The sequence below is a fragment of the Streptomyces sp. NPDC058284 genome, from assembly GCF_042881135.1.
GTDB lineage: Bacteria > Actinomycetota > Actinomycetes > Streptomycetales > Streptomycetaceae > Streptomyces.
Genome location: NZ_JBHVYE010000006.1, coordinates 113,922 through 196,514 on the forward strand (window position 1 = coordinate 113,922; position 82,593 = coordinate 196,514).

An 82,593-nucleotide genomic window follows, 5' to 3' on the forward strand; every position below is an offset into this window, starting at 1 on the left:
TCTACCGCTCCTGGCGGCGGATCGCCGACGAGTACGGGGCCGCGCTGATCGGCGAGATCTGGCTGCCCGACGCGGAACGCTTCGCCCGCTACCTGCGCCCGGACGAGCTGCACACCGCGTTCAACTTCGACTTCCTCTCCCGCCCCTGGGACCCGGCGAAGCTGTGGGAGTCGATCGACCTGACCCTGACCACCCACGCCCCGGTCGGCGCTCCCGCCACCTGGGTCCTCGCCAACCACGACGTGACGCGGACGGTCACCCGGTACGGACGCGCCGATGACACTGGTTTCGCCTTCGCACGCAAGCGCTTCGGTGTCCCCACCGACCTGGCACTCGGCACCCGCCGGGCACGGGCCGCGGCCCTGCTCACCCTGGCGCTGCCCGGCTCCGTCTACCTCTACCAGGGCGAGGAGCTCGGCCTGCCCGAGGCGGAGATTCCCCGCGAACTCATCCAGGACCCGATGCATGCGCGCTCCGGCGGGCTCGATCCCGGCAGGGACGGCTGCCGGGTGCCGCTGCCCTGGGACGGCGCCCCGGCCCCCGGCTGGCTGCCGGCGCCGCCCGGCTGGGCCGGGTACGCGGCCGCACGGCAGGCGCGCGACCCGGACTCGATGCTCTCCCTGTACCGCACGGCGCTGCGGCTGCGACGCTGCGCGGGTGAGGCGGGGCCGCTGCGGCGGCTGCGCGAGGACGAGCCCGGGGTGCTCTGCTTCGCGCGCGCCTTTGAGCGGGCCGGCACCACCTGGATCACCCTGGTCAACTTCGGCCCGGACGCCGTGCCGCTGCCGCCCGGCACCGAACCCCTGCTGGCCAGCGGCCCGTTGACAGCTACGGGGCTGCTTCCGCAGGACACCGCGGTCTGGCTGTGGGCCTGAGAGCCCGCACCCTGAGTCCGCGCCCGGTCACCGCACGCGCTGGAGTGCCTCCCGGGTGAGGTCGGCGAGGGTCGGGTAGCCGTCGACGGCCATCAGTAGATCGGCCTCGGCGAGGAGCGACCGCAGGACGTGTATGACGCCGTCGGCCCCGCCGATGCCCAGGCCGTACGCGTACGGACGGCCGACGCCGACGGCGGTGGCGCCGAGCGCGACGGCCTTGACGATGTCCGCGCCGCTGCGTACCCCCGAGTCGAAGAGGACGGGCAGCCCGTCGGCGGCCTCGACGACCGCGGGGAGTACGTCGAGCGCGGGGAGCCCGCCGTTGGCCTGGCGGCCGCCGTGGTTGGAGCAGTAGATGCCGTCGACGCCGCCGTCCTTGGCCCGTCGTACGTCCTCGGGGTGGCACAGCCCCTTCACGATCAGCGGCAGGGACGTCAGGGAGCGCAGCCACGGCAGGTCGTCCCAGGTGAGCGGGTTGCCGAAGACCTGCGTCCACTTCAGGACCGCCGACTGCGGGTCCTGCTCGGGTCCGGTGGCCAGCTGGGCGCGGAAGACCGGGTCGCTCGTGTAGTTGGCCAGGCAGTGGCCGCGCAGCTGGGGAAAGTTGGAGGTGCTCAGGTCGCGCGGGCGCCACCCCGTGGTCCAGGTGTCCATGGTGACGACGATCGCCTTGAACCCGGACTTCTCCGCCCGGCGCACCAGGCTCTCGGCGAGCGCGCGGTCGGTCGGCGTGTACAGCTGGAAGAAGCCGGGCGTCTCGCCGAACTCGGCGGCGACCGCCTCCATCGGGTCCGAGGACAGGGTGGAGGCGATCATCGGGACGCCGGTCTCCGCGGCCGCCCGCGCGGTCGCCAGATCGCCGTGCCCGTCCTGCGCGCAGATACCGAGGACACCGATGGGCGCCATGAACAGGGGAGAGGGCAGCCGCAGGCCGAACAGGTCGACGGACAGATCGCGCCGGGCGGCCCCCACGAACATGCGCGGGATCAGTCCCCAGCCCTCGAACGCGCGGACATTGGCGCGCTGGGTGTGCTCGTCGCCCGCGCCCCCGGCGACGTACGAGACGACGGACGGCGCCATGGCGGCATGGGCGCGCGCCTCCAACTCGGCGAAGGCCATCGGGTACTTGGGGACGACTCCGCCAAGACCGCCGAGGTAGATCTCGTCCTGGTAGTCCTTGAAGGCGCGGGGCGCGGGGCTCATGGGAGTCACCTTTCCGGCGTGTTTCCGGCGTGGCGGATGCGGGCCCGGCGCCTCGGACACCGGTGCCGACGGACGATCAGCCAGTCTCGGTCGAAGTCGACGTCAGGGTCAACATGTGCCGAGGGAAGTGGCGGCGGGCGGATTGGGGATCAGTCTGCGAGGGCATCACCGTGAGGCAGGACCGGTCGCGCACCATATGCCGCGGCCCCGGTGGCGACATGGATCGCGGGTGGACGCCGGTCTGTCCCAGGGAGGGGAGTGAGTCGCCATGCGTGCGCACCAGCGCGCCCATCGGCCGACGGAACGGGTGGAGTACGCGCTGCCGCAGGAGCTCGCATCGGCGGGCCGGGCACGGGGGCTGGCCTCCGCGTTCCTCGCCGGTTCCCGACGCCGCAAGACGGAGGTGGCCGCCGAGCGCGTGGACGACGCCACCTTGATCGTCTCCGAGCTCGTGTCCAACGCCGTGCGGCACGCCGAGGGCGGCTGCCGCCTTCGCGTGGAGGTCTCCGGCAACCGGGTGACCGTCGAGGTCACCGACGCCAGCCCCGAACGCCCCCGTTTGAAGAAACCGAGTACTGACAGGGAGGGCGGACGGGGCCTCGCCATGGTGCGGGAGCTCGCGTACCGCCTGGAGGTCGTGGGCGCCCACCGCGGCGGAAAGACGGTGCGGGCGGTGCTGGCCTGAGAGCCTGTGTCATATCCCGGGTCGGATCAGTGGGCGTCGTCTGGTGCGTGCGATCGCAAGGCGCCGGGAAGTCCTTGTAGCGGAGCTACTAGGGCTTTTCGGTAACGCTGCGAGCGTGCGTGCCAGGCGGCGACCACCCGGCCGGGGATATGACACAGGCTCTGAGCGAAGGCGGCAGGAGGAGCCGGAGCGTGGCGGCTCTTGCTATCAGGTGCCGGGCTTGCGGCCGTAGACGAAGACGTCGTCGCCCTTGCGCAGCATGCTCCAGTACTTCGTGGCGTCCTTCTTCGTCATGTTGACGCAGCCGTGCGAGCCCGGCGGGGACCAGACGCTGATGCCGACCGAGTGGAAGGCCTGGCCGCCGTCGAAGAACTGGCTGTACGGCATCGGCACGTTGTACAGGCTCGACACGTGGTCGATGTCCCGCCAGTAGATCTTCTTCAGGCCCGTGCGGGTCTCGTGGCCGTTGCGGCCGGTGCGTACCGGCACGGGGCCGTACTTGAGGTTCTTGCCGTCCTGGATCCAGCTGAGCTGGAGCGTCAGGTCGACACAGGCGATGCGCCCCTTGTCCGTCGGGCACTTGCCCGCCTTGTTGGGGTTGTTGCCCACCGCCTTCTGCTTGTTCATGAGGTTCATGACCCCCCAGGTGACGCTGCCCGCGTACCCGGCGTTCGGGGTGATCTGGTGCTTGGTCTGGAAGGCCTTGATGGCCTTGCAGTCGGCCGCCGACTGCCTGCCGTCCACCGGGCGGCCGAGGAACTTCTCGACCTGCTTCTGGTACGGCCCGGTCTGCGTCGAGCACGACGCGGCCTGCGCGCTGCCGGTGCCGAGCGCCATGGTGAGCGGGGCCACCAGCATGGTGATGCCCAGCGCCACGGCTCCTCGTCTGCGTATGTCCCCCACTGCTGCCCTCTTCCGTCGTCGTCCGTCCGCGGGTGCGTCCCGGCGGATTCCTTGAATTCCACCTGCTAGACAGCCCGGACCCGAAGTCCGTTGCGGCATGAGATGACACAGGTGTGTAACAAGGGAGGGAATGTCGGGCTGAGGCCTCCCTCGTGCTCGGGGGAGGCCTCAAGGGCGGGGAAGGTTCCGGGGCGGGCGCGTGGCGGCTACTGCGGTACGTTCAGGACGAAGTCGAAGTCCGCCTCCTTCGCGTTGCCGACGCTCCGTACGTTCATCAGCAGCCGGGCGTCGAAGATCGAGTCCGTGTTGTTGCGCGGTTCACCGGGGAAGTACAGCTGCGTGGTGAGGATCCGCCGGCCCGGTGCCTGCACCTTCACGTGCAGGTGGCGGGTGCGCCCCGGGTAGAGGCCGGGCACGATCGTGGAGAGCTTGAACGCGCCGTTGGCGTCGGTGAACTGGTGGCCGCGGAAGCGGTAGCCCGCGTTGTCGTACGTCCCGTAGGTGTCGGCCTGCCAGAAGTCCAGCAGGGCCTGGGCTATCGGCTTGCAGGCGAGTCCGAAGACGTAACCGGTGACGGTGAGCCGCGTACCCGGTGTGCCGGACGTGACGAGCGAGGTGCGCAGCGGGGAGTTCGGCTTGAAGTACGGGCCCTCGGTCTGAGGGATCGTCGGGTCGTCACCGTCGTCGCAGGTGGGGGTCAGCTCCGGGGCCTCGCCGCGCTCGCCTGCGGTCCTGGCCAGCGCGGGGACGCCCATGAGGCTGACGGGCACGGCGATGCCCATCGCGGCGGCGGCCCTCAGGACGGTCTTGCGGCTGGGTCCCTTGCCACCGTTGACGGCGGGGGCGCCGGTGCCGCTCCCTGCGGGGGTGCCGTCGTCTCCTGGCGTGCCGATCTCGTTTTCCATCGCTCCTCCTGAGCCTCAAAGGGGTGGGCGGGTTCCGGATCGGCTATGAAGCTATGCGGGGGAGGAGGGCCCGGCGATGGACTCCAGCCGGTGGTCGTGGTGAATATCGCCGCCACCGCGCCGGAAGCTCCCGGGGCTCGCGCCGGTCTCGCGCCGGAAGAAGCGGCAGAAGTAGGCGGGGTCCACGAAGCCGACCCGCCCCGCCACCTGACGTACCGACAACTCGGTACGCAGCAGCAGCCGTTTGGCCTCGTGCACCCGGACCTGCCGGATGAGTTCGCCGGGGGTGCGGCCGGTCGCCGCCTTCACCACTTCACTGAGGTAGCTCACCGAGACGCCCAGCCGTTCCGCGCACGAGCGCACGGACTGCAACGGGCCTTCCGCCGAGCCGAGCAGTGTCACGAAGTCCTCGGCCACCGAGACGGGGCGCGAGTGCGGGGGAGCGAGGGTTGCGTCCTCGTCGGGCGGTGCGAGCGGTACCGCCGCCGCACGGGGCGCCGGGAGCCGGGCCGCGCGCACGACCAGGACGTGCAGCAGGGCCCGCAGGACACTCTCGAAACCCTGGGCCCCCGCCCGGTACTCGCCGTCGAGGTCGGCGACCAGGCGCGTGGTCCACCGCGCCGCGTCCTCCGGCAGATCGAGCCAGGAGCGCCGGGCGAGCGTCCGCAGGACGTACCGGTCGGCGGGGTGGTCCACGAGGAAGTCGTCGGTGAAGAGGATGACCTGCCCCTCAAGACCGGTGACGTTCTGCCACTGGTGGACCTGGCCGGGCGCGATGAAGCACAGGTTCGGCGGGCGGAGCGTGAAACGGCTCAGGTCGACGACGTGCCCGCCGGTGCCTCCGGTGACGTGGACGATCTCGTGGAAGGTGTGCCGGTGCGGGAACGGCGCGCGGGACATGGGCCCGATGGTGTCGAACGTGCCGATGGCGAAGGGCAGGGCGTTGGGCATCGGGACCTGCAGCCGGTGGGTCGGCATGCCGTCCTCGCCCGGTTCTCCGTTGTTGCCCTCACCCGGCAGGACCGTTGTGCCGCGCATGCGCATGCTCCTCATCGGCCGAAGGTTGGTCCGGACCAGTGGGCTCCCCACCATGGCATGCGGGACGCCGTCGGGCAGGACCGCGTTTGCGTCGAAAGTACGGCTTCCCCGGCCCTCAGTGCTGTCCCAGTGAGCCACATGTCCCACTGGGACAGTTCGGGAGTACAGTCGAAGCATGAGCAGCGAGCAGGGCCGACGGACCCGCAAGGTCCGCGAGAGCCGGGAAGCGATGGCGAACGCCGCCGTGGACCTGGTCCTCGCCCACGGCCTCGACCAGGTCACCGTCGAGACGATCAGCGAACGCGCCGACGTCTCCCGCCGCACCTTCTCCCGGTACTTCTCCGGCAAGGAGGACGCCGTCGTCGACGCCCTGCGCGCCGACTTCGCACGGATCAACGCGGCGCTCGCCGCCCGGCCCCCCGGCGAGAGCCCCCTCACGGCCTACTACCGGGCCCTGCGGAACTGGCTGGACGACGAACCGACCGCCTGGCACCGCCTGCCCCGCTCGGCCGACCTGCTGCGGCTGCTCCACGAGGAGCCGTCGCTGCTGCCCGCCTACCTGCGGGTGCAGGACGAGGCCGAGACCGCATCGGTGGCGATCGTCGCCCGCAGGCTCGGCCTCGACGCCGGACGCGATCTGCGCCCCGCGCTGGCCGTCTCGCTGGCGGTCGGCGCGTTCGGCACCGCCGTGCGGTTCTGGATCGCCCCCGGCGCGCGCACGCCGCTCCCGCAGCTCATCGACACGGCGTTCGCGGCCCTGGCCGACGAGCCCGCCCCCCGTACCACCACCACCTGAAACCAGGCACCACCATGAGCGTCAGCACCAGCACCCACACCGTCGCCCCCGCGGCGGCCGATTTCGCCGGAAAGACCGCCCTCGTCACCGGCGCCGCGTCCGGCATCGGCCTGGAGGTCGCCCGCCGCCTCGCCGCGGCCGGAGCGGCCGTGGTCGTCGCCGACCACAACGAAGAGGGCGCGCGCGACGTCGCCCGCCGGCTCACCGGGTCGGGCGGCCGGGCCGCCGCCGTACGCGTCGACGTCACCGACCCCGAGTCGGTGCGCCACGCGGTCGACTTCACCGTCGAGACCTTCGGCGGCCTCCAGCTGGCCGTGAACAACGCGGGGATCGCCGGGGCGACCGCCCCGACCGGCGAGTACACGGTCGAGGACTGGCAGCGCGTGATCGACACCAACCTCAACGGCGTCTTCTACTCCCTGCGGTACGAGCTGCCGCAGCTCCTCGCCGCGGGCGGTGGCGCGGTCGTCAACATGTCCTCGATCCTCGGCACCAACGGCTTCGCGGGCTCCGCCGCGTACTCCGCCGCCAAGCACGCGGTCGTCGGCCTGACCAAGACCGCCGCCGTGGAGTACGCGGCCCGGGGCGTCCGCGTGAACGCCGTCGCGCCCGGCTTCATCGACACCCCGCTGCTCAGGGGCGACGAGGAGCAGCTCGCCGGCCTCGTCGCGCTCCACCCGCAGGGCCGTCTCGGCACCGCCGCCGAGGTCGCCGACCTCACGCTGTTCCTGCTCTCCGACCACGCCTCCTTCATCAACGGCAGCTACCACCTGGTCGACGGAGGCTACGCGGCCCGCTGACCGGGACGACAAGCAAGAAGAGGCCGAAGCAAGAAGAGGCCCAAGCAAGAAGAGGCCCAAGCAAGAAGAGGAGGCACCCAGACATGTCAGGACAAGAAATCGCCGGCCTGCCCGCCGAGATGAAGGCCGTCCAGTACCGCAGCGTCGGCGCCGCGCCCGAGGTCGTCACCGTCCCACGCCCCGAGCCAGGCCCGGGTCAGGTGCTGCTCAAGGTCACCGCCGCCGGCGTCTGCCACTCCGACATCGCCGTGATGAGCAGCCCCGCCGAGTCCCTGGGCTTCCCGCTGCCGCTCACCCTCGGGCACGAGGGCGCCGGAACCGTCGCCGCGCTGGGCGAGGGCGTCACCGGGTTCGCGCTCGGCGACTCCGTGGCCGTGTACGGGCCGTGGGGCTGCGGCAGCTGCCTGATGTGCGCGCAGGGCAAGGAGAACTACTGCACGCGCGCCGCCGAGCTCGGCATCCGTCCGCCCGGACTCGGCGCGCCCGGCGCCATCGCCGAGTACATGATCGTGGACGACCCGCGCCACCTCGTCCCGCTGGGCGGCCTCGACCCGGTGACCGCCGTACCGCTCACCGACGCAGGACTGACCCCGTACCACGCGATCAGGACCTCGCTGCCCAAGCTGACCCCCGGCAGCACCGCCGTGGTCATCGGCACCGGCGGTCTCGGGCACGTCGCCATCCAGCTGCTGCGCGCGCTGACCCCGGCACGGGTGATCGCGCTCGACGTCACCGAGGAGAAGCTGCGGCTGGCCCGCGCGGTCGGCGCCCACGAGGCCGTCCTGTCGGACGCGGCGGCGGCAGGCACGGTCCGCGAGCTGACCGGCGGTCTCGGCGCCCAGGCGGTGTTCGACTTCGTCGGGGCGCCGCCCACCGCGGCGACGGCGATCGCGTGCGCCGCGGTGGAGGCGGACGTCAGCATCGTCGGCATCGGCGGCGGGGCCGTCGCCGTCGGCTTCGGCACGACCCCCTACGACACCGCGGTCCGCTCCCCGTACTGGGGCAGCAGGGCCGAGCTGATCGAGGTCCTGGACCTCGCCAGGTCCGGCGTGATCGACGTACATGTGGAGACGTACGCGCTGGACGACGCCCCCAAGGCGTACGAGGCGCTCCACGAGGGCCGCGTGAACGGCCGGGCCGTCATCCTGCCCAACGGCTGAACCAACGGCTGAACCACTGGCTGAACCACCGCGTGAACTACTGGGCCGGGGCCTGGTAGGGGGCGCCCCGCAGCAGACGGGCCAGGTGCACGGTGTTCGCGGCGAGGGTCCGCGTGGTGGAGGCGACGGCGTCGGGCGTCTCGTCGAGGTCCTGGTAGTCGGTGCCCTGCATGGCCTCGCCCACCCAGTACGTCACGGCGCCCGGAGCGAGGGAGAAGCCGACGTCGTTGAGCCCCTGGAAGACGTCGGCGCTCACCTTGTGGGCGCCGTCCTCGTTGCCCACCACGGCCACGGCCGCCGCCTTCCCGTAGTACAGCGGGCGCCCCTGGTCGTCGGTCTCGGACGAGTCGGCGTTCAGGCGCTCAAGGACGCGCTGGCAGATGCTCGCCGGGTGGCCGAGCCAGATGGGCGTGGCGAGGAGCAGGATGTCGGCCGCGATGACCTTCTCGCGCAGCGCGGGCCAGGCGTCGCCATGGCCCATGTCCGCCTCGACACCCGGCTTCACGTCGTGGTCGGCGACCCGCACGGACTCCACGGCCACCTCCCGCTTCTCCAGCTCGGCCAGGACCTGCCCGGCCAGCTTCTCGCTGCTGGACGCGGCGGGGGAGGGGGACAGGGTGCAGACGAGTGCCAAGGCGCGCACGATGACTCCTTTGTCGGTTCCACGGGGGTGAGCGGCGATGAGATCTCTCCAGTCCCCTTGATCGTCGGCCGTGAAACATGACCGCCGTCGCACGGAGCGTGACGGCGCGGTGGGGTGATCGTTTGCAGCGTATGAATTCCGTGAAGCGTGTTCTCGTCGTCCTCTCGCTCGCCGCCGCGCCCGTCGCGCTCGCCGCTCCCGCTCTCGCGACCGAGGCGAACCCTCCGCTGGGCAGCACCGTCAACCAGGGCCTTAGCCAGTCCAACTCCATCCTGATCGGAAAGAAGGACAGCGTGACCCAGCAGCTCGCGTCCTCCGCGGTCGAAGCGCTGCACGGCGCGCTGAACTGACCGCGGCCGGGCCGGACGCCGGGGCTGAGGGCTTCCCTCGCCCCGGCGTCGACCTGTATGGGGCGTGCCGCTAACGCCGCGTCACCGCCCTGGCGCGCGCGGCGGGAACGCCCCGGGAGCGGTAGACGACGTACGGGCGGACCAGGTAGCCGACGGGCGCGGTGAAGGCGTGGACGAGGCGGCTGAACGGCCATAGGGCGAACAGGGCCATGCCGAGGAGCGCGTGCACCTGGTAGGAGAGCGGGGCGTCGGACATGGCGGGCACGTCGGGGTCGAGGGCGAACAGGGAGCGGAACCACACCGAGACGCCGAGCCGGTAGTCGTAGGAGTGGGGTCGCAGGGTGGTGGCCGTGGCGGTGAGACCGGCCAGGATCACGCAGAGCAGGACGGGGTACACGGCGCGGTCGCTGCGGCTGGTCGCGGCGCGCACGGCGGGCACGCGCAGCCGCCGGTACAGCAGGATCAGCAGCCCGGCGAGGGTGGCGAGGCCCGCGGTGCCGCCGACGAGCAGGGCGTTGGCGTGGTAGAGCCACTCGTGGACGTGGGCCCGCTCGGTGAGCGACTCGGGCACGAGGAGGCCGATGGCGTGCCCGGCCACGACGAAGAGGAGCCCGTAGTGGAACAGCGGGCCGCCGACGCTGAGCAGCCGGTGTTCGTGGAGCTGGCTGGAGCGGGTGGTGAAACCGAAGCGGTCGTAGCGGTAGCGCCAGACCGTGCCCATGACCAGCACGACGAGGACGAGGTAGGGCAGGACGCCCCACAGGGCGATGTGCAGGTGTTTCACCGGGAAGTCTCCTCCGCGTGCGGAGCGTCGGGAACCGGTCGGAGCCGGGGGAAGGGCAGGGGAGTGCGACCGACCGACTCGGCGGGCGGGCCGGTGCGAGCAAGCCGGAGGGCCGCCTCACGGGTGGCGGGGCCGGCCCCTGGCAGGGTCCGGCAGACCGCCTGGACGACGTCGGCGTAGGGGCTGCGGTGTGCCGTGAGGCCGAAGCGGAGGAGCTCGAGGGCGGCCCGGTGGTCGCTCAGCAGCCGCGTGCCCGCCTCCGGGACCCGGGCGGCGAACTCCAGGACCAGCGGCAGGAAATCGGGCAGTTCGTCCTCGGGCGGCTGCCAGCCGTGCTCGCGGTAGAGCGCCTTGAGCCCGGCCAGGGCGGGCCCGCGCCTGCGGGTGTCGCCGTCGGTGTAGTACGTCAGGTACAGGCAGCGCCGACGGCTGCGGTCGAACGTGGCGACGTACCGGGCGGCGAGCGTCAGCGGTTCCGTTCGCGCGACCTGGTCGCAGAAGTGCCGCAGGAGACGGATGTCGCTGCCCGGCACGGGCTCGAGGGCGGTGCGCACGGTGTGCAGCCGCTCGGGCCAGCCCGCGTCGGGGTAGCCGAGCAGCAGTGCGGCGGCCTGGTGGACGACGGCGCGGTTCACCGGGCCCCGCCCCCCTCGGTCTTCGGGAAGAGGCCGTCGGGACGCCCGCGCCCGTTCCAGTTCAGGAGGTTGACCCGGTCGCGCAGCGACGTCCCGGCGTGTTCGGGCTCCCTGCCGGGGGCCGGGGCGGTGTGGAAGGCGTCCGCCTCGTACATGCCGGGCCCGCCGTGGCCGTCCAGGCTGCACCCGGCGTCGAGGTCGTCGGCGGGGGTGCCCGCGGTGTAGCTGGTCGGGACGACGTAGCGCTCGTCGTACTTGGCGAGGGCGAGCAGCCGGTACATCCCCTCGATCCCCTCGGCGTCCATGCCGACGGCGCCGGCGATGGCGGGGTCCTGCTCCTCGCCGAGGTTGACGCGCCGCATGTGCGAGCGCATCGCGGCGAGGCGGCACAGCGCCGCCTCCACCGGGGCCGGATCGCCCGCGGTGAACAGCTCCGCGAGGTAGGCGACGGGGATGCGCAGCGAGTCGATGGCGGCGAAGAGCTTGGCCGGGTCCTCGCCGTCGTGCCCACTGGCGGTGAGCGAGTCGACGACGGGCGACAGCGGCGGGACGTACCAGACCATGGGCATGGTGCGGTACTCCGGGTGCAACGGGAGCGCCACCTTGTACGTGCTGATCAGGGCGTGCACGGGGGAGCGCCGGGCGGCGGTGACCCAGTCGTGCGGGATGCCGGACGCCTCGGCGGCCCGCGCCACCTCGGGGTCGTCAGGGTCGAGGAAGCACCCCAACTGCGCCTCGTAGAGGTCCTGTTCGTTCTCGGTGGCGGCGGCCTCGCCGACCTTGTCGGCGTCGTAGAGGATCACGCCGAGGTAGCGCAGCCGGCCCACACAGGTCTCGGAGCAGACGGTCGGCTGGCCCGCTTCGATGCGCGGGTAGCAGAACGTGCACTTCTCGGCCTTGCCGGACTCGTGGTTGAAGTAGACCTTCTTGTACGGGCAGCCGCTCACGCACATCCGCCAGCCGCGGCAGCGGTCCTGGTCCACGAGCACGATGCCGTCCTCGACGCGCTTGTACATCGCGCCCGACGGGCACACCGCCACGCACGACGGGTTGAGGCAGTGCTCGCAGATCCGCGGCAGGTAGAACATGAACGCCTGCTCGTACTCCAGGCGCACCTGCTCGTTCATCTTCTTCAGCATCGGGTCGCCCGCGATGTGCGCGGGCCCGCCGCCGAGGTCGTCGTCCCAGTTCGGGCCCCAGGTGACCGCGGTGGGCTCGCCGTCGACCAGGGAGCGGGGCCGCGCGGTCGGCACGTCGTCGCCGAGCGGCGCGGAGATGAGCGTCTCGTAGTCGTACGTCCACGGCTCGTAGTAGTCGCTGAGCGAGGGCAGTTCGGGGTTGGCGAAGAGCCGGGCGAGGCGCCGGGCGCGGCCCCCGCTGCGGGGCACCAGGCGGCCGTGTTTGAGCTCCCAGCCGCCCCGCCACTTGTCCTGGTCCTCGTAGCCGCGGGGGTAGCCCTGGCCGGGGCGGGTCTCGACGTTGTTGAACCAGACGTACTCGGTGCCCGAGCGGTTGGTCCAGGTCTGTTTGCAGGTGACCGAGCAGGTGTGGCAGCCGATGCACTTGTCGAGGTTCATCACCATCGCCACTTGTGCCATGACCCGTCCGATGGTGGCTCCGTCACGGGGCATCAGTACTGAACCTCCTGGGCGCGGCGGCGGATCACCGTGACCGCGTCGCGCTGGTTGCCGGTGGGGCCGTAGTAGTTGGGGGCGAAGCTGAGCTGGGCGTGGCCGCCGATCAGATGGGTCGGCTTGATCAGGAGCTTGGTGAGGGCGTTGTGGACGCCGCCGCGCTTCCCTGTCGCCTCGGACTTCGGCACGTTCACCAGGCGTTCCTGGACGTGGTACATGAACACCGTGCCGGGCGGCATGCGGTGGGACACGACGGCGCGGGCCACGACCACGCCGTTGTTGTTCCGCGCCTCGATCCAGTCGTTGTCCGCCACGCCGATCGCCTCGGCGTCGGCCACACCGAGCCAGATGACGGGGCCGCCCCTGGCGAGGGTCTGCATCAGCAGGTTCTCCTGGTACTCGGAGTGGATCGACCACTTCGAGTGCGGCGTCAGGTAGCGCACGGTCACCGATCGCCCTTCGCCGTCCGCCCTGGGCTGCTCACCGAGCTCCGCGAGGTTCAACGGGGGGCGGTAGACGGGCAGTTGCTCCCCGTACTCGGCGATCCACGGGTGGTCGAGGTAGAAGTGCTGGCGGCCGGTGAGGGTGTGCCAGGGCTTGAAGTGCTCGGTGTTGATCGTGAACGGCGCGTAGCGGCGCTCGGGGCCCTCCTTGCCCGACCACTCGAAACTCGCCCCGACCTGCACGGGGCGCGCCTGCGTGTCGGAGAAGGTGATGCGCCGCTCGGCCACCGACGCGCCCAGTTCGCCGAGTCCCGTGTCGGCGCCGCAGCGCTCGGCGAGACGCTCGAAGCCCTCGGCGGCGAGGCGGCCGTTGGTGGTGCCCGAGAGCGCGAGGATCGCCTCGCACATCTTGACGTCCGTGTCGAGCAGGGGCAGCCCGCGCGCGGGACCGCGGCCCACCGTGCCGCAGCGTCCCGCCAGCCAGTCGATCTCCGGCCGCGGGCGCACGGTCACCCCCTTGACCGTCATGCCCTGCTGCCCGGTGAGCGGGCCGAGCGCGGCCATCTTGTCGCCGATGGCGGTGTAGTCCCGCTCGACGAGGGTGAACCGCGGTCCGGTGGGCCCGTCGGGCGGTGCCTCGCCGGGTGTGTCGTGCAGCAGCGGCGCGGCGACCAGGTCGTGGGCCACGTCGAGACGGCCCGCGGCGAGACGGCTGACCTCGGCGGCCAGGCCGTGGAAGATCTCGAAGTCGGTGCGGGCCTGCCAGGGCGGGTTGATCGCGGGGGAGAAGGCGTGGACGTAGGGGTGCATGTCCGTGCTGGACAGGTCGTGCTTCTCGTACCAGGTCGCCGCGGGCAGCACGAGGTCGGCGAAGAGGCCGGTGGACGTCATGCGGAAGTCCAGGGAGAGCAGCAGGTCGATCTTGCCGCGCGGCGCGTCGTCCCGCCACGTCACCTCGCGCGGCCGCTGGTCGGGCGCGGCCTCGTCGGCGCTCGCGTTGTCGGACGCGCCGAGCAGATGCCGCAGGAAGAACTCGTTGCCCTTGGCGGACGAGCCGATCAGGTTGGCGCGCCACACGGTGAGCACGCGGGGCCAGTTGGCGGGATCGTCGGGGTCCTCGCAGGCGTACGAGAGGTTCCCGGCGTCGCGTTCGGCGGCCACCCAGTCCGCGGGGTCCGCGCCGCTCTCGTGCGCGCGCCGCCCCAGGTCCAGCGGGTTGGCGCCGAACGTCGGGTACGAGGGCATCCAGCCCTGGCGCACCGAACGGGAGACGAGGTCCGCGGTGTGCAGGCCCGCGAGGCCGCCGGGCGCGGTGGGCGCGGTGAGGGTGTCGGCGGTGAACTTCTCGTAGCGCCACTGGTCGGTGTGCAGGTACCAGTACGGCGTCCCGGCCATCTGCCGCGACGGGCGGACCCAGTCCGCCGCCGAGGCGAGCTGCTGCCAGCCCGCGTACGGACGCACCTTCTCCTGCCCCACGTAGTGTGCCCAGCCGCCGCCGTTGACACCCTGGCAGCCGGTGAGCAGCAGCAGCGAGAGGAACGAACGGTAGATCGTGTCCGAGTGGAACCAGTGGTTGGTGCCCGCCCCCATCACGATCATGCAGCGGCCCCGGGTCTGCTCCGCGGTACGGGCGAACTCCCGCGCCGCGCGCACCACCGCCTGCGCGGGAACCGACGTGACCGCCTCCTGCCAGGCCGGGGTGCAGGGCGTGGCCGCGTCGTCGTACGAGACGGTCTCCTGCTCGTCCAACCCGGCCCGCGCGACGCTGTACTGAGCCAGCATCAGGTCGAAGACCGTGGTCACCAGGCGCCCCTCGACGCGCAGCGCGGGGACCGTGCGCCGCACCGTGGCGCCTTCCTCGTCGAAGCGGGGCAGCACCACATCGGCCGTCTCGGCGCGGGGGTGGCCGTACAGGGTCAGGAGCGGGTCGATGTCGCCGAGGTCCAGATTCCAGCGGCCTTCGCCGGCCTTGCCCCAGCGGTCGCCCAGGGTGCCGTTCGGGACGGCGGGGCGGTCGGTCGCCGCGTCGTGGAGGACGGGCATCCAGCGCCGCGCGTCGGCCGTCGCCTCCTTGGCCAGGTCGAGGTCCCTGGCGGTGACGAACGCGCCGGGCGCGCGCGTGCCCGTGCCGCGCTCGTCGAGCGCCACGAGGAAGGGCAGGTCGGTGAAGCGCTTGACGTAGTCCGTGAAGTACGGCACCTGCCGCTCCACGAAGCACTCCCGAAGGATCACGTGCCCCATCGCCATGGCGAGCGCGCCGTCGGTGCCCGGATGCGGATGCAGCCACTCGTCGGCGAACTTCGTCGCGTCCGCGTAGTCCGGCGAGACCACGACGACCTTCTGGCCCCGGTAGCGCGCCTCCGCCATCCAGTGGGCGTCGGGGGTGCGTGTGACGGGGACGTTCGAGCCCCACAGCATCAGATACGCCGCGTCCCACCAGTCACCCGACTCCGGTACGTCGGTCTGGTCGCCGAACACCTGCGGAGAGGCGATCGGGAGGTCCGCGTACCAGTCGTAGAAGGACAGCATCGGGGCGCCGATGAGCGAGTGGAAGCGGGCGCCGACGGCGTGCGAGGCCATCGACATCGCCGGGATCGGCGAGAAGCCGGCGATGCGGTCGGGGCCGTACTCCCTGAGCGTGTGCACGTGCGCGGCGGCCGCGATCTCCAGTGCCTCCTCCCAGCCGACGCGCACCAGGCCGCCCTTGCCGCGCGCCGACTGGTAGCGGCGCCGCTTGTCCGGGTCGCCGGTGATCTCCGCCCAGGCCGCCACCGGGTCACCGCCCAGGCGCCGCTTGGCATCCCGGAACATCTCGACCAGGACGCCGCGCGCGTGCGGGTAGCGGACCCGGGTCGGTGAGTACGTGTACCAGGAGAACGAGGCCCCGCGCGGGCAGCCCCGAGGCTCGTAGTCGGGCCGGTCGGCGCCCGCCGAGGGGTAGTCGGTGGCCTGCGTCTCCCAGGTGATCAGGCCGTCCTTGACGTACACCTGCCAGGAACACGAGCCGGTGCAGTTCACCCCGTGGGTCGACCTGACCACCTTGTCGTGCGCCCAGCGCTCGCGGTACGGCTGGTCGTTGACCCGCTGGTCCTGGCGGAAGACCGCCCTTCCCTCGGGCGTGGTCGGCGCCCGCTGTGTCAACTGCCCGACGGCGAGAAGGCGTTCGGCGGCATCCGCCGCGATCCGTGCCGCCTTCGCCCTGCCACGTCCCATGCCACGGACTCCCCTCGGGGACCGGCCTGCCGGAGCGGTCACCTCCGGCACGCGTCTGTCGATGAACGGAAATCAGACTCCTCTCGCGCGACACGTGATGTGGATCTCATTCGAGCCAGTTGGTTGTAGCTAGAAGTTATTTTTCTTGCTCTTGACATGGGCCGATGCGATACGAGGCCGGACTAGCACGGTTCCTTTACCGGAGGTACGGGAGGGAACGGCATCCCGGGACGTGACGCTCGTGACGCGCCGCGGCCCGAAGCGCCGATCCGCGGAGGTACGCACCCCTTGAACACCGGCAGCTACTTCGAGCCCATCGACACCCACCGCTACAAGCCCACCGCGCACGCGAGCGGCGCATGGAGCACCGACGAACAGCACTTCAGCCCGCTCGGCGGTCTCCTCGTCCACGCCATGGAGCGGCATCTCGCCGCGCGGCCGGAAACCGGCCTCCTCATGTCCAGGATCAGCTTCGACATCCTCGGCCGGCTCGCCCTCGACGAGTGCGAGATCTGGGTGGAGACCGTACGGCCCGGCCGCACCATCGAACTGATCGAGGCCGTCGCCCTCATCGCCGGCCGCGCCGTCGTACGGGCCCGGGCCTGGCTCCTCGCCTCCGGCGACACCACGGCCGTCGCCGGAGGCGGCCCCGACCGGCTCCCCGCACCCGGGACGCTCGCCCCCTGGGCCATGGGTTCCGTCTGGCCCGGTGGCTACGTCGCCTCCGTCGACGTCCGCCCGACGGCGCCCCCGCGACCGGGCCGCGCCACGGCGTGGCTCTCCACCCCTCTCGACCTGGTCGCCGGGGAGAGCGCGGGCCCACTCGCGTCCTTCGTCGCGCTCGTCGACACCGCCAACGGCATCGCCGCCCGCGAGTCGCCCACCGCCTGGATCTTCCCCAACGTCGACCTCACCATCCACCTCCACCGTCAGCCCGAGGGCCGCTGGACGGGCCTGGACACCACGGTCACCTTCGGCCCCACGGGCCAGGGCATCACCAGCACGGTCCTGCACGACATCAACGGCCCGGTCGGGTACGCCCAGCAGATCCTCACGGTCCGTCCGGTCGGCTAGGGCCTGTCTTTCGGATCTGTCCGGGGCCGCGCGAACTCGGTGGCCGGCTCGGTGGCGTAGTGGCTCATCGTCCGGATGCCGGCCTGCGGGGCCAGGGGCCGGCCACCGGCCAACGCGTCCCGCATGTCCCGGAAGTACTGCACGTACAGATCCGGTGTGAACGTGCTGAGCATGACGGCCGGCTGGTCCGTCACGTTGGCGAACGTGTGCGGGGCGCCGGCCGGAACCATCACGAGCGTGCCGGGCGCGGCGTCGTGGTCTGCCTCCCCGACCGTGAACCGCACGGTGCCCGCGACGACGTAGAAGCCCTCGTCGTGCTGGGCGTGGCGGTGCTGGGGCGGGCCTGGCGTGTGCGGCGCGAGGACGGACTCGGCCATGCCGAGGCGGTGCCCGGTGTTGCTGCCGTCCTCGAGGATGCGCATGCGGGTGGTGCCGAGGACGATGGTCTCGCCCTGGCCGGGCCGCACCACGGACACGGCGGGGTGGGCAGGTGTCTTGCCAGTCATGCTCTCGTCGGTCATGACCCCATCCCACCGCCGAGGGCCTGGAGGCGTCCAAGACCCGTTCCGGAACCTCGATACCGCATGGGTATCGTTGCGGCATGGAGCTGCGCGCACTGCACTACTTCGTGGCAGTCGCCGAGGAACTCCACTTCGGGCGGGCCGCGACCCGGCTGCACATGAGCCAGCCGCCGCTGAGCCGGGCGATCAAACAGCTGGAGACGGAACTCGGCGCCGCGCTGTTCGACCGCTCCTCCGCCGGTGTCGCGCTCACCCCCGTGGGCGCGGTCCTCCTCGACGAGGCGCGCGCCTTGCTCGCCCGTGCCGACCGGGCACGCGAACGCGTCGCCACGGCGGCCGGCGCTGCGAGCATCACCGTCGGCATCCTGAGCGGCGGCACCGACTCCGACGCGGCCCGGCTGGCCGACGCGTACCGCCGGCAGCACCCGCGAGTCGAAGTCCGCGTCCGCGAGACCGACCTGACCGACCCCACCTGCGGCCTGCACGCCGGAGCCGTCGACGTCGCCCTGACCCGCGGACCGTTCGACGGCACCGGACTGACCGTACGCGAGCTGCGCGCCGACCCGGTGGGAGCGCTGCTGCGCGCCGACGACCCGCTGGCCCACCGCTCCGCCCTGGCCCTGGCCGACCTGGCCGACCGCCGGTGGTTCGTGTTCCCCAAAGGCACCGACCCCGCCTGGCAGACGTACTGGAACGGCGGACGCCCCCGCAAGGGACCGGTGGTGAGAGCCGTCCAGGAATGCCGCCAGGCCGTCCTCTGGAACGGCACGGTAGGCATCACCCTCCTGGCCGACGAACCACCCGAAGGCCTCACGGTGGTACCCCTGCTCGACATGGAACCGAGCCGCGCGGTGGTGGCGTGGACGGGAAGAACCCCGAACCCGTTGATCCGGTCATTCGTCAGGACGGCGATCGCTGTTCATCGGGGTTGAGAGCGCCGGCCCCGTACGAGAGCGTGCCGGCCAGAACCGTGGCGGGAGGGGCATCTTGCCTCGCCCAACATCACACGGAATGGAGCTGGCACCATCAGGGGCCATGAAGGATCAAGACGGCCCCGCCGCTCCGGAGCGAGAAGACCTCGCCGCGCAAGCTCTTCGCCTCGTCAACACCCGCTACCCCCAGGCGCTCGGCGCCCTGCTGGGAGGGTCCGCCGCTCACGGGCGTGCCGCACCGACGAGTGATCTCGACATCGCCGTCCTGCTGCCGGACCCGGACACCAGTCGTCGTGAAGTGATGCGCCACGAAGGCCGGTTGGCCGAGCTGTTCCTGAACACCCTCCAGGACGTTCCTCAGTTCTTCGCGTGGGACCGGGCCCGGCGCCGGGGAACGGTCCTGTTCCTCTACGACCAAGGTGTAACTCTCCTCGACCCCCACGGCCATCTTGCCCGCGCGCGCGAGCAGGCCCGGGCGGTACTCGCCGCAGGCCCGCCCCCGCTGCTCCCGGCGGAACGGGAACGGAGCCGCTACGGCCTCACCTGCTATCTGGACGACCTGGTCGACGCCCCGCCGGACAACCGGTACGAACAGCTGGCCCTCGCCGACTTCACGCTGCGGGAGGCGGCCCACCTCCTCACCACACATCACCGGGCCTGGACCGGCATCGGCAAATGGCTCCCCCGCAGGCTCCTGAGAGCCTGTCTTTGAACCCCCGTCTGCGCCCCGGCGCCCGGCACGCGCCCTCGGCGCACGGAGTCCCAGGACAGGTGGCTCCGCCACATGACCTGGGACTCCGCACACCGATCGCACGCACCGAACACCGCTGCGCCCGCGCTTCGCGCGGACGACGGGGGTTCAAAGACAGGCTCTGAGCGCGGACCCGGTACGTGGCCGGGCCCTGCTGGACGGTCACCTGGCTGTGGCAGAGCATGCCGACCCCGCGCCGCTGGCAGCCGCCGCTGAGCAGGTGCTCGACCTGTTCGGCGGGCCGCTGCGGGAGGGCTACGCGCAGCGTCGGCACGCCTGAGCCGCAGGGAGCACTCCCGGCGGCCTCGGCCGCATGGTGCCCACGAGGCAGAACACCCCCCGTGTGACTCGCCCCCCGCTGGGTACCCGCTGCGTCGACTCGCCGGTTCACCCATCGGGTCCGTCCAGTGTGTGGCGCGCCGTGGACTGCGTGAACCTGTGAGAGGGACTCATACGAAGGAGCGCCACGCGCCATGACCGTCTACGGATACTTCCTGTCGTGCGAGGAGTTCGCGCCCGCTGAGCTCCTTTCGCAGGCCAGGGCGGCCGAGGAGGCCGGATTCGAGGTGCTCGCCATCTCGGACCACTACCACCCATGGAACGACGAACAGGGGCAGAGCTCCTTCGTGTGGTCGATGATCGGGGCGCTGTCCCAGGTCTGCTCGCTGCCGGTGACGACGCTGGTCACCTGCCCCACGGTCCGTATGCACCCCGCGGTCAACGCGCAGGCGGCGGCCACGTCCGCCGTGCTGACGGAGGGCCGGTTCCGGTTCGGGGTGGGGACCGGGGAGGCGCTCAACGAGCATGTCGTCGGTGAGCGGTGGCCCGACGCCGAGCAGCGGATGGACATGCTGGAAGAGGCCGTCCAGGTCATCCGGCAGCTCTTCACGGGCGAGCAGGTCACCCACCGGGGACGCCACTACACCGTGGAGAACGCCCGCCTCTACACCCGACCGGAGCAGCCGCCGCCCATCTATGTCTCCGGGTTCGGCCCACGGGCGGCCGCGCTGGCGGGACGTATCGGGGACGGCTTCGTCACGATGACGCCCGACGCCGACCTCGTGGGGCGGTTCCGGTCGGCGGGCGGCGGCCGCAAGCCGGTCGTCGGCGGGCTGAAGGTCTGCTGGGGCCCCGACCGCGACCGGTCGGTGAAGACGGCGCACCGCCTCTGGCCGACCGACCACCTGCCGGGCGAGCTGGGCCAGCTCCTGCCGACACCGAAACACTTCGAGCAGGCCGCCCAGCTGGTCACCGAGGACATGATCCGCTCGGCGGTCACCTGCGGCGACGACGTGGAGGAGCATGTGAGCGCGGTGCGAGCCTTCGTGGAGGCAGACTTCGACGAGGTGTACGTGGCCCAGATGGGGCCCGATCAGCAGGGCTTCTTCGACTTCTACGGTGCCAGTGTCCTGCCGCGGCTCCGGAGCGGCTCATGAGCGGGGGACGCGCCGGGCGCGCGGCGCTGTTCGACGTCGACGGAACCCTCGTGGACACCAACCACCTGCATGTGACGACCTGGTGGGAGGCCTTCCGCCAGGCAGGCCACCGCGTGTCCACGCACGCCATCCACCGGTCGATCGGCCTCGGCTCCGACGACCTCATCGAGCACCTGCTCGGCGAGGACCGCGACAAGGACCAGGACGGGCAGATCAGCTCGGCCCACAAGGCGCTGTACGGCGCCTACTCCGACCGGCTGGCGCCCCTCGACGGCGCGCACGACCTCCTGCACGCCCTCGCGGACCGGGGCTGGCGCAACGTCCTCGCCACGTCCGCCGGGGGCCGCGAGCTCGAAGCCCTGCGCCGGGCCATCGACGCGGACGACGTGATCGCGGGGACGGCGAGCGCGGACGACGTGGCCGCGGGCAAACCGGCCCCGGACCCGGTGCACCAGGCGCTCGATCTGGCCGGAGCGAGCGCCGACAGCGCGGTCTTCATCGGCGACACGGTGTGGGACATGCAGGCCGCGGTACGGGCCGGCGTGCGTCCCGTGGCCCTGCTGTCGGGCGGCATCCCGCGGGCAGATCTGGAGGAGGCCGGTGCGGTGGCGGTCTACCAGGACCCCGCGGATCTGCTCGCGCGGCTCGACGACAGCGTCTTCGGCCAGTTGGAACGCGGCTGATCCGAGGATCCGAAGAGTCTCAAGGGGTCTGAAGGCAGGAGTTACGTCGAGGAGGGGGCCGTCATGCCGACCGAGCGGGTCGTGCCGGGCATATCGATCATCACCGTCGCCGGGGGCCGCGCGCACTGATGGGACCTCTTCTCGCACTCGCGTCGGCCGCCTGCTACGGCGTCGTGGACTTCGCGGGCGGCCTGCTGTCCCGCCGCGTCCACTTCGCCGTCGTCACCTTCGTCGGCCAGGTGGGCGGACTGCTTCTCGCGCTCGTCGCCGCCCTGGTGATGTCCGCGGACGCCGTACGCCCGGTGGACCTGCTCTGGGGCACACTGTCCGGTGCCGGAAGCGCGACGGCCATGCTCTTCCTCAACCGTGGCATGAGCCGCGGAGCGATGAGTGTGGTGGTGCCGGTGAGCGCCGTCACCGGGGTGGCGTTGTCCGTCCTGTGCGGCGTGTGCTTCCTCGGGGACCGGCCCACCGCCCTGGCCTGGCTGGGCATCTGCGTCACCGTGCCCGCCCTGTGGCTCGTCGCCGGAGGAGGCCCGCACCGTGGAAGCCTGCGTGCCGGAGGGCCGGCGCCCGTCGACGGCCTGCTCGCGAGCATGGGCGTGGCCGTGCAGTACATCGGGCTCGCCCAGGCCGATGCCGTCAGCGGCCTCTGGCCGGTGGCCGCGGGCCGGCTGGCCGCCGTCCTCGTCCTGATCCCGAGTGCGTGGCGGCACGCGCCCCGGTTCCGGGAGCCGTGGCCGCGCCAGGTCCAGGCCGCCGGGATCGGGGCGGGAGCCGCACTGGGCCTCATCCTCTACCTCCTGGCGGCCCAGCAGCAGATGCTGGCCATCGCCGTCGTCCTGGCCTCCCTGTACCCGGCCATCCCCACGCTGCTCGGCCTCGCGGTGCTCCACGAGAAGGTCACGAAACCCCAGGCGGCCGGTCTGCTCGGCGCGGGCGCCGCCATCGTCCTGCTGACCCTGGGATGAGTGTCCGCCCCCTCGGCCCGGAGTGCGGTGGCCCCGTCACTGAGGAGATCATGAACACCATCGGTACGAAGGAGGCGGTGACATGAGCCCCACTCCCACCCTTGAGCTGCGGGTCGGCCGACGCACGGTCGAAGTGAAGCGGCCCGAGAAGACGCTCTTCCCCGAGGACGGCATCACCAAGGCCGATCTCGTGGAGCACTACCGCCGCGTCGCCCCGCGCATGCTCCCCGAACTGCGCGGCAGGCCCCTGATGCTCGAACGGATGCCGGACGGAATCGACGGCGACCGCTTCTACCAGAAGGAGGTCTCCGACTACTTCCCCGACTGGATCCATCGCGCCGCGGTGCCCAAGGAGAACGGCGAGGTCACCCATGTGCTGTGCGAGGACACGGCGACCCTGGCCTACCTCGCGGGCCAGGCGTGCATCACTCCGCACCGCTGGCTGAGCCGCGCCGACCGGCCGCGCCACCCCGACCGCCTGGTGTTCGACCTGGACCCGTCCGCCGACGGATTCGAGCCCGTACGCCGCGCGGCCCACCGCCTTCGCGCTCTCCTTGAGGAGCTGGAGCTGCCCTCGGGCCTGATGACTTCGGGCTCCCTCGGCCTGCACGTCGTCGTACCGCTGAACCGGCGCGACGAGGTCGACGACGTACTCGCGTTCGCCCGCGCCACCGCGGACACCCTCGCCGCGCGGTACCCGAAGGAGCTGACGACCGAGGCGCGCAAGGACGCCCGCAAGGGGCGGCTCTACCTTGACGTCGCGCGGAACGGGTACGCCCAGACCGCGGTCGCGCCCTTCGCCGTCAGGTCGTTGCCGGGCGCCCCCGTCGCCGTACCGCTCGGCTGGCACGAGCTGGCCGAACCGGAACTGAGCGCCCGCCGCTGGACCGTCACCGACCTCGGCGACAGGCTGGAGCAGGATCCCTGGGCGGAGCCGACGCGCCGAGGCCGTGGGGTGGCCCCGGCGGCCCGGCGGCTGCGGCGCCTCGTGGACGAAACGGAGTGAGCACAGAAGCATGAGCAAGCGGGTAGTCATCGTCATCGACATGATCAACACGTACGAGCACCGGGACGCGGACGTACTCCTGTCCGGGGTCCGCAAGGCCCTGCCCGCCATGGTCCGGCTACTGGAGCGGGCGCGCGCCGCGGGGGTGCCCGTCATCTACGCCAACGACAACTTCGGCGAATGGCGCTCGCACCACGGCGAACTCGTCGAGACCGCCCTCGCCGGGCCGCACGCCGACGTGATCGAACCGATCAGGCCCGACGAGGACTCCCTCTTCGTGATCAAGGCCCGGCACTCGATCTTCTTCGAGACACCCCTGACGTACCTCCTCTCCCAGCTGGGTGTGGAGGAGGTGATCCTCTGCGGCCAGGTCACCGAGCAGTGCGTGCTCTACTCGGCGCTCGACGCCCACATCAGGCATCTGGACGTGGTCGTCGCCGAGGACGCCGTGGCGGCCATCGACCCGGACCTGGCGGACGCGGCGCTGCGCATGATGCGGCGCAACATGGCCGCGGAGGTCACGGCCGTGGAACGCATCGAGTTGTGAGGACGGTCGGTCCTTCCGCGGCGACCACCGGGCCGGGGACATGACACAGCCTCTCAGGAAGTCGCCTTGTGCCTGCGCGCGTCGCGCAGGGCATCGACGAGTTCCTCACGGTTCATGGAGGAGCGGCCGGGGATCTCGGCGTCGGTGGCCCGTTCGTAGAGCTCGGCCTTGGTGAGGGAGTCGAGCGAGCGGCCTTTCGCGGTGCCTTTCCGCGCCTTGGACGCGGCGGACTTCCTCGCCCGGGGCTCCGCCGGTTTACGGCTCCCGGCCCTCGCGGACCGGCGTTCGGCGGCGTCGCGGATGTGGGTCGGCGGCCGGACGCCGTCGGAGCCGGACTTCGCCTCGCCGCTTTCCGAGGGCTGCTCCGCGGACTTCTGTGCGGACTTCTTCGCGGACGTCTTGGCGGGCTTGTCCGCGGGCCTCTTCGCCCGGTCGACGCTGGCCCGCAGCGCGTCCATGAGGTCGACGACGTTCGTGGACTCGGCGGGCGGTTCCGCCTTCTCGACGCTCTCACCGGTGCGTTTGGCCTCGATGAGAGCGGCCACCTGCTCCTGGTAGGTGTCGTGGAAGTCCTCGGGCTTCCACTCGATACGCAGGGTGTCCACGAGCTGCCGCGCCATCTTCAGCTCCCGGTCGGTGACCTCGGTCTTCTCCGGCAGGCTGTCGATCTCGTCGCGCGGGTCACGGATCTCGTCGGCCCAGTGGAGTGTGTGCAGTGTCAGAAGACCGTCCTCGGCCTTCACCGCGACCAGGTACTGGCGGTTGCGCATCACGAACGTGGCGATGCCGACGCGGCCCGCCTCGGCGAGCGCCTTCTCCAGCAAGGCGTAGATCTTGGCGTACTCCTTGCCCTTCGGGCCGAGGTAGTACGTCTTGTCGAAGAAGACCGGCTCGACGTCCTCCAGATCGACGAAGCCGGTGATCTCCAGCGCCTTGGAGCGGCCGGGGGCGATGTCCTCCAGCTCGCCGGGCTCGACCACCACGTACTCGTCACCGGCGTCGTAGGCCTTGACGATCTCGTCGAGAGGCACTTCCTCGCCCGTGCGCTCATTCACCCGTTTGTTGCGAACCCGATCGGACGTACCTCGCTGGAGCTGGTGGAAGCGGACGGTGTGGCTGTCCGTGGCGGTGTACATCTGGACGGGCAGGGACACGAGGCCGAAGGTCACGGTTCCGCTCCACACTGGACGCGCCATAGCGACGTCACCCCTTCCTCTCTCCTGCCACGTTCCTGTCTCCTGCCATGGCACCCCGGGGCGCGGGCAGGCGCATCCGGAGGAAGGGGCGGGGGCGGATTCGCCCCACCGCGGCTGCTACCGCGCGTTCACCACGAAACGCGCACCGTCCGGATCCCTCAGGACCGCCTCCGCCGACCCCTCGTCGCGGAGCAGGACGCTGCCCCCGTGGGTGCGCGCGGCCCGGACGCAGGCCTCCACGTCGTCGACGGTGAAGTGGATCTGCCAGCGGGGCCGGATCGCGGGGTCGGGCGCCGAGTCCACCGCGCCCGAATGGATGCGGGCCACCACGTCTCCCTGGCTGCGCAGGACGACCTCTTCGTCCTCGTAGTCGACGTCGCAGGCGCCGGGCTCCGCGGACGCCCAGCCGAGCACCTCGCCGTAAAAGATGGCCGCGTCGAAGGCGTTGCGGGTGTGCAGCTCGGCGAAGGTCGGCGCCGCGCCGCGCCACTTCTCCCAGCCGACCACCAGGTCACCCTCCCAGATGCCGAAGACGGCCCCGTCGCGGTCGGCGAGCAGAGCCGCGCGGCCGGGCGGGAACGAGATCGGCCCCACGGCGGTGGTCCCGCCGCGCTCCTGGCTGCGGGCGACCGTCTCGTCGGCGTTCGACACGGCGAAGTAGGGCGTCCACGCGACCGCCATCTGCCCCAGGCTGTCCATGGCGGAGACACCCGCCACCGGCACGCCGTTCACACTCGCGAACCGGTACTGGTCGCCCAGTTTGCCGCCGCGCCACTCCCATCCCAGTACCGCCTGGTAGAAGCGCTCCGCCGTCCCCAGATCGCGTGCGGTCAGGCTGACCCAGCAGGGTGCGCCGTAGACCTGGTCGCTGACCGCTACCTCGCTGGTGAGTGCTTTGTGGCTGTTCATCTGCGTACCGTCCTGAGGTGTCCGTGCCGTGCCGGCGTCATGAACGCCCGAAAATCAATGGTCGCCGCTGTTCAGAGGGGCGGCGAAGGGGGAGTGGGCGCGGGTGCCGGATCCGGCACGGGGTCCGGCCCCGGGGTCGGCACGGGACCCGGTCCAGGGTGGGGGCCCGGGGCGGGGCCGCCGGGGCGGGGGCCGGGGTCCGGCTGCGGGGTGGGCCGGGTGTCGGGGTCGGGCGGTACGGGCACGCTCATGGCGCTCTTCCTCTCAGCGACGTCACCCGGGCAGGACGCGTTCCGCGACAGAAGCGCCGGGGTCTTCTCATCGTCTCCGTGAACGCTCCCACTCGCGAACGCGCACGGCGGATCCGCAGGAACCAGGAGGCCGGATCCGTGTCGACCTGGAATCCATATCAGCCGGGAATCCAGATGGGTGAGTCCATTGCGGACCATTTTAGGGGTTTTTGACGCTTATGTTTCGGGTAGTCGACGCCTGCGGAGGCATGACGGCGCGCTCACGGGAGACACGTAACCAGCCGAGCGCAACTGCGACTGGAGGAGACCCGATGCGCGCACTCACCTGGCACGGCAAGAGGGACGTCCGTGTCGAGAACGTCCCCGACCCCGAGCTCAAGGACGCGACCGACGTCATCGTGCGGGTGACATCCACCGGGGTCTGCGGTTCCGACCTGCACCTGTACGAGGTCCTCGGGCCCTACCTCGACCCCGGCGACATCCTGGGCCACGAACCGATGGGCATCGTCGAGGAGGTCGGCAGGGACGTCACCGAGCTCTCGGTCGGCGACCGCGTGGTGGTGCCGTTCAACGTCTCCTGCGGCAGCTGCTTCATGTGCGACAGGGGCTTGCACTCCCAGTGCGAGACCACCCAGGTCAAGGAGCGCGGCTCGGGCGCCGCGCTCTTCGGGTACACCAAGCTCTACGGCCAGGTGCCCGGCGGACAGGCGGAACTCCTGCGGGTGCCGTTCGGCAACACCCTGCCCATCAAGGTGCCCTCGGGGCCCCCGGACGACCGGTTCGTCTTCCTCTCCGACGTGCTCCCCACCGCCTGGCAGGCCGTCGAGTACGCCGACATCCCGGCGGGCGGCACGGTGACCGTCCTCGGGCTCGGCCCGATCGGCGCCATGGCCGCGCGCATCGCGCTCCACCGGGGCGCGAGCCTCGTGGTCGGGGTCGACCTGGTGCCCGAACGGCTGAGCCGCGCGCACGCGGACGGCGTCAAATGCCTCGACCTGCGCCGCTACGGCAAGGACCTCGGTGACGCCATCCGCGATCTCACCGACGGACGCGGCACGGACGCCGTCATCGACGCCGTCGGCATGGAGGCGCACGGCGCGCCCTTGGCCAAGGCGGCCCAGTGGGGCGTGGGCCTCCTGCCCGACGCCCTGGCGGAGAAGCTCATGGACCGCGCAGGCATCGACCGGCTCAACGCGCTCTACACGGCCATCGACATCGTGCGGCGCGGCGGCACGGTCTCCATCTCCGGTGTCTACGGCGGTGCGGTCGACCCCATGCCGCTGCTGACCATGTTCGACAAGCAGATCCAGCTGCGCATGGGGCAGGCGAACGTGCGGCACTGGGTGGACGACATCCTGCCGCTCCTCACCGACGATGACCCGCTCGGCGTCGACAGCTTCGCCACGCACCACATGCCGCTGGAGGACGGGCCCAAGGTCTACCAGATGTTCCAGGACAAGGAAGACGGCATGATCAAGACGCTGCTCAAGCCCTGAGCGCGCAGAGGGGCAGCAGCGGGAGCACAGAGGGCAGCAGGGGGAGTGGACAGGGAAGGGACGTCAGGACGCTCATGTCGCACTTCACGGAGTCGTTGTCGGGAACGACGGCGCTCGTCACCGGCGGCTCCCGCGGCCTCGGTCTGCTCATGGCCGACCGCCTCGCCGCACGCGGCGCCACGGTGGTCGTCGCCGCACGGGACGCCGACGAACTCGCCGCAGCCCAGCGGAAGTTGCGCCACCGGCACCCCGGCGCAGCCGTCCACACCGCCGTCTGCGACGTGCGCGACCAGGAGTCCGTCCACCAGATGTTCCGCACGGCCCACGACGACTGCGGCGGCCCCGACATCGTCATCGCAAACGCCGGGATCATCCAGGTGGCACCGGTGGAGGCCATCGGTGCCGCCGAGTTCAGGGACGCCATGGACACCTTGTTCATGGGCGCTGTGCACACCTCGCTCGAAGCGCTCCCGTACCTCAGGGAGAGCGGGCGGGGCGGCCGCCTGGGGCTGATCTCGTCGGTCGGCGGTCTGCTGGGCGTGCCGCACATGCTCCCCTACGCGAGCGCCAAGGCGGCGACCGGCATCCTGGCCGAGGGGCTGAACGCGGAAGCGGGCCCCAGCGGCGTGAGCGTCACCGCGGTCTACCCCGGCCTGATGCGCACCGGATCACATCTGCACGCGCAGTTCGGCGGGGACCGCAGCGGCGAGTACGGCTGGTTCTCGGCGCTGGCCGGTGCCCCCGTCGTATCGATGAACGCGCAGCGCGCCGCCGAACGCATCGTCAAGGCGGTCGTCCGGCGCCGCACCCGCCTGGTCCTGACGCCCGCGGCCCGCGCCGCCGACCTGGCCCACGGTCTGGCGCCGGCCACGACGACGCGGCTCAACGGCGTCCTGGCGCGGCTGCTGCCGGGGGCGCCCGGGGGCCGAAGGGCCATGCGGCGCGGCGCGGACGTCGATCCGCCCGACGGCGCTGTGAGCAGCACGTTCCAGGCGTGGGGCAGCGCCATGAACGAGAGGGCGGCCGATGCCTACAACGCGCGGCGGAAGTAGGCCGGTCCGAGGTCCCGGGGTGGTCCGGCGAGCGGGCCGGGCGCGTGAAGGTTCTCACGCCGGGCCGTGACGTGAAGGTTCTCACGGAGGCCGTGGGACAAGGCCGTGCCGGAGCCGGGGCCGGGCCGTGATCAGGGTCGTGGTGAGGGGCGTGGTGAAGCCAATGAGGCCTTAGCCCTTCCATTGAGAGGTCGACGGGCCATACTGGTCGGGCCCTGATCACTCACAGAACGACTCCATGACCAAGAACAGCACCCCATCGGCCACTGTCCCCGACACCGCGTGGCTCGCGCGCGGCAGACATCTCGGGCCGGAGCCCGAGCAGGACGTCCGGCGTAACCTGATCGCCCTCAAGGCGGCCGGGGTGCTCGACGACTTCCTGGACCTCGACCCCGTCGAGGCGGCGCGCTCCACCGTCCTGTACCCGCGGGACGAGAGCGCCGACCCGGGCCCGTCGGCCCGCCGCGTCTTCGAGGCGCGCTGGCGCGTGGCCGACGACGTCACCGTACGCGCACAGCTGACCACGTACGACCCCGAGGCCCGCCGCAAGGAGGGCGAGGGAGTCACCTGGATCCTGGCCGCCGAGGCGGCACTGACGTGGGACGCGCACTGGCCCTCGCCCGCCACCATGTTCTGGCCGGACAGCGACCGCATCGCCTGGGACCACGACACGGTCCCGGGCCTGCGTCTGCGGTCGACGAACCACCTGCCCAAGGACGACGACGAGCTGCGCCACCGGCTGCGGGACGCCGCACGGCAGAGCTGGTTCATCCACGTCGTGGTGCATGAGGCGATGACGCCGGACGCGAAGGGACAGCGGCCGGTCTCGGTGTTCCTGCCGCCGAGCCTGCGGCACCTGGTGGTCGAGCACCGCGGCACGCCGGAGCAGGCGCAGATCGTCGACTTCGCGGTCAAGCGCGAGCTGGGCGTACGGGTGCCGCGCGGCGGAGGCGTCGTCCTGCCCTCCGATCCGAAGGACCCGGACTACGACGCGGAGCGCTTCACGGTGCGCAGTGTCTTCCTCGACGGTTCGGAGCCGACCGAACTCCTGGACAGGATCAAGGAGTTCGCCGCGCGTCCGCGACCGCTGGAGGGCGAGGCGGAGCGGGCCCTGACGCGGCTGCGCCAGGGCTGGCACCTGCTCACCCCCGAAGAGGAGCTGGCCCACGCCCAGGCCATGGTCACCAAGTACGCGGAGGCGCTGGAGGCGATGACCAACTCCTGCGACCTGTACCGGGAGGCGGCCGAGGCGGCGCAGGCGGCCCTGGCGGAGGCGACGGGTGGCGACGGGGCGGTGTCCGGGCCGCTCAAGCCGGGGGCGGCCAAGCCGGACGGTTCGCTGCTGAGCGCCCTCACGAAACCGTTCGGGCGCTTCCGGGACCCGCACCACAAGTAGGCGTACGCAGGGTGAGGAGCCCCGCACGTGGAGGCGGGCCCCGCACGTGGAGACGGGCATGTCCACGTGCGGGGCCGCGCCCGGTGCCGGGGCGGACCGGGATTCGGGTCCTTCCGGGTCCACGAGGTCCGGTTCCGGGCGCGCGGCCTAGGCGTGCGGCGGCTGGTCCTGATCCCGGCCGAACTGGTTCTTCAGCTTGTCCTGGGCGGTGTCGACCTGGCCGCTGTACTTGCCCTGGGTCCTGTCGTCGACGAAGTCACCCGCCTTGTCGACTCCCTTACCGGCCTGGGACTCGTGGCCCTTGAGCATCTGCTTGAGCTTGTCCATGACTGACATGGAGTGCCTGCCTCTCTGCATTGCCGCCCCCACGTCCAGGCTTGCGCAGTGCGCCCCGGTTCGCATCCGGTGGCTCGTCACCACGGCATCGCACTCGAACGTGCGATCGAGCATCGTGGTGGGTGGTCCCGTGCCCTGCGCACCGCGTGTGACCAGGGCGTCTGCTCCCGTAACTGCGTGCCTGGAGTGCGCAGTTGATGTGGGAAGCTGTCGACTGCCGCCCGCGGGCAGGGGCGGGAGTGGTGGTCGAGAGGAGCGCGGCGTGCGGCAGGACGGTTTTCCCACCGGGACGATAGACACCAGCAGGCCGCACCCCGCGCGGATCTACGACTACCTGCTCGGCGGCAAGGACAACTACGAGGTGGACCAGAACGCCGCCGACGAGCTCGCCGCCGTGGCGCCCGAGGTGCGGATCGGGGTGCAGGCCAACCGGGCCTTCCTGCAGCGCGCAGTCCGGTTCGCCGTCCGCGGCGGCGTGCGCCAGATCCTCGACATCGGCACCGGGCTGCCGACCTCGCCCAATGTGCACGAGACCGCCCAGGAGATCGCCCCGGACGTACGCGTCGCGTACGTCGACAACGACCCGATCGTGAAGTCGCACGCCGACGCGCTGCTCAGCCGCTCCGGCGCGACCAGCATCGTCCTCGGTGACCTGCGCGATCCGCGTGCCGTGGTGGAGCACCCCGACGTCCGCCGCGTCATCGACTTCGACGAGCCGGTCGCCCTGCTCCTCGTCGCCGTCCTGCACTTCCTCACCGAGGCGGAGCGGCCCGGCGAGGTCGTCGCCACGCTGCGGGACGCGCTGCCGGCCGGCAGCTTCCTGGTCCTCTCGCACGCCACGGGTGACTTCGCCGACCGCAGCGGGGCCCAGGCCGTCTACCGCAACGCCACCGCGTCACTGAACCTGCGCACCCGCGCGGAGGTCGAGCGGCTCTTCGACGGCTTCGAACTCGTCGAACCGGGCCTCGCCCAGGTCCCGTTCTGGCGCCCGGACGCGCCGCCGCCGGAGCGGTCGGCCGAGATCGGCTTCTACGGAGGCGTGGCGCGCAAGCGCTGAGAGCCCGCCTTCGCGCCACTGCGCTCCGCCGCGCCGGTCGCTCACGGGTCGAGGCGGCGCCGGTCCTCCTCGTCCCACGCGCGGGTGTCGCGGGGCTCTACGTACGGCTCCTGATCGGGCGGGAGACCGCCCGCGACGGCGCGCTGACGGGCCATTTCCGCGTCGAATTCGAGGCCGAGCAGGATCGCGAGGTTCGTGATCCAGAGCCACACCAGGAACACGATGACACCGGCGAAGGTGCCGTACGTCTTGTTGTACGAGGCGAAGTTGGCCACGTACAGCGCGAACCCGGCGGAGGAGATCATCCAGATCACCAGCGCGAGGAAGCTGCCCGGTGTGATCCAGCGGAACCCGCGGACCTTGGCGTTCGGCGTCGCCCAGTACAGGAGGGCGATCATGATCGTGACGAGGACGAGCAGCACGGGCCACTTCGCGATCGACCACACCGTCAGCGCCGTGCCACCGACCCCGAGCAGGCTGCCGGCCTCCTCGGCCAGACCACCGGTGAACACGACGATCAGCGCGCTCACCACCGCGAGCACCATCAGCACCACGGTGACGCCGAGCCGGAGCGGCAGCACCTTCCACACGGGCCGGCCTTCCGGCATGTCGTAGACGGCGTTGGCGCTCCGGATGAAGGCGGCGACGTAACCCGACGCCGACCACACCGCCACCAGCAGACCCACGATCGCCATGACCGAGCCGGTCCCGGCATTGCCCTGCAACTGCTTCACGGCGCTGCTGAGAACGTCCCGCACGGCGCCCGGCGCGAGGTCCTGGATGCTGTCCAGCACCTCCTGGGACGCCGACCTTCCGACGATCCCGAGCAGTGAGACCAGGGTGAGCAGCGCCGGGAAGAGCGACAGGATCCCGTAGTACGTCAGTGTCGCCGCCCTGTCGGACAGCTCGTCGTCCTTGAACTCTTTGACGGTGCCCTTCAGCACCGCCATCCAGGAGCGTTTGGGCAACTCGGTCGGCGTGTCCGGCGCCTGCCGCTCCACCTGCTCATCGAGTCCGGCGCTCGCCCCCGGCCTGTCGGCCCCGTCATGACCGACCGGGGCGGGCTCGCCGTGCTTTCCTTGCCGTTTCGGTGTCCAGACCATTCCCCACGAGTATCCGGACGAGCGCCGTCCATCCCTGGGAATCGGGTGAGGATCCTCCTCGGGCCTGCCCCGGTCGCCGCGAAATGCGGCTGCGTCCGCGGCCGGGGCACGCTAGAACCGACTCATGGATGATGCGGAGCGGCGCCTGCCCGGTGGCAGGACGGGGGGAGCGGTGCGGCGCGGGGGCGCGGTTCATCGGCCTGTGCGGCCGTGGACGCCCGCGGTGCATGCGGTGCTGCGTCATCTGGAGGCGGTCGGGGTGGAGGGGGCGCCCCGGGTCCTGGGGATGGACGAGCAAGGGCGCGAGGTGCTGACCCATCTCGACGGCGAGACGGCGGGGGAGGAGCTGCCGTGGCCCGGCTGGGTGTACTCCGACAACGCGCTGGCGGACGTCGGCCGCTGGGCGCGGAGGCTGCACGACGCGACCCGGTCCTTCGTCCCCGCGCCGGACGCCCGCTGGCTCGCCGGGCAGACGTGGCGGCCCGGCCTGGTCATCGGCCACCACGACGCCGCCCCGTGGAACGCTGTCTGGCGCGACGGGCGCCTCGCGGGCTTCTTCGACTGGGACACGGCAGGCCCCTCGACCCGCGAGTTCGATCTGGCCTTCATGGCGTTGACCTGGGTCCCCCTGCACGCGCGCGAGTTCGCGGAGCGCACCGGCTTCACCGCGTTCGAGGACCGCTCCCGGCGGCTGCACCTGCTGCTCGATGCCTACGCGTACGACGGCGACCGCGCGGCGTTCGCGTCCGTGGTGGCCGAGCGCGCCCGGACCAACGCCGACGTCATCCGCCGGATGGCCGCCGACGGCGATCCGGTCTACACGGCACTGGAGCCGGTCGCGGCCGAGCTTGATCTGGCCGCCCGCGAAGTCGACCTGCTGCCCGCCTCCTTCTGGCGATAGTTGCACATGTTGCAACCAACCATAGTTTGAGCGGCAGTTCGGACAGTTTTCTCATTGGAGCTATTGCGTCGCCCCTGTCCCGCTGGGCTAGTGTCGTGATCGATCATCGTTCAATGCGTTTTCAACTTCCTTTGCGTGCAGACCCGTTGGAGGCATGTGCCCATGCGAAAGACAAACAAGGCCATCGAGGCAATCGAGGCAAGTGGGGGCAGAGGCCTCGGGCGAAGATCCCTCCTCACCGGCGCCGCCGCCGTCGCCGGGGGAGCGGCCCTCAGCACCGCACTGCCCGCGACCGCCGAGGCCGCCCCGCACCCCGGCGCCGCCGCCGCGACCACCGCCGCCACCGGCTCGCAGACCACCGTCGGCACGGCCGACTACATCACCGTCGCCCCGGGCGACTCACGCTTCCCCGACCTGGTGCGCGGCATCAACCAGCGCTGGGTCGCGAAGCCCGACTACGTCCGCCTGGTCACGACCACCTCCCAGGCCGTACGGGCCGTGCAGGAGGCCGTCTCCGCGGGCAAGCGGCTCACCGTGCGCAGCGGCGGCCACTGCTACGAGGACTTCGTCTTCAACAAGGACGTCCAGGTCGTCATCGACATGTCCGGGATGACCCAGGTCTACTACGACAGCGGCAGGAACGCCTTCGCGGTCGAGGGCGGGGCCTCCAACCTCCAGGTCTACGAGACGCTCTACAAGCTGTACGGCGTCACGCTCCCCGCCGGATCCTGCGCCTCCGTCGGCGTCGGCGGCCACATATCGGGTGGTGGCTACGGTCTGCTCTCCCGCCTCCAGGGCCTGACCGTCGACCACCTCTACGGCGTCGAGGTCGTCACGGTCGACAAGAACGGCACCGCCAAGGCGGTCGTCGCCACCCGCGACTCCGACTCCGCCGCCCTGAAGGACCTGTGGTGGGCGCACACCGGCGGCGGTGGCGGCAACTTCGGCCTGATCACCCGCTACTGGCTGCGCTCGCCCGGCGCGACCGGCACCGACCCGTCCAAGCTGCTGCCCAAGCCGCCGTCCGAGGTGTTCGTGCACGCCACGGCCTTCCCCTGGAAGGACATGACCGAGGCGTCCTTCACCCGGCTCCTGCAGAACTGGGGCGCCTGGCACGAGAAGAACAGCGCGCCGGACTCCAAGTACAACTCGCTGTTCGGACTGCTGAAGCTGAACCACATCTCCAACGGCTCCATCGTCCTGCTGACCCAGATGGACGCCACCGTCCCCGGCGCCCAGGGCCTCCTCGACGACTACCTGGCCGCGGTCACCGAGGGCGTCGGCGTCACGCGCCGGGCCATGACGCAGCGGGCGGGCGAGCACGCGGCCATGCCGCAGTTCGCCGCCCCGCGCACGCTCCCCTGGTACATCGCCACCGACTACCTCAGCGGCGGCAACCCGACGCTGTACGGCAAGTACAAGTCGGCGTACGCACGCAAGGGCTTCACCGCCGTGCAGATCAAGGCCATGTACAAGCACCTGTCCCGGACCGACTACAACAACCCCGACGCCCTGGTCCAGGTCGACTCCTACGGCGGCCGCATCAACGCGGTGAAGCCCGGCGACACCGCCGTGCCGCAGCGCGACTCGGTGCTCAAGCTCCAGTACCAGACGTACTGGACCGACCCGGCCACCGAGGCCAGGCACCTGGAGTGGATCCGCGACTTCTACCGGGACGTGTACGCCGAGACCGGCGGCGTCCCCGTACCGAACGAGACCAACGACGGCTGCTACGTCAACTACCCCGACAAGGACCTCGGCGACACCGCCTGGAACACCTCGTCGACGGCCTGGAACAGCCTCTACTACAAGGACAACTACGCCCGCCTCCAGAAGGCGAAGGCGGCCTGGGACCCGAAGGACATCTTCCGGCACGCGCAGTCCATCCGCCTGCCGTAACCCCCGTCGTACGCCTGTAGGCGCCCTGCGGCCGCCGTCCCACCTCCGTGAGGGCGGTGGCCGCGGGGCGTCGGCCACCCCTGCCATTACGGGCCGATAACCCGCGGCCGTGTGAGGTTCGCGACCGGCCGGGGAACACGTGCTGTTCCGGGGCCCGCGGGCCCGAAGCACGCTGCGGACGGAGACAACATGGCCACCACCACCGGCGCGGACCGGGCGGGCGCAGCGGCCAGGAGCATCCAGCTGCCGGGCATCATCCTCGGGGTGGGACTCGGCGGCTTCGTCGACGGCATCCTCCTGCACCAGCTCCTGCAGTGGCACCACATGCTCACCAGCACCAACCACGACCGCATCGGTGTGAAGTACTACAACCCCCACACGGTCTCCGGCCTGGAGATGAACACCGTCTGGGACGGCGTCTTCCACACCGTCTGCTGGCTCGCCGTACTCCTGGGCCTGGCCATCCTGTACTCCCGCGTCACCCGCGACCGGCGCCGCGTGTGGACCTCCCGGGTGCTGTGGGGGTGGGTGCTCGCCGGATGGGGCGTGTTCAACCTCGTCGAAGGACTCCTCGACCACCAGATCCTCGGCATCCACCACGTCCACGGCGGACCCCACCAGGCCTGGTGGGACACCGGCTTCCTCGTGCTCGGCGCCCTCCTCCTCGTCGGTGGCCACCTGATCCAGCGCGGCGGCAAGCTGTTCGACCCCGATGCCCCGGCCGACGGCCGTGAGGCCCGGAGCCACTGATGGACCACGGCCCGCACATGGAAGGCCACACCGCCCCCGGCAACCCGCTGGAGACGCTGTGGCCCGCCGTCGCGCTGCTGACCGTCGCCGCGGCCCACCTGCTCCTCGTCCACCGGGCCCGCCGCCGCAACCCCGCCCAGGGCTGGTCCCGGTGGCGGTCGCTGAGCTTCCTGACCGGTCTCGCCCTGCTGGCCGTGGCCCTGCTGCCGCCGCTCGCGCCGTTCGCGCACGACGATTTCCGCGGCCACATGACCCAGCACATGCTCATCGGCATGTACGCGCCGCTCGCCCTCGTCCTCGGCGCGCCCGTCACCCTGCTCCTGCGCACCCTGCCCGCCCGGCGCGGCCGGCAGCTGACCGCGCTGCTGCACAGCGGGCCCGCCCGGGTGCTCGCCCGCCCGGCCGTCGCGCTGCTGCTGTCCACGGGAAGCCTCGCGCTCCTCTACTTCACACCCCTGTACAACGCGACCATGAGCCACCCGGCGGGGCACTGGCTGCTGCACGCCCACTTCGTGCTCTCCGGGTGCCTGTTCGCCCACGTCATCGCGGGCCCCGACCCGGCGCCCACCCGGCCCGGGGTGCGGGCCCGCCTGATCTGCCTCGGCGTCGCCATCGCCGGGCACGCGGTGATCTCCCAGCTGATGTACGGCGGCTTCTGGACGGACATCCACGCCCCCGTGGACCAGGTGCGGGGCGGCGCGGAGATCATGTACTACGGCGGAGACATCGCCGAACTACTCCTCGCCGCCGCCCTGGTGGCCACCTGGCGCCCCGCCCCCCGGCGGACGGGGCCTCACTCGCGTGCGGCCGGCGCGAGCGCGATGTTCCAGAAGTCGGCGTAGCGGCCGTTCCGGCGCAGCAGCTCGTCGTGGCTCCCGTCCTCCACGATCCGGCCGCCGTCGAGGAAGACGACGCGATCGGCCCGCCGGACGGTGCGCATCCGGTGCGCGACCATCACCACCGTCCGGCCCGCCATCAGACGCTCGATCCCCTCGTGCACGGCCGCCTCGTTGACCGGGTCCAGTGCGGAGGTCACCTCGTCGAGCAGGACGACGGGAGCGTTCTTCAGGAGTGCCCGGGCGATCGACACCCGCTGACGTTCGCCGCCCGAGAGGCGCGCGCCGCCCTCGCCGACGTTGGTCGCCCAGCCCTCGGGCAGTCGCTCGATCACCTCGTCGAGCCTCGCCGCGGCGGCTGCCGCCCGTACCTCGGCCTCGTCGGCGGCGGGGCGGCCGAGCCGTACGTTCTCCTCGATCGTGCCGTCGAAGAGGTAGACGTCCTGGAAGACGAAGGCGATCTGCGCCATCAGCACCTCCGTGTCGATCGCGCGCACGTCCACCCCTCCCATGCGTACCGCGCCCGCGTCCACGTCGTAGAACCGTGCGAGAAGTTGCAGCAGGGTGCTCTTGCCCGCACCCGACGGTCCCACCACGGCGAGCCGCTGCCCCTGGGGCACGGACAGCGACGCGTCGTCGATCACCGTGCGCTCCCCGTGCCGGAAGGTCACGGACTCGAACTCCAGGCCGTGGTGGCGGGGCCGGACAGGATCGGCGGGTTCGGGCAGGGGAGCGGTGCGCAGTACCGCGTCGAGGCGGGCCAGCACCGAGCGGGCGCCGCGGAGTTGACCGCCGAGCTCCGCCAGCGACAACAGCGGGTCGGCGCAGCGCGCGGCCAGTACCAGGACCGTCAGGAGTTCCGCCGCGCCGATGTCGCCGCCGAGGGCGAGGTAGGTGCCGAGAACGAGCAGTCCCGTGAACACCGCCTGCACCACGAGCGCGAGGCCCACGACGCCGGGCAGCGCCGAGAGCGTGGCACGGCGCGACGCGCGTTCGACACCGCGCAACGCGTCGTCGAGCGCCCGGAAGCGTTCGGCCCCGCGCCCGCCGGCCCGCAGCACCGGCTGGACCTGGAGGAACTCGATGACGCGGCCGGTGGCCTCGTCGTCGCGTGCGGAGCGCTCCGCGTCGCCCGCGGCCGTCGAGCGCGCCGTCCACCGCTGGATCACCACCACCAGCGGTACGGCTGCCAGCGCGGCAAGGCCCAGCTGCCAGTTGACGGTGAGCATCACGACGACGATCGTCGCGGGGGTCACGGCCGCGGAGATCAACGGCACCAGCAGATGGGCGATCACGGCCATGGCGTCCAGGACGCCGCGACCGGCCAGGACGGACACCTCCCCGACACGGCCCGCGCCGTACCAGCCGATGGGCAGCCGGGCCAGGTGGTCCCCGAGACGGTCGTACATGCCGCGCAGCAGCGCGGTCCCGACGCGGAACCCCGAGAGGTCGCCGAGGTACCGCAGCACGGCGTACGCCGCCGTCGCGGCCCCGAACGCGGTCAGCCAGGGCCAGGCGTCCTCGGGGGTGCTCCCGAACAGGGCGCGCAGTACGGGGACCAGCAGGGCGTAGGACAGGCCCTCGGCCACGGCGGCCGTCGTCATCAGCACCAGGGCGCGACGCAACGGCCGGGCGTACTCGCGCCCCAGCACACGCAGCAGCAGCGGAATCATCGGGGCTCGTCTCCTTGCGGTAGGGGTGCGTCGTGCCGGTCCCGGGGCGTCTCGGCGGTCGCCGACGGCGGCTGGGGAGGCCGCCAGAACGTGGCGAATTCCCCTCCCTTCGCCAGGAGTTCACTGGGCCGACCGCGCTCGACGACCCTTCCGTCGTCCAGCATCACCACCATGTCGGCGTCCGCGACGGTCTCCGGGCGATGGGCGATGACCACGACCGTCCGCCGGCCCGCCGACGTGGCCAGGGCCCGGCGCACCGCTTGCTCGGTCTTCGGGTCGGCGAAGGCGGTCGCCTCGTCGAGCACGAGAACGGGCGTGTCGGCGAGCAGCGCGCGGGCGAGGGCGATCCGTTGCGCCTCGCCGCCCGACAGTCCGGCGTCCTCGCCGATCACCGTCTCGTAGCCGCGCGGGAGTTCGAGGATCCTGTCGTGGATGTCGGCCAGCCGGGCGGCCCGCGTCACGGCGTCGGGGCCGGCGTGCGGGACCGCCAGCGCGATGTTCTCCGCCACGGAGGCGCGCAGCAGGCGTACGTCCTGGAAGACGAAGGAGATGGTGCGGTAGAGGTCACGGCCGCTCAGCTCGCGCAGGTCCACACCGCCGAGGAGGATCGAGCCGTGGGTGGGGTCGAAGAATCGCGGCAGCAGCTGGACCAGCGTCGACTTGCCGCTGCCGGAGGGCCCGGTGATCGCCGTGAGCGTGCCGGGTTCCAGCACGAGGTCGATGCCGCGCAGCACCTCGCGACCGGCCTCGTAGCCGAACCGGACGTCTCGCAGTTCCACCCGGTGGCCCTGGGGTGCGAGGGGATGCTCGGGCTCCGGCAGCGGCCGTACGGTGAGGACGTCGCGGATGCGGCCGACCGCGCGCCTCGCGGCCTGCAGGTCGTCGAAACCGTGGCCGAGTGCCTCCACCGGTGCGGTCAGGCCGAGTCCAAGGAGCAGGAAGGGGAGCAGGTCGGCCGGGGCGAGAGCGCCGTCGGTGAGCAGAGCGGCGCCGCCGACGAGGACGACGAGCAGGACGAACGGCGGTGAGAGGACGAGCTGCATCCCCGCGGCGATCCTGGAGAGGCCGCGCACCCACCGGTGGAAGGTGTCCGTGAAGTCGTCCACGGCGGCACGGAACTCGCGGTGCGCACGCCCGGATCCGCCGAACGCCTTGACCACCGCGATGCCCTGCACGAACTCGACGACGGAGCTGGAGATCCGCCCCATGGCCGCGTCGAACGCCTCCTGCTCGCGCAGCCGGGCCGGCGTCATCATCAGCGGAACCAGCGCCACCGCCAGCAGCACGGGGACGAGCGTGATGAGGGTGAGCCGCCAGTCGACGGTGCACAGGTAGACCAGCGACACCAACGGGACCACGAACGCCGAGACGAGCTGACCGGGGGCGTGGGCGATGAACGGGTGTACGGCGCTGACGTCTTCCCCCACCACCTTGGCCAGCTCACCGGTGCGGCGCCGGGAGAACCAGCCGATCGGCGCCCGCCCCAGCCGGGAGGCCAGCTGCCGACGGAACGAGAGCTGCACCCGGCCGTCGAGGACGTGCCCGATCCCGGACGACGCGCCTGTGCACAGCAACCGGACGAACAGCCCGGCCGCACCCACGGTCACGGCCGACCAGACGTGCCCGCGGTCGACCGGCCCCGGCGACAGCAGGGCACGCCCCACCTCGACGACCGCGAGCAGCGGCGCGAGACCCGCGACGGCACCGACGACCTGCAGGATGACGACGGCGGCGAAACTCCGGGCGTACGGGCGCAGCAGCGCTGCCAGGCTCTGCCCCGGCGCCGGACTTGCCTCCCTCACCGGGCGGAGACGGCGCGCGCGTCGGCGAGCGGCGGGTGGGTGGCGGTGAACGGCGGGATGGCTGTGGCGAGTTCAGGGTCCATGACCGTCATCCTCACCGGCTGCCGCCGCGGAATCGTCCGCCGAGTGTCGGCTCTCTCGCCCGATTCACGCACCGACCGGCGCGTACGCCGGTAGCACTCAGGTGCTACCGACGCACGAAAGGCTTGTCACCTTTTGAACTCGCCCTTTGCATCGGCGAGTTCTGGAGTCCTTTCCATTCGGCGACGCCGGCCCGCTTTTAGTAGGGGCCGTTCACGTTGTCGATCGAACCGTAGCGGTCGGCCGCGTAGTTGCAGGCGGCCGTGATGTTGGCGACCGGGTCGAAGCTGTCCAGCGAAGTGCCGGGCACGTGGTAGGCGGTGAAGGTGGGGGCGATAACTTGCAGGAGCCCCTTGGAGGGGGTTCCCGCAATGGCGTTGACGTCCCAGTTGTTGATGGCCAGCGGATTTCCGGAGGACTCGCGCATGACGTTGCGGTGAATGCCCTCATAGGTGCCCGGGATGCCGTGCTGGGCCATGATGTCGAGCGATTCCCTGATCCAGCCGTCGAGGTCGTTCGGGTAGGACTTCACGGCCGGGGCGGTGGGGGCATCGGCGGCGAGCGCGTCGGTGTTGCCGGAGCGGTCCGCCCGCTCGGCGGACGTCCTGGAGGCGGTCCCGGCCGCGTCGTCCTTGCCGAGGGTGAGCTTGAGGCCGGGGTGTATCAGCCCCGGGTTGTCGCCGAGAATGCCGCGGTTCTGCTGGTAGAGGGCCTTCCAGCCGCCGCTCAGGGAGTGCTCCTTGGCGATCTTGGAGAGGGAGTCGCCGGCGAGGACGACGTAGGTCTTCGGGGCCGCGGTGGGCTTGGCGGCCCCGTCGGCCGGTGCCGCGGCGGCGGTGGTGGCGCCGAGCACCGGCAGGACGAGCACGGCGCCGCCCGTGCCCGCGGCGGCGATGCCCCGGGTGAGCGGGCTCGACTTGGGGCGGCGGTGCTTTCCCTTTGCGGGCATGACGCATTCCTCTCCGTCGCCTGCGAGGTGAGCTGTCGGGTTCGGACGGGAGATGTCCGGACGCACGGTGAATGCGCCTTCACCCCGAGCCGTCCCGGAATCCGGGTCGGCGGCTTACCTGGGTCCCCCGCTCCTGCCGGGCGTAAGTGAGTGGTGGAAGGGATTCCGGACAGCGGCAGGATTCGGCGTTCCATCCGGATTGGCGGTGACGTTAGACGAGAAAGACAGGACGGAACAAGACACGAATTTGCATCGGCAATGCGTGAGGCCTACCGCTGAAGATCGGAAACTCCTCGCCGCCTTTGATCCAAAAGTCCAACTCTCCTGGAGTGGCGCGGGAATGCGCGCGGAGATTCCCGGAGCGGGGTACGGCGGACGGTGTGACTCAATTCACCGAATGGGATACGGCCCGGAATGCGAATCGACGGGCCGTCAGAATGTGAGCCATTTCGCTCGGGCACATCGCGAAAGCAGGCAGTTGCCTACACGGGGTGCCAAAGGGGGGAAAGATATAATTATGGTTCAAACCTGGACATAGTCCTACTGCTGTCCGCGCCGGACGGTGAGGCGATGCCCCCGCCCGGTCCGCACATGGCGCTGCCCCCGCCGAAAAGGCGGGGGCAGACGTCAAGCCGTCAGGCGGCGACCCACCCCGTCTTGAGGTAGGGGGAGTTGGGGAAGTCGAGGTAGAAGTAGACGCCGTCGTTGAAGTCCTTGCCGAGGACGGTCCACTTGGCTGCCTTCGCCGTGACCCAGCCCTTGCAGACCTTGTTGTCGGGGTTCCGGTTCTTCAGGTAGCAGAGCTTCATCTTCGTGTCCCGGTCCGGCTTGACCTGGATGTCGTCGCACCGGTTGGTGGTCACGTAGTAGCCGTCGCCCTGGGGCGCGTACTTGTACCCGTCGTACGACCAGTCCCCGCCGAGGCAGGAGGCGGCCGACGCGTGCCCCACCGACGGGGTGGCCGAATGCTCGGACGATGCGGCGGTCGCGGAGGCGCCGCCGATGATCCCGGCCGTGAGGACGCTTGCCGCCAGCGCGGTGGTGAGCTTCGTGCGAGTAAGCACAGTTCTCCTTCTGGTGCTCGATGGCGGATACCGGTCCGGCATCCGTGAACGATCTCACCGGCTCACGGATTGTTCGTCAGGCCTGGTCCGAGCCACCGAACAATCCCGTTCAGCCCTGTTCACCGCTGGGCGGACGCCCTAGGCTGAGCGCCCTTCGCGGCCTTGGGAGGTCCTGTGCACGGTCTCCGCGTGGTCATCGTCTGCCTCGTCATCGCGTGTGTCACCGCGGTGTCGCCGGCCTCGGCCGTGACGCCGGGCTGGTCGGCGGTGCCGGTTCCGGCGGCGGTCGCGCCGGTGACCGTGCTCGATCTGGCCGCCCGCGGTTCCGGCGAGGCGTGGGCGACCGGGTACGAGCAGGCCGCCGACGGGATGCGGCCGATGCTGTACGGGTGGGACGGCGCGAAGTGGAGCCGGGACACCAACTTCCCCGGTGTCGGCGAATCCGGCTGGCTCGGCAAGGTGCAGTTCGTCGGCGAGGAAGTGTGGATCTTTCACAACCGCGCGGGGGAGGGGGAGATCCTGCGCCGGTCGGCCACCGGCTGGAGCACCGTTCCGCTGCCGCGGACCCTCTGGACGTACCAGGACTTCACCGCGGTACCGGGAGCGGCCTGGGTCGTCGGTGAGGACGACACCGGCCTGAAGGTGTTGCACTACGACGGCGCCCGCTGGACCGCCCAGCCCACCCCGGACGGTGTGCTGTTCCTCATGGGCGTCACCGCGCGTACCGCGACCGACGCCTGGGCCTGGGCGGACACCGACACCGGGACCGCCGTTCTGCGGTGGGACGGCACGGCGTGGCGGGACGCGAAGGTGCCGCTGCCGTCGAACAGCAACGTGCACACGATCCTCCTCGAACCGTCAGGACGTGCCACGATCGGCGGCAGCCAGTACACCGACGGCGTGACCCGCACCTACCTGACGGCCTGGAACGGGCGGGCCTGGCGCACCACTTACCCGGCGCTGGGCGACACCTACACCGAGGCCATGGTGCGCGGCCCCGACGGCGCGCTGTGGCTGCCGGTGCGCAGCGACCGCGCGTTCCGGTCGAAGTACGCGCGGGTGGACGGCGCTCGTACCGCCTTCTCCTACGGCCCGGAACGCACGAACGCCATCGACGTCCAACCGCGTGCGCTGACGAGCACCGGCCGCTCCCTGCTGTCCTTCGGCACCGTCGAGATCTACGGCTCCAAACCGAATCTGATGAGCGAGCGGCTGGGAGGCTGACCATGGTGCGTCGACTGCTCGTCGCGGCCCTCGCCGTCGCCCTGGCCCTGGTGACCGTCATGACGACGGCCGCGGCAGAGACCCGGTCCTGGCAGCACGTCCCGGTCCCGGCGCAGGTACGCCCACAGGCCGGGCTGAACGAGGCCGTGGCGTTCGGCCCCGACCGGGCGTGGGCGGTCGGGGCCGACGCCGTCGGCCGTGCGGCGCCGGGTTTCCCGCTGATGCTGCGCTGGGACGGGACCGCGTGGCAGCGCGAGAGTCTGCCGGGGGTCCGCTGGCAGGGCGAGCTGCTGTCCGTCGCCGCGACCTCACCGGCCGCGGTCTGGGCGGTCGGCCGGGACTCGGCGGGCGGCTCCCACCTGCTCCGCCACGACGGCAAGGCCTGGTCCGAGAGCCCGCCGCCACGCGGTGTCGTGCTGGGCGAGGTCGTCGCCGGTGGCGGCGAGACCTGGCTGACCGGCTCGCGGAACGGCGCGCAGGCGCTGCTGCGCAGGGACGGGCGCGGCTGGCGGGATCTGCCGGTGCCGCCGGGATACGTGAACGGGCTGCACGTCCTGGCCGCCGACGACGCCTGGGCCGCGGGCGCCACCGGATCGGGGGCGGCCGTGTCGCATTGGGACGGGCAGGCGTGGCAGCAGACGATCGTCGACGGGTTCCCACGCTCGGCCGTGGGCAGCGTGCTTGCGGTCTCGAAGACGGAGGTGTGGGCGGGCGGCACGGCCGGATTCGTCGGCGGTCCTGTGGGCAAACCGATCCCACCCCTGCTCGTCCGCTGGGACGGGCAGGCGTGGAACCGGGTGACCGTGCCCACCGACTTCGGCTCGGTCAGCTCGCTGACGCCCGGTACGTCCGGCGAACTGGCCTGGGTATCGGTGACCCGCTCGCAGAAGCTGGGCCCGCCCGGCAGCTATCCGCCGCTCGTCCCTGGGCCGGACTTCCTGGCCTGGAACGGGCAGTCGTTCACCGAGTACGCCGAACCGGCGGTGGCCGGGGAGGGCGACTCCCGGACGCTGCGCCTCGCCCCGGTGCCGGGGTCGGCGACGGTGTGGTCGGTCGGCCGCGCCGACGGTCCCGAGGGCGCGTTCGCGCCGCGCGTCCTGCGGTTCGGGTGACGGGCCTTCCGCGAGCACGGCGACCTTCCTCACGAACTGCCCGGCTGCCGCTCCTCGGCTGGCGGGCTCCCGGCCGGCAGGTGAGCATGTGTGGTGCGTGCCGGGTTCCGGGCGCCGTCGACCGAACGTAACGCCGGGAGCCGTCATGTCTCAGCCTCGTCAGCAGCAGACCCCGCCGGGTGCCACCTCCGGGATGACCCCGCGGCCCGACCACGGCGAGGAGAGCTACCGCGGATCGGGGCGGCTGGCCGGCAAGGCAGCCGTCATCACCGGCGGGGACAGCGGCATCGGCCGCGCCGTGGCCATCGCGTACGCCAGAGAGGGCGCGGACGTCCTCCTCTCCTACCTCGACGAGCACGAGGACGCGGCCGAGACCCAGAGATGGGTGCGGGAAGCGGGCCGCAGCTGTGTGCTCGTCCCCGGCGACGTGGCGGACCCGGCGCACTGCCGGTCCATCATCGACAAGGCGGTCAAGGAGTTCGGCCGGGTGGACGTGCTCGTCAACAACGCCGCGTTCCAGATGACGCGCGACTGCGTCGTCGATGTCCCCGACGAGGAGTGGGACCGCACACTCGCGATCAACATCAGCGCCTTCTTCCATCTGACCAAGGCCGCAGTGCCGCACATGCGGCCGGGCTCGTCGATCATCGGCAGCACCTCGGTGAACTCCGACATGCCGCCGCCGCAACTCCTCCCGTACAACGTCACCAAGGCGGGCATCGCCAACATGGTCGGTTCGCTGTCGCAGCTGCTCGGCCCCAAAGGCATCCGTGCCAACAGCGTGGCGCCGGGCCCCATCTGGACGCCGCTCATCCCCTCGACCATGCCCGCGGAGGACGTGGAGAACTTCGGGACACAGGTGCCGCTCGGGCGTCCCGGCCAGCCCGCGGAGCTGGCGCCGGTGTACGTCATGCTCGCCTCGGACGAGGCGAGCTACGTCTCCGGGGCGCGGATCGCCGTCACCGGTGGACAGCCGATCCTGTGAGCGAGGACGGGACCGGTCTGTATCCGCTGCGGCTGTCGGTGACGGCCAAGCCGCTGGTGTTCGGAGGCAAGGCCATCGCCCGTCGGCTGGGCAAGAGCGGTATCCCCGACTGGAGCATCGCGGAGACGTGGGAATGCAGCGACGTCACCGGCGCGGGCTCCGTCGTGACCGCCGGGCCACTGGCGGGGCGGTCTCTGCGGCAGGTGGTCCTCGACCGTCCGCGGGAACTGATGGGCGTGGGATGGTCCGGCGAGTACTTCCCGGTGCTGACCAAGTTCATCGACGCCACCGGCACCCTGCCGGTGCACCTGCACGCGGGCGACGAGACCGCCCGGCGCCTGGAGAACGCGCGCAACGGCAAGACCGAGGCATGGCACATCCTCGACGCCGCCCCCGGAGCGAGCGCCCTGTGCGGCGTCAAGCGCGGCGTCACCCCTGAGCGGCTGCGCGCCGCACTGCGGGCCCAGGACTTCGACGCAGTCCTGCGCCGCCTCCCGGTATGCGCGGGCCAGACCATCTACGTGCCCGGCGGCACCTTGCACAGCTTCGGGCCCGAGACCCTCGTCTACGAGATCGAGCAGACGTCCGACATCCAGCAGCACGCGATGCGCTGGCACATGGAGGACGGCTCGCCCGTCGACGACGAGGAGTTCGACGCCAACCTCGACATGCTGATGCGGCAGGTGGAGCCGGCGAGCAGGCCGTACTTCCAGCCGGGTCTGCGCATCGGCGCCGGTGACGGCGTCGAGCGGGTCTTCCTCTGCGCGAGCCCCTATTTCGCCCTCGAACGGTGGCGTGCCGGGACGGCCGAACCGCTGCGCCACTCCTTCGCCACCGCGCAGATCCTCTCCAACGTCGGCGCGCCGGTCCGCGTGCGGTCGGGCACCTGGGACGAAGAGCTCGGCCGGGCCGAGACGCTGCTGCTCCCCGCGGTCTGCCAGGACGTCGAGATCACCGGGCCCGCCGACGTCCTCTTCGGATACCTGCCCGACCTGGACCGGGACGTCCGCGCTCCGCTGCGCGCGGCCGGCTACCCGCCCCACCTCATCGACACCCTCGGAGCGGTGGAATCGGCCGCGACTTGACGGGACATGACTGATCTCGTTGTCCTTGGGCAGGGTGGTGAAGATGCCCTTGGGGGGATGATGGGACATGACGGGCGGCTCGCGGTGCTGCCCCGCGCGCCGCGTGCGTGGCTCGGACTGATCGCGGGCCTCGCCGCGCTCGTGGTCGTCGTCCTCGGGGTCCTGTACGCCGGGCACAGCGAGCCCGGCAGGGTGGACGGGTGGGTCGTCCGGCCGACGGCGGACAGCGTGGGGCCCCCGTGGCGGCACGTCGCTCTGGCCGTGGACTTCCTGGGAGAGCCCGCCGGAGCCGCGATGCTGGTCGTGGCCGCCGTGGCGGGCTGCCTGCTGCTTCGCAGCCCCCGTGCGGCGGTGCTCATCGTGGTCGGCCTCGCCGTGACCGTGGTGACGGCGACACTGCTCAAGTACCTGGTGGGACGCACCATCCACGGGGACGACAACCTCTCCTACCCGAGCGGGCACACCGCCTTCCTCACCGCGCTCGCCCTCATGGCGGCGCTCCTCGCGACCGGCAGGCTCGGCCTCGGCAGGGCGGCGGGCACCTTACTCGTGCTCGCCGCGGCGCTGGTCGCGGGCGCCGCCATGGGCTGGGCGCAGGTCGCCCTGGGCGCGCACTACCCGACCGACGTCCTCGGCGGCTGGTGCACCGCGCTTGCGGTGATCCCGGCGACGGCCTGGCTGGTCGACCGGACGGCGGACGGGATCTCCGGCCGGAGGGCCGATCGGAAGGTCCCTGAGGAGGCCGACGCCGGTCGGTGCGAGCGGCGCTGACGCCTCGTCACGCCAAGCGGCGGAACACCGGCTTCACCGGCCGTCCGGCCAGCCAGGGGCCGGGATCGGCGGCGTCCAGCGCCTTCCGGTACACCGCGCACGCCCCGGCCACCACGTCGACGGTGTGATCGATGTCGGCGTCGTCGAGCGCGCTGCTCACCACGAACGACGGGGCGAGGACCCCGCCCGCGAGGAGGTGGCGCAGGAACAGGGTGCGGTACTGCTGCGACGGCCGCCGGTTCTCGTCGAGGGTGGCGAAGACCAGGTTGCTGGCCCGGCCCCGCACCACGACGTGGTCGCCGACGCCCATGCTCGCCGCGGCCTCGCGGACCCCCGCGGCCAGCCGCTCGCCGAGCGTGTGCAGCCGCGCCGTGATGCCCTCCTCGACATAGGTGGCCTGCACCGCCATCGCGGCGGCCAGGGAGTGCGTCTCCGCACCGTGCGTGGTGGAAAGGAGGAACACCCGGTCGTCACGGTGGCGCAGTCCGCCCCGCTCCATCAGCTCGCGGCGCCCGGCGAGCGCGGAGACGGCGAACCCGTTGCCCAGCGCCTTGCCGAACGTGGACAGGTCGGGGACGACGCCGTACAGGCCCTGGGCGCCCGCCTCCGACCAGCGCAGCCCGGTGATCATCTCGTCGAAGACGAGTACGCAGCCGTGCCGGTCGGCCAGTTCGCGCAGCCCCTCCAGGTACCCGGGCGGCGGCTCGCTGTGCCCGGCGGGTTCGAGGATCAGGCAGGCGACCTCGTCCGGGTAGCGCGTGAGCACCTCCTCCGTGGCGGCCAGGTCCCCGTACGGGAAGGCCACGGTGAGCTCGGTCGTCGCCGCCGGAATGCCGGCGGACATCGGCGTGGTGCCGATGAACCAGTCGTCGACGGAGAAGAACGGATGGTCGCCGCAGATGGCCACCCGGGGGCGCCCCGTGACGGCGCGGGCCAGGCGCACCGCGGCCGTGGTGACGTCGGAGCCGTTCTTCGCGAACTTCACCATCTCGGCGGTCGGCACCGTGGCCAGGAAGCGTTCGGCGGCCTCGACCTCCAGGATGGACGGCCTGACGAAGTTGCTGCCGCGGTCGAGTTCCCGCCGCACCGCCTCGATCACGCGGGGGTGGGCGTGCCCGAGGCTGACCGACCGCAGACCGGAGCCGTACTCGACATAGCGGTTGCCGTCGATGTCCCACACATGGGCGCCGCGGCCGTGGCTGATGACCGGGGCCAGGTCCTCGGGGTACTGGTCGTCGCCCTTGGCGTAGGTGTGCGCGCCCCCCGGGACCAGGGCGTGCAACCGCTCGTTGGCCCGCCGCGACCGGGGCAGTCGGAATTCTTCGGTGTCCACGACGACCTCAGCTCTCTCCGTGCTTCGACTTCTGCTTCAGGACTTCTGCTTCAGAGCCTGTCTTTGAACCCCCGTCTGCGCCCCGACGCCCGGCACGCACGCTCGGCGCACGGAGCCCCAGGACAGGTGGCTCCGCCACATGACCTGGAACTCCGCACTCCGATCGCACGCTTCCCCAAGCTCTCGGCTCCGCTCGAGCAGGGGAGGCCCCAATCCACCGCTGCGCCCGCGCTTCGCGCGGACGACGGGGGTTCAAAGACAGGCTCTCAGGGCGTCGGCGAGGCTCGGTGCCTCCCGGTCCCGCCGGGACATCGACGTGACCGGCAGCGGCCACGGAATGGCGAGCTCCGGATCGTCGAAGGCGATCGTCACGTCCTCGGCCGGGTCGTGCGGGCGGTCGATCCGGTAGGAGGTGTCGGCGGTGTCGGTCAGCACCTGGAAGCCGTGCGCGCACCCCGCGGGGATGTACAGGGTCGTCTGGGTCTCGCCGGACAGCTCGAAGAAGGCCCGGTTGCGGTACGTCGGCGAGTCCGGCCGCAGGTCCACGACCACGTCGAAGATCTTCCCGTACGAGCACCGCACGAGCTTGGCCTCCCCGTCGCCGGAGCGCAGGTGCAGCCCGCGCAGCACGCCACCCACGGAGCGCGACAGGCTGTCCTGGACGAAGGCGTGCGGGTCGAGGCCCACCGAGCGGACCACGTCGGCGTCGAAGGTGCGGCAGAAGAAGCCGCGTTCGTCGGCGTACGGCGTCGGCTCGAAGAGGAACGCGCCGGTGATCTCCGGCACTTCGGTCGCTTTCATCGGATCTCCCGCTGGGCATGGGCTCGGGTGTGGTCGCTCGACGGGAACAACGCCGCGCTCAGGGCGGTGAACTGGTGTTCAAGGCGCTGGGTGGCGGCGAGGTTTCGCTCGGTGAGGATCCGGCGCAGCCGCGCCGAGTGCTGCTCCAGTTCCCGGAACTGGGTGAGGAGCCGGTCGGCGTCGACCTCGCGGGCCGGATGGCAGTACGCGCCGAGGCCCATCAGGGCCATGAGCGCGTCGCTCTTCGCCGCGTAGCTGAGCGCGAGCGTCGGTGTGCCGGCCTTCAGCGCGCAGACGAGGTTGTGGTACCGGGTCGCCACCACGGCGTCGGCGGCCGCCGTCTCCTCCATCAGGTCGGCCAGCGAGGCCGTTTCGGCGGCGGTGACCAGCGGTGAGCCGACCGCGTCGAGGATCGCGGCGACCACCGGCGCGTCACACGCGTCACCGGTGAGCAGCCGGACCTGCCGGCCGTCCGCCACCAGCGCGCGGACGAACCGGGTCGTCCCTTCGAGGTAGCGCCGGTGGATCTCTTCGGCCCTGGCCCGGTCGTCGTTGCTGCCGTGGAAGGCCATGACGCCGACGCAGACCGGGCCGGGCGCGCCCGCCGGGGGAGCGCTCGCCCGCGGCGCAGGCAGCGCGAACGCGAGGTCCGGGTAGACCTCGTCGCCTCCGGTGTCCACGCCCATCTCCCGCAGCGCGTCACGCGACAGCGTGTCCCGGTACGAGCGGTAGGCGGCGAGCCGGGCCGACCAGCGCACCAGGGCCCGGGTCGGCCGGTCGGCGATCGCGGCGGCACCGACGCCGACCAGCGCGACCCGGGTGCCGAACAGCCGGCCGCTCGCGCAGAGCAGGAACAGCGAGTACGGGAAGCCCCACGGCCGCAACGGCAGCGTGGCCTCCAGGACGCCCATGCCCGGCACGATCACCACGTCGTGCCTGTGCACCCAGGCGGCGGTGCGGAAGACGTCGACGAGTTTGCCGAGCCCCTTCCCCACGACGGCACCCGCGCGCGACGCGGTCCGGTACTCCCCTCGGTACCAGTGCAGCCGCGTAGCGGGGATGCCGTACCGGGCCGTGACCGTCCCGGGTCCGCCGCACAGCGCGTCCACGGCCGCCTCAGGATGCGCCGCGCCGAGGTGGCCGAGCACGGCCTCCAGCGACCCGTCGTTGCCGAGGTTGCCGGAGCCGAGCAGGCCGAACACCCCGACGCGCACCCGGGGTTGGCCCGTGGATGTCATGCCCGTCCGCCTTCGCGGCCCTCACGGCCGGCGACGAGGGCGTCGACGGAGACGGTGAGCAGGGCCGGGTCGACCGGGGCGCGGTCCTCGACCCGCTCACCGGCGCCGGGACGGGCCCGGCCGGCCAGCCATGCGGCCAGGTGGCCGTAGCAGGCGCGCCGGTCGGCCGGGGACAACGGCGCCCGCCGGATCGCCGAGACGAAGCCCCAGACGTACTCGGCGAGCAGCCGGGGCGTCGGGTGCAGCGGGCCCGCCCTGCGCGGGTCCAGGTTGACGCACCGGGCGCGCTTGCCGGGGTTCGCCCGCTCGGCGCGGGTGGGGTGGTCGCGGCGGAAATACAGCAGTTCGGGCACCTGGTGGAAGGCCCCGTGCAGGGTGATCTCGGCGACGAACGTGCGGTCCGCGTGGTGGTAGCTGTCGTGCGGCTTCACCCGGCGCAGCACGTCGGCCCGCATCACCCCGTAGAAGTCGTCGCCGCCGGGCTCGAACAGCAGGCTGCGGAAGCGCTCCGGCGCGTCGGGGGAGTCGGTGGCGAGCCCGTACTCGTAGGGGACCTTCACCTGCCCCTCGGCGTCGATGACCGCCTGCCCGGAGTGGGCGAGGACGATCTCGGGGCGCTCGTCCAGCGCCTCGACGCAAGCCCGCAGCAGGTCCCGGGCGTACAGGTCGTCGTGCGACGCCCACTTGAACAGCTCGCCGCGGCACTGGGTGAAGACGTAGTTGTGGTTGGGGGCGGCGCCGATGTTCCGCAGCAGCCGGACATAGCGGATGCGCGAGTCGTTCGCCGCGTACTTGCGGCAGATGTCCTGCGTTCCGTCGGTCGAGGCGTTGTCGGTGATGACCAGCTCGAAGTCCTTGTACGTCTGGCCGAGCAGCGCGTCGAGCGACTCGGCCAGGTACTCCTCGCCGTTGTACACGGGCAGGCCGATGCTCAGCCTGGGTTGGGCGGTCATGAAGTCCTCACTTCGGGGATGGGGTTCTTGGAGCGCTCGCGCAGGGCGGACCGCAGCTGCAGCCACCACACGGCCGAGCCGCAGACGGTCGCGGCGGCGACGCCCCAGGCCGAGCCGACGGTGCCGGCCACGGCCGCCCCGCCGAGTCCGCCGCCGACATAGAAGGCGGAGGCGATCAGCTGGCTGCGCAGGCTGCGGCGGGCCGCGGCGAGCGCGCGCAGTCCGGCCGCCGCGCCGGTGCCCAGACCGGCGCCCGCGACACCGAGTGTGACCGGCACGATGAGCTCGGACGCGGAGTTCCAGACGTCGCCGAGCACGAGCTCGCCGAGCCGGTCGGGCATCAGCAGCAGCGCCGCGCCCCAGATCAGCGCGGCGACGGCCTGCACGCCGCCGAGCAGGAGGCAGAACACGCCGAGCCGGTGCGGGGCCTGCCGCAGCACCCGCGCCGCCTCCGCGACGGTGACCAGCGAGAGGCCCATCAGCACGGCCATGAACGGGCCGAGCAGCAGCTCGGCGCCGCGGATCACACCGACCGCGCCGACCCCGACGATCGCGCCGAGCCCGTACGCGCGCAGCTGGCTCGCGCCGCTGACGCCGACGTTCTCGGCCAGGTACCGGTAGCTGAGGTCGCGGTGGTCGCGGAGCCACTCGCGCGCGCCGCCGGGCCGGGGCCGGATGCCGGACTGGAAACAGCCGTACACCGCCGCCACCGCGGCGGACGTGCCCCAGGCGAGCACGAAGGCGGCCACGCTGCCCACGCGCGCCGCCACCACCATGGCGGGGACGAGTGCCACGCCCCACACGAGGTCGTTGACGAATGCCTTGCGCCCGGTGCCCGCGGCGAAGAACGAGTACCGCCAGGCGTCCTGGAGCAGAAGGCCGGGCAGCATGGCGCCGAGGCAGGCGAACGCGGGTCCCACCCGGCCGCCGACCGCGAGGCCGACCACCAGGCTCACCGCGCCGAGGGCGACACCGACGCCGAGCGCGGTACCCGAAGAGCGGGCCACCGCCCCGCGCCAGGACGCCTCCGGCACGCCGCTGAAGCGCACCACCAGCGGGTCGGTGGCGAGGCCGCGGGAGACGCTGAGCACCACGCCGTAGGTCACCCAGGCGAGGCTGAACACGCCGAAGGCGACGAGCCCGAGCGAGCGTGCCACGTAGACGCCCACCACGAAGTTGCTGATGCTGGAGGCCGCCTGGTCGGCAAGACCCCAGGACAGCCGGCCGACGACGGCCCGCTTGGCGGCGGACCGGGCGCCGGAGCCCTGGTCCGCCGGGGCCGTCGTCTTCTCCCCGCCGGTGGTCATCGGCGTCATGCCTTGAGCAGCCCGGCGCCGTGCAGGGCGTCGGCCGCGGCGGCCACGGTGTCGAACGGCAGCCCGGCCCGCTCGGCGATGTCCAGCAGAGCGTGCTCGCCGTCGGAGAGGCTGAGCACCCAGAGCATGGCCATCTGCGCCTGCTTGGTGTCGCTGCGGCCACCGAGCGCGTCGTACAGCCCCCGCCGCCCCAACTGCGGTTCCCCGTAAGGACTGAGGTTGATGTAGCGCCGGTTGCGGTCGAGCAGCGCGAACGCCTCGCGGCAGACCGCGAGGGTGTCCGCCATCGCCTCCGGGGAGACGAGGTCCAGGTTGTCCGCCGAGGTGTGGTACTCGGGGTAGCCGGCGTACGGCGTCCGGCTGAGCGAGCCCACGCCGAGGTCGAAACCGGGCGAGCAGAACTGCCGCTCGTCGTAGCCGTACGGCGTGAACTCGTTGACCTGGTGCGGTCGTCCGGAGGCGGCAAGGACGTACCGCAGCACCCGGTCGATCTCCGCGTCGCCGCGCCTGCTCTGCTTGTACGTCAGGTCGCCCGGGTCACCCGCGCAGGCCAGCACCAGCCCGTGCCTGACCTGCTCGATCCGCTCCGCGTTGCGGGCGAGCCAGGTGATCGCCCCGATGGTGCCGGGCGCGAAGATGAACCGGTAGGTGTAGTACGGCGTCCGCTCGGCGAGGGCCCTGGCCAGGTACGTCGCCACCGCGATGCCCGCCAGGTTGTCGTTGGCCAGCGACGGGTGGCAGACGTGGCAGGAGACGATCACCTCGTCGGGGACCTGCCCGGGGATCACGTGCTCGGCGTAGGTGAGGTGGCCGTCGGCGAGTGTGGCGTCGACGCACACCTCGTACTCGCCGTCGGGCAGCGCGTCCAGCGTCTCCTGGGCGAGGCAGAACCCCCACTCCGGCTTGTAGTAGCTGGTGCGGTACGGCACCCAACTCGGGTGCTCCGGCAGGGTGTACAGGTGCTCGCGCAGCTCGGCCAGCGGCATGGTCGCCGACACCGGCACGCTGTAGCCGAGGACGTGCAGGCTGGACGCGGCGAAGTCGACGACCCGGTTCCCGGCGGCGTCGGCCATGTACGCGTCCCGGATGTTCCACTCCTGCGGCACCGTCCAGTCGAGCACCTGCGTCCCGGTCGGCACCTCGTGCATCCGCAGCGGCAGGTACTCGTCGACGATGCTCAGGGTGGCGCGCACCCCGTCGCCGGTGATGCTCCGGCAGAGCGGGTACAGCCGCTCCACCAGCTCGTACATCTGCTCGCCCGTGCTCTTCTCCACCCGGTCGGTCATCGGCGCCACCGCAGGGTGTCGTCGACGGTGCCGGCCTCGGACGCCGCGCGCAGCACGGCGAGGCGGGTGAAGCGCTGCTCGAAGTCCTCCCGGGTCAGCCCGAACTCCCGGTAGGCATCGGCGAGTTCGAGCGCGCCCCGCTGCACCGTCCACTCGCAGTCGAAGCCGCCCATCGCGGCGCGGAACCGGGAGAAGTCCACCCGGTAGGAGCGCGGGTCGGCGCCGTTCTCCCCGGTGATCCGCACCTTCGATCCTGACACCGCCTCGGCGACCTGCTCGGCGATCTCGGCGACGGTGACGTTGTTGACCTCGCTGCCGATGTTGAACGCCCGGTCGTGCACCGCCTCCTTGGGCGCGGCCAGCGCGGCCGCGAAGGCCCGCGCGATGTCCGCGGCGTGCACCAGCGGGCGCCAGGGGGTGCCGTCGGAGAGCACGAGCACCTCGCCGGAGAGGAGGGCGTGGCCCACCAGGTTGTTCAGCACGATGTCGGCGCGCAGCCGGGGCGAGTAGCCGAAGGCGGTGGCGTTGCGCATGAACACCGGGCTGAAGTCGCCGTCGGCCAGCGCGTGCAGGTCGTCCTCCACCCGCACCTTGGATTCCGCGTACGGCGTCACCGGGCGCAGCGGGGCGTCCTCGGCGACCAGGTCGCCACCGCCCGCCGCGCCGTACACCGAGCAGGTCGACGCGTACAGGAAGCGCCGCACCCCGGCCTCGCGGGCCAGCCGGGCGAGGCGGACGGACGCGTGGTGGTTGATGTCGTAGGTGAGGTCCGGCGCGAGGGACCCCAGCGGGTCGTTGGAGAGCGCGGCCAGGTGGATCACGGCGTCCACCCCGGCCACGTGGTCGGCCGTGACGTCGCGCAGGTCCACCCGCACGCCCGGCGGATCCGCGGGCGCCGGGCCGAGGACGCAGTCGGCGAACAGGCCGGCGTCGAGGCCGACGACCTCGTGTCCGGCGGCCGTGAGGACCGGGGCCATCACGGTGCCCAGGTAGCCCTGATGTCCGGTCAGCAGTACGCGCAAGGTTCATTCCCCCAGGTCGAGAGTGAGTTTGGTGACGGCGAACGCCTCGGCGTAGCGCGCGTGGCATTCGATGCCGCGGATCCGCGCGAGCCCGAGGAACGCCTCCCGGTCGTACCAGGGCCGGTGCCGCTGCGAGGGGTAGTGCTCCTGCAGCAGCCGCACCTTCCGCTCGGCGGTCTCCGGCGACAGCGGCTGGTACGCCACCGGGCGGCCGAGATCGCCGTCCCACTTGACGATCTCGTAGCCGAGCACGAGGTGGTCGCGGAACGCGGTGGTCATCAGCTGCGCCAGGCCGCGGTGGTCCTGGTGCGCGTCGTCGGTACGCGGGGCGAGCACCAGATCCGGATCGCTCTGCCCGCGCAGCTCCTCGACGGCGGCCTTGGCCTCGTCCCACTGCGCGGGAAGCCGGCCGTCGGTCAGCTTCAGCACGGTGAGCCGCAGGTCGGCGCCGGGGCAGAAGGCGGTGAGCGCGGCCCGCTCCTCCTGCTCCCGCTCGCCGCCGCCCCCGGTGAGCACCAGCGCGTCGACGCGGATGCCCGGCCGCGCGAGGCACAGCGCGAGGAGCGTGCCGCCGGCGCCGATGGCGATGTCGTCGCAGTGCGCGCCCACCGCGACGATCCGGTCCAGAGCGCCGGTCCCGAGCCGGATCACGCGGTCGCCGCCGTGGCGCCGCGCCCGGCCCCGGCCGGGCCGACCCGCACGCCGTCCCGCTCCCACACGGCCCACGGGCGCTCGCCCCTGGCGTACGCCTCGTCGAGCGCGGCCCGCTCCTTGACGGTGTCGGTCGGCTTCCAGAAGCCGCGGTGCTGGTACGCCACCGCCCGCCCCTGCTTGGCCAGTCGGGCGCAGCCGTCGCCGATGAGGTCCCCGTTCTCCGGGATGTGGTCGAAGACCTCCTGGCGGAGCACGAAGTAGCCGCCGTTCTCCCACAGCGGCAGATCGCTCACCGCGGTGATGCCGCCCACCAGGCCGTCCTCGCCCAGGTCCACGCAGTGGAACGACGACTGCGGCGGGACCACCATCATCGAGGCGCCCGCGTCGCGGCGGGCGAAGGAGTCGATCATGTCCGGCAGCGGGGCGTCGGTGAGCACGTCGGCGTAGTTGGCGAGGAACATCTCGTCGCCGTCCAGGTGGTGGCGCACCCGGCGAAGGCGTTCCCCGATGGGCGACTCGATGCCGGTCTGCGCGAACGTGATCGTCCAGTCGGCTATGTCGGTGGAGAGCAGCTCGGTCCGCCCGCCGCGCAGCACGAAGTCGTTGGACGTCGTCTCCTCGTAGTTGAGGAAGAAGTTCTTGATGTGGTGCGCGCCGTAGCCGAGGCACAGGATGAACTCCGTGTGCCCGAAGTGCGCGTAGTAGCGCATGACGTGCCAGATCAGCGGTCGCGGGCCGACCATGGCCATCGGCTTGGGTACGTCGTCGGAGGCTCCGGCGCGCATGCGCAGCCCGTAGCCGCCGCAGAACAGTACGACCTTCATGATGTGGCCTCGACAATGCTCAGTTCCGGGATGGGAAAGACCAGGCGTCCGCCCCAGTCGTGCACGAAGGACAGCTGCTCGACCAGCTCGGCCCGCAGGTTCCAGGGCAGGACGAGCACGTAGTCTGGCCGGTCGGCGGCTATCTGCTCGGGCGACAGGATCGGGATGCGGGTGCCGGGGGTGAATCTGCCGTGCTTGTAGGGGTTGCGGTCCACCGTGTAGGCGAGCAGGTCGGGCCGGATGCCGCAGTGGTTGAGCAGGGTGTTGCCCTTGCCGGGGGCGCCGTAGCCGACGACCGTCTCGCCGCGCTCGGCCGCCGTGATGAGGAACTTCAGGAGGTCCCTGCGGACCTTGGCGACCCGGGCGGAGAACTCGGTGTACCCGGACAGCTCCTGGAGACCGGCCGCCTTCTCCCTGGCCAGCACGTCGGCCACCCGCTGACCGGGTTCGCCCGCCACCTCCTGCGGGCGCGTCCAGAGCCGGATGGAGCCGCCGTGCGTGGGCAGCAGCTCGACGTCCACGAGCGCAAGGCCACCGCTGGCCAGGGCCCGGATCGCGGACGCCACCGTGTAGTACTGGAAGTGCTCGTGGTAGATCGTGTCGTACTGGTTCTCCTCGATCAATGTCAGCAGGTGCTGCACCTCGATGGAGACCCATCCGTCGTCGGCGACCAGGGCGCGCAGGCCCTGGGTGAATCCGACCACGTCGGGGATGTGCGCGTAGACGTTGTTGGCCACGACCAGGTCGGCCGGGCCGTGCTCGGCGCGGACGGCCGATCCGGTGTCGGGGCTCAGGAACTCCGTGAGCGTGGGCACACCGGCGTCGCGCGCCGCGGCGCCGACGTTCACCGACGGCTCGATGCCGAGGCAGCGGATCCCCCGGTCCACCACGTGCTTGAGCAGGTACCCGTCGTTGCTGGCGACCTCGACCACGAAGGCGTCGGGGCCGAGCCCCACCCGCTCCACGGAGTCGGCGACGAATGTGTGCGCGTGCGCCACCCAGGACGTCGAGTACGACGAGAAGTACGCGTACTCCTTGAACGTCTCCTCCGGCGTGATCAGCACAGGCAGCTGCGCGAGCCAGCACTCGGTGCAGACCCGCAGGTGCAGCGGGTACGCCGGTTCCGGCTCGTCCAGTTGGTCCGCGGCGAGGAAGCTCTCGCACGGCGGCGTCGCCCCGAGGTCGACGACGCTCGCCGTCGCTTCCGAGCCGCAGAGTCGGCATCGTGTCATGTACTTTTCCCATCCCCCCTGCTCGCGCGGGTCTTCCCGTCACGAGTCAGTGCTGACCGCCCCGCGATCGCGGTGCGGTACTCCTCCACCAGGCGCTCCAGGCCGACGGCCGGGCTGAAGCCCCGCTCGTAACGGCGTCGGGCCGCCCGGCCCATCTCCTGGCCCAGGGCCGGATCGGCCGCGACCCGGCGCAGGCAGGCCGCGAGCGAGGCGCTCTCGCCCGGCCGGTGCAGCAGCCCGGATACCCCGTCCTCGACGAGTTCGACGAAGGCGCCGTGACCGGCGGCGACGGCCGGTACCCCCGCCGCCATCGCCTCCACGACGACCAGGCCGAACGCCTCGAGCCAGGTCGAGGGAGCCACCACGGCGACCGAGCGAGCGATCGCCTGCCGGCACTGCGCCGGGTCGTACAGGCCGACGTAGCGCACGTCGTCCCGGCCCGCCGCCCACGCGCTCACCTCCCGCTCCAGCGGCCCCGTACCGGCGATGACGAGCGGCACGCCCACACCGCCGCCCGCCGCGAGCTCGTCCCACGCGGCCATGAGCAGCCGTACGCCCTTGGCCTCCGCGAGCCGGCCGAGGTAGAGCAGATGCTCGCCGGGGCCCGAGCGGCGGGCGTCCGGCTCCGGCACGAAGTTGTGCTTCACGGCCAGCCGTTCGGCGGGCATGCCCGAGCGCACCAGGACGTCGCGCTGCGCCGCGGAGATGCAGAAGAACCGCTCCACGCCGGACCACCACCGCCGCCGGTTGACGACGAGGCTGACCGCGAGCGGCACCGTCGCGAGCCGGGAGTTCCGGTAGCAGCCGTGCCGGACGGCGGGCAGCGGCGTGGAGCCGACGCACTCGGTGCACGGCAGGCCGTCCCGCTGCAGCGTGCCCGGCGGGCAGACCTGGGTGTAGTTGTGCAGTGTGGCGACGGCGGGTACACCGGCGTCCGCGCAGGCGGCGAGGACCGCGGGCGACAGGAGCGGGAAGACGTTGTGGACGTGGACCACGTCGGGTCGCTCGGCGCGGAGCCGGGCGGCCAGCTCCTTGCGCACCGCCGGGTTCCACGGCACGAGCAGCGGCAGCGCGGCCTTGCCCGGCAGGGACCGGGCGGCGATGTCGTCGCTGCGCCGCTCGAACACCCCGACCCGGTGGCCGGCCCCGCGGAGCAGCTCCACCTCCTGGTCGACGACCTTGTTCTCTCCGCTCGGCTGCGCCGAGTTGTAGCGGTTGTGCACCACGAGAACGTGCATGTGCGAGGTCACCTCCGATCCTGGGCCCAGCGCGGGACGCGTCGTTTCGGGGCTTCGGGCACCGGAAGGGCCGGAGCAGTGGCAGTGGCAGTGGCAGTGGCAGTGGTAGCGGCGGGCGCCGCGAGGAGCGAGGCGGCGACGGCCAGATGCAGCAGATACGGCGAGGCGTCGCCGAGGCCCGCCTCGGTGTATGAGGCGATCGCGCAGTAGCTGATGAGGAAGATCGCGCAGGCCCTCGCCAGCGACGGGGGCCGCAGCAGCGCGACGCCGCCGAGGACGGCGATGATCGTCGCCACGATGGCGGCGCCGGTCAGACCCTGCTCGTGATAGACGGCCAGCCAGCTGTTGTCGATCGGCAGCCCGCCGAACGACTTGTCGCCGAGGCCCACGCCGAACAGCTTCTCCGCGGTCGTCCGGGGCGCCGCGAGCAGGGCGTCCCAGACCTTGGCCCGCCCGGTGAGGCTGGTCAGGTACTCCTCGCTCTGGCCGCGCAGGAACCACGCCCGCAGCGCCGAGGCGAACCCCACCGCCGCCACCGTCGTGATGAGCACCGCCCAGGTGAAGAAGCGGCGGGCGGCGGCGCTGGTCAGCAGGAGTGAGCCGATCGCGAGTGCGAGGCCGATGAGCAGCCCGAGCGTGGCCGTGCGGGTGTGCGTCAGGGCGAGCAGGACGAGCGAGGGCACGATGACCACCACCGCGCTCGCCCTGTCGGTCCTGCGGTCGAGGAGGAGCAGTACGGTGAGCCCGATGATCACCGCGGCGTACTGTCCGATCTGCGGCGGGGTGAGCGGCCACAACGCGCCGACCAGGCGCCCGCCGTAGAGATCGGGCATGGCCGCGCCCGGTGAGGCGAGCGCCCCCGCGGCGACCGAGCCGAGCACCGCGAAGTACATCCGGATGTGATGCCGTACGAACGTCAGGCCGCCGTCCCACCAGCGGCTGAGCAGCCACAGTGTGCCGACGAAGAGCGCGAGGCGGACGCAGCGGAACAGCGCGCCGAACCCGGACTCCAGGTGCACGCTGGAGATCACGCTCGGCACGAGGAGCAGCGTGAGCAGGAAGACGTAGGCGCTGGGCCGGATGCGCAGCCGGAGGTTGACCGCGAGCGCCAAGGCGAACGCGGCGACCAACGCGCCCATGGTGACCATCTGGATGAGGGAGCGGGGGAGCGGGATGATGGTCTTCGCCCCGGCGGAGCCGAGCGTGTTGAGGACGAGCAGCCCCCAGACCGTCGCGACGATCTTCGACGTGTGGCCCTCTGCCATCTCAGCCACCCTCCGGCGAGCGGAAGGTGCTGCCCGCGTCCTGCAGGTACGGCGCGCCCTGCCACTGGCCGAAGTCGAGCACCCGGCTCGGGTCGTGGGTGACGAACTTCCACGGTCCGATGTAGGTGTTGTCGTGCCAGCGGTTGTGCTGCTTGCCGGTGATCGCCTCGGCCACCCGCTCGCCCTGGTACGGCGACCAGTCCGGGTAGGTGCCGTAGTTGGCGAGGACCGCCATGCGGTCGCACTTCACCGTGCACTCGACGACGGACTTGTCCAGGACGAAGCGGTTGCCGTGGATGTCGACCCGCTGGGTCTTCCACCGGCAGTCGGCGTAGAGCGGCGCCCTGGAAATCGCCGGGTCGGCGCAGCGCCCGGTGTCCTTCACCAGCAGCGTGCAGTCACCGGACGAGGTGTTGGCCGGGCTGTTGCAGAACCGGTCGGCGTTCTCCCACAGGGTGATCCCGGACCAGTTGTTCTCCAGCACGTTCCGGTAGATCTCGATCTTGTCCGTGCGGGCCTTGATACGGGGTTCGCCGCCGGATTCGGAGAAGTAGAGGGTCGCGAACGGGAAGCTGTCGCCGCGGTCGGCGTACCTGCTGCCCTCGATCCAGTTGTTCCGCCGGAACGTGTTCTTCCGGATGACCGCGTTGTAGCTGGTCTCATAGATCAGCGCGGCCCCGTCGTTGTCATCGAGCACGTTCTCCTCGATGCGGAAGTCGTTGTTGTTGGTGTCCGCCCACAGACCGGTTCCGCGGTTGTCGTGCACCCAGTTGCCGCGGATGTCGGCGCGGTTGACGGCCCAGAACTTCACGCCCCCGGTGCAGCCGCAGCCCTTGCGCCGCCGCTCCCAGTCACCGGTGTTGTTGCCCACGATCTCGTTGCCCTCAAGGACCAGATCGCTGAGCCGGCCCTTGGCCTTGTACGCGTTCATGCCGTACTGGCCGTTGGCGCGCAGGCAGCTGCCCCGGACCCGCTGGCCGGAGCCGGCCATCAGCCCGGCGGCGGAGTTGTGCTGGATCGTCGCGTGCTCGATCAGCCACCCGTCGGCCGAGTCGTGGTTGACCACGCCCTCGTCGTGCGGCGCGACGAAACGCTGCACGGTCAGATAGCGGATGGTGACGTCGCGGGCGCTGCCGCCGAACGCGTACTGGTTCTTCTTCCTGCCGTCGAGCACCGCGCCGGGCGCGCCGAGGTAGCGGTCCCCCTTCTTGGGGATGACCTGGGCGTAACGGTCCGGATCGAGCCTGTGCTTGCCGGGCCGCAGCCAGAACGTGGTGTTCGGGGGGCTCTTCTTGGTCTTGGCCGCCAGATCGCCGACCACCGCGGGATCGACCCTCACGGCGCCCGCCGGCGCCTTGGCGGGACCGGCCGCCGGTTTGGCGCACACCCGGGCCACGGACCGGGCCGCGGACGTGGTGGGAGCGGCGGTCGGCTCCGCCGCGGGCGCGCCCGAGGTGCTGTCGCAGCCGGACGCCAGCAGGGCCAGCGCCAGCGGTGCCACCGGTAACGCCCACTTCCGCCACTTCATCCCCACGCGTCCTCCCTAGCCACGGAACCTGAGTACGGTGGTGAACCCCTGCGTGCCGTCGGCGAATCCGGTGCCGATCAGCGTGGTGGCGGGTTCCTTGCGCCCGAAACCGGCCGAGTACCAGCCCAGCGGCGGGTCGCTCTCGCCGCGATGCGCCCGCCAGTCCAGCTCTTCGGGCAGTTCGAGCACCGCGGAGCGGTCCTCGCCGTCGCGGGTCCAGGTGAGCACCGCCCTGCTCCCCACCAGGTCCGCGGCAACCGCCGGGCCGAGGTGGAACGCCAGCCGGGCGCCGCGACGCGGGCCGCGCACCTCGTCGATCACCCTCAGCTCCCGGGACGCGGCCACCAGCTCCACCCGGCGCCGGTGCACGGAGGGCTCGTACCCGTCGTGTTCGGCGCACCAGCGGGCCGTCCCGCCCCCGGAGACGTCGCGGGTAACGGAGGCGTCCGGCACGGCCTCGGTCAGGACGCGGGTGCGGGCGTGCCGGGTCCACAGGAACGGGCCGCCGGAGACCGACTGGTCGGCGCCGTCCAGCTGCAGGGTGTTGTGGCCGAGGGTGGAGCGGAAGTACTGCCGCCACTCGGGCTGCCCGTGGTAGCAGTACGTCCCGGGGTCGGCCAGCACGTCGACGCCGTCGTGCCGGACCTCCACGGACAGCGCGTCCGCGTGCGCGTGCGCGGCGATGGACAGGAAGCCGTGCGGGCCGCCGTCGCAGCGGCACCAGATCTCCCCGGGGCCCCGCAGGATGGTCATGCCCGGACCGGTGAAACGGTCCGGCCGCCGCGCCGGGCGGGACACGGCGGGCGCGCTCCCGCTCTTCGCGTACGGCGTGACGAGTGCGGCGAGGAACGGGGTGCGCACATCGGTGCCGGTCACCGCGGGCCACCAGGCGAGCCGGCCGAACACGGCGTCGCCGGTGGCGAGCAGCGAGGCCCAGCGGTCGGTGCCCGCGCCGTCGACGACGAGGCCGTGCCCGTCGTCCGCGTCGCCCTGGCGCGGCGGCCGCAACCGGTTGTCCACGACGGCCGCGAGCGCGTCGGTCATCCGCAGCAGCACAAGCCGGATCGACGGAGGAACCGGCACACCTGCGGCGTCCGCCTCGGCCACCGCCGCCAGGCCGAGTTCGAGCACCAGGCCGTGGTACTCGGTGGCCAGCTCGCGGTTGAGGCCGGACGGATAGGTGTTGCTCCGCAGCCGCCGCTCAAGGGAGCGCAGCGCGCCGGTGCGCCAGCGCGCCGATGCGGGGAACCAGCCGAACGCGCAGGCCGCGGCGGCCTGCCCGGCGGCCTCCGCGATGACGTGGTTGTTCGCCGATGAGCCCCTGCTGGGGAAGGCGGCCAGCCAGCGCTGGTGGTGCCAGATCTGGTTCAGCGCCACCGGGTTGCCTTCGAAGAGCCCGGCCGCCCCCGGCCAGGCGTCGAGCAGCCGCCGTATCCACACCCAGGAGAGCAGCCGGATGCCCAGCTCGATGCCGCTGATCCAGTGCACGCCGCGCAGCGGTGGGTTGGCCGCCCACCACGACCGCAGGTGCCCGGCCACGCGCTCCGCGTACCGCTCGTCGCCGGTGACCGCGTAGGCGGCGGCGAGCACGGTGAGGTACTGGTGCCGGGACAGCTCCCAGATCTGCTTGATGTCGCCGACCGCGTCCTCGTCCCGGTACGGCAGGCCGAAGGCGTAGCCCGACGGGGCCCGGCGCCCGGTCTTCGGGTCGTGGCACCAGTCCGGGTCGGCCAGGTCGTCGCGGCCCACGCCGAAGAACTCGGCGTGCCCGGCCATCAGCCGGTCCGCCTCGGCGACGAGACGCTTCGCGGCGTCCGGCGGCACCGCGGCGACCGCCCCGGCGGGCAGCACCGCGGTGAACCGGGCGCCGGTCACCCGCGGGCAGCCGGGCGGCTCCGAGCGCCACCGCCGTCTGCGCACCGCGTCGCCCACCCGGCCGCCGACCTCAAGCGGCCCCATCCGGGACAGCCGCCGCAGGTACCAGCCCGGGCTTCCCGAGCCCACCGTCATCGCGCCGCCCCCGCCAGCGTCACCGGCGCGCCGCAGGCCAGGCCGCTGTGCACGGCGAGGGTGGCCGCCGTGGTGGCGACGAGCGACTCCAGCGGCACCGGCATCGGCCCGCCGGTCCGCACGGCCTTGAAGAACGCGGCGAGTTCGGCGTTCTGGCCCTTGTCCCTGGCCTTCGGCAGCCGCGAGCTGACCCACCGCTTGCGGCCGTCGTACACGGCGGCACGGACGAAGTCGTCGAGCCGCAGCGCACGGCCGTCCGCGACCAGGTCCAGCGTCTCCTTGGGGAAGCCCGCCGGCCCCGTGGTGACGTAGCTGATGGTGGCCGTGGAACCGTCCGGGTAGGCCAGGACGACCTGGAGGTCCTCGTTGCCGGACGTGGCGAGCGCGTACACCGAGACCGGGTCGGCCCCGAGCAGCCAGCTCGCCGTGTCGATGAAGTGCCCGCCCTCACCGGCGAACCGCGAGCCCTCGGAGCCCTGTTGGAGGTACCAGCTGCCGTGCGCCAGCCGGCCCGCGTTGACCAGATAGCGCAGGCTCGCCGGTCCTGTCCGCTCGCCGAACCGCTGCCTGGCGTCCTTCAGGAGCGGCGCGAACCGGCGGTTGAAGCCCACCTGCAGCCGGTCGTTGCCGGACTCCTCCACCGCCGCGACCACACCGGCCAGCTCGTCCTCGTCGAGGGCCAGGGGCTTCTCCACGAACACCGCCTTGCCCGCGAGGAGCGCCCTGCGGGTCAGTTCGGCGTGCGAGCTGTGCCGGGTGACGACGAACACCGCGTCGATGGACTTGTCACCGAGCACGGCGTCCAGATCGGTGGTCGCCTCATCGAAGCCGAACTTCCGCTTGGCGTTGGCCGCGGACAGCGCCGTCGTGGTGACGACGGTCGACAGGGCGATGCCGTCGCGCCCCGCCAGGTGCGGCAGCAGCATCGACGTCGCGTAGTTCCCGGCGCCGACGAACGCACAGCGCACCGGCGCCCCGGCGGCGCGGGCCGGACCGCGCGTGACACTCACCGAGGGCACGTTCACCGCGGGCACGGTCGCCGCCGGGGCCCCGGCCTCGGCGGTGACCTCCTGGCCGGGGTAGCGGAACAGCACGGCCACGGCCTTCAGTTCGCCGTCCTTGAGGCCCCGGTACGTCTCGACGGCGTCATCGAAGTCGGCGATGTGGGAGACCAGGGGCTCCACGTCGACGCGGCCGCGGGCCACGAGGTCGAGGAAGCACGCGAGGTTGCGGCGCTCGGTCCAGCGCACGTAGCCGATCGGGTAGTCGCGCCCCTCCAGCTCGTACGCCGGGTCGTAGCGCCCGGGGCCGTAGCTGCGGGAGAAGCGGACGTCGAGCTCCTTCTCGTAGTACGCGTTCCACGGCAGGTCCAGACGGCACTTGCCGATGTCGACGACCCGGCCGCGGTCCCGGCAGAGCCGGGCGGCCAGCTCGACGGGCTGATTGCTGGAGCCGCCCGCGGCCAGGTACACCTGGTCCACGCCGTGGCCATCGGTCAGTTCGGCGACGGTGGCCTCCACGGCCGCGGATTCGGGATCGCCGCAGGCCGCGGCGCCCAGGCGTTCGGCGAGATCGCAGCGCACCGGGTCCGGGTCGACACCGACGACGCGGACCCCGGAGGCGGCGAGGAGCTGCACCACCAGCTGCCCGATCAGGCCGAGGCCGATGACCAGCGCCGTTTCGCCGAGCCGCGACTCTCCCTGGCGGACGCCCTGCATCGCGATGGAGCCGACGGTGCCGAAGGCCGCGTGCCGCGCCGCGAGGCCGTCCGGCACCGGGGCGTACAGGTTCTTCGGCACCCAGTTCAGCTCGGCGTGCAGCGCGTGCTCATTGCCCGCGCAGGCCACCAGGTCACCCACCCGCACATCGTCGATCCCGGCGCCGACCTGCTCGACCACCCCGCACAGCGAGTAGCCGAGCGGCGTGTAGGAGTCGAGCTTGCCCATCACCTTGCGGTACGTGGCGGGCACCCCGTTGGTGGCCACGCTCTGCATGACCTTGGCCACCTGGTCGGGACGGGAGCGGGCCTTGCCCACCATCGACATGCCGGCTTCGGACACCTTCATGAGCTCGGTACCGGTGGAGATCAGCGAGTAGGCGCTGCGCACCAGCACGCCGTCGGGCTTGCACCCCGGCACCGGCACGTCGAGCAGCGCCAGTTCGCCGCTCTTGTAGTTCTGCACAACCTGTTTCACCCGAGCTCCTCATTGTTTCTACGCTGTCAAGCCGTGTTTCCGGGCCGTCAGGCCGCTCGGCCCCGGTCGGAGCCGGAGGTCGCGCCGCGATACCAGTACTCGAGCGTCAGCACGTGCCACAGATGTTTGGAGAAGTCCCGCTGCCCCGCGGCGTCCTCTGCGACCATCCGCGCCAGCGCGTCGCGGCGCAGGAACCCGGAGTTGACGAGCACACCGTCGTTGACGACCTCACGCACCAGCGGCGCCAGGTCCCGGCTCATCCAGGCCCGCAGCGGGGCGCTGAACAGGCCCTTGGGCCGGTACACGATCTCCTTGGGCAGGATCGAGGTGGCCGCCTCCTTGAGGACGGCCTTGCCCTGCCGGCCGACGATCTTCTGGTCACCGGGCACGGCGAACGCCGCCTTGACCACCTCGACATCGACGTACGGCACCCGCACCTCGGTCGACGCGGCCATGCTGGAGCGGTCGGTGTAGGCGAGGTTCAGACCCGGCAGGAACATCCGGGCGTCGCCCAGGCACATGCGGTTGACGAAGTCGTCGAGGTCGTTGTCCTCGTAGACGTCCGCGTGCTCCGTCAGCACGTCCCCGACCGCCCCCGCCAGGTCGGGATTGACCAGGGCGAGCAACTCTTCCCGGTCGTACATGGTGTAGCTGCGCCGGAACGCGGTCTCCTCCGGCAGATCGGCGAAGGAGAGGAACCGCTTGGCGAAGCGCACCGAGCGGTAGCCCCGGCGGGCCGAGGCGACCGGCAGCCGGTCGACGACCCCGGACAGGCCGCGCCGCAGCGGCCCCGGGACGCGCTGGTAGCGCAGCGCGAGCAGATTGGCCAGGTGCTTGCGGTACCCGGCGAACAGCTCGTCGGCGCCCATCCCCGAGAGCATCACCTTGACCCCGGCCTCCCGGGCGGCCCGGCAGATCAGATACGTGTTGATCGCCGCCGGGTCACCGATCGGCTCGTCCAGGCTGTACGTCATCCGGGGCAGCAGGTCGAGCACGTCCGGGGCGATCTCGATCTCGTGCAGGTCGACGCCGAACCGCTCGGCCACCTGCCGGGCGTAGCGCAGATCGTCCGGCATCGCCTCGAATTTGGCGTCCTCGGCGCGGAACCCGATCGTGTAGGCGGAGATGCCGGGCCGGTCGCGGGCCGCGAGGGCGGTCAGATAGCTGGAGTCGAGGCCACCGGAGAGGAAGGTCGCCACCGGCACGTCGGAGAGCAGGTGGTGCCGGGTCGACTCCTCGACAATGGCCGCGAGGTCCGGCCGGTCGCCGCTCAGGGCCCGCTCGCGGCCTTCGGCGGCGACGTCCTTCAGGTTCCAGAACCGGCCGCGCTCCACCCTGCCGTCGGGCCGGCACCGCAGCCAGCTCCCCGGCGCCAGCTTCTCCGCCTCGCGGTACGCGCACCGGGAGTCCGGCACCCAGTAGTAGAGGAGCGAGGCCACCAGCGCCGCGTCGTCCACCTCCAGCGAACCGCCGGTGGCCGCCGCGAGCGCCTTGAGCTCGGAGGCGAACACGAGGCCGCCGCCGCGCCGGAGCATGAACAGCGGCTTGATGCCCAACTGGTCGCGGACAAGCACCAGTTCACCGGTGCGCTCGTCGAAGATCCCGAACGCGAACATGCCGCGCAGCCGGGGCAGGCAGTCCGTGCCCCAGCGCCGCCAGGCCTCGAGGAGCACCTCGGTGTCGGAGGTGCCGCGAAAGCGCACCCCGGCGGAGACCAGCTCGGCCCGCAGCTCGGGGGCGTTGTACAGCTCGCCGTTGTACGTCAGGGCGAGACCGTCCGAGACCATCGGCTGGGCGCCGGTCTCGGACAGGTCGATGATGGACAACCGGCGGTGCCCGAGATGCACTTCGGCGTCACCGGCGGCGTGGTTGTACCGGCCCGCCCCGTCGGGACCGCGGTGGGCGAGGGTATCGGTGAGCCGGTCGGTCACTGCCTTCCCGTCCGGCCACCGGTACGTACCTGCTATGCCGCACATGTCCTACCGCGCTTCCTTGTCGTTGTCCGGAACGCGCGCGGCCCACGTCGGCTGCCGCTCCGTCCGCTCCTTGCCCATCCCGTTCTGCCGGGACAGCCGCTCGCTGTGGCCGCGCAGCGCGATGTGCAGCCCGTCCCACAGCGTGCCGTCGGTCCTGTCCCGCGGATCGGGGTCGATCAGCACCACACCGATCACCGGGATGCGCTGGTCCGCGAGCTGCCGTGCCACGGTGTGCAGCCAGGTGGCGCTGCCGTGCCCGGCGCGCACGACGAGCACGGTCTGGCTGCCGAGGTACTGCAGGTCGGTCCAGGCCGTGCCGGGCGCGACCGAGCCGACGCCGAGCCTGGCCGTCTGGCGCGGCACGCTCGCGGCCTGGTCGCCGCTGACCACGGCCGGGTCTCCCGGCTGCCGCTTGCTTTCGGCGAGCTGCGGGCCGGTCAGGCCGTCGATGACGACCACCGGCTCCTGGTCCGCCAGGGCTCTGGCGACGTCCAGGGCGATCGCGCTCGTGGTGCGCGCACAGCCCAGTTCGAGCAGCGACACCGGTTCCGCGGCGCCGCGCACGGCGCGGGTCAGGGTCGTGGTGAGCCGTTCGCGCGCCTCCCGGCCGCGCCGGCGCTGCCACGGCACGGCCGGCCCGCGGGGCGCGCGGGGCAGCTCCGCGATGACCGAGGCGCCCAGGTGCGACGCGATCTCCCGGCGCAGTACCGGCCGGTCCGCGACCACCGCGCCGACCGCGGCCACCGCGAGCCCGAGGACGAGCCCGAGCAGGAGCCCGATCACGGCGTTGGTGACAGCCGCCTTGGGCAGGGAGTGCCGCACCGCTCGCGGGGCGTCCACGATCTGGGTGCCCGCGACGAGCTTGGGTGTGCCGGTGCGCGCTTCTTCCGCGCGCTGGTCGAAGTCGGCGATCCGCGAGTTGAGCTCGGCCCGGCGGGCGAAGAGGGACTCGATGCTCGCCGACGCCTTCGGGTCGGTCTCCGGCGACCGGTCGCCGATCGCCCTGTTGACCTTGGCGAGCTCGTCCCGCATCCGGTCACGCTGCTGGACCAGGGCCTTGGCCTCGGCGCTCGCGGCCTGCCGCATCCGCTGCACATGGTCCGCGACGAACGCGTCGGCCAGCGCCCCGGCCCGGGCCACCGCTTGCGCGTCGTCGGTGCCCGCCACATCGATCTGCAGCAGGTTGTTGGTCAGGCCGGTGCCCCGGTAGTCCCCCATGAAGTCTTCCGGGTCCTGCGAGGACTTCAGGGCGCGCAGGGCCCGGTCGGCGATCCTCGTGGTCTTCAGCAGCTCCACGTCGGTACGGATCAGCGTCCCGGTGTCGTTCGGCTGGTCCTCCTGGTGCACGACGAGGACCTTGGTCGTCGCGGACGGCGCCGGTGGCATCAGGACCGCCATCGCCGCGCCGGCCAGCAGCCCGAGGAGCGCCATGAGGCACCAGAGGCGGCGGCGTCTGCGTACCGCCACGACCAGCGCCCGCAGGTCGAGGAGCGGCGTGGCGGGCGAGGACTCGGCATTCTTGCTCGTCGTCACACCGCACCTCCCCTCGCGTCGGCGCCGCCCGCCATCGCGGGCGTGGCGTGCTGCGGAGGGCGGTCGGCGGTCCGCGCCGCACGGCCCCGGACCGCGCCGGCGACGACGCCGCCGACGACCTCGTGCCCCGCGTCCGCGCACGCCTCGGCGATGCCGGCGAGCTCGCCCGCGGTCCAGCTGCCCGCGCTGAGCACGACCAGGGCGCCGGACTCGGCGCCGCGGTCCGGCACCAGCGGCCGGGCCACCGAGACGTCCACCACCCGCAGCATGGGGTACCCCCGGCCCGAAGAGGCGGCGGCAGGATCGCTCTCGGCCTCCGTGACGAGCAGCCCCGCGGCCCGGCGGGCGACCTCGTCACCGTCCGGGACGACGACCAACAGCCTCCGCGAGCCCTTGAGCTGGCTCCGCAGGCGAGCGCACACGCGCCGGTAGCGGATCTGCCTGCCGGCCTCGCCGCCGGACGGCTGCGGGGCCGGAACGTCCCACCGGATGTCGAGGCCGAGGAGCCTGCGGAACCAGGCCCTCGGGCCGCCGCCCTTCGACCGGTGCGCGCGCCCGTCGCCCGGTACGTCGACGGTGCCGAGCAGCGTCGAGCCCAGCGCCGCGGCGATCTCCGGCTCGGTGCGCAGCCGCCGGCTCACCCGGGCGGCGGTCAGATGGCCGATGACCGCGGACAGGAAGAACAGCAGCGCCCCGCCGACGACGAGTTGCGTCCTCGTCGGCGGTGCCTCGCCGGCCGGCCGGGCCGCGGGGCCCATGACGACCATGCCGGCCTTGTTGGTCGCCGGGTCCGCGTCGTCCAGCTTCTTCATGGCCTCCTGGAGCGCGGTACGCAGCTTCTCCAGCTCGGTGCGGGCCTGCACGCTCTCCACGGTCTGCCCGGGGTCGGCGGCGTTGGCCAGCTCGGTGATGCGGCGGTTGGTCTGCAGCACCTTCTGCCGCAGCGCCTCGGGTCCCGCCGAGGATTCGGGGTCGGTGTCGTCGCCCGCGAGCCGCGCGGCGAACGTGACGAACTGCTGGGCCACCTGGTCGGAGAGCCGCTGCGCGCGCTCCGGCGTCTCGGCCGTCCCCGAGATCTTGACTATGTTCCCCTCGGCGGCCTTGGCGCTCACCTGCTCCTGCAGGTCGCTGCCGGTGACTCCCTCCCAGTTGAGTGCGGCGGCCGCGCGGTCCACCACCGCCGAACTGGCCGCGATCTGCGCCTGCGTCAGCAGCTCGCGCTCCTCCCACTGCCCCGAAAGGAGGACCGAGGTCGACGTCGTGTAGCTGGGCGGGAACAGCAGGGAGGCGCCGTAGCCGACGAGTGCGCCCACCACGGCGGCCATGGCGAGGAGTCGCCAGCGCCGTCGGAAGATCCGCCCGATCGTGACCAGACGTATCGTGTCATCGCTCAACGGCGCCGCCTCCTCGGTCCCCGCGCCGGGTCGCCCTTCGACGCCGGAGCGTGATCACGGCCGGCAACGGCGTAGGCGGCGAGCAGCGACGCTTGCGAATTCCGCCAGGAGAGCTGTCCGTTGATGCGCTCCTGGCCCGCCTTGCCCATCCTGGCCCGCTGCTCCGGATCGTCGAGCAGCAGCGCGATGAGTCTGGCGAATTCGCTCTCGTCGTTGGCGGGTGCGTAGAGGGCGGCGTCACCGGCGGAGACGCGCGCCTCCTTGAGGTCGAACGAGACGAGCGGACGGCCCATGACCATGTACTCCAGGACCTTGTTCATGGTCGACACGTCGTTGAGCGGGTTGTGCGGATCGGGGGAGAGACACACGTCCGCGGTGGACAGGTAGCGCACCAGGTCGGCGTCCGGAATGCGACCGGTGAACTGGACCTGTTCGCTCAGCCCGAGCCGCCGGGACAGCTCCACCATCGCGTCGAAGGTGTCGCCGCCGCCGACGAACACGGCGTGCCAGTCGCTCCGCCCGAGCTCGTCGCGCAGCTTCGCGAGGGCCCGCAGGGCGTAGTCGACGCCGTCCTGCGGCCCCATGACCCCGAGATAGCACAGGAGATGGGGCTTCCCGCGCTTCAACTCCGGCTCGGGCGGCACGGGGTGGAACCGGTCGTTGTCGGGCGCGCTGCGCACCACGAAGACGTCCGCGGGGCGTCGGCCGCCACGGCGCACGGCGACGTCCCGGTAGCTCTCGTTCGTGGCGAGCACGACGTCCGCGGCCCGGTAGGTCATCCGTTCCAGCGCGCACACGGCGCGGTAGAGCAGGTCCTCGCCGCGGTCGAACCGGGAGAGGTACAGCTCGGGCACCAGGTCGTGCTGGTCGAAGACGAACCGCGCGCCGCGCCGCTTCAGCCAGAGCGCCGGCAGGAACAGCAGGTCGGGCGGGTTGCAGGCGTGGACGACGTCGACCGGGCCGACCTTGCGGGCCAGGCGGACCGTGTGCCACAGCGCCGATCCGTACTCCCGGAGGTACCCGGCGGGGCCTCCGGTGGCCGCGCGCAACGGGTAGCGGTGGATCCGCACCCCGTCGATCTCGGCCTCCGCCTCCGTGTCCCGCTTCGTCCCGCGGGGACAGATGACGTGCACCTCCCAGCCGGCGTCGCGCAGCGTCGTGCACTCCTGCCACACGCGCCGGTCGAAGGGCACCGACAGGTTCTCGACCAGGATCAGCGCGCGCCGGTCCGGCCGGGCGCCGCCGGCTATGTCGGACGATGTGTCACCAGGCAAGGCCCACGTACCCCGGTTCGGTCCGGCGCGCGTCGGCGTCGGGAAGGTGGATGAGGTCGATGAGCACCGGTCCTTCGTCGCCGTGGGGCAGCGCCGAGAGGACGGCCGGGTCCCTGGTGCCGACGAGGCACACGTCGGCGTGGTCGAGGACCTCGTCGACGGAGTCCGCGAGCAGGTGCGCCAGGTGCGGCAGCCGGGTCTCGATGTACTCGCGGTTCGCGCCGAGCAGCCGGGAGAGGCTCACGTTGGCGTCGTAGATCTTCAGGTCGTAGCCCTTGCCGAAGAGCCGCTCCGCCAGTTCGACGAGCGGGCTCTCGCGCAGGTCGTCCGTGCCGGGTTTGAAGGAGAGGCCGAAGAGCCCGGCCCGGCGCTTGCCCGTGCGCTCGACCAGCTCCACCGCCCGCTGGAGGTGGGCGGAGTTGGAGGGCAGCACGTGGGACAGGATGGGCACCGAGACGTCGGCCCGCTGCGCCGCGTATACCAGGCTGCGTAAGTCCTTGGGCAGGCAGGAGCCGCCGAAGGCGAAGCCGGGCCGCAGATAGGCGGGGCTGATGTTCAGCTTGCGGTCGGCCAGGAACACGTCCATCACCTGGTGCGAGTCGACGCCGAGCGCCCGGCACACCGCGCCGAACTCGTTGGCGAAACCGATCTTGAGGCCGTGGAAGGCGTTGTCCGCGTACTTGATCGCCTCGGCCGTCGGGACCGGCACCCGGAACACCTCGCCGGGCAGGCCGTCGTAGAGCGCCGCCACCGTCTCGCCGCTCACCGGGTCGAGTTCGCCGATGACGGTCTTCGGCGGGTCGAAGAAGTCCCGCACGCTCGTGCCCTCGCGCAGGAACTCCGGGTTGACCGCGACCCCGAAGTCCACCCCGGCCGTGCCGAGGGACTTCTCCAGGATCGGTACCAGCAGGTCCAGGCAGGTGCCCGGGAGCATCGTGCTGCGGAAGACGATGGTCTGCCGCCCGTGTTCACCCTGGCCCCGCCGCTCCGCGAGGACGGCGCCGATCTGCTCGGTGACCCGCTCCAAGTACGTGGTGCAGAGGCTGCCGTTGGACTCCGACGGCGTGCCCACGCAGATGAGCGAGATCTCGCTGCCCATGATCGCCTCGCGGACGTCGGCGGTGGCGCGCAGCGCCCCCGTCCCCACGACCTCGGATATGAGCTCGCCGATCCGCTCCTCGACCACCGGGGCCTTGCCGGCGTTGACCAGGTCGACCTTCACCTGGTTCACGTCGACGCCGATGACCTCGTGCCCCATGCCGGCCAGGCACGCGGCTGACACGCAGCCCACGTAGCCGAGCCCGAAAACGCTGACCCTCATGTCCCGTCCCCCCAAGGCAGGCCCTTTCGGCCCGCTGTTCGCGCGCCGGCCGAATGCCGATCCGTGCGCATCAGTACGCCCCCTGCCCGTAGAGCACCGCACGCAGCGTCTTCCACAAGATCACCGTGTCGAGGGCGAGCGACCAGTCCTCCACGTACCGCAGGTCGAGGCGGACCGCCTCCTCCCACGGCAGATCGCTGCGTCCGCTGATCTGCCAGAGCCCCGTGAGCCCGGGCTTGACCAGGAGGCGCCGCCGGATGTCCGGGCCGTAGGCGGCGGACTCCTCCGGCAGCGGTGGCCGCGGACCGACGAGCGACATCGATCCGGTGAGTACGTTGAAGAGCTGCGGGAGTTCGTCGATCGAGTACCGGCGCAGTACCGCTCCCACCCGCGTGACCCGCGGATCGCGGCGGAGCTTGAACAGCAGGCCCGCGCCCTCGTTGCGGTCGGCGAGCTCGGCACGCGCCCGGTCGGCCCCCGAGACCATCGTGCGGAACTTGAAGATGGTGAACTCGCGGCCGTCCTTGCCGACTCTTCGCTGGCGGTACACCGCCCCGCCGCGGCTGTCCGCGAGCACGAGCAGCGCGACGAGCACCATCAGCGGCGCGAACAGCAACAGCAGGATCGCCGCGCCCAGCCGGTCGACGATTCCCTTGACCATTCTGCGGCCCCCGGTGAAGGCGGGCATGCTGACCCGCAGCAGCGGGATGCCGAGCACCGCGTCGACGTGCAGCCGCGGTCCCGCCACCTCCATCAGTACCGGAGCCACGACCATCTCGGCGTCGCTGCCCTCCAGGTTCCAGGCGAGGCGCTGCAGCCGGTCCGGTGACCAGTGCGGGTCCGGTGTGACGGCGACGACGCGGTAGCCGTCGCGGCGTACATGACCTGCCACGTCCGACAGTTGGCCGACGACCGGCACTCCTTCCAGCTGGTCGCCGTCGAGCCCGTGACCGTCCGTCGTGCACACCGCTTCCACGCGCCAGCCGAGGTGCGGGGACTTGCGGGCCCGGATGATCAGGTCGCGCGCGGTGGCCACGCTCCCGGCAGCGAGCACCGGGCGCAGGCACCGCCCTTCTTTTCGCTGTTTATGGAGCCAGAGGCGCAGCAGATACCGCGCGGTCATGGTGGTGAGTGTGATCGCGGGGATCGCGACGAAGATCCATAGTTTGATGTTCCGCGAGGTGAGGGCGATTCCGCCGAGCGCCAGGACGACGGCCGCCGTGAAAACCGAGCGGCCGAGCCGGCGGAATTCCTCGGCACCCTGGCCGAGAACGGCCGGTGCCCACGCCCGGCTCACCGCGAGCGCACCCAGCACGAGGAGCTCGGTGCCGAATGCGAGAATTCCCCATTTCTCGTGCCAGTTGGCCGCGTCCCGGGCCCCGAAGAAGTTGCCTATGGACGCCACCACGAAAGCGGTGGTCACCGTATCGCTGGTGATCACGGTACGTCGGTACCGCTGCTCCCAGTCGATAGCGGGCCGGTTGATCGCCCCGTTCGCCATACGCCCTCGCGTCGGCGGAAACGGGCTGACTAATCCCCCCTGCCGCACAGAACCCCCCAGGTTCCCAGTGTTTCGACGTGCTCGTCCGACACCGTTCCTCCCCCCGGGAGGCCCCCGCCCCCCGCACTGTTCCTCCCCTCGGGGGGCCTCGCCCCCCGCGCCGCGCCGTTCCTTGCCCGCGGTGGGTCCCCACCCTCCGCGCATCAACTGCCGGCTGGGCCAGCGCTGCTCGAACAGCCCGCCCCGGCACCGGCGGACCCATGGGCCCTGCCGAAACTCCGAGGTGCGCGCGAGCCCGTAGAAAGCCGGGTGCTCCCCGCACCCGCGGTCTCTTTTGGGGCTCCAAGAATTGATCATCCCCACGTCTGACGCGGGGAACGCGATGCTGGCTGTCCTCCGTAGCGCCGGACCTATAGATCGTTGTCGATCGCTTCGTGCCCGAACAGCTGAAGCACGGACAATCTAGACCATGGGAGCCGCTATGGAGAGGGGATGTGTGGAATTTGTGGTCAAGCTTTGGGACGGATGCCGCCGACCGGGGACCGAGTAGCGAAGAAACCCTCGCTGACCTGGTGTGATGCGGTCGGCTTTCGCGGGAAAGTCATCAGAGGGTGTTCGAACAAGTGGACTCTTGATGGCTCGATATCGAGTGCGTAACTGAGCCATTGGCCGGGTTCGGCCTGTTCGGGTCGAACCGGCAGCCAGGCATGTGCTGGACTGGGCCGGTAAATTCCGTACGCGACGACGGGTGAAAGCGATGCCTCTTGAGGGCGAGTACGCGCCGAGTCCGGCGCAGTGGATACGCGAACAGGTCGAGTTGTACGAGCGTTCGAACGGCACGCGGGGCGCGACGCTCTGGGACACGGGCCTGCCGGTCGTCATCGTCACGATGCGCGGCGCGAAGAGCGGCAAGCTCCGCAAGGTCCCGCTGATGCGCGTGGAGCACGAGGGGCGGTACGCGGCGGTGGCCTCCAAGGGCGGCTTCCCGCGCCACCCGGTCTGGTACTTCAACCTCAAGGCCGACCCGCGGGTGGTTCTTCAGGACGGCGCGGAACGCCGGGACCTGACGGCCCGTGAGCTCACCGGGGAGGAGAAGGCCCAGTGGTGGCGGCGCGCGGTCGCCGCGTACCCGCCGTACGCCGAATACCAGGAGAAGACCTCCCGCGTGATCCCGGTCCTCGTACTCGAACCCGAGCACCCGGCCGGAGGGTAAAGACAGATTCTCAGGTCCGCGTCGGCCTGATCCGGCGTGCCGCGAGCGCGCCGGTCGCCGCCAGTGCCCCCGTCGGCGCGAACGTCGCCGCCAGGGCGAGGAACGTCTTCCATCCCCGCGGGGCGACCACCGAGGCGGCTCTGCGCCGCGGCATCGAACGTGGCGACATCCGCCCCGACGCGGACATCGACCTGCTCCTCGATGTGCTCGCCGCCACGACCTGCCACCGGGTTCTCTTCGGTCACGCCCCCGTGCGCGACACCCTTGCCCATGACGTCGTCAGGACGGTGATGGGCGGCGCCGCGACGTCGCGCCGGCGCTGCCAGCGGCACCACTCCGACTGACTCCGGGAACGCGGGCGGGTCGGACGGGCCGTGATCGCGCCAACTCCGTGCGGCCGTGCGGGTAACCGTAGACGGTCCCCCGTTCGCAAGCGTGTGCGCGTGCGAAGTCTCGATCCGGGCCCTCGACCGAAGCTTTGCGCCACCTCCAGTGGCCGGTCGCGCGGGAGCGCGTGTGGCTGCTGTGGTGTCCTGCCCGCATGGCAACCGCGTGTGGCATGCGCCGCTGGCGTGTTCCGGGCCATGGACGGAAGCCGGGAGAGTGCCGCGGAGAGGACCGCTGCGGGCATGGGGGAGCGCGTATCGGGGCGTGCGAAGCGTTTTGCTTGATGAGGCGTGCGGGGTGTTCGGTGCTGGCCTGTTTGTGCCTTTCCCCGGCGGAGGCCGGGGGCGCGTAAGCAATGGCTGGATCCGGGAAGGCGCCATTTTGTGCTCGCGGCCCCGGTGTTAGGCTCGCCGAAGTTCATTCCCGTACTTCTCTACGCCCTCATTCCGCCGCTCGATCGGCTCGACCAGTATTCATTCCTCAACGTTCGCGAGTCGGTCCTGTGTGCCGTGGCGCCGACTGTCGTGGGTCTATTTCGTCGAAGTGCTGGAGATCATCACCGGTGATTCGGGCTCAGCGCTGAGTTCGTTGTCGCGCGGAAAGAAGTTCCTGAAAGTGTGACAGGAGTAAGCATGCCCCTGGGGTATTTGTTCGGCGGTGGCGTCGGGGTCGAGCCGCACGGGATCGAACTGTACGAGTCATCACCACTCGTCCGTCGGCTTTACGCGGAGATATCCGGGTGGACCGGTCTGACGGCGGAACAGATCCTGCGGGGCGAGCTGCCTTCGGGGCGGGAGCGGCGGCAGAGCGCGGGCACGATACGTGAAGCGGCGCTCGCCATCGCCGTGCACGACCTGCTGGCGGAGGCGGGCCTGCGCCCGGACGTGCTCGGCGGACTGAGCCTCGGCGCGATGACGGCCGGCTGTCTGGCCGGGGCCCTGGACCGCCGGTCGCTGTTCACGATGCTGGCCCGTGCGGCCGACGCCCCGGAACCCCGCCCCGATGCCCCCGAGGAGGGTGTTGCCCTCGCCTTTCTGCAGACCGGGGACGCGCAGTCGCCACCACCGTGGCAAGGGGTCGCGGACGTCCACCTCGCCGGAGACTTCGGACCCGTCGCGGACGGGTCCCAGCGCATCGTCATGCTCGCAGGACACCTCGCGGTGATCGAGCGCCTGGCCGCCGAATCCGCCCCCGGCGCCATCGTGCCGCTGCCCGGCCGGACCATCGCCGTGCACTCGCCGCTGCGGGCGCCCTTCCGGGACTTCATCGCGCCCCATGTGGCGAAGATGCCGTTCACCGCGCCACGCATTCCTCTGCTCTCCTGTCTGGAGCGCGGAGAGCTGAAAACGGCGGACGAAGTGCGTGACATGTTCGAGCGGAACCCCACCGACCCCATCAGCCTCGTCGACATCTACGAAGGAATGCGGAGCCACGACGTCCGACTCGGCCTCGTCATGGGACCAGCGATTCCCGAAGGGATTCTCTCCTTCCCGTTCCCCGTCGTTCATGTGGAGAATCCCGAGCATATTCAACTCGCCGTCAGTACCGCCTATGATCTCGGCATCAGGATCTCCCAGGACGACCCCGTCACCTGGAATCGCTGATATGTGGCGCACCGACCGCGCGGCGGGTCCTGAAGAAGAAGACGCCACCGATCCCGACGTACTCGTCGTGAAGTGGCTCGGTATCGACATCGATGAATGGACCCGCAGAGTCGTGCGGCGCACCTTCGACGCCGTCGACGGAAGTCCGTATTGGCTGAGCCGCCGCGAGCTGCTCGACTTCGACCCGCTCGACATCACACGCTACGAAGAGCTCACCGCCTTCGGCCCGTTCCCGCTCGACGACCTGCGCGGCGTGGATCCGGCGGACCTGGTGCCGCGCGCCCTGCGGCGGCCGCTCACCGGCCGCGTCTGGGACACGGGCGGCACCACCGGCAGACCCTGCCGCGTCTTCTACACCCCGGCCATGCTCCGGCACCGCGCCGTCTGGCGCCGCTGGTCCTTCGTCCACGAAGGGTTCGCGCCCGGCCGCGGCTGGCTCCAGGCGACCCCCACCGGACCGCACCTCATCGGGCACGGCGCCTGGGAGGCCGCCGACCTGTACGCGGGCCTGGTGTACGCCATCGACATGGACCCGCGCTGGGTCAAGCGACTCATCCGCGAAGGCCGCCCGGCCGATGTCGAGCGCTATACCGGGCACCTCCTCGACCAGATCACCGACGCCCTCGACCAGGGCGGCATCGACTACCTCAACACCACCCCCGCCCTCTTCGCGGCGCTGTGCGGGCACTCGCCCGAGCGCGTCGCGGCCCTCGCCGGGGCGCGCCTGAGCGGCACCCAGATCAACACCGCGATGCACCGTGACTTCCGCACCGCTCTCGACGGCGGGATCTGCGGCATCAGTTACGGCAACACCTTCGGCAACGCCGCCTTCCTCGGCGTACCGGAGAGCGGCGGCCCGATCCCGTACATGCCGAACTATCCGCAGGTGACCATGGCCGTGGTGCGCAAGGACGACTGGCGCGCGGTCGTCCCGCCCGGCGCGACCGGCCAGGTCCGCCTCACCGTCCTGCACGACGACCTCTTCCTGCCCAACATCCTCGAACGCGACCAGGCGGCGCGTCACATCGACGCCGAGTGGCCCTGCGACGGCGTGGCCGACGTGCGTCCGCTCCAGACCGTCAGCACCGCCGTCGAGGGCCTGTACTGACAGTCCTGTACTCCGACCCGTACTCCGAAGACCCACCTCCACTGACACGGGCCCGCCCCCTGCCCCGCGTCCCTGCCACCTGCCCCCTGTGCGTGCTGAGGAGCCATGGCGTGAACCTGCCCGATTCCACTGCCGGGACCCCCCTCCTGTGGGTGCTGTCCGGCGACAGCAGGGGCGCCCTCGCGGCGCAGGCGCGACGGCTGCGCGACCACCTGCGCGCCCTGCCCCGGTGGAGCCCGGCGGACATCGGGCTCGCCCTCGCGCGCGCCACGACCACCCGGGGACGGCGCGTCGCCCTCGTGGCCCGGGGGCGCGAGGAGTTCCTTGACGGCCTCGACGCCCTCGCCCGGGGGCGCCGCGCTCCGGGCCTCATCGAGGGGCCCGGCGGGACCGGCACCGACGTCGCCTTCGTCTTCCCCGGGCAGGGCTCCCAGTGGCCCGGCATGGCCGCCGAACTCCTCGTAACGGCACCGGAGTTCAGGAAGCGCATGGACGACTGCGCACAGGCGCTGGAGCCCTTCGTCGACTGGTCGCTCATGGACGTGCTGCGCGGCGCCGACGGCGCACCCGCCCTGGAGCGCCCCGACATCGTGCAGCCCGCCCTGTTCGCCGTGGGAGTCGCCCTGGCCGGTCACTGGCGCGACCACGGCGTGGAGCCGTCCGCGGTCCTCGGCCACAGCTGCGGCGAGATCTCCGCCGCCGCCGTCAGCGGCGCGCTCTCCCTGGACGACAGCGCCCGCGTCGTCGCCCGGTGGAGTCAGGCGCAGGCCACCCTGTCCGGGCGCGGGGAGATGGTCTCCGTCATGGCTCCGCTCGCCGACGTCACGGCCCTACTCGGCGCGTACCAGGGGCAGTTGGGAGTAGCCGCCGTCAACGGCCCCGGCTCGGTGATCGTGTCGGGTGACACCGCGGCCGCCACGGATCTCGTCGCCCGGCTCACCGCCGAGGGCGTCCACGCGCGCCGCATCGCCGTCGGACTCGCCGCGCACTCCCCGCACATCGACGCCATCGTGCCGCGTCTCCACGCGGACCTGGCCGCCGTCCGGCCGCTGCGCTCCGGCCTCCCGTACTACTCCGGCCTCACCGGCGACCTGCTGCCGGAACCGGTCCTGGACGCGGACTACTGGGCGCGCAACCTGCGCCGTACAGTCCGCTTCCACGAAGCCACCGCGGCCCTGCTGCGCGACGGCCACCGCCTTCTGGTGGAGATCAGCCCGCACCCGGTCCTCACCACCGCCCTCCAGGCGACCGCCACCGAAGAGAACGTCAACGCCCACATCGGCGCGACGCTGCGCCGCGGTCACGGCGGTCGCACGCAGTTCCTCACCGCGCTCGGCGAGGCGTACGCGCACGGCGCCACCCCGGACCACACGGCCGTCTTCGCAGGGCTCGACGCACACCCCGCCGAACTCCCCACCAGCCCGCGGGAGTCGGACGACGACGCGGACACGGCGGACCCCGGGACCGCCCTCCGCGACGAGCTGGCCCGCCTCACCGCCGTCGGACGGCGCGAGCGGTTGCTGGGCGTCGTGGGACAGGAGGTCGCCGCGGTGCTCGGCGGCGCCGGGCCCGTCGACCCCGACGCCACCTTCACCGGCCTCGGCCTCGACTCCGTGACGGCGGTCGAGATCCGCAACCGCCTCGCCGCGCTCACCGGCGCCGGGGCGCTGCCCGTGACGGCCGTCTTCGACCACCCGACACCGCGGCGGCTCGCCGAGGTTCTCGGGGAGGAGATACTGACGGGTACGTCGTCCCGGCCCTTCCCGCAAGCGGACGGGGAGCGCGACGAGGGACGCGGCGCGCCCGCCGAGGCCCCGGACGACGACCCCGTGGCGATCGTCGCGATGGGCTGCCGCTACCCCGGCGGCGCCGACAGCCCGGAGCGCCTGTGGCGGCTTCTGACGGACGGCACCGACGCCGTGACACCGTTCCCCGCCAACCGCGGCTGGAGCACCGAGGGAGCCTGCGCCCCCGAAGACGTCGCACCGGGCCGCCACTACCAGCGCGAAGCCGGATTCCTGGGCGAAGCCGACCGCTTCGACGCCGAGTTCTTCGGCATCTCGCCCCGCGAAGCACTCGCCATGGACCCGCAGCAGCGGCTCCTCCTCGAAACGTCATGGGAAACCCTCGAACGCGCCGGGATCGACCCGCAGACCCTGCGCGGCAGTCGCACCGGCGTCTACATCGGGGCGATGACCATGGACTACGGCCCCCGCCTGCACGAGGCGACGGACGGCAACGGCCATCTCCTCACCGGCAACACCGGCAGCGTCGCCTCCGGCCGCATCGCCTACACCCTCGGCCTGGAGGGCGCCGCCGTGACCGTGGACACGGCCTGCTCGTCGTCGCTCGTGGCCCTGCATCTCGCGGTACAGGCGCGGGGCCCCCGGGCCGGGGGCCCCGCCCGCGCCGCGCGGGGGCCCGGGGTGCCGCCCCCCGGCCCCTGGGTGGGGTGTAGCAGCCCGGGCGGG

The 82,593-nt window shown here is 71.8% G+C and carries 70 protein-coding genes, 2 pseudogenes and 1 riboswitch (1 of these 73 cut by a window edge); of the genes and pseudogenes, 33 read left to right on the forward strand and 39 right to left on the reverse strand.

The genetic code is table 11. From position 1 onward, the window contains the following. Positions 1-875 carry the 3' portion of a glycoside hydrolase family 13 protein gene (locus ACFVYR_RS11400; RefSeq protein WP_384251962.1) on the forward strand. The gene continues 688 nt to the left of window position 1, outside the view, so only the last 875 of its 1,563 coding nucleotides appear in the window; the start codon falls outside the window, past its left edge; its stop codon occupies positions 873-875. 27 nt (positions 876-902) lie between these two features. Here ACFVYR_RS11400 and ACFVYR_RS11405 read toward each other — a convergent pair whose 3' ends face one another. Then, positions 903-2,078 (reverse strand): lactate 2-monooxygenase, encoded by a 1,176-nt coding sequence (locus ACFVYR_RS11405; RefSeq protein ID WP_384251964.1) that lies wholly within the window; start codon positions 2,076-2,078, stop codon positions 903-905. 268 nt (positions 2,079-2,346) lie between these two features. Between ACFVYR_RS11405 and ACFVYR_RS11410 the strand changes: the two genes are divergently transcribed. Then, a complete protein-coding gene (locus ACFVYR_RS11410; protein ID WP_384251967.1) occupies positions 2,347-2,763 on the forward strand; it encodes an ATP-binding protein in 417 nt (138 codons plus the stop codon). 207 nt (positions 2,764-2,970) lie between these two features. Here ACFVYR_RS11410 and ACFVYR_RS11415 read toward each other — a convergent pair whose 3' ends face one another. From ACFVYR_RS11415 to ACFVYR_RS11425, 3 genes and pseudogenes are all read right to left on the reverse strand, one after another. Beyond that, on the reverse strand, positions 2,971-3,666 hold the full coding sequence (locus tag ACFVYR_RS11415) for a L,D-transpeptidase family protein (RefSeq protein ID WP_384251969.1): 696 nt from the start codon (positions 3,664-3,666) through the stop codon (positions 2,971-2,973). Positions 3,667-3,875: 209 nt separating this feature from the next. Further along, positions 3,876-4,571, reverse strand: a pseudogene (locus ACFVYR_RS11420) (dioxygenase); the annotation flags it as partial. A gap of 51 nt (positions 4,572-4,622) precedes the next feature. Continuing rightward, positions 4,623-5,609: an AraC family transcriptional regulator gene (locus ACFVYR_RS11425; protein ID WP_384251972.1), complete on the reverse strand. Its 987-nt coding sequence runs from the start codon at positions 5,607-5,609 to the stop codon at positions 4,623-4,625. A 175-nt stretch (positions 5,610-5,784) separates the two neighbouring features. Here ACFVYR_RS11425 and ACFVYR_RS11430 point away from each other — a divergent pair, with 175 nt between their 5' ends. From ACFVYR_RS11430 to ACFVYR_RS11440, 3 genes are all read left to right on the forward strand, one after another. Further along, positions 5,785-6,405: a TetR family transcriptional regulator gene (locus tag ACFVYR_RS11430; RefSeq protein ID WP_384251974.1), complete on the forward strand. Its 621-nt coding sequence runs from the start codon at positions 5,785-5,787 to the stop codon at positions 6,403-6,405. 14 nt (positions 6,406-6,419) lie between these two features. Next, positions 6,420-7,205: an SDR family NAD(P)-dependent oxidoreductase gene (locus ACFVYR_RS11435; protein WP_384251977.1), complete on the forward strand. Its 786-nt coding sequence runs from the start codon at positions 6,420-6,422 to the stop codon at positions 7,203-7,205. Positions 7,206-7,324: 119 nt separating this feature from the next. After that, a complete protein-coding gene (locus tag ACFVYR_RS11440) occupies positions 7,325-8,365 on the forward strand; it encodes an NAD(P)-dependent alcohol dehydrogenase (RefSeq protein WP_384252164.1) in 1,041 nt (346 codons plus the stop codon). Between the two features lie 37 nt (positions 8,366-8,402). Here ACFVYR_RS11440 and ACFVYR_RS11445 read toward each other — a convergent pair whose 3' ends face one another. Beyond that, a complete protein-coding gene (locus ACFVYR_RS11445; protein ID WP_384251979.1) occupies positions 8,403-9,008 on the reverse strand; it encodes a flavodoxin family protein in 606 nt (201 codons plus the stop codon). Between the two features lie 140 nt (positions 9,009-9,148). Between ACFVYR_RS11445 and ACFVYR_RS11450 the strand changes: the two genes are divergently transcribed. Further along, the gene (locus ACFVYR_RS11450) at positions 9,149-9,358 is read left to right on the forward strand and encodes a hypothetical protein (protein WP_384251982.1); all 210 of its coding nucleotides are present in this window, start codon (positions 9,149-9,151) and stop codon (positions 9,356-9,358) included. A gap of 70 nt (positions 9,359-9,428) precedes the next feature. Here ACFVYR_RS11450 and narI read toward each other — a convergent pair whose 3' ends face one another. The 4 genes from narI to ACFVYR_RS11470 are packed head-to-tail and all read right to left on the reverse strand — an operon-like array spanning position 9,429 to position 16,067. Then, the gene (gene narI, locus ACFVYR_RS11455) at positions 9,429-10,142 is read right to left on the reverse strand and encodes a respiratory nitrate reductase subunit gamma (protein WP_384251984.1); all 714 of its coding nucleotides are present in this window, start codon (positions 10,140-10,142) and stop codon (positions 9,429-9,431) included. After that, on the reverse strand, positions 10,139-10,777 hold the full coding sequence (gene narJ / locus ACFVYR_RS11460; protein ID WP_384251986.1) for a nitrate reductase molybdenum cofactor assembly chaperone: 639 nt from the start codon (positions 10,775-10,777) through the stop codon (positions 10,139-10,141). Before narJ ends, narI begins: the two co-directional genes overlap by 4 nt. Then, positions 10,774-12,408, reverse strand: coding sequence for a nitrate reductase subunit beta (gene narH / locus ACFVYR_RS11465; protein WP_384251988.1), 1,635 nt, complete (start codon positions 12,406-12,408; stop codon positions 10,774-10,776). Before narH ends, narJ begins: the two co-directional genes overlap by 4 nt. Then, complete coding sequence (locus ACFVYR_RS11470) at positions 12,408-16,067, reverse strand: nitrate reductase subunit alpha (protein WP_384251991.1); 3,660 nt, start codon at positions 16,065-16,067, stop codon at positions 12,408-12,410. Before ACFVYR_RS11470 ends, narH begins: the two co-directional genes overlap by 1 nt. Before the next feature lie 288 nt (positions 16,068-16,355). Between ACFVYR_RS11470 and ACFVYR_RS11475 the strand changes: the two genes are divergently transcribed. Continuing rightward, positions 16,356-17,141, forward strand: a complete 786-nt coding sequence (locus tag ACFVYR_RS11475) for a thioesterase family protein (RefSeq protein ID WP_384251993.1) — start codon at positions 16,356-16,358, stop codon at positions 17,139-17,141. Here the strand turns inward: ACFVYR_RS11475 and ACFVYR_RS11480 are convergent. Continuing rightward, a complete protein-coding gene (locus tag ACFVYR_RS11480) occupies positions 17,138-17,662 on the reverse strand; it encodes a cupin domain-containing protein (protein ID WP_384251996.1) in 525 nt (174 codons plus the stop codon). The genes ACFVYR_RS11475 and ACFVYR_RS11480 overlap by 4 nt on opposite strands. An 80-nt stretch (positions 17,663-17,742) precedes the next feature. Here ACFVYR_RS11480 and ACFVYR_RS11485 point away from each other — a divergent pair, with 80 nt between their 5' ends. The 8 genes and pseudogenes from ACFVYR_RS11485 to ACFVYR_RS11520 all read left to right on the forward strand — a co-directional run bounded on the left by ACFVYR_RS11485 (position 17,743) and on the right by ACFVYR_RS11520 (position 23,988). Next, positions 17,743-18,594, forward strand: coding sequence for a LysR family transcriptional regulator (locus tag ACFVYR_RS11485; protein WP_384251998.1), 852 nt, complete (start codon positions 17,743-17,745; stop codon positions 18,592-18,594). A gap of 103 nt (positions 18,595-18,697) precedes the next feature. Next, on the forward strand, positions 18,698-19,306 hold the full coding sequence (locus ACFVYR_RS11490) for a nucleotidyltransferase domain-containing protein (protein ID WP_384252000.1): 609 nt from the start codon (positions 18,698-18,700) through the stop codon (positions 19,304-19,306). Between the two features lie 160 nt (positions 19,307-19,466). After that, positions 19,467-19,625, forward strand: a pseudogene (locus tag ACFVYR_RS11495) (nucleotidyltransferase domain-containing protein); the annotation flags it as partial. A 193-nt stretch (positions 19,626-19,818) separates the two neighbouring features. Continuing rightward, entirely contained in the window at positions 19,819-20,781 is a 963-nt protein-coding gene (locus tag ACFVYR_RS11500; RefSeq protein ID WP_384252003.1) for an LLM class F420-dependent oxidoreductase, read from the forward strand. Continuing rightward, complete coding sequence (locus tag ACFVYR_RS11505; RefSeq protein ID WP_384252004.1) at positions 20,778-21,464, forward strand: HAD family hydrolase; 687 nt, start codon at positions 20,778-20,780, stop codon at positions 21,462-21,464. The genes ACFVYR_RS11500 and ACFVYR_RS11505 overlap by 4 nt, the downstream gene beginning before the upstream one ends. Before the next feature lie 128 nt (positions 21,465-21,592). After that, the gene (locus ACFVYR_RS11510) at positions 21,593-22,435 is read left to right on the forward strand and encodes an EamA family transporter (protein WP_384252005.1); all 843 of its coding nucleotides are present in this window, start codon (positions 21,593-21,595) and stop codon (positions 22,433-22,435) included. 82 nt (positions 22,436-22,517) lie between these two features. Next, on the forward strand, positions 22,518-23,441 hold the full coding sequence (ligD, locus tag ACFVYR_RS11515; RefSeq protein WP_384252008.1) for a non-homologous end-joining DNA ligase: 924 nt from the start codon (positions 22,518-22,520) through the stop codon (positions 23,439-23,441). A gap of 10 nt (positions 23,442-23,451) precedes the next feature. Further along, positions 23,452-23,988 (forward strand): isochorismatase family cysteine hydrolase, encoded by a 537-nt coding sequence (locus tag ACFVYR_RS11520; protein ID WP_384252010.1) that lies wholly within the window; start codon positions 23,452-23,454, stop codon positions 23,986-23,988. Between the two features lie 53 nt (positions 23,989-24,041). On the opposite strand, the gene ACFVYR_RS11525 is transcribed toward ACFVYR_RS11520, so the two are convergent. Both ACFVYR_RS11525 and ACFVYR_RS11530 read right to left on the reverse strand, forming a co-directional pair. Beyond that, a complete protein-coding gene (locus tag ACFVYR_RS11525; RefSeq protein WP_384252013.1) occupies positions 24,042-25,184 on the reverse strand; it encodes a Ku protein in 1,143 nt (380 codons plus the stop codon). Positions 25,185-25,301: 117 nt separating this feature from the next. Further along, positions 25,302-26,093: a VOC family protein gene (locus tag ACFVYR_RS11530; RefSeq protein WP_384252016.1), complete on the reverse strand. Its 792-nt coding sequence runs from the start codon at positions 26,091-26,093 to the stop codon at positions 25,302-25,304. Positions 26,094-26,655: 562 nt separating this feature from the next. Between ACFVYR_RS11530 and ACFVYR_RS11535 the strand changes: the two genes are divergently transcribed. The 3 genes from ACFVYR_RS11535 (at position 26,656) to ACFVYR_RS11545 (ending at position 30,288) form a co-directional block, all read left to right on the forward strand. Further along, on the forward strand, positions 26,656-27,840 hold the full coding sequence (locus tag ACFVYR_RS11535) for a zinc-dependent alcohol dehydrogenase (protein WP_384252018.1): 1,185 nt from the start codon (positions 26,656-26,658) through the stop codon (positions 27,838-27,840). Positions 27,841-27,914: 74 nt separating this feature from the next. Continuing rightward, entirely contained in the window at positions 27,915-28,892 is a 978-nt protein-coding gene (locus ACFVYR_RS11540; protein WP_384252020.1) for an SDR family NAD(P)-dependent oxidoreductase, read from the forward strand. Between the two features lie 238 nt (positions 28,893-29,130). Beyond that, a complete protein-coding gene (locus ACFVYR_RS11545) occupies positions 29,131-30,288 on the forward strand; it encodes a hypothetical protein (RefSeq protein WP_384252022.1) in 1,158 nt (385 codons plus the stop codon). Positions 30,289-30,435: 147 nt separating this feature from the next. On the opposite strand, the gene ACFVYR_RS11550 is transcribed toward ACFVYR_RS11545, so the two are convergent. Next, positions 30,436-30,624, reverse strand: a complete 189-nt coding sequence (locus ACFVYR_RS11550) for an antitoxin (RefSeq protein WP_384252024.1) — start codon at positions 30,622-30,624, stop codon at positions 30,436-30,438. Positions 30,625-30,886: 262 nt separating this feature from the next. Here ACFVYR_RS11550 and ACFVYR_RS11555 point away from each other — a divergent pair, with 262 nt between their 5' ends. Beyond that, on the forward strand, positions 30,887-31,681 hold the full coding sequence (locus tag ACFVYR_RS11555; protein WP_384252026.1) for an SAM-dependent methyltransferase: 795 nt from the start codon (positions 30,887-30,889) through the stop codon (positions 31,679-31,681). Positions 31,682-31,722: 41 nt separating this feature from the next. On the opposite strand, the gene ACFVYR_RS11560 is transcribed toward ACFVYR_RS11555, so the two are convergent. Then, the gene (locus ACFVYR_RS11560) at positions 31,723-32,784 is read right to left on the reverse strand and encodes a YihY/virulence factor BrkB family protein (RefSeq protein ID WP_384252029.1); all 1,062 of its coding nucleotides are present in this window, start codon (positions 32,782-32,784) and stop codon (positions 31,723-31,725) included. A 232-nt stretch (positions 32,785-33,016) separates the two neighbouring features. On the opposite strand from ACFVYR_RS11560, the gene ACFVYR_RS11565 reads away from it, so the two are divergent. From ACFVYR_RS11565 to ACFVYR_RS11580, 4 genes are all read left to right on the forward strand, one after another. Continuing rightward, positions 33,017-33,685 carry a phosphotransferase gene (locus tag ACFVYR_RS11565; protein ID WP_384252031.1) on the forward strand — a complete coding sequence of 223 codons (669 nt, stop codon included), beginning with the start codon at positions 33,017-33,019 and terminating at the stop codon, positions 33,683-33,685. A 162-nt stretch (positions 33,686-33,847) separates the two neighbouring features. Continuing rightward, positions 33,848-35,584 (forward strand): FAD-binding oxidoreductase, encoded by a 1,737-nt coding sequence (locus ACFVYR_RS11570; protein WP_384252033.1) that lies wholly within the window; start codon positions 33,848-33,850, stop codon positions 35,582-35,584. A gap of 189 nt (positions 35,585-35,773) precedes the next feature. Continuing rightward, positions 35,774-36,334, forward strand: a complete 561-nt coding sequence (locus tag ACFVYR_RS11575; protein ID WP_384252036.1) for a DUF2243 domain-containing protein — start codon at positions 35,774-35,776, stop codon at positions 36,332-36,334. After that, positions 36,334-37,176, forward strand: coding sequence for a cytochrome c oxidase assembly protein (locus tag ACFVYR_RS11580; RefSeq protein WP_384252038.1), 843 nt, complete (start codon positions 36,334-36,336; stop codon positions 37,174-37,176). The genes ACFVYR_RS11575 and ACFVYR_RS11580 overlap by 1 nt, the downstream gene beginning before the upstream one ends. Here ACFVYR_RS11580 and ACFVYR_RS11585 read toward each other — a convergent pair. The 4 genes from ACFVYR_RS11585 to ACFVYR_RS11600 form a co-directional block, all read right to left on the reverse strand. Then, entirely contained in the window at positions 37,128-38,843 is a 1,716-nt protein-coding gene (locus ACFVYR_RS11585) for an ABC transporter ATP-binding protein (RefSeq protein ID WP_384252040.1), read from the reverse strand. The two genes, ACFVYR_RS11580 and ACFVYR_RS11585, sit on opposite strands and share 49 nt — an antisense overlap. Further along, a complete protein-coding gene (locus ACFVYR_RS11590; RefSeq protein WP_384252043.1) occupies positions 38,840-40,645 on the reverse strand; it encodes an ABC transporter ATP-binding protein in 1,806 nt (601 codons plus the stop codon). Before ACFVYR_RS11590 ends, ACFVYR_RS11585 begins: the two co-directional genes overlap by 4 nt. A gap of 280 nt (positions 40,646-40,925) precedes the next feature. Further along, positions 40,926-41,675 (reverse strand): transglycosylase SLT domain-containing protein, encoded by a 750-nt coding sequence (locus ACFVYR_RS11595; protein WP_384252046.1) that lies wholly within the window; start codon positions 41,673-41,675, stop codon positions 40,926-40,928. A 4-nt stretch (positions 41,676-41,679) separates the two neighbouring features. Next, positions 41,680-41,834, reverse strand: a riboswitch (cyclic di-AMP (ydaO/yuaA leader). A 476-nt stretch (positions 41,835-42,310) separates the two neighbouring features. Then, positions 42,311-42,739, reverse strand: a complete 429-nt coding sequence (locus ACFVYR_RS11600) for a hypothetical protein (RefSeq protein ID WP_384252049.1) — start codon at positions 42,737-42,739, stop codon at positions 42,311-42,313. 174 nt (positions 42,740-42,913) lie between these two features. Here ACFVYR_RS11600 and ACFVYR_RS11605 point away from each other — a divergent pair, with 174 nt between their 5' ends. The 5 genes from ACFVYR_RS11605 to ACFVYR_RS11625 all read left to right on the forward strand — a co-directional run bounded on the left by ACFVYR_RS11605 (position 42,914) and on the right by ACFVYR_RS11625 (position 47,916). Then, positions 42,914-43,963, forward strand: coding sequence for a hypothetical protein (locus ACFVYR_RS11605; RefSeq protein ID WP_384252051.1), 1,050 nt, complete (start codon positions 42,914-42,916; stop codon positions 43,961-43,963). Positions 43,964-43,965: 2 nt separating this feature from the next. Continuing rightward, positions 43,966-45,075: a hypothetical protein gene (locus ACFVYR_RS11610; RefSeq protein ID WP_384252054.1), complete on the forward strand. Its 1,110-nt coding sequence runs from the start codon at positions 43,966-43,968 to the stop codon at positions 45,073-45,075. A gap of 145 nt (positions 45,076-45,220) precedes the next feature. Next, complete coding sequence (locus tag ACFVYR_RS11615; RefSeq protein ID WP_384252056.1) at positions 45,221-46,060, forward strand: SDR family oxidoreductase; 840 nt, start codon at positions 45,221-45,223, stop codon at positions 46,058-46,060. Further along, positions 46,057-47,145, forward strand: a complete 1,089-nt coding sequence (locus tag ACFVYR_RS11620; protein ID WP_384252059.1) for a class I mannose-6-phosphate isomerase — start codon at positions 46,057-46,059, stop codon at positions 47,143-47,145. The genes ACFVYR_RS11615 and ACFVYR_RS11620 overlap by 4 nt, the downstream gene beginning before the upstream one ends. 60 nt (positions 47,146-47,205) lie before the next feature. Next, the gene (locus tag ACFVYR_RS11625) at positions 47,206-47,916 is read left to right on the forward strand and encodes a phosphatase PAP2 family protein (protein WP_384252167.1); all 711 of its coding nucleotides are present in this window, start codon (positions 47,206-47,208) and stop codon (positions 47,914-47,916) included. Between the two features lie 7 nt (positions 47,917-47,923). Here the strand turns inward: ACFVYR_RS11625 and ACFVYR_RS11630 are convergent, their stop codons facing one another. The 21 genes from ACFVYR_RS11630 to ACFVYR_RS11730 form a co-directional block, all read right to left on the reverse strand. Further along, complete coding sequence (locus ACFVYR_RS11630; protein WP_384252061.1) at positions 47,924-49,249, reverse strand: glutamate-1-semialdehyde 2,1-aminomutase; 1,326 nt, start codon at positions 49,247-49,249, stop codon at positions 47,924-47,926. 252 nt (positions 49,250-49,501) lie between these two features. Next, a complete protein-coding gene (rfbC, locus tag ACFVYR_RS11635; protein WP_384252064.1) occupies positions 49,502-50,050 on the reverse strand; it encodes a dTDP-4-dehydrorhamnose 3,5-epimerase in 549 nt (182 codons plus the stop codon). Continuing rightward, a complete protein-coding gene (locus ACFVYR_RS11640) occupies positions 50,047-51,288 on the reverse strand; it encodes a polysaccharide pyruvyl transferase family protein (protein WP_384252067.1) in 1,242 nt (413 codons plus the stop codon). The genes rfbC and ACFVYR_RS11640 overlap by 4 nt, the downstream gene beginning before the upstream one ends. Then, positions 51,285-52,241, reverse strand: coding sequence for a glycosyltransferase family 2 protein (locus ACFVYR_RS11645; protein ID WP_384252070.1), 957 nt, complete (start codon positions 52,239-52,241; stop codon positions 51,285-51,287). The genes ACFVYR_RS11640 and ACFVYR_RS11645 overlap by 4 nt, the downstream gene beginning before the upstream one ends. Beyond that, complete coding sequence (locus ACFVYR_RS11650; protein ID WP_384252073.1) at positions 52,238-53,557, reverse strand: hypothetical protein; 1,320 nt, start codon at positions 53,555-53,557, stop codon at positions 52,238-52,240. Before ACFVYR_RS11650 ends, ACFVYR_RS11645 begins: the two co-directional genes overlap by 4 nt. Then, the gene (locus ACFVYR_RS11655) at positions 53,554-54,843 is read right to left on the reverse strand and encodes a DUF4910 domain-containing protein (RefSeq protein WP_384252076.1); all 1,290 of its coding nucleotides are present in this window, start codon (positions 54,841-54,843) and stop codon (positions 53,554-53,556) included. Before ACFVYR_RS11655 ends, ACFVYR_RS11650 begins: the two co-directional genes overlap by 4 nt. Next, complete coding sequence (locus tag ACFVYR_RS11660; RefSeq protein WP_384252079.1) at positions 54,840-55,865, reverse strand: NAD-dependent epimerase/dehydratase family protein; 1,026 nt, start codon at positions 55,863-55,865, stop codon at positions 54,840-54,842. Before ACFVYR_RS11660 ends, ACFVYR_RS11655 begins: the two co-directional genes overlap by 4 nt. Positions 55,866-55,868: 3 nt before the next feature. Beyond that, on the reverse strand, positions 55,869-56,516 hold the full coding sequence (locus ACFVYR_RS11665; RefSeq protein ID WP_384252082.1) for a PIG-L deacetylase family protein: 648 nt from the start codon (positions 56,514-56,516) through the stop codon (positions 55,869-55,871). Further along, positions 56,513-57,343, reverse strand: a complete 831-nt coding sequence (locus tag ACFVYR_RS11670; RefSeq protein WP_384252085.1) for a glucose-1-phosphate cytidylyltransferase — start codon at positions 57,341-57,343, stop codon at positions 56,513-56,515. The genes ACFVYR_RS11665 and ACFVYR_RS11670 overlap by 4 nt, the downstream gene beginning before the upstream one ends. Further along, positions 57,340-58,575, reverse strand: coding sequence for a class I SAM-dependent methyltransferase (locus ACFVYR_RS11675; protein WP_384252088.1), 1,236 nt, complete (start codon positions 58,573-58,575; stop codon positions 57,340-57,342). The genes ACFVYR_RS11670 and ACFVYR_RS11675 overlap by 4 nt, the downstream gene beginning before the upstream one ends. Beyond that, positions 58,572-59,813, reverse strand: a complete 1,242-nt coding sequence (locus ACFVYR_RS11680) for a glycosyltransferase (RefSeq protein ID WP_384252091.1) — start codon at positions 59,811-59,813, stop codon at positions 58,572-58,574. The genes ACFVYR_RS11675 and ACFVYR_RS11680 overlap by 4 nt, the downstream gene beginning before the upstream one ends. A gap of 8 nt (positions 59,814-59,821) precedes the next feature. Further along, on the reverse strand, positions 59,822-61,078 hold the full coding sequence (locus ACFVYR_RS11685; RefSeq protein WP_384252094.1) for an O-antigen ligase domain-containing protein: 1,257 nt from the start codon (positions 61,076-61,078) through the stop codon (positions 59,822-59,824). Position 61,079: 1 nt separating this feature from the next. Further along, positions 61,080-62,612, reverse strand: a complete 1,533-nt coding sequence (locus ACFVYR_RS11690) for a right-handed parallel beta-helix repeat-containing protein (protein WP_384252096.1) — start codon at positions 62,610-62,612, stop codon at positions 61,080-61,082. 9 nt (positions 62,613-62,621) lie between these two features. Further along, entirely contained in the window at positions 62,622-64,616 is a 1,995-nt protein-coding gene (locus ACFVYR_RS11695) for an alginate lyase family protein (protein ID WP_384252099.1), read from the reverse strand. Continuing rightward, positions 64,613-66,811, reverse strand: coding sequence for a bi-domain-containing oxidoreductase (locus ACFVYR_RS11700; RefSeq protein ID WP_384252102.1), 2,199 nt, complete (start codon positions 66,809-66,811; stop codon positions 64,613-64,615). Before ACFVYR_RS11700 ends, ACFVYR_RS11695 begins: the two co-directional genes overlap by 4 nt. 47 nt (positions 66,812-66,858) lie before the next feature. Then, positions 66,859-68,787 (reverse strand): asparagine synthase (glutamine-hydrolyzing), encoded by a 1,929-nt coding sequence (gene asnB / locus ACFVYR_RS11705; RefSeq protein ID WP_384252105.1) that lies wholly within the window; start codon positions 68,785-68,787, stop codon positions 66,859-66,861. A gap of 3 nt (positions 68,788-68,790) precedes the next feature. Further along, positions 68,791-70,320, reverse strand: a complete 1,530-nt coding sequence (locus ACFVYR_RS11710; protein ID WP_384252108.1) for a Wzz/FepE/Etk N-terminal domain-containing protein — start codon at positions 70,318-70,320, stop codon at positions 68,791-68,793. Beyond that, on the reverse strand, positions 70,317-71,714 hold the full coding sequence (locus ACFVYR_RS11715; protein WP_384252111.1) for a Wzz/FepE/Etk N-terminal domain-containing protein: 1,398 nt from the start codon (positions 71,712-71,714) through the stop codon (positions 70,317-70,319). The genes ACFVYR_RS11710 and ACFVYR_RS11715 overlap by 4 nt, the downstream gene beginning before the upstream one ends. After that, positions 71,711-72,988: a glycosyltransferase family 4 protein gene (locus ACFVYR_RS11720; RefSeq protein ID WP_384252114.1), complete on the reverse strand. Its 1,278-nt coding sequence runs from the start codon at positions 72,986-72,988 to the stop codon at positions 71,711-71,713. The genes ACFVYR_RS11715 and ACFVYR_RS11720 overlap by 4 nt, the downstream gene beginning before the upstream one ends. Continuing rightward, a complete protein-coding gene (locus ACFVYR_RS11725; RefSeq protein WP_384252117.1) occupies positions 72,978-74,309 on the reverse strand; it encodes a nucleotide sugar dehydrogenase in 1,332 nt (443 codons plus the stop codon). The genes ACFVYR_RS11720 and ACFVYR_RS11725 overlap by 11 nt, the downstream gene beginning before the upstream one ends. A gap of 70 nt (positions 74,310-74,379) precedes the next feature. Next, positions 74,380-75,858 (reverse strand): sugar transferase, encoded by a 1,479-nt coding sequence (locus tag ACFVYR_RS11730; protein WP_384252120.1) that lies wholly within the window; start codon positions 75,856-75,858, stop codon positions 74,380-74,382. A gap of 709 nt (positions 75,859-76,567) precedes the next feature. Here ACFVYR_RS11730 and ACFVYR_RS11735 point away from each other — a divergent pair. The 5 genes from ACFVYR_RS11735 to ACFVYR_RS11755 form a co-directional block, all read left to right on the forward strand. Beyond that, entirely contained in the window at positions 76,568-77,023 is a 456-nt protein-coding gene (locus tag ACFVYR_RS11735) for a nitroreductase family deazaflavin-dependent oxidoreductase (protein WP_384252123.1), read from the forward strand. After that, positions 76,915-77,367 (forward strand): TetR-like C-terminal domain-containing protein, encoded by a 453-nt coding sequence (locus tag ACFVYR_RS11740; protein ID WP_384252126.1) that lies wholly within the window; start codon positions 76,915-76,917, stop codon positions 77,365-77,367. The genes ACFVYR_RS11735 and ACFVYR_RS11740 overlap by 109 nt, the downstream gene beginning before the upstream one ends. A 675-nt stretch (positions 77,368-78,042) precedes the next feature. Continuing rightward, positions 78,043-79,014 (forward strand): ACP S-malonyltransferase, encoded by a 972-nt coding sequence (locus ACFVYR_RS11745; RefSeq protein WP_384252129.1) that lies wholly within the window; start codon positions 78,043-78,045, stop codon positions 79,012-79,014. Between the two features lies 1 nt (position 79,015). Next, entirely contained in the window at positions 79,016-80,122 is a 1,107-nt protein-coding gene (locus tag ACFVYR_RS11750) for an arylcarboxylate reductase (protein ID WP_384252132.1), read from the forward strand. 110 nt (positions 80,123-80,232) lie between these two features. Beyond that, on the forward strand, positions 80,233-82,593 hold a 2,361-nt coding region (locus ACFVYR_RS11755; protein ID WP_389611684.1), incomplete at its 3' end, for an acyltransferase domain-containing protein.

What these genes read in the sequence shown, in the direction of transcription:
- ACFVYR_RS11405 (WP_384251964.1), bottom strand. Translation starts at nt 2,078, where the DNA reads ATGAGCCCCGCGCCCCGCGCCTTCAAGGACTACCAGGACGAGATCTAC.
- ACFVYR_RS11410 (WP_384251967.1), top strand. Translation starts at nt 2,347, where the DNA reads ATGCGTGCGCACCAGCGCGCCCATCGGCCGACGGAACGGGTGGAGTAC.
- ACFVYR_RS11425 (WP_384251972.1), bottom strand. Translation starts at nt 5,609, where the DNA reads ATGCGCGGCACAACGGTCCTGCCGGGTGAGGGCAACAACGGAGAACCG.
- ACFVYR_RS11430 (WP_384251974.1), top strand. Translation starts at nt 5,785, where the DNA reads ATGAGCAGCGAGCAGGGCCGACGGACCCGCAAGGTCCGCGAGAGCCGG.
- ACFVYR_RS11435 (WP_384251977.1), top strand. Translation starts at nt 6,420, where the DNA reads ATGAGCGTCAGCACCAGCACCCACACCGTCGCCCCCGCGGCGGCCGAT.
- ACFVYR_RS11440 (WP_384252164.1), top strand. Translation starts at nt 7,325, where the DNA reads ATGAAGGCCGTCCAGTACCGCAGCGTCGGCGCCGCGCCCGAGGTCGTC.
- narH (WP_384251988.1), bottom strand. Translation starts at nt 12,408, where the DNA reads ATGCCCCGTGACGGAGCCACCATCGGACGGGTCATGGCACAAGTGGCG.
- ACFVYR_RS11470 (WP_384251991.1), bottom strand. Translation starts at nt 16,067, where the DNA reads ATGGGACGTGGCAGGGCGAAGGCGGCACGGATCGCGGCGGATGCCGCC.
- ACFVYR_RS11480 (WP_384251996.1), bottom strand. Translation starts at nt 17,662, where the DNA reads ATGACCGACGAGAGCATGACTGGCAAGACACCTGCCCACCCCGCCGTG.
- ACFVYR_RS11485 (WP_384251998.1), top strand. Translation starts at nt 17,743, where the DNA reads ATGGAGCTGCGCGCACTGCACTACTTCGTGGCAGTCGCCGAGGAACTC.
- ACFVYR_RS11490 (WP_384252000.1), top strand. Translation starts at nt 18,698, where the DNA reads ATGAAGGATCAAGACGGCCCCGCCGCTCCGGAGCGAGAAGACCTCGCC.
- ACFVYR_RS11500 (WP_384252003.1), top strand. Translation starts at nt 19,819, where the DNA reads ATGACCGTCTACGGATACTTCCTGTCGTGCGAGGAGTTCGCGCCCGCT.
- ACFVYR_RS11505 (WP_384252004.1), top strand. Translation starts at nt 20,778, where the DNA reads ATGAGCGGGGGACGCGCCGGGCGCGCGGCGCTGTTCGACGTCGACGGA.
- ACFVYR_RS11510 (WP_384252005.1), top strand. Translation starts at nt 21,593, where the DNA reads ATGGGACCTCTTCTCGCACTCGCGTCGGCCGCCTGCTACGGCGTCGTG.
- ligD (WP_384252008.1), top strand. Translation starts at nt 22,518, where the DNA reads ATGAGCCCCACTCCCACCCTTGAGCTGCGGGTCGGCCGACGCACGGTC.
- ACFVYR_RS11520 (WP_384252010.1), top strand. Translation starts at nt 23,452, where the DNA reads ATGAGCAAGCGGGTAGTCATCGTCATCGACATGATCAACACGTACGAG.
- ACFVYR_RS11525 (WP_384252013.1), bottom strand. Translation starts at nt 25,184, where the DNA reads ATGGCGCGTCCAGTGTGGAGCGGAACCGTGACCTTCGGCCTCGTGTCC.
- ACFVYR_RS11530 (WP_384252016.1), bottom strand. Translation starts at nt 26,093, where the DNA reads ATGAACAGCCACAAAGCACTCACCAGCGAGGTAGCGGTCAGCGACCAG.
- ACFVYR_RS11535 (WP_384252018.1), top strand. Translation starts at nt 26,656, where the DNA reads ATGCGCGCACTCACCTGGCACGGCAAGAGGGACGTCCGTGTCGAGAAC.
- ACFVYR_RS11540 (WP_384252020.1), top strand. Translation starts at nt 27,915, where the DNA reads ATGTCGCACTTCACGGAGTCGTTGTCGGGAACGACGGCGCTCGTCACC.
- ACFVYR_RS11545 (WP_384252022.1), top strand. Translation starts at nt 29,131, where the DNA reads ATGACCAAGAACAGCACCCCATCGGCCACTGTCCCCGACACCGCGTGG.
- ACFVYR_RS11550 (WP_384252024.1), bottom strand. Translation starts at nt 30,624, where the DNA reads ATGTCAGTCATGGACAAGCTCAAGCAGATGCTCAAGGGCCACGAGTCC.
- ACFVYR_RS11560 (WP_384252029.1), bottom strand. Translation starts at nt 32,784, where the DNA reads ATGGTCTGGACACCGAAACGGCAAGGAAAGCACGGCGAGCCCGCCCCG.
- ACFVYR_RS11570 (WP_384252033.1), top strand. Translation starts at nt 33,848, where the DNA reads ATGCGAAAGACAAACAAGGCCATCGAGGCAATCGAGGCAAGTGGGGGC.
- ACFVYR_RS11575 (WP_384252036.1), top strand. Translation starts at nt 35,774, where the DNA reads ATGGCCACCACCACCGGCGCGGACCGGGCGGGCGCAGCGGCCAGGAGC.
- ACFVYR_RS11580 (WP_384252038.1), top strand. Translation starts at nt 36,334, where the DNA reads ATGGACCACGGCCCGCACATGGAAGGCCACACCGCCCCCGGCAACCCG.
- ACFVYR_RS11585 (WP_384252040.1), bottom strand. Translation starts at nt 38,843, where the DNA reads ATGATTCCGCTGCTGCTGCGTGTGCTGGGGCGCGAGTACGCCCGGCCG.
- ACFVYR_RS11595 (WP_384252046.1), bottom strand. Translation starts at nt 41,675, where the DNA reads ATGCCCGCAAAGGGAAAGCACCGCCGCCCCAAGTCGAGCCCGCTCACC.
- ACFVYR_RS11610 (WP_384252054.1), top strand. Translation starts at nt 43,966, where the DNA reads ATGGTGCGTCGACTGCTCGTCGCGGCCCTCGCCGTCGCCCTGGCCCTG.
- ACFVYR_RS11615 (WP_384252056.1), top strand. Translation starts at nt 45,221, where the DNA reads ATGTCTCAGCCTCGTCAGCAGCAGACCCCGCCGGGTGCCACCTCCGGG.
- ACFVYR_RS11625 (WP_384252167.1), top strand. Translation starts at nt 47,206, where the DNA reads ATGGGACATGACGGGCGGCTCGCGGTGCTGCCCCGCGCGCCGCGTGCG.
- rfbC (WP_384252064.1), bottom strand. Translation starts at nt 50,050, where the DNA reads ATGAAAGCGACCGAAGTGCCGGAGATCACCGGCGCGTTCCTCTTCGAG.
- ACFVYR_RS11640 (WP_384252067.1), bottom strand. Translation starts at nt 51,288, where the DNA reads ATGACATCCACGGGCCAACCCCGGGTGCGCGTCGGGGTGTTCGGCCTG.
- ACFVYR_RS11645 (WP_384252070.1), bottom strand. Translation starts at nt 52,241, where the DNA reads ATGACCGCCCAACCCAGGCTGAGCATCGGCCTGCCCGTGTACAACGGC.
- ACFVYR_RS11650 (WP_384252073.1), bottom strand. Translation starts at nt 53,557, where the DNA reads ATGACGCCGATGACCACCGGCGGGGAGAAGACGACGGCCCCGGCGGAC.
- ACFVYR_RS11655 (WP_384252076.1), bottom strand. Translation starts at nt 54,843, where the DNA reads ATGACCGACCGGGTGGAGAAGAGCACGGGCGAGCAGATGTACGAGCTG.
- ACFVYR_RS11670 (WP_384252085.1), bottom strand. Translation starts at nt 57,343, where the DNA reads ATGAAGGTCGTACTGTTCTGCGGCGGCTACGGGCTGCGCATGCGCGCC.
- ACFVYR_RS11675 (WP_384252088.1), bottom strand. Translation starts at nt 58,575, where the DNA reads ATGACACGATGCCGACTCTGCGGCTCGGAAGCGACGGCGAGCGTCGTC.
- ACFVYR_RS11680 (WP_384252091.1), bottom strand. Translation starts at nt 59,813, where the DNA reads ATGCACGTTCTCGTGGTGCACAACCGCTACAACTCGGCGCAGCCGAGC.
- ACFVYR_RS11685 (WP_384252094.1), bottom strand. Translation starts at nt 61,078, where the DNA reads ATGGCAGAGGGCCACACGTCGAAGATCGTCGCGACGGTCTGGGGGCTG.
- ACFVYR_RS11695 (WP_384252099.1), bottom strand. Translation starts at nt 64,616, where the DNA reads ATGACGGTGGGCTCGGGAAGCCCGGGCTGGTACCTGCGGCGGCTGTCC.
- asnB (WP_384252105.1), bottom strand. Translation starts at nt 68,787, where the DNA reads ATGTGCGGCATAGCAGGTACGTACCGGTGGCCGGACGGGAAGGCAGTG.
- ACFVYR_RS11725 (WP_384252117.1), bottom strand. Translation starts at nt 74,309, where the DNA reads ATGAGGGTCAGCGTTTTCGGGCTCGGCTACGTGGGCTGCGTGTCAGCC.
- ACFVYR_RS11735 (WP_384252123.1), top strand. Translation starts at nt 76,568, where the DNA reads ATGCCTCTTGAGGGCGAGTACGCGCCGAGTCCGGCGCAGTGGATACGC.
- ACFVYR_RS11745 (WP_384252129.1), top strand. Translation starts at nt 78,043, where the DNA reads ATGCCCCTGGGGTATTTGTTCGGCGGTGGCGTCGGGGTCGAGCCGCAC.
- ACFVYR_RS11750 (WP_384252132.1), top strand. Translation starts at nt 79,016, where the DNA reads ATGTGGCGCACCGACCGCGCGGCGGGTCCTGAAGAAGAAGACGCCACC.